Here is a 113,785-nt window from a genome sequence, read left to right on the forward strand (position 1 = left end):
GTTGGAACGCATGATGGCGGCATCCATGTCCACCCAACCATCACCGCTGTGGTTCCAGTTTCGGTATTTGTGATCGTAATCCGGCAGTTGGAAGTAGCCAGGGTCGAACACCCGGGTCTGCGCGGTAACAACACTGCTGTCCAGCCCTGCAATCGCGACCTCAGGTTTGATCGTCGAACCGGGCGCATACAACCCGCGCAGCACCCTGTTGAACAAGGGCCGGTCGACAGAGTCACGCAGCGCTGCGTATTCCTTGAAGCTAATCCCGGTGACGAACAGGTTGGGATCGAAACTGGGTTTGCTGACCATGGCCAGTACTTCGCCGGTTTCCGGGTCCAGCGCCACCACCGAACCACGCCGATCTCCCAGGGCATCTTCCGCCGCCTCCTGAAGACCGATATCCAGGCTCAGGACAATACTTTTACCGGGGATAGGGTCCGTGTGCTTGAGCACGCGCAACACCCGCCCTTGCGCATTGGTTTCGACCTCTTCATAACCGACCCGGCCATGCAGTTCAGACTCGTAGAAGCGCTCGATACCGGTCTTGCCGATCGATTGAGTGCCGCGATAATCCACTGACAGTTGCTTGGACTCTTTTTCGTTGATCCTGCCCACATAACCAATGGAATGGGCGAAATGCGCGCCCAACGGATAATGTCGAACAAACTGCGGCTCGACGTCGATCCCCGGCAGGCGAAACTGATTGACGGCGACCAGGGCAATTTGTTCTTCGGTCAACTCATACAGCAACGTCACAGGGTCGAAGCGATGACGGGCTTGCTTCAGATCCTTGTCGAACAAAATCCGGTCTTCTTCAGGCAACTGAAGAATACTGATCAGGGAGTCCAGCACCTGGCTCCAGTCCCCGGACCGCTCGCGGGTCATGATCAGGTTGAAACTGGGCCGATTGTCCGCCAGCACCACACCATTACGGTCATAAATCATGCCTCTTTCCGGCGGGATCGGAAGGACATGCACCCGATTGTTCTCTGAAATCGTCGAATGATAAGCAAACTCGGTTACCTGCAGAAAATACATTCTGCCCACCAGAATGCAGCTCAACACGGCCACGAGCAGACCACACGCAAGCAAACGCTTATTGACCAGCTGCGTTTCTTTCTCGTGGTCCTTCAAGGGAATTGGTTCAGGCATTGCTACAGCTTCTCGTTAAAAAAGGGGGAAACGTCACAAATTGTGACGCACAATACCAAGAAGTAGCCCCGGATATTGCACCTCTGATCAACGGCGGCGATGCCTCGCCGACAAATCAGAGTGCGCAAGGGAATGTCATTGCCAACTATTTGCGCACCATCAGCCTCGACGCCAAAAACCGGTGATCCGCTGAAAACAGCCGCCGGTAGGTGAGCAGTACTGCACACACCGTTCCCAGCGCCGATGCCGCCGCGATCAGGAACATTATGATGATTTGATAACGCACCGCCTGAATTGGCGACTGCCCCGCCAGCACCTGCCCCGTCATCATCCCGGGCAGGCTGACCAGCCCGACCACAGTCATTTGATTAAGCGTAGGGATCATCCCGGCACGCACCGCCTGGCGGGCCGGGCCTTGTGCGGCCTCCCAGCGGGTAGCGCCGAGGGCAAGACTCATTTCCACGACGTTGCGCCCGGTCGTCAATTCCTGAGTCATCCGCTCAATACCCAACGACACCCCGGTCAGGGTGTTGCCGAGAATCATCCCGAGAATGGGGATTGCATACTGCGGCTCATACCAGGGATGAATCCGAATAACGGCGAACAGCCCCACGGCAGTGACCAGCCATGAACTCAGCCAGATCGACGCAATGCTGTCGATACGCTGCCCCGCATACGTCCGCTTGCCTCGTCCTGAGGCCGACAGCCCCGCAATCAAGGTCATCCCGGCCATCAACGGCAGCACGACATACCATTGGGCGAAGTTGAACACCCAACCCAAGACATAACCAATGGCGAGTAGCTGCACAACGGTGCGGATCGCCGCCCACACCAGTTTGCGTTCCAGATCAAGCTTCAGGACAAGGGACAGTACGCCGTTAATCAGGATCAACGAGGAAGCAATTCCAATATCCAGTAGCGATAAGTTCTGATAGTCCATCAGGTCGTGTGCTCGCTCAATGTGCCTGCCTGCATCGTCAGCCTTCGCTCACTCATGCGCTGAGCCTGCTCTTGATCGTGGGAGATCCAGATGTAGGCGCGATCATCTTGCGCGGCGCCACTGAACCAGGCCGCCACCAGTGACTCGATTTCTCGAGATGATTCGGGATCCAGTGACGCGGTGGGTTCATCAAGCAGCAGCACATCAGGCTGCAATTGCAGAACCCTGATCAACGCTGCAATTTGCGCTTCACCCCCCGACAGTTCGCTGGCCTGCTGGTCGAGAAAACGCTCCCCCCTACCCGCCTGCTCGGCCAACCGCAAGGCGGCGGCGCGGTCGAAGGTAAGGTCGTGATAGACCTTCAAGCTGAAGGGGTAACGCAGATTGTCTTCAACTGTGCCCTCAAGCATTGCGGGGCGCTGAGCGATGTAACTGACATGGCGGCGATACGCCGGAATCCCGGAGCTCGACACCGGTTTATCGCGCCAAAAAACGCGGCCCTCCTCCAGCGGATCAAGCAGCGCCAGGGCACGAAGAAATACACTTTTCCCCGACCCCGACGGTCCCGTGAGGGCGATGCGATCTCCACCTGCCAAGGTGAAATCCGTAGGATTAAGCAGACACTTCTGGGTTTTGGCGTCGTTTCGGACCAGCCCTGACGCTTTGATCAAGATCACTCGACAGCTGTCCTGGTATAGAAAGCAGCAGTTTCATACGGAACCGTTACCACGTCGTTTGTTTCGCTTTTCATCCTTTCCCCCGATTATTTCGCGTGGTGCCGCTCAGTAAACTCGAGCGGCTTTTGCCTAGGCTAACAAAATAAACGCCACCAACCCCCCGGCGATTACGCTTAAACTGCGCGCTTTCGAATGACTGATAGCCCGCAATGAATTCCGAAGCCCTCTCTATCTTGCAACAGCATTTAATCTCCGCTTTAAGTGCAGTACCTGACGAAGCTCGCCGCCTGTTTCACGGCAGAGGGCTACGCTGGCCGGGGCTTGAAGAAGTGACCGTTGACTGGTTGCAGGGCGTGCTATTGGTGTCGCTGTACAAGCAACCGGATGAAGCCGAGTTGGCTGCCATGAAGCACATGCTTCTGGCCCTGAGTCAGTCTCCCGCCTGGCTGCACAGCCAGGCGCATACCCTGTTATTGCAACACCGCTACCTTCAAGACAGTACAACCGAATGGTTGCTGGGGGAGACCGTTGATAATGGGGTTGTCACCGAGAACGGTCTGCATTTCAAACTGGACTTTGGCAGAAACCAGAACACCGGGCTGTTCCTGGATATGCGCTATGGTCGCCGCTGGGTTCAAGCTCAGGCACACGGCAAACGGGTGCTGAATCTGTTCGCGTATACCTGTGGCTTTTCTGTCGCCGCCATTGCCGGGGGCGCCGAGCACGTAGTGAATCTCGACATGGCCAAGGCCGCCTTGAGCCGAGGGCGAGATAATCACCGCCTTAACCAGCATGATTTGAGCCGCGTGAGTTTTTTAGGGCATGACCTTTTCAAATCCTGGGCGAGAGTAAAAAGAGACGGCCCCTACGACCTGATCATCGTCGACCCGCCTTCGTTTCAGAAAGGCAGCTTTGTGCTGACCAAGGACTACCAGAAAATCCTCCGCCGCCTGCCTGATTTGCTCAACCCGCAAGGTCTTGTACTGGCGTGTATCAATGACCCCGCCATCGGCCCGGACTTTTTAATCGACAGCGCCGCTGTCGAGGCGCCTGACTTGATTTTTCAGCAGCGCCTGGAAAACCCGCCCGAGTTTGCCGACATCCACCCTGAAGGCGGGTTGAAGGCGTTGATCTTCTCGTTGAATAGCGACTTTGTGGCCGGGCAAGAGTCCGCTCTGCTGCCCTGAAACCGTTGATACAGAGAGATTGCAGATCCCGAGCGCATCAATAAAGATTGGACGCTAACGATTTCCGACTTTAACCTTGCCGGCTTGTTAGCGGTTCAAGGGGTCGGGGTCGATGTCTTCTGTATTGAATGTATTGCTGCCGATCTTCGCCCTGATCCTCATCGGTTTTGTATGCCGACGCACCCATCGTCTGGGCCCGAACGCGGCCTCGGAAATCAACCGCATGGTGGTGTGGCTGTGTCTGCCCGCGCTGTTATTCACGGCGACTGCCACCGCAACCTGGGAGAAAATCTGGCACCCAGGCTTTGTGCTCGCGTTTACAGGCAGCACGCTTGCGATGTTCGTGCTGACCCTGTTACTTCGCTGGAAAAAGAGTGGCCACTTCGCCGATGCCAGTATTGATGCACTCAGCGCGTCCTATGCCAATACCGGCTATATCGGCATACCGCTGTGCATCATGGTGCTGGGGCCAGAGGGTCTTGAACCGGCTCTGATTGCGTCCTTGCTGGTGGTCTGTGTGTTGTTCGGGCTGGCGCTGGTGTGCATCGAGATCGGTTTACAGAGCGAGCGTCGGGTGCATCGCATCGTGCTCAAGGTGCTACTCGCGCTGGCGAAAAACCCCTTGGTGGTCTCGCCGATTCTGGGCGCCTGCTGGGCCTATACCGGCGTGCCGCTGCCCGGGGCACTTGAAAAATTCTTGAGCCTGCTCGGCGCAGCAACCACACCGTGTGCACTGATCTCACTCGGGCTGTTCCTCGCCCAGAAACAGCAAGGCCCACGGCAAGGCGCAACGATGCTGGTACTGATAAAGCTGATCGCGCATCCACTGCTGACCTGGTTTCTGGTGTTCCGCGTATTCCACCTGCCGCCGTTGTGGGCCAATTCGGCGCTATTACTCAGCGCGCTTCCCACAGGTACCGGGCCGTTCATGCTGGCCGAATACTACCGGCGCGAGGCATCAGTGGTTTCAAGCACGATTCTGATCTCGACCCTTGGCTCGCTGGTGACCCTGTCGATCTGTCTGTACGTCATCAACGGATGACGCACAGCCGAACCCGGTACTCAGTCGAGTCGGCGGCCACGCTCTCTCAGGTACTCAAGCACCGCCGCATGATCGCCGGAAAACTCGATACGCGGCCCTTTGCTGTCTCTCTGATAGGCATACATGGGGTCGTAATACTCACTCAGCATCCCGATGATCCAGTCCCGGTGCAGATTGACCGCACCGGACTTTTCCTGCTCGATCAGTGCACTGTCCATGATCAAGGCCAGGCGCTGGTAGCGCTCTCCGCCCAGACGTTTGACGATGCCTGACAAGCTCTGGCGCAGGTGCGCAGCAAAGACGCCAAAGCCCTGCTCGATGCCATGAACACCTATGAACTCGGCGCACAAATCGATCACATAATCTTTAAGAATTCGCTCGACCCGATCCTCGAAGCGCTCCTCAAGCCAGACCAGCGGGTACTTCTGCATGCCCTGGAACAATGTCAGCGGGATCGCGCGGCTACCGACAACACGCCCCTCGTCCTCGAGAACGAACTGACTGATACCTCCAGCACGCTTTTTGAGAATGTCGATCGCCAAGGCATTCTCGAAACTGATCTGCACCGGTTGCGGCGTCGCATGCTTGCCGAAACTGGAGCCGCGGTGATTCGCGAGCCCCTCTAAATCTAGGGCATTGGCCAACTGCGTCAATACTTCGGTCTTGCCGGAGCCTGTCAGCCCGGCCACCAGCACAAAATCGCACTCGGCCACCGCGCTATCAGTAACGTCGATCAGGTACGTTCGCAGAGCCTTGTAACCACCGATAACCCGTGGATACTCGATCCCGGCCTCGCTCTTGAGCCATTGCTGGGTCAGTTGCGAGCGTAATCCTCCCCGAAAGCAATACAGGTAGCCCTGAGGTTGGGAATGGGCAAAGTCCAACCAGGCCTCGATGCGCGCTTGTTTGGTCTGGCCGGACACCAGTTGATGGCCCAGTTCAATGGCCGCCTGCTGCCCTTGCTGCTTATAGCAGGTGCCCACTTTCTCCCGTTCCAGATCGTTCATCAGTGGCCGATTGCACGCCAGGGGAAAAGCACCTTTGTCGAATTCGACCGGCGCACGAACGTCCATCAAGGGGCGGTCGTTGAGAAAAATGTCGCGGTAGTCGGTGCTGTTTTGACGCATCAGAACACCTCAACCGCGTGACGCTGTCGGCCCACGAATTCGCCAATTACAGACAACTCCAGCCCCAGTTCAGAGGCCAGCGCAAGGAAGTTCGCTTGCTCACCCTCTTCGACGGCAACCAGAAGACCGCCACTGGTTTGCGGATCGCACAACAGCAACTTCTGCATTTGCGTCAACGCGGTGATGCGCTCGCCGTAACTGTCGAAATTACGGTGGGTCCCACCCGGGACGCAGCCCTGCTCAAGATAGAAGTCGACACTGGCCAATCGAGGTACGGCTGCAAAGTCGAGGCGCGCTGTCAGTTGGCTACCGTCCGCCATCTCCACCAGGTGGCCAAGCAAGCCAAAACCGGTGACATCGGTCATCGCCTTGACCCCCTCCAGCTTGCCGAAACGGCTGCCGGGCTTGTTCAATGCGCACATCATGTCGCGCGCCACCCCTTGATCCTCTGCGCGCAATACACCCTTTTTCTCGGCCGTGGTGAGAATACCGATGCCCAAAGGCTTGGTCAGATAGAGCTTGCAACCTTCGGTCGCGGTGTCATTGCGCTTCATGAATCGCTTCTCGACCAATCCCGTCACTGCCAGACCAAAAATAGGCTCCGGCGTATCAATCGAATGCCCACCCGCCAGCGGGATGCCGGCAGCATCACAGGCTGCACGCCCGCCGCGAATCACTTCACGGGCAACTTCCGGCGCCAGCACATTGACCGGCCAACCCAGAATTGCAATCGCCATCAACGGATCACCGCCCATGGCGTAGATATCGCTGATGGCATTGGTGGCGGCAATCCGTCCGAAATCGTATGGATCATCGACGATAGGCATGAAGAAATCGGTGGTCGACACCACACCGCGCTCCTCATCGATGGCGTACACCGCCGCGTCGTCGCGCGATGCATTGCCAACCCAGAGTTTTGGATCAAGGTTCTGCGCACCACTGCCAGCCAGAATCACCTCCAGCACCTGTGGAGAGATTTTGCAGCCGCAACCTGCACCGTGACTGTACTGGGTAAGGCGAATCGGCGAGCTCATCTGTGCACCTCTGAATATCAAGTGCACCGATTCTAACAGAGCGGCCAAGCGTGATAGGCGCTTTGGTTCGAAAGCCTGCTCAACGCACCGCGCCTCAGTGAGAGCAAAAAGTATGACAATTTGACAAATAACCGCTCTGGCACAAAAAAGCAGGCTAGAATCCGCGTACACCTTTTTATCAAGGCAGATTGTGCCTTCCCCCAACGAGCCCTGCCGCCTTGATGGAGGACTCCAAGCGCTCGCTCGAAGCGCGGGAGCAGATTAGCGGCCTGACTTCGCCCTGTGTAGGGAGCGGCAATTGCCGCCCTTGGCATATAAAGCCATCCCTGAATAGCAGCCACACCACTTCACTGCACGCGCATGTTTTATAGTTGATAAGCGTAGAGGCTAACTGCTATCACCCACACCTGAAATCAATAGGCCTCCGCACTATCATTACGCCCTTGATTTAGCATGAGCCATCGTTAGGGAGTAACCCATAACTCGTATGGCTTTACATCATTAAACATTAACTCTTCTGGACATATTTACCTTGCGAACTGCCCGTACTACCACTGCTGTCGAGCAAATATTTCCGGCTCAACAACGCCTGATTTCAGCGACTGATACCAGCGGAAAAATCACCTATTGCAACAGCGAGTTCGCCCAGATAAGCGGTTACTCTCAACAAGAGCTGATCGGCAGCCCTCACAACCTGGTGCGTCACCCCGACATGCCACCTGCTGTTTTTGCGCTGATGTGGCGTTATTTGAAAGCGGGAAAAAGCTGGATGGGTGTTGTAAAAAATCGCTGTAAGAACGGAGATTTTTATTGGGTCAGCGCGTACGTAACCCCCATTCTTGAAGAGGGCAAGTTAGTCGGCTACGAGTCCGTCAGGGTCAAGCCGACCCGACAGCAGATAGACCGAGCACATCGGCTGTACGAGCGTTTGCGTGCCGGTAAAAATGCCGTGTCCACAAAACATCACCTGGCTGCTTTTGCCGGGCAAATGCTTTTCCCCGCAATAGCGGCTGTTCTCGCCATTGGCGCTACTAACTACCTGCCCAATCCGGTCGCCCAGGCCGCGACCGCCGGGTTATTTTTAATCGTAGGTGTGTGGTCATATAAACGGATCGGGCGCCAACTAAAGCACATCATTGAAAGTGCACCTGACGCGTTTACAGACCCGGTGAGTGCGCTCACCTATAGCGACGCCTATGGCCCGTCGGCGCAGCTGGCGATGATACTGATCAGTGAAGACGCCCGGCTCAAGACTGCCCTCACGCGCCTGAGCGATCTCGCTTCCCAGGTGTCTGAGGCGGCGGCACACTCCTCACTGCTTTCCAGCCAGACTGAACAGGCTTTGCTTGAGCAAAGAGCCGAAACTGACATGACGGCCGCTGCCATGACTCAAATGGCCGCGTCGATCAACGAGGTGTCCGGTCATGTGCAACACACTGCACATGAAGCACAAACAGCACATGAACTGGCTCAACGGGCTGGCGAAGTGGCCGGGACGTCTAGAGAAGCCATTCAACTGCTGGCAAGCACTGTAACCAACATCAGCAACGCCGTGGATAACCTGGCCAACGAAACTCAGCAGATCATGAGTGCTGCAGGGATGATTCAATCCATTGCCGACCAAACCAACCTGCTTGCCCTCAACGCCGCCATTGAAGCAGCCAGAGCCGGTGAACAAGGTCGGGGCTTTGCAGTAGTGGCCGATGAGGTCCGCGCACTGGCCGGCAAAACTCGCGAATCAACCCAGCAAATTCAACACGTCATTGAAACCCTGAAAAAGGGTGCCGATGAGGCTGTCAGCATTGCCCGGATGGGCATCAACGAGGCCGATCACGGTGTCCTGCAAGTCATTGAGGCACAACAGGCACTTCAGGGAATCCGGGAAGCCGTTGAGCGCATCAGCAGCATGAGTCACCAGATGGCAGCGGCTTCAGAAGAGCAGGCCCATGTCGCTGAAGATATAGCCCGGCAAATCAATAATGTTGCAGGGACCGTTGAGACAACAGCAAACAATGCACATGCAGCGGTGATGCGTGGCAACGAACTGGAAAGTACATCTCGTGGTTTGCGCGCGCTGGTTGAACGGTTTAACCGGTGACCCGTTGCAGGAACACTGTGTTTGGGAGAGTTCCATAACATGACGTCACCCTGTGCAGACCTCACTGTCCGGCGATAGATACCGGTGCTCATCCACCTTCATGCGGGTGGATGAGCCCATACAGTGTATGCAGGGGGCTGTTATCAGACTTTCACGATCCAGCCTTCAGGCGCTTCGATATCGCCTGTTTGCACGCCCGTGAGTTCGTTATAGAGCCGCTGAGTCACGGGCCCTACTTCTTCTTCACTGTAGAACACGTGCAACTTACCTTGGTACTCAATGCCGCCAATCGGTGTAATCACCGCAGCCGTACCGCAGGCGCCGGCTTCCTTGAACTCATCAAGGCGGTCGATAAACACATCGCCCTCGATGACTTTCAGGCCCAGGCGAGTTTGCGCCAGCTCGATCAACGACAAGCGAGTAATACCAGGGAGTACCGAAGGTGACTTCGGTGTCACGAACTCATCATTGCGCGTAATAGCGAAGAAGTTGGCAGACCCCACTTCTTCAATTTTCGAATGGGTTAGGGGGTCCAAGTAAATGCAGTCGGCGAAGTTATGCTTCTTGGCTTCTGAATTGGGCATCAGGCTCGCGGCGTAGTTACCGCCCACTTTGGCGGCCCCGGTACCATTGGGTGCAGCCCGGTCATAGCTGGAAATCACGAAGTTGTTCGGTTTCAAGCCGCCTTTGAAGTAGGCGCCCACCGGCATGCAGAAGATCGAGAAAATGAACTCCGGTGCCGTACGCACGCCAATGTTATCGCCAACCCCGATGATGAAGGGGCGCAGGTATAGCGCTCCGCCTGTGCCATAGGGGGGGATGAAGCGCTCGTTGGCGCGCACGACTTGCTTGCAGGCTTCAATGAAGACATCAGAAGGAACAGGAGGCATCAGCAACCTGGCACAGCTGCGCTGCATGCGTAGCGCGTTCTGGTCGGGGCGGAACAGATTGATCGACCCGTCCTTGCAGCGATACGCCTTGAGCCCTTCGAAGCACTGCTGACCGTAGTGAAGGGCTGTCGAGCCTTCGCTGATGTGCAACACGTTGTCTTCTGTCAGGGTGCCTTCCTGCCAGGCACCGTTGCGCCAGTAAGACAAATAGCGCAGATCTGTCTTGATGTAATCGAATCCCAGCTTGTCCCACTTTATGCTTTCGTAACCCATGACACCCTCGATCATTTAACAACGCCTGAACACCCCAGGCTTCTGACATCGTGCTGATGCGAACAACAATACTTTATTCACGCATTTATCGCAGCCTGAACGAAAATACTCTTGTTTTTTTACCGCCTGTCGGGAGGCCGAATTCAAGCCTGACCGAACGCCAGCCGGTCGAACGTTGAGCGACGTCCACCGGGTGCCCGGTGGATATTTTTCGCCCGATCCTTGATCAGGGTCTATGCACCCTGGATTTATTGGGGCCAATATAGACCCTTACTGGGTTATCTGGGGAATTGCGCACGCGGCAAGAAATGCCCAGCGCAGCCTTTCAGAATGAGATTTCCCGGTGCCCTACTCGGCTGACAACGGAAATAAGGGGCTCGCATGACAAGCAATGCCTGCTTATCGAATACAGGCGTGGTTGCTTCGGTGCGTGGCAGCGTCGTTGATATACGCTTCGAAGCCCATCTGCCTCCGATCCATTCCCTGCTGCACACTGGGGCCGAAGGCAAAATCATCATCGAAGTGATGGAGCAACTGGATGCTCATCGTGTACGCGGCATCGCCCTGACGCCGACACAAGGTCTCGCTCGCGGCATGCGGGTCGAGGACAGCGGCGGGCCCTTGCTTGCCCCCGTAGGCAAGGAAATTCTGTCACGCATGTTCGACGTCTTTGGCAATGCCATCGACCGTCTGCCCGCGCCTCAGGTTGGCTGGCGCAGCGTCCATCGCGCGCCACCTTCACTGGCCAATCGCTCGACCAAAACCGAAGTATTCGCAACGGGGATCAAGGTCATTGATGTGTTGATGCCGCTGGAGCGTGGTGGCAAGGCCGGGCTGTTCGGTGGGGCTGGCGTCGGCAAGACTGTGCTGTTGACCGAGATGATTCACAACATGGTGGGGCAGACCGAAGGCGTCAGTATCTTTTGCGGCATCGGAGAGCGCTGCCGCGAAGGCGAGGAACTCTACCGCGACATGAAGGCAGCAGGCGTCCTGGAGAACATGGTGATGATCTTCGGACAGATGAACGAACCTCCGGGCGCGCGTTTTCGGGTCGGCCACGCGGCCTTGACCATGGCCGAGTATTTCCGCGACGACGAGCACCGTGACGTGTTGCTGCTGGTCGATAACATTTTTCGTTTTATCCAGGCGGGCATGGAGATTTCCGGGCTGATGGGCCAGATGCCCTCGCGCCTGGGGTATCAGCCGACCATGGGCACCGAACTGTCGCAACTGGAAGAGCGCATCGCCAACACCGATACCGGCGCCATCACCTCGATTCAGGCGGTCTATGTGCCGGCTGATGACTTTACCGATCCCGCCGCCGTGCATACCTTTTCCCACCTCTCCGCCTCCATCGTGCTGTCTCGCAAGCGGGCCAGTGAGGGTTTGTACCCGGCCATCGATCCGCTGCTGTCGAACTCGAAAATGGCCACGCCCGGGGTCATCGGCGAGCGGCACTATGCGCTGGCTCAAGAGATCCGCCGCACACTGGCGCAATACGCCGACCTGAGAGACATTATTGCCATGCTCGGTCTGGAACAGCTGTCGACCGAGGATCGCAAGGTGGTTGCCCGTGCCCGGCGGCTGGAACGCTTCCTCACTCAGCCGTTTTTTACCACCGAGCAATTTACCGGTCTTGCAGGCAAGTGGGTCAGCCTCGAGGACGCCCTGGACGGCTGCGAGCGCATTCTGCGCGATGAGTTCAAGGACGTCCCGGAAAGTGCCCTGTACATGATAGGGAGCATTGACGAAGCGCGGGGCAAAACCAGCCCCGAGCCTGCAACGGAGGCTAAAAATGCCGTCAACCCACATGAAACTTAAAATTCTGCTGCCCTTCAAGGTCTTCGCCGAGAAGGTCGACGTACTGCGTATTGTCGCCGAATCCCACAATGGCTCTTTCGGCCTGTTGCCCCAGCGGCTGGACTGTGTGGCAGCTCTTGCACCGGGCATTCTCATTTATGAAACTGCGACCGAGGGCGAAGTATGTGTGGCGGTCGATGAGGGGGTATTGGTCAAAACCGGGCGCGACGTCCTCATTTCCGTGCGTAACGCCATTGGCGGCACGGACCTGGGTGAACTGCACAAGGCCGTCGAGCAGGAGTTCCTCAATCTGGATGAGCAGGAGCGCAGTGTACGTTCGGTCCTGGCGAAGCTGGAGGGCGGTTTCATTACCCGTTTCGCGGCCATGCATCATGAGTGACCGCGAAGAAAAGAAGCCCGCCAAGGGCAAGGCGTTCAGCGAGCAGATCGGTGTTAAAGCAGCGCGCAAGCTCAAGGCGCAGCGCCAAGTTAATCAAACGGTCTGGTCCGGTCTTGGCATGATGGGCCTGATCGGCTGGTCGGTGACCCTCCCGACGCTGCTCGGCGCCGCGTTGGGTTTTTGGCTAGATAAGCACTATCCAGGCAGCCACTCGTGGACACTTGCGCTGCTGGCTCTGGGGCTAGGCCTCGGTTGCTTCAATGCATGGCATTGGGTTGCCAAAGAAGGTCGGGAAATTCGCGATCAGGAGTCTGATAAGGATGAGTGACATGTTGAGTCTGGTCCCGGCATTTGCGGTGGGCGTTGTGCTCGGTGCGTTCTTTTTCGGTGGCCTTTGGTGGACGGTTCGTCAGGCAGCGTCATCGCGTTGGGCAGCGCTCTGGTTTTTCGCCAGCCTGCTCCTGCGAACCGGCGTAGTGCTGGTCGGTTTCTATTTTGCCTGCGACGGTGACTGGCAGCGCTGGCTGGTCGCGTTGCTCGGGTTTACCGTGGCCCGCTTTTTTGTTACGCGACTGACTCGGCCAACCCTGCCTTTCGCGGAGGACAGCCATGCACCTTAGCCCGGACGACGTCATTTTCTGGCAATACGGCTTTTTCAAGATCAACGCCACTATCGCCTTTACATGGGCGCTGATGCTATTCCTCGCGCTGGGTTCAAAACTGGTGACCCGCCGGCTGTCCCGTGGATTGGAGCGCAGCGGCTGGCAGAATTTGCTGGAAATCATCGTCACCGGCATTACCACGCAGTTAGGTGAGGTTGGCCTCCTCCAGCCACGTAAATACCTTGGATTTGTCGGGACGCTGTTTCTGTTTGTGGCGAGTGCCACTTTATTTACGATCGTGCCTGGGTATGAGCCACCCACCGGATCGCTGTCGACGACAACTGCGTTGGCAATCTGCGTGTTTATCGCAGTGCCCCTGTTTGGCATCGCCGATTGCGGTCTGGGCGAGTACTTGCGCGCCTATACGAAGCCAACATTCATCATGCTGCCCTTCAACATCGTCAGCGAACTCTCGCGCACGTTGGCACTGGCTGCCCGTCTGTTTGGCAACATGATGAGCGGCACGATGATCCTCGCCATCCTGCTAACCATCACCCCCTTCCTCTTTCCCATTGCCCTCAGTGCGCTTGGGTTATTGACCGGCATGGTTCAGGCCTACATTTTCAGCATTCTGGCAGCGGTTTACATCGCGGCAGCGACACGATCACGCCCGCCCGCGCCAGACCCCGTATCCGACTCGACAACTTGAACTCAGGAAGGAATTACCATGGATAGCATGACGATTATTGCAGTGGTTTCCATCATCACTGCAGGGCTGACCATCGCCATCGGCAGTATTGGCCCCGCACTTGGCGAAGGACGCGCAGTGGCGACGGCGTTAACGTCGTTGGCGCAACAACCCGATGCTGCCGCGACCATTACCCGAACGCTGTTTGTTGGCCTGGCCATGGTCGAGTCGGTGGCGATCTACTGCTTCGTGGTGTCGATGATTCTTCTGTTCGCCAATCCGTTCTGGAATCACGCCATCGCCCAGGTCGCCGGAAAATAGATCATGCTCATCGACTGGTTCACTGTCGGCGCTCAAGCGCTCAACTTTCTCATCCTGATGTGGTTGTTGAAGCGCTTCCTTTATCACCCGATCCTTGCGGCTATCGATGCGCGAGAGCAGCGTATTGCGGCGCAATTGGCGGATGCCGAGGCGAAAGAAGCCGAGGCCAACAAGGAGCGCGATGAGTTTCTGCAAAAAAACGCGATGTTCGACAAGGAACGGGCTGCGCTGTTGCAACAGGCAACAGCCGCGGCGAATGTAGAGCGCCAGCGCCTTCTCGATGACGCACGTCAGGCCGCCACGGCCTTGAGTGCCAAACATCTGGAAAACCTGCAGAGCGAAGCTCGCCGCCTGCATGACGAACTGGGGCGGCGCACTCAGAAAGAAGTTTTTGCCATTGCTCGCAAGACCCTGAAAGACTTGGCCGGGACGACCCTGGAAGAGCGCATGGTCGACACCTTCGTCAACCGTCTGAGTACGTTGAGCGCTGAGGAAAAGCAAGGCTTGATGGTAGCGCTAAAGGCATCGGCAGAACCGGTCATCGTGCGTAGCGCTTTCGAGTTACCAGAGGCGCAACGCACTACCACGCAAGCAGCCATCAACACGCTCCTGGCAGTGAGCGCTGACGTTCACTTCGAGACCGCCCCGGACTTGGTGAGCGGTATCGAACTCAGCGCAGCCGGGCAAAAGGTAGCCTGGAGTATCGCGGAGTATCTGGCGGCCATGGAAAAGGGCATCAGCGAACTGCTGGAAACGACGGAGCAGGTCTACGCCCGGACGGAGGTGAAGGCCCCCCTCCTGAAAGAAGGGCAAGTCACATGAGCATCGAGCGCCTTCAGGATGTCTTTGCGACTGCCTTTACTGTCATGGGTGAAGCGCGGGAAGGCTTTGTCCATCAGTTGAAGACAACAGAAGTCGGTCGGGTCACCAGCATTGCGTCTGGCATCGCCAAGGTCTCCGGATTGCCCGGTGTCGGCTTCGAGGAACTGGTGAAGTTCCCAGGCGATATCCATGGCATCGCCTTCAATATCGACGAGAACGAAATCGGCGTCGTGCTGCTCGGTGACTACTCGCAACTGCACGCTGGCGATGAGGTCGAGCGCTGCGGGCATGTGGTGGACGTACCGGTCGGCGATGGCCTGATCGGTCGTATCGTCGACCCTACGGGTCAGCCACTGGACGGCCTTGGGCCCCTTTTGTCCAGCGCCCGGCTGCCGATTGAGCGGCCAGCAGCGCACATCATGGATCGGGCACCGGTTACCGCCCCCCTGCAAACCGGCATCAAGGTGATTGACGCACTGATCCCGGTCGGACGCGGTCAGCGCGAGCTGATCCTGGGTGATCGGCAAACCGGCAAAACCGCGATTGCCCTGGAGACCATCCTCAATCAGCACGATCAGAATGTTCTGTGCGTGTACTGCTCCATCGGCCAACGTGCCTCCGGCGTCGCCAAAGTGATCGCTACCCTGCGTGAACAAGGTGCGCTGGCGTATACCGTGGTAGTGGTCACCGAAGGCAACGATCCGCCAGGCCTCGCCTACATTGCGCCGTATGCTGCGACCAGCATTGCCGAGTACTTCATGGAGCAGGGACGCGACGTTCTGCTGGTCTACGACGACCTGACCCACCACGCTCGCGCCTACCGTGAACTCTCTCTGCTGCTGCGCAGGCCACCCGGTCGCGAGGCGTTCCCTGGCGATATTTTTTACATTCACTCGCGCTTACTGGAGCGTGCGACTCATTTGCGCCCCGAGCTCGGCGGTGGTTCCCTGACGGCTTTACCCATCATCGAAACCGAAGCACAGGACATTTCCGCCTACATCCCGACGAATCTGATCTCCATAACCGACGGGCAGATCTACCTCTCTCCAGCGCTCTTCGAACTCGGCGTGCTGCCGGCAGTCGATGTCGGCAAATCGGTTTCCCGCGTGGGCGGCAAGGCGCAACGGGGCGTCTATCGAGCCGTGGCCGGCGACCTCAAACTGGCCTATGCCCAGTTCGAGGAGCTTGAAACTTTTTCCCGTTTCGGCGCCCGGCTCGATGAAGACTCTCGCCAACTGATCGCGCATGGACTGCGGATCCGGGCCTGTCTCAAACAACAGGAATTCGCACCGTTGTCGGTGCCCGAGCAAATTGCGGTTCTGCTGGCGTTGACCGCGGGATGCTTCGATAAAGTGCCGCTTGAACAGATGGTCCAGGCCGAGCAGGCAGTGTGTGAGGCTACAGGGGCCATCCCGGTCGAGGTCAGATCACGTTTCAATGGAGATGAGAAACTGAGTGACGCCGACCGGGCTGCGATTATTCAGATCGCGCGCAATGCCTTGGCGCACTTGCAAGCCCCGGCAGACTCCGGGAGTGCGCCGTGAGCGACACCCCCGCCAACCTGCGTCGTAAAATCACCGGTGCCGCAGACCTCGAATCCGTTGTGCGCACAATGAAAGCAATGGCGGCATCGAACATCGGTCAGTATGAAAACGCGGTCAGCTCACTGAATGATTACTATCGCACTGTACAGTTGGGCCTGATGGCCTGTTTCCAGCGCCAGGCGACCGCCGACCAAGGGGGCGTACAGAAAAAGAAGGAAGGGATTGGGGTTATCGTCTTCGGTTCCGACCAGGGATTGGTCGGCCAATTCAACGATGTTCTGGTCGAGTTCGTCATCGATGCGCTAGGCAAACTGCCAGGAGATAAAAGAGTCTGGGCGGTCGGCGAACGTATTCAGTCACGCCTGACAGACAGCGATTTACACTTGGGCCAAAGCTTCGTTCTGCCCAGTTCCATCACTGCGATTACACCTCTGGTCGGGCAGATTTTGCTCGAAATGCAAACCCGCCGCGAACAGGGCGAGATCTCTCAGGTGTACCTGTTCCACAACCGTCCACAGTCAGGTGCGATTTATGCACCCGTAAGCCAGCGACTATTGCCGCTGGACGAAACGTGGCGGCGTAATCTGGCAGCCAATCACTGGCCGTCCAAAAATCGACCCGAAGTGATGAATGGCACAGACCAAACCCTCCCGGCGCTAATCCGCGAGTATCTTTTTGTCTCACTGTTTCGAGCCTGCGCCGAATCGCTGGCCAGCGAAAATGCCAGCCGTCTTGCGGCCATGCAGCGCGCCGAGAAAAACATCGGCGAGCTGTTGGAGGATCTCAACCGGGACTTCCATCGTCTGCGCCAAAGCGCTATTGACGAAGAGTTATTTGATGTCATTTCAGGCTTTGAAGCGCTGAGCAAGTCTTGAGAGCAGCCCGGATGACGTTTTCCCGTCGTGTGCATGCCGTTTTAGTCCTTGCCCTGCAAGCTTCTCTCTACGATTCTGTATGACCCTGTCAGGCCGGTTCGCGGCCACCCCAAAAACAACACTGGAGAGGCTCGCATGAAGACCGTTGCGCAACTGCTGAAGTTGAAAGCCAAGCAAAACCAGCAAGTTCACACCATCGCCCCTGACCAAAAGGTTCTGGAAGCGCTCAAGGTGATGGCCGATAAAAATGTCGGTGCTCTACCCGTGATGGAGAACGGCCAGGTGGTAGGCGTTATCAGCGAGCGCGACTATGCGCGCAAGGTCATCCTCCAGGGACGGTCCTCGGAAGGCACGTCCGTCAGCGAGATCATGAGTACGCCTGTATTGACCGTGGATTCGCATCAAAGCATCGACACCTGCATGGGCATCATGACCGATAGACACCTGCGCCACTTGCCGGTTGTCGAAGACGGAAAACTGCTGGGTTTGCTGTCCATTGGCGACCTGGTTAAAGAAGCCATTGCCGAGCAGGCTGACCTGATACAGCAACTGGAGCAGTACATTCGCGGTGATTAAGCTGACCTTATCGGAGATTTCAACATGATCGATAGGCAGGTCAGCGACCGTCTCGAGATGCTCTACCAACTGATGGTCAACAAGCCGTTTTTGGTCCTGACGGGCGCGGGCATCAGCACCCCGTCCGGTATTCCGGACTACCGTGACAGCGAGGGTGTCCGTCGAGGCAAAGCCCCCATGATGTACCAGGAGTTTCTCAGTACGCCGGCAGCGCGTCGGCGCTATTGGGCCCGTGCGATGCTGGGCTGGCCACGCATCCGGCAAGCTCGGCCAAACGCTGCCCATGAAGCGCTGGCAACGTTGCAAACGAAGCAGCTTATCGCCGGACTCATCACCCAAAACGTCGACACGCTGCATGATCAGGCGGGCAGTCACGAAGTGATTGAGCTGCATGGCAGCCTGCACCGGGTGGTGTGCCTGGATTGCGACCAGCGTGCTGATCGTCAGACGATCCAGCTCGTCATGGAAGCGGAAAACCCCTACCTGTCGGGGGTCGATGCCACCCAGGCACCCGACGGCGATACGCTGCTGGACCGGGCCTTCGAAGCGCGCTTCCAGATCCCCCGCTGCCCTTCCTGCAGCGGTGAGCGGTTAAAACCGGACGTGGTTTTTTTTGGCGAAAACGTCGCCCAGGCCACCGCAGCCAAGGCCACACAGCATGTCGAGCAGGCACAAGGATTGCTGGTGGTGGGCTCTTCGTTGATGGCCTACTCGGCCTTTCGCTTGTGCCGCGCGATGGCTGAACAGCACAAGCCGCTGATCGCTATCAACTTCGGCAAAACCCGCGCTGACGATTTTCTGGACCTGAAAATCGAAGCGTCCTGCGAACAGCTATTGCCCCTACTGGTTGAGCGCTTGAGGGATTGAGGCATCGCTGGCGGTCGAGGATTCGCCAGCGTGTATCGACAGTCAGGCTTAGCCCATCATTGAATAAGACGAGAAGTGAACATGAACCCCATTCCGATCGTGCGTGATGCCTGCGAAGACGACATGTCAGCGGTGCAGAGCATCTACGCGCAGCACGTCATCGGCGGTATCGCCAGCTTTGAACTGGAAGCCCCCAGCGTGGCTCAAATGATCGACCGGCGCGCCGATGTTCTAGCAAAAGGGTTGCCATATCTGGTCGCAGAACTGGCTGGAGAGGTGGTCGGTTATGGCTACGCAACACTTTACCGACCGCGTCCTGCCTACCGCTTTACAGTCGAGGATTCGGTCTATGTCCGCGACGGATTGGGAGGCCACGGCATTGGCCTGACATTGCTCGGCGAACTCATTGATCGCTGTATTCGAGGCGATTGGCGGCAGATGATCGCGATCATCGGCGATAGCCAAAACCATGCATCAATTCGTTTGCATGAGCGGCTCGGCTTCCATCGGGTAGGCGTCTTTGAGTCGGTCGGCTTCAAGCATGGTCGTTGGGTTGATACAGTGCTGATGCAGCGTTCGCTGGGCGACGGCTCACTGAGTCTGCCGCCGGTTTAAAACGATTGCCTTGGGCAAATAAGGGATGAGTATCGACCGCTTCAATCTGAGCTAAAGTTCCAGCAGCATCCCCGCCTGGTCAACTGCCCAAGGAAGCCTCAACGCGATTGATCTGCTTAGTACCTCCCCTGCTGGCGGCGTTGGTGCCTGACGGCATACCTCAACGAATCCCGAGTCGCCTGGCCAAGCGACTCAGGTTGGCACGATCCAGACCGAGTTCACGGGCGACATCGACCCATTTTCCCTCATGCCGGATCAACGCATCACTGATCAGTACTTTCTGATAAGCATCAACCGAGGCTTTCAAACCCTCGCCATCCTTGACCTTGGGCGCGTCACCGATCATGACCGGTTCAACCATCGGAACTTGCTCGTCCAGGCCCAGCGCATAGGCATCGATGGTGAGAATACGCGGACGTTCGGCGTGACTGGATAAGGCCTTTAGCGTAGCGCGGCTGATCAAATGCTCAAGCTCGCGGACGTTGCCCGGCCAGGAATAGCTCACCAACAGTTTTTGAGCATCCTGGTTCATGCGCAAGCTGCGCAACCCCATGCGCGCGCGGTTTTCTTCAAGAAAAAAACCCGCCAACAGAAGCACATCCCGCCCTCGTTCACGCAACGGCGGCACCCGTAGCGGGTAGACACTCAGCCGATGATAGAGGTCGGCACGAAAACGACCGGCGCGCACCTCTTCGGCGAGATCGCGGTTGGTGGCGGCAATGATTCGCACGTCGACATGATGCTCCTGATCGGAACCGACGCGCTGCAACTGGCCACTCTGCAACACCCTGAGCAACTTTGCTTGAACCGGAAGCGGCAACTCGCCAACCTCGTCGAGGAATATCGTGCCACCGTCGGCCAGTTCGAACTTACCGCCGCGCCCACTGACAGCGCCAGAAAAAGCGCCTTTGACATGCCCGAACAACTCACTCTCGACCAGCAGCTCAGGCAACGCCGCGCAATTGAGGCTGATCAGGGGTTTTTGCGCCCGTGGCGAATGCAGGTGAATGGCTTCCGCCACCAGCTCTTTACCCACACCGGTTTCCCCAGTGATCAATACCGACAACGCGCTGTTGCCCACCAGTTGAATCTCTTGCAGCATGCCTTTGTGAACAGGGCTCTGACCAATCAGCTCACGCGGCCGACGTCCGCCTGCCGCACGCTTGTAGACCTCAGCCAACTGGCGCTGATCCTCAAAGCTGCGCGCCAGCTGATTGATCCGCTCACTGGCCATCACTGTCGCCGCAGCCAGGCTGGCGAAGGCTTCGAGATTGTCCAGATCGACCTTGCCAAAGCTCGACGGGTCCAGCGCATCCAGGGTAATCAGGCCCCAGGGTTTGTCCTGGAGGTACAGCGGACAGCCAAGGCAATCGTGGACTTCCAGATGCCCCTGATGACCCTCGACCAAACCGTCGTAAGGGTCAGGCAAGCCGCAATCCGTGGAAAACCGGGTCGGGCCACGGCTTTCAAGAAGAAGCTTGAGCCGAGGATGCTCCTCAACCTTGAATCGTCGGCCCAACGTGTCCGGACTCAACCCTTCTACCGACAACGGAATCAGCACATCGCCCTCAAGCTTGAGGAGCGCCACCGCATCGCACGGCAGTATCTGACGCAGGGCGCGCAGCAGGCGTCGATAGCGCTCATCATCCGGCAATTCGCGGGAAAGATCGGCGACCAGCGGCACCAGTGCCAACAGTAAAGGGTTAGTCATTACGACTCCATTGTGGTCATTACGACTTATCGTCACGCTATCAAAATGACTCGAATAAATTTTAAACTACTGTTTTAAAAAGACTTTAAATTTTAATACCAGCATGACTCTGCGCCAGCCGCACAACCTACCACGTTAGGTTACCTGGATGAACCGCCTGACGGTGCTCACTCAGTCGACATACTCCACATACCGCGCCATCAGATTAGGGCGGCGGAAGGTATCGATCTGATCGATCTGGCCGCGCATGTGGTAGAGAGCCCCTTCAAACGTTTCGTCGTCCATGTCGATCCACAACCGTGGATTACGGCCGACTTCGCGGTCGTATTGGGCCGTCACAGGGTCGAGGTGGCGGAATTCTTCGTAACGCGGCAAGTCGGGCAGCGGGCGGCTCGTGTCCATGTAGTTCTGCAGGAAATCCCACAGGGCACAGCACAACTCGCCAGCGCCCGCCGGAACCAGCGCGCCGAAGTTGATGACGATGTCGCGATAGCGGTGGGCTATGTACAGCACATTCATCGGCAGACCCTGGCGGTCCGGGGTCGTGGCGATATAGGCGTCGAACTCATAGAATGGCGCGGTCAGTTCACCGATGGTGCCGTTCTTTTTGTATTCGCCGTGGTTGTCGTAATCAAACAGGGTGACAAGGCCCGTGCGACGGTTGATTTCCCAGATCGGGCCTCGGGAGGGTTTGACCCAGAGGTGGGGGAAGTAGCGGATGACTAGTGAGGCAAGTGCCCAACAACAGGCGGGAAGCAAAACAAAAAAACATACGAAAGGAAGGAACTCTATTGAGGTGTGCTCCCAGCTTTTTCCCGTATCAATAGTGATTATGCCAACGTAAGCAAATAGGATTAGAGGGATCATAAACCAAGTAAAAAACTTCCCTCCTCCATATATGTATATCCAGAAGTGCGAACGTCTAGACCATAAAGCAAACCTGAAACGTTCATGATCCTCCCTGTCATGAAAATCAACATGTTCATAAGGCGCCGGAACATAAGTACCCAATGCCAACTTTTCCTCTCGCTCTTTTACCCTGTTCTCCTGGCGACGTAGGCTGCTGGGTTTACGTTCAACCAGAAAGTCATCAGGTGCAACTTCCCGTGTCATCCCCCATGGCAGACGCACCTTGGCAACGCGTCGGATCCACGAACGCTCTGCCGAAGGCGGTTGTTTGGGGATCTGATCAGAGCGATAGGCTGTAGGCGCGTAGTAAGACGAGCTCATGGTAGTCATTCGTCGCTCACCGCTTTATGGGTGATTTCGTCGGCCCAGAAAAGGTGTTCGCCTTTTTCAAAATTGGGTTTGGCGTGGACCGGACCGAACGGGGTCGGGTCCTTGGGCGGTGGTGCGGGGAACACCCAGGTGCGGCTGCCATCGTTAAATGACAATTGAGCACGGACCAGCCAGCGATAGATCTCGGCCGGGCGGCTTTTTGAGGGTTCCGCAGGCTGGTTGCGCGGCAACGTGACAAATACCTCTATCCCATTGAGCCTTGAACGATAGGCGACAGATTTCTCTCGGGTGAGCGAACTGCGCTCGTGACTCCATTCATGGCGCAACGTGTAATGCGCTTCCGTTACCTGCTGCCTGCATTCAACCAGAGTATGGAGTTCCTGACTCAGCAGCCCCGGCAGATTGCTCTCGATAAGTATGCAAGTGTTGGCCTTCCGCACGCTGAAGGGCACCGGATTCCCGTCATTGATTTTGGGGGCGAATTCGTGGTCCGGATTAGGGCGCGAGCTGATGCGGATATCGGCAAACAAGCTGACCAGATAGTAGAAGGCCTGTTGCGGATCTTGCAGGTGGGGAATTCGGCCACTGGCGGGACCGAAGGGGCCAGCACGGAGCCAGTCTTCGACCGCGTTGCTGCTGAGCCAGTAGGCGATGCCCGCGCCGACGCTGATCGCTATCAACGTGATCCAGCCCATTGGACCCAGGCCGAGGAACGTGGCGCCGCCGACCATCAAGGTGCTGGCGATGCCGGTCAAACCACCCGCAGCCATCAGCAGATGGCCCCACATGGCATCGTCGCCCCATTGATAGGCATGCCAGGCGTCGTAGAGGTTGAGGCCGACAAAAATCGATCCTGCGCCGATCTGAGCGAGCAAGCGCCCCGTAAACTCCTTCAAGAAGTGCTTACTCAATGGGCCAAGAACTCGCTCTGCTGAGGTTTCGGAAATAGTGAATAGCGTCGTGCGAGCTGCGGCTAGAACGGATTGGCTGCTGGCCAATTTGACGGTCAGTGCCTCCATGGCGATCAATAAATCTAATCCAGCTCCGACTGCCCCCCCTATAGCCCTCAATTGTCCTTTTTCTCGCTCGGAAGCTTCCCACGCTACCGACTCATTCCTCAAATTCCACAACTCCAACATCCCCACCGCCGCCGCAAACGGCGTCGAGTTCAGCGCCCGATACATCCACTCGCTCTGCAATGCGTTCCGGCTCTTCACCGCATCCTGTATGGCCGTTCCCTTGGTGGTGACCTGCTCGGTCATATTCAGTTGCCACGCCGCATTGACCCGTTGGTTCACGCCGCTGATCAGTCGCGACATCCGATGATCGCGGGGCATGGCGATGACGACGGTATTGGCTCGTAGATCGCCTCCGGTGCGGTAATGGTCCTGGCCAACCTTCGACGACCCGGAGGGGCCTCGATAGTCGAGGTGAGGCCGTCGCAGGCGTTCTGACATCTCCGGCAAGTCGGTCAGGCCGAATACGTAGTAGTTCTTGTTTCTCGCCTCTTGGTGGCGCATGAAGTGTGCATCGCCAAAGGCCCCCGGCAGCATGCTGCGCAGTTGCGCCAAGGCCCGCTGACGTTGGCGCATGTTCAGCGCCGGGGCTGGGCGTTCGGCGCCAGGGACCGGAATGTGTTGGGTTGCGTTTAGCGCCTGTTCCGCCACATCCACCGAGCCTTGCAGGTTTTCGTGGAAGCTGATCAAGGTCGCCGCGACGACTTTCAGGGTGCCGGTCAGGGTGTTGTTGAGGCTGCCACTTTCCAGCAAACCTGCCAGTAAATGGGCGTCGAGCGTATTGAGTTGCTTGGCATCGACGGCGTCGCTGCTGACGGCCCCAAGCAGCGCGTTCGGCCGAAACAGGCCATTGCCGTCATTGATGTCGGCGACCGCGGGCTGAACATAGGGCGCCTCCATATCTTGCTGTGCGAGGTCGGGCCACAGCATCCGATGCAACGCATGCCCTTCTTCATTGGCCATTCGGCTGATCAGTTGTTGCCCGACACTGGCCTTGGCTTTGTAGAGGCTGATGCCGGTCACCGCGTCAGTGACATCGCCGTTGACCGCAAAGGGGTCCATTTGCGCGGGCGTCATGGCGAGGCTGGCGAACAGCCGACTGACGAAGTGCATGGCGGCGACGTAGTCGAAGCCGTCGAGGCTCAGGTGATCGGCCAGGGTTTGTTCGGTTTCTGCTTGTTGCAGGGTGTCGCTCAACAGCGCCTGACTCATGTCGAGCTGGCGCCAGAGTTGCACTCGTTCGCCGGTGGCGGTGAAGCGGTTGATGTCGATCCGACCCTGATCCTTGAGCTTCTCCATACCCTGATGCAGCGGATTTTTCTGCCCACCCACGGTCTGCGGCACGATCAATTGTTGCACCAGAAGCGCGCTGGCGTGATGGGTGTAATGGCTGGCGCGCTGGGCGCACAGGTTCAACAGATGTTGCTGGTCGTGAATCCGCGTCTGCACGTGGCGCAGGCGATAGTGCGGGTCGTGCAGCAGCACGCCGTACAGTTCGCGTTTTCGTGCACTTAACAGCACATCAGCCACCGCTGGCTGCGCTTGCCAGAACTCATCGGCGATCTGGGTTTCGGGATCGCACACCTGTTCCAGCCAATGGGCCCAGGCGCCGGTTTCCACGGAGGTTGGCTGATAGGCCACTTCACCCTTCTCACAGCGAACCACATGCTGGCGCGCTGCGCTCAAGGCAATGGCCGGGAACTGCCCGCTCAGGTCGCACAGGTAGCGGCCCGGTTGGTCGAGCAGCCATTCGTAACCGGGTTGGCGGGCGCGTTGCGGGGCGACCAGGCTAACCGGGAAGGCGTGCGAGCTGAGGTTGAGCCTGGCGACATGCGCCGCGCCCGCCGCAGACTGGTTGGCCGCGTCATAGGCGTCGAATGCGCTGAACGCTTCGAGCATTGCCACGCCGTCCGGTTTATCGAGGAACACACGCTTGAATTTGTCTCGCGAACTGCGCAAGTCCGGGCTTTGGCAGCGTTGTGCGCGCAACGCCGGGTCTTGCTCAAGACGTCGCAAGCGCGGCCCGCTGAGCTGCACCTCGCTGAAACAGAGCTGCGGCGACACCTGCTGATCGTTCCAGCTGGACGGCAACCAGATGTCCTCCAGCGCCTGCCCGGTGGCCAGTCGAGGGCCCTCCTCGATCTCGTCGCCCATGCGATAACGGTTGAGGTCGATGTCGTGATACGTGGTCTGCTCGTCTGCGACCCGCACCTCCAGCTCGCGCCACAGCCGATCGCCCAAAAAGACATAAATGAACCCTGCGCGGCACAACACCGGCGTGCCGTGATCGTGGGCGCTGTTGGCGCCGGGCAGCGCAACGAAGGGCACCACCGGCATGATCTGATTCCACTGCGCGTCGAACTGGCGCAGGGTGATCGCGACCTCGGGCAAGAGCAGGCGAATGGGACTGCCTTCGACCGAGTCGATCTCCAGCCACAGACGGTGGGTGTAGTGATTTTTCCAGTTCCAGACGTGCAGGGCGCTGTCCACAAAGTAGGGCTTTTTCAGCGTTTCAGGCTTGTCTTCGGCAGTCAGGGTGTCCAGGCGTTTTCCGGCGTGGTCATAAAACGCCAGGCGCTGACTGGCCGGATGTTGGTTGCCGGTGACCTGTACGATCAATTTATTGATTTCGCAGCAGGGGCCGTCACTCAATGTGCTTTTGGCCATATAAGGACTCCTCCATTCAGGTTTCGAGGAAACGAAGCCTGAATGAAAGTGTGCAGGGAGTCTGTCGGACTCAGCAGAGAAGATCAGTGGGACTTTTCCCTGTTCGGAGGACTCATCTACAACCAATGGACTCGAGCGCGAGCCCAAGCCGCTCAAGCCCGCTGTAGACGGGGGGCGATGCAGTTTCCTAAACTGTCGCCTGCGATCGCGCGATGGGTGTAGATCTGGGGGCAGCAACTGATGAACCGCAATGAATTGCGCAAGGCTGACATCAACTTGATGGTGGTCTTCGAAACCCTGATGCAAGAGCGCAATGTGACACGGGCCGCGCAAAAACTTTTTCTCGGGCAGCCGACGATCAGCGCTGCACTTAACCGCCTGCGAGTATTGTTCAACGACCCATTGTTTATCCGGATCGGCCATCGCATGGAACCGACCGCACGGGCCGAGGAAATCATCCTGCACCTGTCGCCTGCGCTGGACGCCATGTCAGTGGCGCTGAGCCTGAGCCACGACTTCGATCCCGCAGTCAGCACCATGACTTTTCGCATAGGCCTGTCCGACGATGTCGAGTTTGGCCTGCTGCCGCCCTTGTTGCGCGCCTTGCGCCAGGAAGCGCCGCAGATCGTGTGCGTGATCAAGCATGTGGACTCCTGGCGCATCCCGGACATGCTGGCCTCGGGAGAGATCACCATCGGCGTCAGCCAGACCCGTGAGCTGCCGGCCAACGCCAAGCGCAAGCTGCTCAGGCAAACCAAGCCAAGGGTGCTGCGCGCCGATGCATCATCGACCCCGCTGACCCTGGATGAGTACTGCTCACGCCCGCACGTCGTGGTCTCCCACATCGCCAATGTCAGCGGCTTTGCTGACGAATGGCTCAAGGCGATCGGCCGCAAGCGCCACGTGGTGCTGGCGATTCCGCAGTACAGCACCTTGCCCGCCCTGATGGCCGGTACCGACTTGCTGGCAAACTTGCCCGACTACACGGCAACCGCCATGTCGGCCGCCTCCAGCCTGCTGTTCGATGAGCCCCTGCCCTTCATGACGCCGACCCTCGACCTGTCGATGGTCTGGCTGAGCATCAATGACACCGACCCGGCCGAACGCTGGCTGCGCTCACGCTTGGAATCGTTCATGAGCAACATGCAGCAAGAAACGCCCGTCACCGCTGGCGCAGTCTTTGGCGTTTAGCCAAAGCTCCCGGTGACTCAGTCGGTCGGCACCGGACTGACCACTGGTGCCCACTGCACATAACACACCACCACGGGCATCCCGTGCTCGGCACAGAAATCCAGCCAGCGCAGTTGGTTGTCCTGCAGGCGGTCGCCCGGCCCTTTGACTTCGATCATGCGATAGCGCTGCTCGTCCGGGTAAAACTGGATCAGGTCCGGCATACCCGTGCGATTGGCTTTGATGTCCAACAGCAGACGCCGAAACCAATGCCGCAGGTGATCAGCGGGCAAACAATGCAGTGCGTGTTCCAGCAGCTCTTCTGACAGGCTGCCCCAAAAAACGAAGGGCGATTGCAGACCGTATTTGGTTTTGAAGTGCCGGTGAATGGTGGTCTTGTAGGCGTCCGAATCCAGCTGTTCCAGACACTCGCTGAACAACCCGGCCCGGCGCTGATAGAAATCCGGGCTGTAGAGATCGCTGGGAGCACTCTGGAACGGGTGAAAAAACGCGCCCGGCAGCGGCGCAAAAATCGCCGGCCAACACAGCAAGCCAAACAAGGAATTGATCAGTGCGTTCTCGACGTAATGCACCGGCCCTGCCTGATCGCCCAAATGCACTTGGATCAAGCGCTCAACAGAGGTATCAGCCGAGGGCGTCACCACCACGTCGAGTCGACTCAAGGCTCGCGTGCGCCGCTGACGCTCGACCGACAAACCCAGCTTGCGCTGCAAACGCGGGAGTATCCGCAATAGATGCTGCGCTTCGGCATCACTTTCAGGCGCCGCTTGAGCCTGTTCGAGCAAGGCCATGGCTTGCTCATAGTCGGCACTGAGTTCCAGCACTCGAAGCCGCCGTGAACGCGCCCCAGGGTAGTCACATCGCTGATACACACTCAATGCCAGCGGCCAATCCTGAACGCGCTCCGCCTGTTGACCGATCCGGAACAACAGTTTGGCCCGGCGCATCCGCAGCCAGGCATTATCGGTGCCGATGGCGATGATCTGCCGGGCCAGGTCCTGCAGGTCATGGCCCTCTTCAAGCCCTTGACGGCAGGCATGCAAGTGCAGGCAAATATCGATGTCCGCCCGCGCGGTGAGGCCTCGGGAATCCAGCGAAAACTCGACCTTTTCATAGCGATAGATACCCAGGTCAGCCAGCACAAACTCAGACCACTCCTGGCTCAGGTTGCCAAAATACAGCAACCGCAATCGGTCACAGATGGGCATGACAGTGAGGCCGAAGATCACGTCCTCACACCCGGCAAACCACTGTGCCAGCGTTTGCCGCTGTTCGTAGTGCGGCTGCAGTCGCATCAACAGGTCGGTCTTTTTCTCCGTGCTTTTTATCGCATGCGCCTGGAAACAGGCAGTCAACTCTGACTTGCGCAGCAGCCCGAATAACGCCTCCAGACTGATGGCCGGGAACTGATCGACCCAACCATTCTCGAGCAACGGCATGACCGCGTCCCACACCGCGCCAAGCTCCGGATAGCTCAGCTTGCTTGCTCGAAACAATGTGCCCTTGCGCATGACCATCCGCACCAGCAAACCCTGAGCCGTTTTCGGCAAACCGGCAAAATCGACGATAAATTGCCGTTCCTGCTCATCGAGCAGGTCGTCGTAACGCTGAGCGATCCACTCCAGCACCTGATGGAAGTTTTCCAGGTAATAAAACGGTTTTTCGAGGGGCGAGGTGTTCACGGTTTGAGGTTCACGCAACGTTTTTTGGAAGTCGTCAGGATACTGGTTATCCATACAGATTCCAGCATCGCATTCACATCAACTGCATTCGACTGATCAGTGGCGTGCAATGGTGACGCGCGACCAGCGCAGCTGACGATAGAATTGCCCTACGTACGATCTCAAGGTACCGACATGAACCAGAACACAACGCCACTCATCTATCTGGCCGGCTTCGATGTCTTCAGGCCGGACGCCATTGAGCATGGCCGTTACCTCAAGGCGCTGTGTGCCGCCCACGGCATGCAAGGGCTGTATCCGTTCGACAATGAGGTCACGCCCGGCCTGACCCCAGAGGCAACCGCGCATCTGATCTGCTCGATGAATATAGAGATGATCCAGCGCTGCACGGCGATACTTGCCAACCTGAATGTATTTCGCGGCCTGGAGCCGGACTCGGGTACCGCCTTCGAAGTCGGCATGGCAGTGGGACTGGGCAAACCGGTGTGGGCTTACTTCGATCCGGTCGATTCACTGCGCGCGCTGGTGGCCCATGATGCTCAGGGGATAGATGCCCAAGGCTTTGTGGTGGAAGACTTCGGCCTGCCGCGCAACTTGATGCTGGCGTGTACATGGGCCGGCGCCAGTGAGACGGCGGAAGAGGCTGCGGCAGGTCTGGCGCGGTATCTGGTGGGCCATAAACAACCGTGACCTATAGACAATCCGTGTCGGGGATAACCCGGATTGCCTGATAGCCCTCAACTCAAGGTAGACGACCCCACATCCCCGCTGATGGTCGAGTCGAGTTTTTCCGCATCAATGAACTCTTCCAGACCCAGCTCTTCGAGGTCGAGGTCACCTTCCGGGTCGCTGTCGTCATCGGCGTCGGAATCATTCAACGGCGATTGATCGCCGCCGAAATGAGGTTCCGTTTCGGTAAAAAATACAGGTGCCGTTGTTTGCACTGACATGTGTTCCGCTGCGTGTGGGTCAACATTCATCGAGTCCGCCTCCCTCCCTGCATCCTGAATTAATAGCGTGGTCTGCCCATGCCAGAGTAATAGGTGAGATCGCGAAGACCCCTATTGATCAACTAAAGTTATCGATTCATGACTATTAGAAAATAGACGTGATCGATTGCACTGTCGATACTACTCCTCGTTGCGTTGGCAAATAGTCCATGAGGAAAGCCAACGCCTTGGAGAACTTCTGTGTCACGCGCTTCCGCTCTATCGCTGCATACGCTCCCCCCACTCGTGCAATGGCTCGGCTTGGCTCTGCTGGCAGGCGCCTTTGGTCAATTGCTCAAGTTTTGTGAAATCCCCGCTGCATTGTTTCTTGGGCCGATGCTGACGGCGATTCTGTTTGGCGTATCCGGTGCGTCGATCCGCCTGCACAGGCAAGCCTTTCGCCTGAGTCAGGGGTGTGTCGGAATGCTGGTGGCGCACGCCATGACGATTTCAGTACTGACCACTGTCGCTCAGTCCTGGCATGTGATGCTGTTCGCCACCGCATTGACTGTCCTGCTAAGCGCGCTGGTCGGAATTGGGCTGGTGCGCTTTGCTGGCATAGAAGGCAGTACCGCAGCATGGGGTACCGCGCCAGGTGCTGCCTCGGCGATGGTTACCATGTCCGAGGACTATGGCGCGGATTCGCGGGTGGTCGCGACCATGCAATACGTGCGCGTGGTGTGCGTGGTGATGGTCGGCGCACTGGTCAGCGGCCTGCTCGGCGTGGACAGCGGCGTGCACGAGATGCAGAGCAGCGCCGTGGCACTACAGGGTTCAAATGCACTCAACATCATCCTGAGCGTTGCGGCGATCGCGGTCGGTGTGGTGCTGAGCACGCGGATCCCCGCAGGCGCGTTGCTGCTGCCCCTACTGATCGGTGGCGCCCTGCAACTGACCGGGCTGTTACAAATCACCCTGCCGCCCTGGCTGCTGGCACTTGCCTATGGCGCCATTGGTTGCTACATCGGCCTGCGCTTCGACCGTGCGACGATTCGCTATGTATGGCAACGCCTGCCAGCGATGATCTGCGGCTCGCTATTGGTTATCTCCTTGTGCTCGCTGTCCGCCTGGTTGATCGCCGAACTGATGGACAAGGACTTTCTGTCGGTGTATCTCGCCACCAGCCCAGGCGGCCTGGACGCCATGTCGATCATTGCCGTCGATACTCACTCGGATGTCGGCTTCGTGCTCGCCATGCAGACTTTGCGCCTGTTCGGCGTGATCGCCACGGGGAGTTTTTTCGCCCGGCAGATCATCAGATTGACGGCGAAAATCGCCTGAGGTGTCGACCCTGACTTTGATCTCTCGCGTAAACCTGAATCAAACTGAACAGGGGCCTCAACCCAGCCGTGCAAGGGCTGTTGCCAAACTTGGCGCCAAGGCCAATACCGGCAGCAAGGTTGCCTGATAGGCATGGTAAAGGTCCGGTTTACCTGGCCAGATATCCGCACTGGGTTGGTTGTACGGGTTCAGTTCATGGCGCCAGCTGCCATGTTCGCGGTCGATGAAGAAGGTCTCGTTGAACTCCCAAAACCGTCGATACCAGTCTTCGTACTGTTTTTCCCCCGTACGCCGCAGCAGTGCCGCAGCCGATGCGCAGGCTTCCGCGTGCGTCCAGTGCAGGCGATGACGCACCACTGGGCGATTTTCCCAGTCCAGGGTGTAGACGATGCCGGGCGCGCCATCGACGTCCCAACCATGGCGACAGGCACCGGCAAACAGACGCTTGGCATCCTCCAGCAGCCAGGGCGGCGTAGGCAGCTTCGCGCGCTGACGTGCGGCCTCAAGGTGCAGCAACAAACGCGACCACTCAAACGCATGCCCCGGCGTGGTGCCGAAGGGCCGAAAACCATCCGCGGGGTTGTCCTGGTTGTAATCGGGAAGCGGTTGCCAGTGCAGGCTGAAATGCTCAACCACCTGAAAGTCATTGGCGGCGGCATGGGTATGAATCACCCGCTCGACGATACTCAATGCGCGGTCCAGCCACTTGCTGTCGCCGGTGACATCGGCCAACGCCAGAAACGCCTCAGTGCCGTGCATGTTGCTGTTGGCGCCGCGATAGGCTTCTTCATCGCTCCAGTCTCGAGCGAAGGACTCGCGTATCGCACCTTCTTCCGCGCTCCAGAAACGAGTCTCCAGCACCCGTATCGCCTCGGCCAGCAACTCGTCCGCACCGGGACGCCCCGCCACCACCGCCGAGCTGGCCGCCAGCGCGACGAACGCGTGCAGGTAAGCCGCTTTACCGGTTTTGGCTCCCTCGCACAAAGGTGTCGCAAACCAGCCACCCTGCTCGGCATCGCGCAACGGACCGTTCAGCGCCGCAATCCCGTGATCGACCAGCGCGGCAAAGCCGGGAATACCGCGAATATGGGCAAGGGCAAAGCTGTGGGTCATCCGTGCCGTGTTCATGGTTTCGGCCCGAGCCTTGTCAGGCAGACATCCCCGGTCACTCAGATTGCCGAAGCCTTGCGGCACCTGCGCCGCCTTGGCAAAAGCCAGCAACCTATTGCCTTCCATCGACAGCCAGGCCGTATGCCCCGGTGCCTGCAACCAACTGCTGAATCCGCGTTTTCCCTCATCCATTTGTTGTTTTACCTCTGTCGATGAGCAGGATCTAAAGGCCAGATCATGCTTGCCGACGTTGGCCTGAGCAAGGGCCGGTATGTCACGCAACGTCACATACCATCAGCCGGCGTCTCAGACCCGGAACCGCGTCACCACCTCACTCAACTCTGCGGCCAAACGCGAAAGCTCATGGCTGGACGTGCTGATCTGATGGGCGCCCGTAGCCGATTGCAGAGACAGGTCGCGGATGTTGACGATGTTGCGATCAACTTCGCGGACAACCTGCGCCTGCTCTTCAGCAGCACTGGCGATGACCATGTTGCGCTGGGAAATCTGATTGATCGACTCGGTGATGTCGGCCAGCGACTCGCCGGCGCGGGCAGCTTCGATGGCGGCGTTCAAGGCCTGCAAGTTGGTCTGCTCGGCAATCGAGCGGATCACCCGACGAACGCCATCACGCAAAAGCCTTAATCTGCTTGTCTAGACGTTAGGTGTGCAGAAAAAGTGGCACCCCGTCAACGTTGGCTCAAGGAGGCTTTTGCCATGCATCTGGAAGGTTCCTGTCATTGCGGCGCGGTCGAGTTCAGCCTCAACAGCGCTCATCCGTATCCCTATCAGCGCTGTTACTGCTCAATCTGCCGCAAGACTCAGGGCGGCGGCGGTTACTCGATCAACCTTGGCGGTGACGCCAGCAGCCTTAAGGTCAACGGGCGCGAACATATCGCCATCTATCACGCACGAATGAGGCTTGATCATCAGACGCATATCAGCAATGCCGAGCGGCATTTCTGCAAGCTCTGCGGCAGCGGGTTATGGTTGTTCAGCCCGGACTGGCCAACGCTGATTCACCCGTTTGCCTCGGCCATCGATACCCCGCTACCCGTGCCGCCGGAACACACGCACATATTGCTCGACTCAAAAGCCTCCTGGGTCGAGGTCAATGTGCGGCCCGGCGACAAGGAGTTCGACGGCTACCCGGAAGAGTCCCTTAAGCAATGGCACGAGCGGCTCGGCTTGAGCCGCTGACGCCAGTAACGGTATTCGATAATCGAATTTCAGTGTGGAGATGACCTCCACCCTATAGCGTCCTCAGGTGCATGAGGACTCAAACCTGTCGGCGGTGGCCTTGGGGTTCGGCAGCGTCCGGGCTGTAAGTTTCGATCACCCCCTCCACGCCCAACCACCACGCATGCCCGCGACTGGGGTATTGCAGGTAAAACGGCTGGCCCATTTGCGGCGTGCTGATGGTGATGTTCTTTTCCCAAGCCAGGGCCAGGATCCGGTCGAAGGGTTCGTGCCAGGCATGCATCGCCAGATCGAACGTACCGTTGTGGATCGGTAATAACCAGCGGCCACGCAAGTCGATATGGGCCTGCAAGGTTTGCTCGGGTTGCATGTGCACGTCCGGCCAGTCGACGTTATAGGCACCTGTTTCCATCAAGGTCAGGTCGAACGGCCCGTACTGCTCGCCAATGTGTTTGAAGCCATCGAAGTAACCCGTATCACCACTAAAAAAAATCCGCTGATCGTCGTCGATCATCACCCATGATGCCCACAACGAACGATTGCCATCACGCAGGGTACGGCCTGAAAAATGCTGCGACGGCGTTGCGACAAAACGCATGCCGTCGATTTCAGTGGAGTGCCACCAGTCCAGTTGCTGCACTTTTTGCGCAGGGACGCCCCACTTGATAAGAGTGTCACCCACGCCGACAGGTGCCAGGAAATGTTCGGTCTTGTGCGCCAATGCTTTGATCGTCATGTGATCGAGGTGGTCGTAATGGTTGTGCGAAAGGATCACCGCCTTGAGCGGCGGTAACTCTTCAAGGCTGATAGGCGGCTGATGAAAACGTTGCGGCCCAGCCCATTGCACCGGTGAAGCACGCTCGGCGAACACCGGGTCGGTCAGCCAGAATTGATTGCGCAATTTGAGCAGCACCGTGGAATGCCCAAGGCGGAAGACGCTGTTATTGGGTGCTGCCAGCAATTGCTGACGCGACAGGGTCTGCACCGGAATCTCCCCCACCGGCCGGGTATGCGCCGGTTTGTTAAAGAGGGCGTTCCAAAAAATGCGCAACGTCTTCAGAAAGCCCATCCGGTTCATTGGCGAGTGGTTACGATAACGTCCCTCGTGCAGCCGAGAGGCCCGTGATCGGGCAACGTCATCTGAATCTCGTGGTGGCTTGGTCATGACAAACTGACTCCAAGGGGCGGATGGAGGTTCCTGCATCCGCACGCATGAGGATGGCAGCGAGAATAAAGATCGGGAGCAACTACACTACACAGTGTAGTTTCAAGCTTGCAACATGTCAGATGACAAGTAAACTGCCGAGTGTAAGAATTTTTACTCCGCCAGTCTGAAGCGAACCTATGAAAGCCCCTCTACGCCTGACCGACCGTAAACGTGAAGCCATTGTTCAGGCAGCTATTGCCGAGTTTCGCGCCAACGGGTTCGAGGTCACCAGCATGGACAAAATTGCCGCATTGGCTGAGGTGTCCAAGCGCACGGTGTACAACCACTTCCCGAGCAAAGAGGAACTCTTCTCCGAAATTCTCCAGCAGTTATGGATCAGCAGCGCCGATCGTCTGGACATGACCTATCACCCTGAGCGCCCGCTGCGCGATCAGCTCCAAGAGCTGCTGGTGTCGAAAATGCAGATGCTGGCTGACAGCAACTTTCTCGATCTGGCGCGAGTGGCCATTGCCGCGACGATCCACTCCCCCGAACGCGCGCAAAACATGGTCTCCCGCCTCAATGAGCGCGAAGAAAGCTTTACCGCCTGGATCTGCGCTGCCCAGGCAGACGGTCGTTTCAAGGCCGTCGACCCGCGTTTCGCCGCCACCCAGATTCATGCATTGCTCAAGGCCTTCGCTTTCTGGCCGCAGATCACTCTGGGTGCTCCGGCTTTGGCCCCTGCCGCCCAGATGTCAGTGGTCGAATCGGCACTGGACCTGTTTCTGGGCGGGTACGAAATACCGGCCTGATGGTGGGCTGACGACTTTCTATGGAAAGTGTAATATTGCACGCTCAGCACAATGAATCAGTGAGCCATGTCCACGGAAAGCGAAGAGAGCCGTCAGATCGTAGCTTCTCTGGCGCACCGAGTCGGTAATAAAACCGACCCCGCACATATCGTTGAAGCGATTGTTGCGACATTGCAAGACATGGACGCAGCCCTGACCCCCATCATCGGACAGCAAGGGGTTGTCGCGCTCTATCGCCGCAGTCTCTACCTGTGTGCTTCCACTCATCCCCGCCTGGCTGGCACGCATCAACACGTGCGGACCGCCATAGATCTGACTGCACTCAAATCCATGCTTGTTAAGCAAAACAGCACCGAAGCCTGTCTTTTCGGCGAAGAGCTATTGAAGACCTTCTACGAGCTACTGACCACATTGGTCGGGCCCTCGCTCACCGAACATTTACTTCGTTCCGTGTGGGAAAATTCTTTGAGCGGTGCGCCCGCGCAGGATACCTCGCCATGACCACCAAAGTGACAATCAACCGCTTGGCAACCGGAGTGCCTGGACTTGACGAGGTGCTCGGCGGAGGATTGCCGGAGTTTTCGTTCAACTTGATCGCAGGTCCTCCCGGCTGCGGCAAGACCACGCTGGCCCATCAGATAATGTTCAACCTGGCAACGCCTGAGCGCCCGGCCCTTTTCTTCACGGTGCTCGGCGAGCCTCCGCTGAAGATGTTGCGTTACCAACAACAATTCGATTTTTTCGACAGCGAAGCGATCAATCATTCGATCCGCTACGTCAACCTGGCCGATGACACGCTGGCAGGTAATCTGGATGAAGTACTGCGGCGTATCGTTGCCGAGGTCGAAGCTCACGGTCCGGCACTGGTGTTCGTAGATTCCTTCCGGTCAGTGGTGCTGGCAAGCCGGACACAGGACAACCCGAACAACAACCTGCCTCAGTTCATTCAACAACTGGGCATGTTGATGACCACCTGGCAGGCGACCACCTTCCTGATTGGTGAGTACTTCACCGAGACCGACACCAACCCGATTTTCACCGTGGCCGATGGCTTGATCTGGCTGCGGCAGAGCGTGCAGCGCAACTCCATGGTGCGCAAGATGGAAATCATGAAGATGCGCGGCCAGCCAACATTGCCCGGGCTGCACACGTTCCGTATTGATACCTCGGGCATCAGAGTCTTCGCACCGGCAGCCTTCCACGTCAAAAAGCAGAATGTTCTGTCAAAAAATGTCGTGCCACCGCGCTTGAAAATGGGCATTCCTCAACTGGACGAAATGCTTGGTGGCGGTCTTCCCCAGGGGTATTCCTTGCTGGTCGCCGGTCCATCCGGCTCCGGAAAAAGCATTCTGGCGGCGTCCTTCCTCGCTGAAGGTGCCCGCACAGGCGAGACCGGCGTGATCGCAATGTTCGAGCAGCGCCCCAACCATTCACAGAACGCCACGCTGGCACGCCTGATCAAGAGCGATAAGGTCGGTCTGGTAGACAGTCACGCGCCAGACATGTCCATCGACGAAATCGTCCAGTTACTATTGGGCGAGATCAAGCGCCTGAAGGCCACCCGGGTGGTCATTGATTCGCTGTCGGGCTTCGAGCTGGCGCTGGCACCGACCTTCCGTGAGGACTTCCGCGAATCACTGTCACGCATGGTCACTGCGCTGACCAGTGTCGGTGTCAGCGTATTGATGACCTCCGAACTTGAAGACCGTTACACCGACCTGCGCTTCAGTCCGTACGGCACGGCCTTCCTGACCGACGCCATCATCGTCCAGCGCTACATTGAAGTCCAAAGCCGCTTGCTGCGCATCATGGCGGTGGTCAAGGTCCGAGCCAGCGCCCACTCGGATGAGCTGCGCCTGTACCGCATTGACGATAAGGGTCTGCAGATTGAAGACATGCTTCTTGACCAGGAAGGCTTGCTCGGAGGCCGGCCGACCCGAAGGCGCTCGGATGTGGCACGCCGTGGAGAAGATGAGGCTTGAGTCAGCCGTGTGGTCGAGGCCACGGGCAAGCGTGAGGTGCGATGGTCAGTGCGCCTCGCGTACTCTTCTTGCCCGGCCAAAAAGCCTTAAAAGCACGGGCCGTATCAAGCCCCTAGCAACGTGCCCCGACATTCGCCAAAACCAATGGAGGCGTGACCCTGACGGTGGCATCGCGCGCGGAAGATGACTTCATCACCATCCTCCAGAAAGCGTCGGCTTTCACCATTGGGCAATGTCAGGGCCTGTTTACCGCCTTCGCTGACTTCCAGTAGGCTGCCAAACTGCCCTGACAGCGGACCGGACAAGGTGCCCGTACCGAACAAATCTCCCGGCTGAAGTTTGCAACCATTGACCGTGTGGTGCGCGACCATTTGTGCAACGGTCCAGTACATGTTTTGGGTATTGCTCAGCGCCAGGCGATGCGGCGCTATGCCCTGCGCGCTCATCTGTTCGGTGAGCAGCAACACTTCAAGCTCGATATCCAGCGCCCCGCCCTGCTGATCGGCGGCATCGAACAAATAGGCCAGCGGCTGCGGATCACCTTCTGGCCGGGCCGGTTGCGCGGTACGGAATGGCGCCAGCGCCTCAGCCGTCACGACCCAGGCAGAAATGCTGGTGGCAAAACTCTTCGATAGAAACGGACCCAGTGGCTGATATTCCCACGCTTGCAGGTCCCGCGCCGACCAGTCATTGAGCAGGCAGAAGCCGGCGATATGCTCGGCAGCTTCGCCAATCGCAATCGCCTCGCCAATCGCATTGCCCGGGCCGATCCACACGCCCAGCTCCAGCTCATAATCCATACGTTTGCTGGGGCCGAACTCAGGAGCGGTCGCACCCGGGGCCAACGTCTGGCCATTGGGACGTTTGATCGGTGTATCGGAGATGCAGATGGTCGAGGCGCGGCCGTGATAACCGATGGGCACGTACTTGTAGTTAGGCAGCAACGGATTGTCCGGGCGGAATAGCTTGCCCACGTTCAGCGCATGATGAATGCCGACGTAAAAGTCGGTGTAGTCACCGATACGCGCGGGCACGTGCATCTGACACTCGGACATCGGGTGCAGCACGGTATCGGCCAATGGCCGCAAACGCGACAGCTGCGGACTGTTTTCGTCCAGCAAATGCAGTAGTTCGCTGCGCAGGGCTTGGCGGGCTGGTGCGCCCAGAGCAAAAAAATCATTGAGCTGATCACCGCTTGCGGCTTCAGCAGCATCACGCGCCGCGCCGTTGAAAAAGCCGACATCCAGCGCAGCACGCAGGTCGAAAATCATCTCGCCGATGGCAACACCACCGCGTTTGCTCAGGCCTGAATGGCTGAAGATGCCGAGCGGCAGGTTTTGCAGAGGGAAATCTGGGTGGCCGTTGGCGGACGTCACCCAACTAAGGGGATTCGATGAAGTAGTCATTGCGGGGTTCCCGAATCGAAGTGTTTGGCCATGCCTGACCAGCAGGCATCGTAATCAGTTTGTAATTGCGGGCAATCGAGGGCATGGCGGCTGGGGCGCAGCACTTTGCCCGTCTCAAACATGAACGCCATGGTGTTGTCGATCTTGTGCGGTTTGAGGTTGTCGGCGATAGCCTTTTCCGCCGTGGTGTTGTCCGGGCCGTGAGCGCTCATGCAGTTATGCAGGGACGCGCCGCCAGGGGCAAAGCCTTCAGCCTTGGCATCGTAGGTACCGTCGATCAGGCCCATGAATTCGTTCATCAGGTTGCGGTGAAACCAGGGCGGCCGAAAGGTCTTTTCAGCCACCATCCAGCGCGGCGGGAAAATCACAAAATCGACATTGGCCTGACCAGGCACCGTGCCAGGCGAGGTCAGCACGGTAAAAATGGAAGGGTCCGGGTGATCGAAACTCACGGAGCCAATGGTGTTGAAACGGCGCAGATCATATTTATACGGCACGTTGTTGCCATGCCAGGCGACCACGTCGAACGGTGAATGATCGAGCTGTGTGGCCCACAGTTCACCGAGGAATTTCTGCACCAGTACGACCGGCCCATCCCGGTCTTCGAACTGTGCGACCGGCGCCAGAAAGTCTCGGGCATTGGCCAGACCATTGCTGCCAATCGGCCCCAGTTCCGGCAGGCGCAAGGCGCAACCATGGTTTTCGCAGACATAACCGCGTGCCGTGGCGTCAAGCAGCTGAATGCTGAATTTGAGCCCGCGCGGTAATACCGCTATTTCCTGTGGCTCGATGTCCAGCAGACCCAGTTCAGTCACGATCCGCAAACGACCCGACTGCGGCACGATCAGCCACTCACCGTCGGCATTGAAAAAAGCCCGGTCCATGGACGCGTTGGCGCAGTAGACGTAAACACTGACGCCTTCGGCCTGATCCGCCGCCGCAGTGCTGGCCAGACCGATCAATCCGTCGATGAAGTCGGTAGGTTGGGTTGGGAGGTCGAAGGCATTCCAGCGCAGGCGATTGGGGGTGATTGGCCCGGATTCCAAACCCAGTATCTGCCGTGACAGTCGCTCATAGCGAGGATGGGTGGCGGACGGTTTGATCCGGTACAACCAGGTACGTCGGGCTTCCGAACGCGGCACGGTAAAGGCCGTGCCCGATAGCAGCTCGGTGTACAGGCCGTGCGTATGTTTTTGCGGGGAATTCTGTCCGACCGGCAATGCGCCAGGCAGTGCTTCGCTGCTGAACTCATTGCCGAAGCCACTTTGATAGGCCAAGGCTTCAGGAGAGTGGGCTGTGTGCATCTCTACCTCTTGTTATGTGGGTGTGAGGTGGCGTTGATAGCGCTTGCGATGGGGATTTAATTAAGCGTAATTAGATTACGCATAACGTAATTTGAGTTTGTGGTGAGGTCAAGCTATAAAGCAGCCTTCTCAGACCGGCGCGCACCCCTTCATGACAGCGGAAATCGAAAGCCCAGCAAGTGGACGGCAGCAAAAAGTTCAAGCGGCCGAGGTCGGGCTCGGCGTGCTCAAGGCGCTGGCCGAGCTCGCGCCTTCTACCTCACTGTCAAAGCTCGCCGAACACGTGGGCATGCCTGCGAGCAAGGTCCATCGTTATCTGCAAGCGCTGGTGGCCGGTGGTTTCGCCGAACAGGACGTCACCACCAATCACTATGGCCTGGGACGCGAAGCATTGCAGGTCGGACTGGCCGCGCTGGGGCAGCTGGACGTATTGAAAATCGCCGCGCCGCATCTGGTCGCGCTGCGTGATGAACTCAACGAAACCTGCTTTCTCGCGGTATGGGGCAATAAGGGCCCCACCGTGGTGTATGTCGAGCAGTCCATCGGCGCAGTGACGCTGGTGACACAGATTGGCTCTGTGTTGCCACTGCTCGGGTCGTCGACCGGGCTGGTGTTTAATACCTTTCTTGCCGCCAACGAAACCGCCGAACTACGCGAATCAGAGTCAACACGCCTGAGTGCGCGACAACTGAAAGAAGTCGACCTGCACATCAAACAGATTCGCAGCACCGGCGTGCATCAGATTCACGGGCTGTTGATGGCCGGCGTGAATGCCGTGTCGTCACCCATCTTCGCTGTGGGCAATAAACTGGCAGGCGTGCTGACCGTGGTCGGATCGGCGTCGGTGTTTACGGCGAAGGTACAGGATTCGGCGGCCAGACAACTGCTGACAACAGCTCAGGCCATCAGCGACCGGATGGGGGGCAGCCAGCCGGTCGCGGGCAAGCCCGCGCCTACAGGGGAACGCGATTAACTGTGCCTTACTCGGCCTTCAACACCCCGCGTCGCACCTGATCGCGCTCGATGGATTCGAACAGCGCCTTGAAGTTGCCTTCGCCGAACCCGTCATCGCCCTTGCGCTGGATGAACTCGAAGAACACAGGACCCATCAGGGTTTCCGAGAATATCTGCAGCAACAGCCGACGCTCGCCACCGTCCGATGAGCCATCCAGCAGGATGCCCCGGGTTTGCAGTTCATTCAGCGGCTCGCCGTGGTTCGGCAGGCGTCCTTCGAGCATCTCGTAATACGTCTCCGGCGGCGCGGTCATGAAGCGCATGCCGAGGGCTTTCAAGGCATCCCAGGTCTTGATCAGGTCATCAGTAAAGAACGCGACGTGTTGAATACCTTCGCCGTTGAACTTCATCAAAAACTCTTCGATCTGGCCCGCGCCCTTGGAAGATTCCTCGTTCAGCGGAATGCGGATCATGCCGTCCGGAGCGGTCATGGCTTTGGAGGTCAGGCCGGTGTATTCGCCCTTGATGTCGAAATAGCGAATTTCCCGAAAGTTGAATAGCTTCTCGTAGAAGTTCGCCCAATATGCCATGCGCCCGCGATAGACGTTGTGGGTCAGGTGGTCGATGAACTTCAGGCCCACACCCACCGGATGACGCTCCACGCCTTCGATGAAATTGAAGTCGATGTCATAGATAGACGTGCCTTCACCAAAACGGTCGATCAGGTACAGCGGCGCACCGCCAATGCCCTTGATTGCCGGCAGACGCAACTCCATCGGGCCAGTGGCGATTTCAACCGGTTGCGCGCCCAGTTCCAGCGCACGGTTGTAGGCTTTTTGTGCATCCTTGACCCGAAACGCCATGCCACACACTGACGGGCCGTGTTCAGCCGCGAAGTAGGAGGCAACGCTGTGGGGCTCGCTGTTGAGGATGATATTGATCTCGCCCTGACGATAGAGCGACACGTTCTTGGAACGGTGATTGGCAACTTTGGTGAAGCCCATGATCTGGAACACAGGTTCAAGGACGTTCGGGGTCGGCGAGGCGAACTCGATGAATTCAAAGCCCATCAGGCCCATCGGGTTTTCGTAGAGATCAGCCATGGTTTGGCTCCTTGCAAATAGAGAGTGGGAAGCACGCAGCGCACATCACTCTCCAGCGGGAGGAGCACAGGAAATCCCTCGCACACTGCGGGCGAGGAAGTCTCCGAAGATCAGTTGTAAGCCCAGTATTTTCATGTTGAATGGATCACTCTGGCTTGTCGGGTTGCGCATCGGGATGCGCGCATTGGAAAGCCGGATGTTGCAGCGCGAGGTGTTCGACCCGGCAAATCTTTGGATACGGGGTCAGATCGACATTGAAACGACGAGCCGCATAGATTTGCGGCAACAGGTAAGCGTCAGCCAGTCCTGGCTCGCCGAAACAGAACCCCTGCTCACCGATCAGCGCCTCGACTGCGCTGAAGCCTTCAGTAATCCAGTGGCCGATCCAGGCGGCAACGTCAGCTTCTTCACACTTCAGACCCCGCAACCGGTTCAGCACCGACACGTTGTGCAGCGGATGAATGTCGCAACCGATCAGCGCCGCGACAGCACGCTGCTGCGCCCGCTCGATCAGGTCCACGGGTAACAGAGGCGGCTGTGGATAACGCTCTTCCAGGTACTCGATGATTGCCGACGACTGGATGATCACTTCGCCCGTCTCCACCCGCAGTACGGGCACCCTGCCCTGTGGATCGATGGCCTTGTATTCAGGCTTGAGCTGCTCGCCACCGTCGCGAATCAGGTTCACAGGGATCGCATTAAACGCCAGCCCCTTGAAGGCCAGCACGATGCGCACCCGGTAACTTGAGGTTGAGCGGTAGTACGTAAATAGATCCACGGGGGGCTGCCTGTTTCATTGCACGTTCTCCGCTAATGGTAGTCGTCGGAGACGCGTCTGATTGTTATGTTCGGCTTCGCACAAATCGTAATCATATTACGCAATACGTAAATTGCGACAGATACCCGTTGATGTCAAGTCGCTCATGCCCACCCCTCAAGCCGCAGCGTGGAGCGCACCAAACGCTGCTCTTCATTTTCGATTTCCTTGAGGTTCTCGCAAATGCTCTGGATATGGGCGATGGCGGCCTTGCGTGCCTGTTCAGGCAGGCGACCGGTGACGGCGTTGTACAGGCGCGCGTGTTGCCGGTCGATCTGGCGTTTTTGCGGCTCGCGGTGATACAGGTTGTTGACCGAGGCAAACACGGTGTTGAGCAGCAGATCGGTCAACGAGCGCAAGGTCTGCACCAGCACCGGATTGTGCGATGCCTCGCAGATCGCCAGGTGGAAGGCGTGGTCCAGACGTGCATGACCTGAGGCGTCAAGCGGTTGGTCGTGGGCGGCGATCAACGCTTCATAGCTGCGAGTGATCAGCACAAAGTCGGCATCAGTACCGCGCAAGGCTGCCAACCGCGCGGACTCTCCTTCCAGCAGGCTGCGCACTTCGAACAGGTCATAAAGGGTGCGCGGCTGCGAGCCGAACAGATGCATCAAGGGCGACGTGGCGGTGTGGCTCGACAATTGAGCGACGAACGAGCCCTTGCCTTGTTCGGTCTCGATGATGCCTCTGGCCCGCAACAATTTCAGGCCCTCACGCAAGGCAGTGCGGGATACGCCAAGTTTTTCCGTGAGGCGCCGTTCGGACGGCAAAATCTGCCCGGTTTTCAACACACCATCAACGATCAAACGTTCGATGCGCTCACACACAACATCGGCGACCTGCGGCGCGCGCGTCGAAGCAGCGTTAGCCATGCAACCTCCACTGGTATGACCAGCTATATATACTCAACCAAAAATATTCAACAATAATTTCAAGCTATTGAAAAATAAGTACTTTTAAAAAAATTAGCAATCAACTAGAAAAAATAACTGGTTCGACCAGACTTATAAGTCATGGACAGTAAAGCCTCTGCGGCCAATCATGCAAGACAGTCGAGGCCGTAGATCGGTCTTCAATAACAACAACTCAGGGTTGTCAGCCCACCATGAACATTCTGTACGACGAACGTGTCGACGGTGTATTGCCTCTCGTTGATAAAGGCCAACTGTTCCTGGCCCTGCGCGAGCACTTGCCCGACCTGGACATTCTCCATCGAGAAGAAGAACTCAAGCCTTATGAGTGCGATGGTCTTTCCGCCTATCGCACCACGCCAATGCTGGTGGTATTGCCCCAGCGCATCGAACAGGTAGAAACCCTGCTCAAGCTGTGCCATGAGCGCAAGGTTCCCGTGGTCGCCCGTGGCGCTGGCACAGGCTTATCGGGTGGCGCCCTGCCGCTGGAAAAAGGCGTGCTGCTGGTCATGGCCCGTTTTAATCAGATTCTGCAGATTGACCCCGCCGCGCGTCTGGCCCGTGTACAACCCGGCGTGCGCAATCTGGCAATATCCCAGGCCGCAGCGCCCTATGACCTTTATTACGCCCCGGACCCGTCCTCGCAGATCGCCTGCTCCATCGGTGGCAATGTCGCCGAGAACGCCGGTGGCGTGCATTGCCTGAAGTACGGACTGACCGTGCACAACCTGCTCAAGGTGGACATTCTCACGGTCGAAGGCGAGCGCATGACCCTCGGCTCCGACGCCTTGGATTCGCCAGGCTTCGACCTGCTGGCGCTGTTCACCGGCTCAGAAGGCATGCTCGGCATCATCACTGAAGTCACGGTCAAACTACTGCCCAAGCCGCAGGTCGCCAAAGTGTTGCTGGCCGCCTTCGACTCGGTGGAAAAAGCCGGGCGCGCAGTGGGCGACATCATCGCCGAGGGCATCATCCCTGGCGGACTTGAGATGATGGACAACCTGGCGATTCGCGCCGCTGAAGACTTTATTCACGCGGGCTACCCGGTGGATGCCGAAGCCATCCTCCTGTGCGAACTGGACGGCGTCGAAGCCGATGTCCACGACGACTGCGACCGGGTTCGTGCCGTACTGGAAAGAGCTGGCGCAACCGAAGTGCGCCTGGCTCGCGATGAAGCCGAACGTGTCAGGTTCTGGGCCGGGCGCAAGAACGCGTTCCCGGCGGTCGGGCGCCTGTCGCCGGATTATTACTGCATGGACGGCACCATCCCACGCCGAGCATTGCCAGGGGTGCTCAAGGGCATCACGGCGCTGGCCGAGGAATATGGGCTTCGTGTAGCCAACGTCTTCCATGCCGGTGACGGCAATATGCACCCGCTGATTCTGTTCGACGCCAACCAGCCCGGCGAACTGGACCGCGCTGAAGCCTTGGGTGGGAAAATCCTCGAGCTGTGCGTCAAGGTCGGTGGCAGCATCACCGGCGAACACGGGGTCGGCCGCGAGAAAATCAATCAGATGTGCGCCCAGTTCAACAGCGACGAACTGACCTTGTTTCATGCGGTGAAAGCGGCGTTTGACCCAAGCGGCCTGCTCAACCCCGGCAAGAACATTCCGACCCTGCATCGCTGCGCCGAGTTTGGTGCCATGCATGTGCATTTGGGGCAGTTGCCCTTCCCTGAACTGGAGCGTTTCTGATGCTTGCCCAACAGAATGTCGACGCCAGCGCCGCGTTGCTGGAACAGGTTTATCAAGCGCTGCAAAATGCCACCCCCCTGCGTATTCAGGGGGGCAACAGCAAGGCGTTTCTGGGACGCGAGGTCGCTGGCGAAATCATCGACACCCGCGCACATCGCGGCATCGTCACCTATGACCCGACTGAGCTGGTGATCACCGCCCGCACCGGTACGCCGTTGAGCGAGCTGTGTGCGGCACTGGAAGCCGCCGGGCAAATGCTGGCGTGCGAACCGCCGTCGTTCGGCGACGCCGACGAGGCCACGGTCGGCGGCATGGTCGCCGCCGGATTGTCCGGGCCTCGTCGGCCCTGGTCAGGCTCGGTGCGTGATTTTGTTCTCGGCACACGGGTCATCACCGGCCTCGGTAAACACCTGCGCTTCGGCGGCGAAGTGATGAAAAACGTGGCCGGTTACGACCTGTCCCGGTTGTTGGTTGGCAGCTATGGCTGTCTCGGTCTGCTCACCGAAGTGTCGCTCAAAGTTCTGCCAAAACCGCGCCAATGCATCAGCATTGCCCTGGAAATGAACGCGGAGCAGGCCCTGCTAAAACTGGCCGAATGGGGCCAGCAGCCGTTGCCGATCAGCGCCGCCAGCCATGATGGCCGCGTGCTGCGTCTGCGCCTGGAAGGCGGTGAAGGTTCAGTATCTGCCGCCCATGATCGCCTCGGAGGTGAGCTGCTCGACCCGATTTACTGGCGCGAACTGAATGAACAGCGCCTGGGGTTTTTCGACGAAGGTCAGCCACTGTGGCGCCTATCGCTACCCAACAACACCGGCACCCTCGCCTTGCCCGGCGAGCAGTTGATCGATTGGGGCGGCGCCCAGCGCTGGTTGAAGTCCGATGCGGAGGCTGAAGCCATTCGCGCTATTGTCAGCGAAGTCGGCGGCCACGCGACCTGCTACAGCCATGGCGTCAGCGACAGCCCGTTCCAGCCGCTGGGCAGCCCATTGCTGCGCTATCACCGCCAACTAAAGGCACAACTCGACCCGAAGGGGATTTTCAACCCGGGCCGAATGTACGCAGAGATCTAAGCCATGCAGACCACGTTGAGTGAACATGCCAAACGCCTGCCGCGTGCCGAAGAGGCCGAAAGCATCCTGCGCACCTGTGTGCATTGCGGATTCTGCAACGCCACCTGCCCAACCTATCAGCTGCTGGGTGATGAGCTGGACGGCCCACGCGGGCGTATTTACCTGATCAAGCAAGTACTTGAAGGCCACCACGTTACCGAAAAAACCCAGCTGCACCTGGACCGCTGCCTGTCCTGCCGCAACTGCGAGACCACCTGCCCGTCTGGCGTCGATTACCACAACCTGCTGGACATCGGCCGGGCCGTGGTGGATGACGCCGTTCCTCGTCCACTGGGCCAGCGCCTGCTCCGTCAGGGTTTGCGTGCAGTGGTGCCGAACCCGTCGCTGTTCAAGACGCTGGTCCAACTCGGCCAGGCTTTTCGCCCCCTGCTGCCTGAATCACTCGCGATCAAGTTGCCTCGCGTGGTACACCCGGCCAAGGCGCGACCGATCCAACAGCATGCGCGGCGTGTATTGATGCTCGAAGGGTGCGTACAGCCTGGGCTGTCACCCAATACTAACGCCGCCACGGCACGCGTACTGGATCGTTTGGGGATCAGCATTACAGCGATCAGCCAGGCCGGTTGTTGCGGCGCGGTGGATTACCACTTGAATGCACAGGAAGCCGGCCTGAACCGTGCCCGTCGCAATATCGACGCCTGGTGGCCGAGTATCGAAAGCGGTGCCGAAGCCATCGTCCAGACCGCCAGCGGGTGTGGCGCGTTCGTCAAAGACTACGGGCACCTGCTCAAAGACGATCCGGCCTATGCTGCCAAAGCGCAACGGGTCAGTGCCTTGACCCGCGACCTGGTGGAAGTGCTACGCGATGAGCCCTTGGAAAAGCTCGGGGTCGAGAGTGACCTGCGTCTGGCGTTCCATTGCCCTTGCACCTTGCAGCACGCACAAAAGCTCGGTGGCGCAGTCGAAAGCGTGCTCACCCGGCTAGGCTTCAACCTCACCGCAGTACCCGACGGCCATCTATGCTGCGGCTCGGCAGGTACCTATTCACTGACCCAACCCGAGCTGTCGCGGCAACTGCGCGATAACAAGATGAATGCACTGGAGAGCGGCAAGCCACAGGTGATCGTCACCGCCAACATCGGCTGCCAGACCCATTTGGACAGCGCTGGCCGGACCCCGGTCAGGCACTGGATCGAACTGGTCGAAGAAGCGCTGCACTAATCGACTGCATAATTTTTTATTACAGCCCCTATTGCTGCCCTATTGGAGAGCCACATGAAAACCAAAGCCATTTTGAGCCAGACCGAAGTCAGCCAGATCCTCGCCGCCGCTCGCGCTGAAGCACAGAAAAACAACTGGGCAGTGTCCATCGCGGTGGTCGATGACGGCGGCCATCCATTGGCCCTGGAGCGTCTGGACGGCTGCGCACCGATTGGCGCCTACATCGCCACCGAAAAAGCCCGCACCTCTGCGCTGGGCCGTCGCGAATCCAAAGGCTATGAAGACATGGTCAATGGCGGGCGCAGCGCCTTCCTGTCTGCCCCCCTGCTGACCTCCCTCGAAGGTGGCGTGCCGGTGATTGTCGATGGTCAGGTGATTGGCGCCGTGGGCGTGTCCGGGGTCAAGGCAGATCAAGATGCACAGATTGCAAAAGCCGGCGCTGATAGCCTGAACGGCAAGTAAGCCGAATAGACCGCCTTTGCGAATACCTTCGCTCCCACGATTGGAGACCCCAAGATGACTGATTTCGTTAACTGCCAGCGCCTGAAAGTGGCCGCCAACCTGCAACGTTTTGTCGATGAGGACGTGCTGCCGGGCACGGGTCTGGACCGTGATGCGTTCTGGACCGGCTTCGATGCCCTGGTGCATGAACTCGCACCGCTGAACCGTGCCCTGCTTGCCGAACGCGATCGGTTGCAGACTGAACTGGACACTTGGCACCGCGCTCATCCCGGCCCGGTGAGCGACATGCCGGCTTATCGCGCGTTCCTCCAGTCAATCGGCTACCTGCAACCGCAGCCAGCCACCGTGCAAGCCAGCACCGCCAACGTCGACATCGAGATCAGCAGCCAGGCTGGCCCGCAATTGGTGGTGCCTGCCGTAAATGCCCGCTACGCCCTGAACGCCGCGAACGCCCGCTGGGGCTCGCTGTATGACGCGCTGTATGGCACCGATGCCATCGCTGAAACTGAAGGTGCGGAAAAAGGCAGCGGTTACAACCCTGTGCGCGGCGCAAAAGTCGTGGCCTTCGCCCGCGCCTTTCTTGACGAAGCCGCTCCGCTGGCCAACGGCTCGCATACCGATGCGCAAAGCTACCGCGTAGACGGTGACCAATTGCTGATCACCCTGACCGACGGCAGCCAGACCCAACTCAAGCAGCCGGAAAAATACGTCGGCTACCAGGGCCAGGCACTGCAACCGACCGCCATCCTCCTGAAGAACAATGGCCTGCACGTCGAAATCCAGATCGACGCCAACAGCACCATCGGCCGCACCGACGCTGCGGGGGTGAAAGACCTGCTGATGGAAGCGGCCGTGTCGACCATCATCGACTGCGAGGATTCGGTAGCCGCCGTGGACGCCGATGACAAGGTGTCGGTCTACCGCAACTGGTTGGGCCTGATGAAAGGCGACCTGACCGAGGACCTCGAGAAAGGCGGCAAAACCATCACCCGTCGCCTCAACGCCGACCGTGAATACACCGCTGCCGACGGCAGCACGCTAACGCTGCACGGTCGCTCGTTGTTGTTCATACGCAATGTCGGCCACTTGATGACCAACCCGGCGATTTTCGACGGCGAAGGTCACCAGATACCGGAAGGTATTCTCGATGGCGTGATCACCAGCCTGATCGCCGTGCATGACCTGGCTCGTCGCGGCAACTCGCGCACCGGCAGCGTGTACATCGTCAAACCGAAAATGCACGGTCCGGCCGAGGTCGCGTTTGCCGAGCAATTGTTCAGCCGTATCGAAGACCTGCTCAAGCTGCCGCGCAACACCCTGAAAATGGGGATCATGGATGAAGAGCGGCGTACCAGCGTCAACCTCAAAGCCTGTATTGGTGCGGCGTCGGCGCGGGTTGCCTTCATCAATACGGGCTTCCTCGACCGCACGGGCGACGAGATGCACAGCTCGATGGAAGCTGGCGCAATGCTGCGCAAAGGCGAAATGAAAAACACGCCGTGGATCAAAGCCTACGAACGCAGCAACGTGCTGGTGGGCCTGGCGTGCGGCCTGCGTGGTCGAGCGCAGATCGGCAAGGGCATGTGGGCGATGCCAGACTTGATGGCCGACATGCTCGAGCAGAAAATCGGCCATCCCAAGGCTGGTGCAAACACGGCATGGGTGCCCTCACCGACCGCGGCCACTTTGCACGCACTGCATTATCACAAGGTCGATGTGCGGGCGATTCAGGAGGAACTGGAACAGGTCGATCTGGCCAGTGTCAGCGAGCAAATCCTCAACGACCTGCTGACGATTCCTGTCTCGGCGGACGCCAAGTGGACTGCCGGGCAGATTCGCGAGGAAGTTGAAAACAACGCCCAAGGTCTGCTGGGCTATGTGGTGCGCTGGGTCGAACAAGGCGTGGGCTGCTCCAAGGTGCCGGACATTCATAACGTCGGCCTGATGGAAGATCGGGCAACGCTGCGGATTTCCAGCCAACACATCGCCAACTGGTTACGCCATGGCGTGATCGATAAAGCGCAAACGCTGGAAACCCTGCAGCGTATGGCTGCGGTCGTCGATCAGCAAAATGCCGGGGACCCGCTGTATCGGCCGATGGCCGCCGACTTCGACGCCTCCATCGCCTTCCAGGCGGCTTGCGCACTGGTATTCAAGGGCTGTGCGCAACCGAGCGGCTATACCGAGCCGTTGCTGCATGAATTCCGGTTGGCGTTTAAAAAACAGCAGGGCTAGGGCAAACCCATGGGGGAGCGAATGAGTTCGCTCCCCCATGATTGAAGACAGCCGATATTTTTCAGTGGGGCTTTGGGGTCACGTACTTTCCCGCATCACCAATTCAAACCCCAGGTCCACCTGCGGCACCTGCGCAACCCCTTCCATCAACCCGAGCAACAACTGCGCGGCCCGTTGACCGACGGCTTCGCGTGGCGTGCGGATCGATGTCAGGCGCGGGACCATGTGCGCAGAACCAGGCAGGTCGTTGAAGCCGATCAGCGCCACGCGTTCGGGGATGGCGATACCCCGCCTCAGGGCTTCCAGGGTCGCTCCTTGGGCCAAGTCATCGTTGCAGAAGAAAACCGCATCAACGTCCGGATGGGTCTCCATCAATTGCGCAAACAACTCACCGCCCAGACCAATGGACGAAGGCAGCGGCGACATCACTTCGAGCGCCGGATCATGCAGTCCGGCTTCACGCAGGACACGCCGAAAACCTTCGCCACGCTGCAACACCCGGGGATCAAGTTGCGCCGCAATGTAGGCCAGGCGCCGCCGACCGCGCCCCAGCAAATGCCTGGCCGCTTCGGCACCGGCTTGTTCCTGAGAAAACCCCACGCAATAGGCACCCCGCGCAGGGTCCAGCTCCATCATGTGCACGCAGGGTACGCCGCTGGCGGCGAGTAACTGGCGCACGGCGGGTGTGTGGTCGAAACCGGTCAACAACAACCCCCGTGGCCGATTAGCCAGGTAGGTGCGCAGCAGGTTTTCTTCCTCGACGGGCGAGTAGTGGTAGTTGCCGATTACTACTTCCAGGCCACGCGTGCGCAATACGCCTTGAATTGCTTCCAGGGTTTCAATGAACAACTGGTTGGTCAGCGACGGCACCAGCACCACCACCGTCTGGCTTTGTGATGAGGCCAGTGCGCGAGCGGCCGGGTTAGCGACATACCCCAAGTTCTGCGCGGCAGCCCGGACTTTTTCTACCAACTCCGGCGCGACAGTGGCGATACCGCGTAGCGCCCTTGAGGCGGTAATCGGTGAGACGGCGGCAAGCCGCGCAACTTCATTAAGGGTCGGACGACCCGTGGAGCGGGAACCAATGCGTGTCATGTGCTGCCAATAACTCAGAGGGGTTGCCAAAGATGGCGAATGCGCTCTAAGGTAGCGCTGTCTCACGGAGCCTCGCAACGCTTTATTCGTACTTAACGGTCACGAGTAACGTATGCACGGTCCGATGATTGACCGATTTGCCCATAACAATGACAAGAACTGGAAACAGCCTGGCCGGCCTTTTGTTCAAGCCGTCAAAGACAGCGCTGTCTCCCGCTGAGGTAATTATGAATACTGCTATTTCCGCCCTTGTCGTGATGGGTGTCGCCGGATGCGGCAAAAGCGTCATCGGCGCCGCCATCGCGCTGCGCAGCGACGGCCGCCTCATCGAAGGTGACGCCTTCCACTCTGCCGCCAACATCGAAAAGATGAGCGCTGGCATCCCCCTCAATGATGAAGACCGTGCCGGTTGGCTCGTCCGCCTGGGCGAAGAAATGGCCACCGCGTTGCGCAACGGTGAGCGTCCGATTGTCACCTGTTCTGCGCTCAAACTCAGCTATCGCGAAAAGCTTCGCGAGGCGGTGCCGGGGCTGGGTTTTATATTTCTCGAGCTGAGCAAGGAACTGGCAATCCAGCGCTGTGAGCACCGCCCAGGGCATTTCATGCCCGCGAGCCTGGTGGACAGCCAGTTCGCGACGCTCGAACCCCCTTATGGCGAACCCTTGACGCTGGTGGTCGATGCGACCCTCCACGTCGATACGCTGGGAGAACAAGCCGCCGCCTGGTGGAAAGCTTCGTGGCCACAAAAATAAAGCTGTGAACGCAAAAGATAGCGCTGTCTTGCACCCTGCAAACGGAATTGAACGCCACACTCATCAGTAGCTCCAAAAAACAAAGACAACTGGAGACGCACCTATGTTCGGCATGACCCAAGAGACGTACCTGCTCGTCGATGCACTGGTGACCATCATCGGCCTTGTGCTGCTGATCACCCGCTTTAAAGTTCACCCTTTCGTCGCGCTGACCATCGCCTCCGGCTTTTTGGGCCTGACCTCCGGCATGCCTGTGGACAAGGTCATGAAGTCATTCCAGGACGGCTTCGGCGGCGTTCTCGGCTTCGTCGGCATCCTCTTGGCGCTGGGCACCATGCTCGGCAAATTGATGGCTGACTCAGGCGGCGCCGACCAGATCGCCCGCACCCTGGTCCGACTGTTCGGCAAGGATCGTGTGCACTGGGCGATGATGTTCTCAGCATTCCTAGTGGGCATCCCGCTGTTCTTCGAGATCGGCTTCGTCCTGTTGATCCCGCTGGTGTTCATCGTGGCTCGACGCACAGGCTTATCGATTGTCAAAATCGGCATCCCCCTGCTGGCCGGGCTGTCAGCGGTGCACGGGCTGGTCCCGCCGCATCCGGGTCCGCTGCTGGCAATTGGCGTATTTAATGCCGACATCGGTAAAACCATTTTCTACGGTCTGATCGTCGCGCTGCCCACAGCGATGATCGCCGGACCGATCTACGGCAAGTGGATTTCACGCTACATTCCTGGCACACCGTCAAAAGAGTTGATGGACCAGATCGCCCAGGAGTCGACAACCGAAAACCTGCCGGGCTTCGGCATCACGCTGGTCACGATCCTGCTGCCAGTGTTTCTGATGCTGCTCAAAACCCTGGCCGACATCGTACTGCCGGACACCAGCATTATTCGGGTCTGGATGGACCTGATCGGTCACCCGATCACCGCCCTCCTCGCCGCCTTGTTGCTGGCGTTCTACACGTTTGGTGCCGCTCGCGGTTTCTCCCGGCAGCAGATTATGAAGCTGCTTGATCAGAGCCTGGCGCCTGTCGCGGCCATCGTCATGATCGTCGGCGCGGGCGGTGGTTTTAAACAAATGCTAGTCGCCAGCGGCGTGGGTGATGTGATTGGCCACATGGCGGTCCGTGCGGAAATTTCGCCGATTCTGCTGGCCTGGCTGGTTGCTGCGGTAATCCGCATTGCGACGGGCTCCGCAACAGTCGCAACCATCACCGGCGCGGGTATCGTCGCGCCAGTAGTGGCCATGATCCCAGGGGTAAACCGCGAACTGCTGGTGCTCGCAACGGGTGCGGGCTCGCTGATCCTGTCGCACGTCAACGATGCGGGCTTCTGGCTGGTGAAGCAGTACTTCAACATGACCGTCGCCGAAACCTTCAAAACCTGGACCGCGATGGAAACCATTCTGTCGGTGGTCGGGCTGATCTTCATTCTATTGTTGTCACTGTTGGTTTGACGGCCCCTCTGTCGCGAACGGATTCGCGATAGATCCGCGCTGAAACGGGCCCCCCCTCTCAGCTGCGGGCTGAATGAGCCACGTGATTGACAATGGCCTGGCTTGAATTCTTGACCGCCTCTAAAACGGCCTTGGGCAACAATAGCGCCGCTCTATAAAGACCTTTAAACACCTCTGGCTTTTTTGCGCTCTTTGCTACTCTTTTCACCACAATAGTCAGCAAACGTTGGCGTTTGAGGGATAATGCTTAGACGCGCAAGCACCAAGCAGGTGCACTATTCGTCCACTTGCGGGGTGACTCGATGACAGATGTGCGTTTCAAGGGAATTAAATTTGCACTTATGACGTCTTAGGGATGGACGCATTCGGATGTACTCGGCAACAATCACACCCAAGGCACACGCCAGCCTCTTGGCAGAGGCGCTTCAAGAGGCCATCAAGGAAAAGATCATGTTGATACTCACCCGAAAAGTAGGCGAAAGCATAAACATTGGTGACGACATCACCGTTACGATTCTTGGCGTTCAGGGCCTTCAGGTCCGGCTAGGTATCAATGCTCCAAAAAATGTTTCTGTGCATCGTGAAGAAATTTACAAACGTATCCAAGCCGAGATCGCACCCCACCAAGACCCCCAATGAATTCGAAATTGCATCCCCACTACTGAGCACTCTGCCCTCTTTGGGCAGAACAGCTACCCGGCGTCTAGATGACGCCGTTTTTTTTGTCTTCCCCGCGCTGCTAGCGATCAGCTGTCAAGATGAGCGTTCCGGGGTTGCAAAACGAATCAGCCGCTCACCGAGCTTCACCTTCGCCCAGGCGATGAACGTTCGCGAACGAATCGACACCCGCCGCGATGGCAGGTAAACAAGCGAAACCGGCAATGGTTCGGGCTGGTAATCAATCAGCACTCTTTCAAGTTGCCCGGCATCTATCAGGTCCTGGACCTGATAGGACAGAAAAAACCCGATTCCCAACCCACTGAGGCAGGCAGAAATAGCCGTGTCACCGTTATTCGTGGTCATGCGGATATTGGTTATTTTCACCGGCAGCGGCTTGCCGTTCTCTTGCAGCATCAACTGGGTCCCCCCGAGCACTCCAGCAAGGCAAATGAAGGGCGCGCCGTTGAGGTCATCCGGTGTCTTGAGAGTCCTAAGCTCAGCCAGTAATGCAGGGCTGGCACACAGATAACGGCGCACCTGCCCCACGCGAGACACCACCAGATCCGGGGCGGTGACGTGGCCGATTCGCACCGCGACGTCGATCCCTTCTTCCAGCAAGTCAGTCACCCGGTCGATCAGGCTCAAGTTCACTGTCACCTTGGGATAGCGAGCCATGAACCCGTTGAGCACCGGGGCTACGTGATGACGACCGAACAGCACCGGGGCCGTGATCGACAAAGGACCGCTGGGCTCACTCTCCTTGTCGCGGAACACATCCTCAATGTCGCCGATTTCACGAATCACCGTACGACAGACATCGGCGTACAGTTTGCCCTCCTCCGTGATCCGCACATGTCGGGTGGTGCGTTCGAACAAGCGCACACCCAAGTGCTGCTCCGTAGAGGCCAATACCCGGACCACGGTCGGCAGTGAGACATCGAGCTTTTCCGATGCGGCCGTAAGGCTGCCATGCTCGATTATCGCCAATACCACCCGCATCGCTTGAACCGTGTCCATCACTTGCCTCGCTAATTACTCCAAATTACGGAGTAAAGATCTTCTCTTTACAGCATTTATTCAAGCGCCTGCGAGCACTAGCATCATCACCTGCACCACAACGGCCCCATTCCATGCAGCCCTTTAAAGGTGATTGCCATGAAGCTCTATTCCCGCCCCCTCTCCGGTCATGCCCATCGTGTTCGTCTGTTTCTGTCGTTGCTGGGTATTGAGCATTCTCTGATCGAAGTCGACCTTGCCGACCATGACTGGATCGTCGCAGGCCCCCACCCAACGCTGGCTGATGTCGCGCTGTACAGCTACTTCGCTCAAGCCCCTGAAGGCAATGTCGACCTCGCAGGCTATCCTCGGGTAAACCGTTGGCTGGTTCGGATCGAAGCATTACCAGGCTTTGTTCCCTTTCAGAAAACACCCGCAGGCCTGGCCGCAATTGCCTAATCCCAGGTCCTAAAGGATTGGCTAAAGGACCGGTGCATGGGCACTTTCAGCAGGGTCCATGCGCGATGAGGGAGGTGATCTGTCATGAGTAACGAACAACCTCAACGACCTCACTCACCCTGGCACGCAGGTGAACGCGCCTTGCAGCACAGCGTCGGGGTAGCCGAGAAAATGGGTGAACTAGGCAGCAGGATCATCCGTGATCAGATCATCGAGCAGCACCGTGCGTTCTACCCGCAGTTACCTTTCGTCGTGCTCGGTACGGTCGATCCCGAAGGGGATGTGTGGGCAACCCTTCGCGACGATGAGCCAGGCTTTATGCATGCGGTCGATCCATACCGTCTGCACCTGCAATTACCACGCAATACCAGTGACCCGGCGGACAGAGGCATGGATGACGGCCTGGCCATCGGTTTGTTGGGGATTGATTTACTGACCCGTCGACGCAACCGGCTTAATGGCACCCTCAAACGCAGCGACGATCACAGCTTCGACATTTCCGTCGAGCAGAGTTACGGGAATTGCCCGCGCTATATTCAACAGCGGCAACTCAGCGTCCGAAGTGACTCACGTCCGGCAACGGTTCAATGGATGGAGCAGCTGGATACCGACGCGCGCGATCTGATCAACAGCGCATATTCTTTTTTTGTCGCGTCTTACGTCGACGATACCCCGAGCGGGCGACAGGTCGATGTGTCCCACCGCGGAGGGACATCAGGTTTCGTGCGACTGGATGAGGACGGCACGCTGACGATTCCGGACTTCGCCGGCAATCTATTCTTCAATACCTTAGGTAACTTTGTCCTCAATCCGAAAGCAGGTCTGGTGTTTGTCGATTTCCCCACAGGCGACCTGCTGCAAATGACAGGCGATGTGGAGCTTATTCTTCACTCAGGCACCCTCAGCACCTTGGAAGGTGCCGAGCGGTTATGGCGTTTCAGCCCGCAACGTATCGTCAGGCGCTCGAATGCACTGGCATTACGTTGTTGATCAACCAAGCCTGACGGCAGCTCCCCTACTCACTGACGGCCGGGAGCTGGGGTACCCGTGCCGCCGTGCCCGGAACGACGCGCCCACAGTCTTAGTCCGAAGACGTCAGACGCTTGACTATCTTGTCCTTCACATGCAGGCGTTTTTCCTTGAGCTTCCTGAGCTGTTCATCGGTAACGTTTCCGGCTGACCCGGATTCAGCGTCAACCACTTCAGCGTCTATCGAGTTGTAGGATTCGAGCAGTTGGCTGAGCCTGTCGTCGGCGTCTCTGCGCCTGGTGATCTCTTCCTTGGTGATATTCAAATCCTTGAGCAAATTATGTTTGACCGGCATGTTGTCACCTCTGTTAAACCTGCAGTGATCGTAAGGTTATGAGGCTGGCTCCTGGAAAAGGTTCGTTATTTCTGCCGGTCCAACCCGCACAGTGGGTGAATCGGGTAACCCGATCACCACGCATGGACGCCAGCAGATCGGTTCGTGATGGAAGCCTGGGCATGCCGGGGCTCGATATTGTCTGGGGGACATGGACTGGAGATCAATGTTCGCGCAAACGCCGTGCTTCATAGGCTTTAAGGTGAGTGTAGGCGAATTCAAGAACCGACAAATCTGCTGTCGACAGCCCTGCCGCGTCACGGCGTGCGACCAGATCACCGAACATATGCTCGACTTCGATGGCGGCACCACGTTCGATGTCTCGCAGCATGGAAGAGGTCATCTTCGACCCGGGAGTCGTCAACATATTCACAAAGCGCTCATGCGCCTGCGGGCGCAGCGGGTAACCGGCCTTGGCGGCGATCTCGGCGCACTCATCCAGCAATCTCAATACCAGTGACTCACCACCTGCGGCGAGCACATCACCGACCGTAGAGCGCATGGAGCAGGTAACGCCAGCACCGGTGGCGATAAAACACCATTTTTCCCACATCTCCTGAAGGATGCTTGAGCTGAGGTTAGCCTCAAAACCCGCGCCGACCAACTCATCCGTCACGCGCTGAATACGTGCGCTCACTTGCCCATCCAGTTCGCCAAATGTTAATTGGTTGGTGTCATTCAGATGCACGATGGTGCCCGACGCATCGCGGTCCACAGAGATCAGGCACTGCCCGCCCAATATATTCGTATGACTGAAACGTGCGGCCAGGCGATCTAGATGCGCCATGCCATTGAGCAGCGGCAGAATCATCGTTTCAGCCCCCACCGCTGCTGCAAAAGACTCCATCGCCGCGTCGAGATCGTAGGCCTTGCAACTAAGGAGAATCAGGTCATAGGGAGTATCCAGTGCCTGGCTCAGCACATAGGGCGGATCAGGATAATCGACGTTGCCCAACGGGCTTCGCACGATCAGCCCGTCACGTTCAAGCTCTTCGGCGCGACGAGGCCTGACCAGAAACGTCACGTCCCGCGTCGCCTCCAGCAGTCGTCCACCAAAATAACCGCCGATCGCACCGGCTCCAACGATCAAAATGCGCATGGCTGTCCAACCTCTGCCGAGCCGTTGAGAGGGTCTGCATGAAAGATAAGAATAGATGATAAAAAGCGCTCTTCAACAACAGATATCCCCCTCATCAGTTGTCCCCAGGCACTAAATCGCAGGCAAAAAAAACCCGAGTAGCCAAAGACCACTCGGGACGAGAGAGTTAGCTCAACGCTGAATACATCTTATATTTTGAAGGGTGTGAGGTCTGGCCAGAAAAGTGGCAAGCCACTGTCTAAACGCTCGCTCAAGCTACGGCTGGGGACTCCCCGTTCAGCCAATGCTGCGGCTCCCAATCGTGCTGATATAGCGTCGATGACAGCGCGGCTGGCGTCGTTATGAAACTGCCAGACGCCGTAGATTCTCCCATCGAAGGACGGCTCGCTGCCCAGGCGCGGGTCAATCCCAAGCCCCGAGCCCAGACCGAACAGATACAAACCGTGTAAGCGCCGCCCCGCCAGATCCAAAGGACAGCCTGAAGGGTCGGAATCAAGACCGCCCTTCACCTCGCGCAGGGTGATCGGCGTGCCATCGGCGTATTTGAGTTCAGGTATCCGAGGTTGATAACCCGTGCATTGCACCACCACATTCGATTCAGCCAACGCTTGGCTCGCACGTTCATACTGCCGGGCGGGGCCATTTCGAGTTTGCAGGAGATGGACCCGGACCCCGTCCGCACCTATTCGGCCGCGCTCAAGAATGTCCCGGCCCACGTCTAAAGCGCGATAACGCAAGCCGCCTGACCGGTTGACCCGGCCTGATACCGGGCAAATATCATTGACCGGATCAAACTCGTAGCCGTTCGCCAATGCCTGATCGGCACTTTCATAGAACAAACGGATTTGCGAGCGATGCACCAAAGTCAGCTCTTCCAGACCAACGCTTTGCAGTGCGCTGGCGAGGTTTTCCAGCACGGAAAAAGCACTATGAGAACCACCGACCACTGTGAATCGCCCCCCTGCGGCGAGGGTCGGCGCAAAATGTTCGCGCAACTCTGAGGCACTCATACGCAGCACTGTATCGGCACTTTGAATACTGGTCGACGGAGGCAGCGATAACCCCTGATCTGCCAGTGCGTTTAGCAGATGCTGCGGATCTTGACGGCCACCAAGGTTGAGTACCAGCGTACGGCACAGAATCGCCTGAGCACGCCCCTCGTGTTCGACCCAGACCTGAAACGCATCATCGTCGCTAACCACTTCCGTGATCGTGGTGCTGCTCCACACCTGAACGTCATAACGTTGAACGATAAAATCCAGCACCAGTTTCGACGCTTCTGCCAGCAGTTCCCCTACGTCTGATAGCCGTGGTGCGACAAAAGCCTGATCGCGGATGCGCCAATACGCCGCGCTGTGCTCCAACGGTTCAAACACTTCGCGCAATGCCGGATCACGCAGGCAATCGAGAAATACATCGCCCACAGAGTTGGCCGTAATCTGGTATTCACCCAATCTACCAGTCCCCGGATGAGGACTGGCGTCGACGATAATCAATCCGTCGCGCGTTAAATCAGGCAAGGCTCCGCTTTTCAAGGCATTGAATATCAGCCCCATGCCAGCAGGGCCAGCCCCTCCTACCAAACAACCGCAGACTACTTCCAGTTGATCTCCATACATGATAATTGACTCCGTGTTTAAATTCAGGTCGTCTTTCTGTGGTCAGAGTGACGTGTCAAGTCCGTCCTAAAAAAGCAGGGATAACCGTTAGCGTCGTGTTTGAATAGAAGAGGATGAAAAGTGGGGAATAACTAACGAGGGGAAAACAAGAAGGCGTTAGCGCAAGCCTCATTGGTGGGCTTGGTACGATGCTTCTTCCTCTGCGTTGCGCGGGAACATGCAACGTCATTCGGTAACTGCTCCTCGATAACTTATTTATCTTTATCGCAGGCAACGCTACCGCTGGGGCCAAATCTGGATGCCCTATTAATAGGCATTGTGTGGAGCGTTCCAAAAAAACATCCACACAGCGGTTCAACGATTCGCCCTGGAACAGCCTTGGCTTAAGTACTTAACTTAGGCGCCAAAACCTCGACCAATAATTTCAAAATTTCAGGAAAGTGTCAAATTACAGACTCATTACAAAAAACGTTACACTTACTCATTAACTGCATGATAGATATGGTTATTTTTTTTTGACGTTAAAAAGCCATCATTCACATGCAAAAAGTTTATTTTAAATAATCGATTTGGCGCGAGGATTTCTGGGCATGAGTGGCAGCCAGACAAGGAGCGGGCATAAAAATGGAGGAGGGAGAAAACCCAAAAAAGGTCTAACGAAAGGCGATTGACAACAACGTGGATTGACCGCCTGCAAGGCCCAGTCTAGACGGCAAGTTGACATAAATAGCCGGATGAAAATGACTGAGCCCCTGTAGCCGGGGAGTGCCACCCGCACGTTTAGCGAGCGTGACACATCACTAGAACCCGTAGTCCCCTGGGCCCAAGGGCGAGCCTCACCCGGCGTAGCGGGCCTGTGTATGCAGCTGACCATGGTTAGCCAGGTCATAACGCAGCTCAGCCACCAATTCGCATATATCCCGACTGTTATTAAGCCGGTCCAAAGAAATGCCCGTGACGATCAAATCGACCCGGTCGGATTGAGGGTCGGAAATTTGAACGGTCAATGAGAAATCAGGCGCCACCGTGCACTTGCAGCGCAACGGCAAAAAGGCACGTTCGATAATACCTCGTAGTTCCAACGTGGAAAGCCTGTACGCAATCATGTGCAGTCTCCTCGCAGCAGGCCGGGTCAAGATCCAGACACTGGCTACATCTATTTATTAGGGTACAAGGATTTCGTCCATGGTCGTCAAATAAACGGCGTCTATTACTTGAACGTCCTTAACTCTATACCCGCCCCCTGTGCGGGGCAATGCCATGTTAACGAGGGTGTACACAATCAATTGGAACGGCCTGATTTATAAAATGCATAGAAGAAACGTTTCATCTTTTACGGATGATAACAATACCGGCGGAACACACCCGTTTGACCACATTTACCTCATAAAAAATAAAAAAAACCGTTACGTCTCAGACCACCTTCCGTCGGCTGACTTCACGCAAGCGTCATGACTCGCTTCTTGCGAGTCGCAGATGAATCAGCGCAACCCTGGCGCCGTGTTTGTCTTGACGCTCGTCCACGGCATACGGCTGAAAGCCGAGCTTGGGGTAGAACAACAGACCCGGGACGTTGCGGTTGAAACACGATGCAGTCACCTCCCGGGCCTCGTGCTTATCGAAAGCGATATCAATCATGTAGCTGATCAGATAACGCCCCACACCTCGCGAGCGAGCATGGGGGGAAATGATGACATTACCCAGCGAACAACGGCCCCGAAACTCCCAACGAGAGAAGTTTGCGAAACCGACTACTGTGCCATCCATTTCAATCACGGTGGAGTCGGAGCAGTGGGTGATAGCCTCTTTTAGCTGATGCGGAGTCAGCGGATAAGTGGCCTTGGGAAACATATAAAACAGCTCGTCGGCGCTCTGTGGAAATTCACAGATAACCGGGATGTCTTTTTCTTCCAGGGGGCGATGAAGAAACATAGCTGGATAACCTCTCGAAGCATCAGGAGCACACGCATAGTAAGGACACTATATGCGAAGGATAGAGCAACTACATCCTTGCTAAAAAAACCCCTGAGAACCTAAGTTCACAGGGGTCAAGGCACTGCGCTCTCAGTAACGGGTCAAGGCATCCCCAGCCAATTGGGCAGGGCCATCGAGATGAAGGGGACGTAGGTCACCAAGATCAGGAACGCCAGAAGGATCATCAGCCACGGCATGGCGGCCCGGATTGTCTGGCCGAGGGTCAGCCCGGTTACCGCCGAGGTGACGAACAGGTTCAGTCCCACCGGTGGGTGCACCAGACCGATCTCCATGTTCACCACCATGACGATGCCCAGATGGATCGGGTCGATGCCCAGCTTCATGGCAATCGGGAAGAAAATCGGTGCCAGGATCAACACGATGGCCGACGGCTCCATGAAGCTGCCGGCCACCAGCAATACGATATTGACCATGATCAGAAAACCAATGGGCGTCAGGCCTTCGGAAATCACCCATGTCGTGATTTGCTGCGGAATCTGTTCGGTGGTCAGGACGTGGGCGAAGAGCATGGCGTTAGCGATGATGAACATCAGCATGATCGACAGCCGTCCGGACTCCATCAACACTTTCGGGCAGTCACGGAACCGCATGTCCTTGTAGACGAACAACGCAACGAAGGCCGAATAGACTGCTGCCACCGCCGCTGCTTCCGTCGGGGTGAACATGCCGCTATAGATACCGCCGAGGATGATCACAAGCAGCAGCAAGCCCCAGAATGCACGCCGTGCGGTGTGCAACCACTGACGAAAGCTGACCCGTGGCTGTGCCGGTAACTTCTTGACCCTGGCGACGATGTAGATCACCACCATCAAGATCACACCGAGCAAAATCCCGGGGACAATGCCGGCGATGAACAACTTGCCCACCGAGGTTTCAGTCGCGGCGGCGTACACCACCATGACGATGGACGGCGGGATCAGGATGCCTAGCGTCCCCGCGTTACAGATGATGCCTGCGCCGAACTCTTTTGGATAACCGGAGCGCACCATGCCTGCCACCGCGATGGAGCCAACGGCAGCCACCGTCGCCGGAGAGGAGCCAGACAATGCCGCGAACAACATGCAGGCCAGCACAGCGGCAATCGCCAATCCTCCACGAATGTGCCCGACGCAAGCGTTGGCAAAGTCGATCAGGCGTTGCGCAACGCCGCCGGTGGTCATGAACGCGCCCGATAACAGGAAGAATGGGATCGCCAGAAAGGTGTAGCTGTCAGACGTTTCAAACAGCTTGATCGCCAGCGAACTCAACGAGTCCTGACTGAACAAGAGGATGGAAACCGCCCCGGACAGACCCAGCGAAATCGCGATCGGCACGCCCAGGAACATAAAAACGAACAGCAGCAGGAACAGACAAAGAACCGTCATCAGTGGTGCTCCTCGCTCGAACTGGCGAGTTTGCTCGCTTCGGCCGCCTCATCTGCCAGCCCGAGACCGAGTTGACGATGGGTGAAGATGCGCCAGAAAATTTCCACGTACCGGATGAATACCAGGCCGAAACCAAGGGGCACGATCGCGGCGATGTACGAGACCTTAATGCCGAACTGATCGAGGTCCTCAGCACCGATATTGGCGATGAACACGGCCGACACCCATTTGTAGCTGGCCACCACGAACAATCCGGCGTAAGCCAGGCAACACACGCACGCGAGCATTCCCAGCAGGCGTTGCATGCGCCGTGGCGTCAGCCTGACCAATGCGTCCACACCCAGGTGCCCGGCGGTACGCACTCCGTAGGACATGCCAAAGAAAATCAACCAGCCGAACAGCGCCTTGGTCAGCGCCACACTCCAAGTCATTTCCTGGGCAATCCCCATTAAGTGGTCACCGATACTCGAGAAAAAAGCGCTGCTCACCACCCACTTGTCGCTCAGGGTGTAAAAGAACGTATAGATGTTGTTGAACATCACGTAGACGAATGTAACCAGGGTCATGGCGGCCAGCAGGAAGGCAATAACGGCTTCCTCCAGATGCTCCCAAAGTCGCGTCAGCGATTGCATAGAAGTTCTCCGAACGTAGAGAGAGCAGCCGCTCAGATCAGAACGGCCGCGCAGACATTGCTGTCTGTACCGATCAGTTGTCGGTAAACATCAAGGTGCTTTGTTGGAGTCGTCAGCAGCTTTGATCAGATCGGGACCAATTTCAGCCGAGAACTTTTCCCATACTGGACGCATCGCTTTTCGCCATTCCGCGCGTTGCTCAGAGGTCAGTTCGATGACTTCGCTGGTTTTGGCGTCGATGATTTTTTGCTTGGCGCTCTGGTTCAGCGCTTCAGCTTGCCTGTTCACTTCAATCGAGACCTCGTCGAGGATTTTTTGCAACTCGGTGCGGATATCTACTGGCAGGCCGTTCCAGAACCTGGAGTTGGTGATGACCATGTAGTCGATCAAGCCATGGTTGGATTCAGTGAAGTACTTCTGCACTTCATTGACCTTTTGGCTTTCATAATTCGACCACGTGTTCTCGGTGCCATTGACCGTACCGGTCTGCAACGCTTGATAGACTTCGGCGAAGCTCAACTTACGCGGGTTGGCGTGTACGGCCTTGAATTGCTCTTCGAGCACGCTGGACGCCTGGACCCGGAACTTCAGGCCGCGTGCATCTTTAGGCACGCGCAAAGGCTGGTTGGAGGAGAGTTGTTTCAGGCCGTTGTGCCAATAGGCCAGCCCGTGAATGCCTTTGTCGTCCATGGAGGTCAACAACGCTTTGCCCTGCGGACCTTGCTGAAAACGGTCGACCGCTGCCAGGTCATTGAACAGGAATGGCAGGTCGAAGATTTGCACCTGTTTGGTGTACTGCTCAAACTTGGCCAGGGACGGAGCCAATAACTGCACATCACCCAAGAGCAATGCTTCCATTTCCTTGCCGTCGCCGAACAGGGACGAGTTCGCATAGACCTCGACTTTCACCTTGCCCGCCAGACGTTCCTCGGCGAGTTTCTTGAACAGCAAAGCGCCCTGCCCTTTGGGCGTATTTTCAGCCACGACGTGAGCGAACTTGATAATTATGGGGTCGGCTGCCTGCGTCAGGCTGGCGATGGACACTGCGGCGGCGCATAGGAGCGCGCGGGTCACCTTCAACATCGATTTCACCTTTTTATTGTTGTGATTATTTTTGAGGGAGCTTTTAAAGCGCTGGTACAAAGATGCACAAGGCCGCGCGTTTAGAGAATTTGCATTTTTATAATCCAGCGTTTGGTTTAGCTGAACGCTGGCACTTTGTACCCATGGTCGACTCTGAAGCCCCTGTGGCGTGGGGATAAACCCTCGAAGACTATTGACCCAAAGCAGTTATCGTACAACGAGGTTACGACTAAAGTCGTAGACAGCTCTTACCCTCTAGATAAGCGTCAGGGCCAATAATCGTTGAGCGCGCAGCAAGACCGGCGCGTCGACCATTTGCCCGTCGACTTGAAATACGCCTGCGCCATCAGCACCCGCGTCCAGCACGCGTTGCGCCCAAGCCAGGTCTTCAGCACACGGGGCCAAAGCCTGGTGAATCACCGAAATCTGTTTCGGGTGAATGCACAAGGCGCCCGCAAAACCCATCTCATAAGCATGACGAACGGACTGGTGCAGCCCCTCTGGGTCGTCGATGGCCGGGTGCACGCCATCAAGGGGAGGCAACAACCCCGCGCCACGCGAATGCAGCAACAACAAGACGCGCGCCTGATCGAGTACACATTGTGCAGCCCGAGTGCCGTTGCTCAAATTCAGGTCCAGCGCCAGGTCCAGGCTGCCAAACGACAAGCGCTGAACGCCTTTGGCACAAGCAATCTCGGCCAGCGCCAACAGGCCACGAGCGCTCTCGATGATCGGCCAGATCAGCTTGCCGGTGGCCGCCACTGCAGCTACCTGGGCAGAACTCTCGACCTTGGGCAGCAACACCCCGATAACCCCTGAATGGCGTTGGCAGAACGCCAGATCAGCGAGGTGTTCGGCGTGCTCCGGGGCATTGACCCGAACCCAGACCGAGGCCTGCGGAGTGCTTTGCAGAAAAGCCGCCAGGTTATCCCGAGCCTGGCGCTTGAGCGATTCTTCCACTGCATCTTCGAAATCGACAATCACCGCATCGGCACCCGCAGCCAGCGCCTTGGCGAATCGCTCGGGTCGGCTACCGGGCACAAACAGTGCAGAGCGGACAATGGAACCGGACATGGCTATTTCCTCTTTCTTGGGGAGGCCCAATTAATCTGTGGGAGCACGGTGTGGAGGTCTCAGACCACCCCTGCCGCTTGCAGCCGCGCCTGATCTTCAGCCGAAAAGCCCAGCTCACCCAAAATACTACCGGTGTGTTCGCCCAGCCCCGGCACCGGGTCCATGCGCGGGGTAAAGGCAGCGTTGCGCCCTGGCGGCAGCAATGCCGGCAGCTTGCCGGCCGGGCTGTCCACTTCGCGCCAGCTGTCGCGGGCCTTGAGTTGCGGGTGTTCCCACACACCCTGCATATCGTTGACCCGGGCGTTGGCGATCTGCGCCACTTCCAGCCGGGTCACGACCTCTTCCACCGTCAGTTGGGCGAAACCATCGACAATGATCTGGCGTAGCGCCTCACGATTTTCCGATCGTTTGAAGTTCGCCGAAAAACGCTCATCGGTGGTCAGCGCAGTGTCGAGCAACACCTTCTCGCAGAACAGCGCCCACTCGCGTTCGTTCTGCAAACCCAGCATCACCGTGTCGCCGCCCTTGGTCGGGAACGGACCATACGGGTAAATTGTCGAGTGCGAAGCTCCAGCACGCGGTGGCGGCTGGGCGCCTTCGAAGGCGTAGTACATCGGGTAGCCCATCCACTCCACCAGACTTTCCAGCATGCTCACGTCAATGCGACTACCCACACCGGTTTTGTCGCGCAGCAACAGCGCCGACAGAATCCCGCTGTAGGCATACATGCCCGCCGAGATGTCGGCGATGGAACAACCGGCTTTGGCCATCTGGTCTTCGCCCGGCCCGCCGGTCACCGACAGGAAGCCACCCTCGCTCTGAATCAGCAGGTCGTAGGCCTTTTTCTTTTCATAAGGCCCGCCTTCACCGTAGCCGGAAATGTCGCAGACGATCAGCCTAGGGAAGCGCTCGTGCAGCGCTTCGAACGACAACCCCATGCGCGCCGCAGCACCCGGTGCCAGGTTCTGCACCAAAACATCGGCCTTGCCAAGCAGGGCCTGAAGAATGTCCTCCGCCTCGTCCTGTTTGAGGTCCAGGGTCAGGCTTTCCTTGGAGCGGTTGGTCCAGACAAAGTGCGATGCCAGGCCACGCACGCGCTCGTCGTAGCCCCGAGCAAAATCGCCGCTGCCGGGACGTTCGACTTTCACCACTCGCGCCCCCAGATCAGCCAGTTGCCGGGTGCAGAAAGGCGCTGCAATCGCGTGTTCGAGGCTGACCACGGTAATCCCGTCCAGCGGACGAGGATTGGCTGGTTGAGTCGTCATAGGGTTACCTCCGCCGCATTGCGCAGCTGCCAGACCTTTTCAATCAGCGCTCGGCCCTGCTCCGGCGTGCGTGCGCCAGAGAACGCCAACAGACGCTGAAATTTTTCTTCCAGTTCAGGACGCGACAGGGTGTTGCCCGGATCGCCCTTGGGCTCGTCGATAGCTGCGGATAGGGTGCGGCCGTCCGTCGTGGTGACCACCACACGGCCCAACCAGCGCGCCGGATAGGCACCGTCGACTTCACTGTCCAGCGCCATGCTGACTTTCTCGCGGAACGCTGCCACGGCAGGATCAGTCAGGGCAAACGCTTGGAACTCGGTCAATTGGGCCTTGCCGTGCACTGCAATTAAACCGAGTACTGCGCCCATCGAAAACTTGGCCTGATGCACCGTCTGCGGAACCACAACCCGCCCAAGCACATCGATAGCGGCCTGATGCACACGGGTGGTGACATGCTCGATCTGATCATGAGTCAGCCCCTCGCTCTGCATCAAAAGGAGCAACGCATCGGCAGCCGGATGAGTATGGCGGCACGAGGCGTGGAACTTGAACGAGGTCTCGGCCAGCGCCCAACGGCTGCCCAACCGGTCGGACAGCTTGCTCGGATCAGCATCGCTGGACATGCCTGCGGCCATGCCTTGATCGCCTTCGAGGATATTGCGTGCACCGGTCAGGCCATCGAGGGTCATGTACGCTGCGAGTAAACCATCGGCAGCGGCTTTGGCGGTGTGCAGCTGTTTCGAGTCGGCGGCGTCTCGCAAAAACTCCCACAACCCGGCAGCCTGAGTGCCCGCGTTGCCAAACAGGTTGATGAATTGCTCTTTATCGAAGCCCAGCAACTTGCCGACCGCAACGGCTGCCGCGAGGGTACCGACCGTGGCCGTGGTATGGAAAATCTTGTAGTGAGAACGACCCATGAACTCGCCGATGCGAATCCCGGCCTCATAACCGGCCACTGAGGCCAGCAACAATTCGCGACCGGACTTGCCCAGGTCCTGAGCCGCCGCCAGCACGGCGGGGAACACCACCGTGGCCGGATGCAGCACCGAGCTGTTGTGCAGGTCGTCCTGCTCGACCAGGTGCGAGGACGCTGCGTTGACCAGCGCGGCGAAATACGCCGAGGTACCACGGCCGCTCACCAGTATTTTCGCCGGGCCATCGGCTGGCCCCATGTGCTGCGCATAACGCTCGAACAGCGGAATTGGGTGCGAACCCTGGCTGGCCAGCGCCGAGCCCAGCCAGTCGAGAAACAAGTCTTCGGTGCGGTCGAGCACGGCGTCTGGCACCTGCTCGTAGTTCAGGTCGGCCAGGAAGCCGGCCAATGCTTGGGTATGGCTCATGATCGGCTCCTCAGAAACTGCGTGGCAGTTCGAGCAAATGCTCGGCGACGTAGGACAAAATCAGGTTGGTCGAGATCGGCGCGACCTGATATAGACGGGTTTCACGGAACTTGCGCTCGACGTCGTATTCGCAGGCAAAGCCAAAACCCCCATGGGTTTGCAGGCAGGCGTTAGCCGCTTCCCAGGATGCTTTGGCCGCCAGATATTTGGCCATGTTGGCGCTGGCTCCGGCATTCTTGCCGCTGTCGTATTCCTCGCAGGCACGCCAGCGCATCAGGTCGGCAGCTTCGATCTCGATGTGCGCTTCGGCAATCGGGAACTGCACCCCCTGGTTCTGGCCGATGGGTCGCCCGAACACCACCCGATCACGGGCATAGGCGCTGGCTTTTTCGATGAACCAGCGGCCGTCGCCGATGCATTCGGCGGCAATCAGCGTACGCTCGGCATTCAAGCCATCAAGGATGTAGCGAAAGCCTTTACCTTCCTCGCCGATCAGGCTGTCGAGGGGCAGTTCCAGGTTGTCGAAGAACAGTTCGTTCGTTTCATGGTTGACCATGTTGGCGATGGGCTGAACGGTCAGGCCGTTGCCAATGGCCTCGCGCAGGTCGACGAGAAAGATCGACATGCCTTCGGATTTCTTCTTCACTTCAGTCAGCGGTGTGGTGCGCGCCAGCAGGATCATCAGGTCCGAATGCTGGACCCGCGAGATCCAGACTTTCTGACCGTTGATCACGTACTTGTCACCCTGCTTCACCGCAGTGGTCTTGATCTTGGTGGTGTCGGTACCCGTGGTGGGCTCGGTGACGGCCATGGATTGCAGGCGTAATTCACCGCTGGCCAGCTTCGGCAGGTAATAGCTCTTCTGTGCCTCACTGCCGTGACGCAACAGGGTGAACATGTTGTACATCTGGCCGTGAACGGTGCCAGAGTTACCGCCGCAGCGGTTCACTTCTTCAAGGATCACTGACGCTTCGGCCAGGCCCAGACCCGAGCCGCCGTATTCGGTCGGGATCAGCGCCGCCAGCCAGCCGGCATCGGTCAGCGCCTTGACGAACGCTTCAGGGAAGCCCTTCTCTTCATCGACCTTGCGCCAGTAAGCCGCATCGAATTCGGCACACAGGGCGCGCACGCCTTCGCGGATGGCATTCAGTTCTTCGTTATCGTTGGGGTTCATCGATTGGCTCTCATGGGTCCGCACGGACACGGGCTTATCTAACGGGACTGTCCACTGGATTTAGTCGAAATCGACTTCAGCGCTTTGGGCGATACCGGCGTCATTGCCGGCCCATAACTGCGCCTTGCCAGGTTCAAGCAAGCGGCCGCCCACGCTGAACGGTTGCGGGGCAATCAACGGGCGCACGCCGCGATAGGCGAAACGGCGCAGACGCGCCTCGGGGTTGGCCCGGCAGAACGCACGCAAGCTCAAGGTGGCGATCATCGGACCGTGCACCACCAGGCCGGAATAGCCTTCGGTGCCGGTGACGTAGGGGTAGTCGTAATGAATACGGTGGCCGTTGAAGGTCACGGCGGAATAGCGGAACAGCAACGTCGAGGTCGGCACGACAGTCTCACTCCAGTCGCCCCCGGGGACGGCTTCGCCGCTGCTTTGCTTCGGCGGGTTGGGCTCGCGGTAAACGATGTCCTGTTCTTCGCGAATCGCCAATCGCCCGTCCTGGGAATAATCGTGGCGCACGGTGACGAACAACAACGCGCCAGTACGGCCGTGCTTTTCTTCGATGTGGGTGATGGTCGACAGCCTATGGGCGTCGGCGCCAACCCGCAGCGGTTCGAAGAACTCGATACGACCGCCCGCCCACATGCGATTGCGGTTATCGGCCGGTGGCAGAAAGCCGCCGCGTGCTGGATGACCGTCAGTGCCCAGCAGGGACTCTGCCAGCGGATCCTGAAAGAAGCACCACGCCCACAGTGGAGGTAGAGCATCGCCATCGGCGGGAATATCTTCACCGAAGGTGGCAGCAATACGTTTGATCAAATTGCGACTCAGGTGATCCTGGGCTTCTTCGGTGCGACCGATCCACGCAGTGAAATCGGTGCTGCTAGCTGAAACGCTCATGCGGGTTACCCCTGGGCAGTTGTTGTTATGCCGGGATAATGCAAGGCGCTGGGCATTCTGAGAATTTGCATTTTCGTAAGCCAGCGTTCATAAATGCTGAACGCTAATAAAAATGGGAGACGATGATGCACTTCGATCTGGCTGACCTGCGCCTGTTCATCCACATTGGCGAATCGCCGAGCCTGACCCAGGGTGCGCGGCGGGCGTTTCTGTCACCGGCGGCGGCCAGCGCCCGGATCAAGGCGCTGGAAAGCCAATTCGATACTCGCCTGCTGTACCGTGACAGCCGTGGTGTAGAGCTGACACCCGCCGGTCACCGCCTGCTCAAGCATGCGCGACTGGTGATGCGTCAGGTGGATTACCTGAAATCCGAGTTCACCCGCTACGGCACCGATTCCGCCGGGCACATCCGCATCTTCGCCAACACCACAGCAGTGACCGAGTTTCTGCCGGAAGTGCTGGCAGGTTTTCTGGCGAAAAGACCGGGGGTAACCGTCGACCTGCAGGAGCGCCTGTCACGGGACATCGTGCGCGGCGTGCTTGATGGCACCACCGACATGGGCATCATTGCCGGTCCGGTGGAAGCCGCTGGCTTACAGGTGATGCACTTCAGCACCGACCGTCTGGTGCTGGCCGTCCCCGTAGGGCATGCGCTGGCCAGCCCGAAACCGGTCACCCTTAAACAGACCCTGGCCTTCCAGCATATAGGCCTGCACGAAGGCAGCACGCTCCTGAGTTTCCTGCGTGATCATGTCGAGCGACTGGGGCAAAACCTGTCGCTGCGGATTCAGGTGTCCAGCTTCGAGGCCATCTGCCGCATGGTCGAAGCTGGCGTGGGCATTGGCATTATTCCCGAGTCCGCCGCTGCCCGGCACAGCCGCACCATGCAACTGGCGATTGTCGAACTCGACGAACCCTGGGCGATTCGCGAACGCAGTATTCTGGTCCGCGAACTGGACGCCTTGCCAGGCACGGTGCGCGCGCTGATCGCAACCTTGATGCCGGATGCGCCCGAAGTGACAACCGACGACGCGGTACCGGCGCTCGGCTAAGCCCCCGCCGCCGTGAGTTCGAAACAAAAAATCGCGCCTTTTCCGGGCGCCGACAGCAGACGAATCTGAGCGTCGTGCAATTGCAAAATGCGCCGCACGATCAGCAGGCCGAGCCCTCCCGAGCGCCGGTCGCCCGCCTGACTGAAAGGCCGGCGGAACAGGTTTTCCAGCAGTCGCGCAGGAATACCCGGCCCGGTATCGCTGACCGTGACAATTACTTTGCCCGCCTCATGCTTGAGCGCCACCTCAATGGTCCCGCCCGACGGGGTATGCCGGATCGCGTTGTCGATCAGGTTAGTCAGTACCCGCTCGATCATGCCCAGGTCGGCCGACACCATGGACGACGAGCGCGGTAATACCGCCACCAGCCGCGACTGTCTGGCTTCGGCCATCAATTCGAATTTCTGAAAGACGTCCTGAATCAAGTCGGAGAGCGAAAAATCTTCGACCACCAGTTGCACAGCGCCATGCTCCAGCCGGGCCAGCTCGAACAACGCCTGCGCCAGTTGACGTACGTTATCGCTCTGACTCAGGGCCGCAGCGAGATAGCGCTGCCGCTCGACCTCGCTCAGCGTTGCGCCCTTGAACGAGAGGGTTTCCAGATAGCCATGCAACGACGCCAGCGGCGTGCGCAAGTCATGGGAAATATTCGCCACCAGTTCGCGTCGGTCTTGATCCAGCTGCGTCAGGGTGCGCCATTGCTCGGCAATCCGAGCAGCCATCTGGCTAAAACTGGCCTCAAGCACGGCTATTTCATCGCGTCGACTGGCGCCATCTTCTGCGGTTACCGGCAACGCGACCGGTTCCGCCTGGGTATCGAAGTGGCGCATAGTGTCGGTCAGTCGGCGCAGTGGCCGGGTAATCATCCGAAATGCCATCAGCCCCGCCACAAGCCCCAGCAGTGCAACCAGCGCCATCGACCATAACGTCGTGCGCAACACCGAACTGGCAGCCACCTGAGCAGAAATGAGGTCATGCGCCTCGCCCATCAATACCACGTAGAGGTAGCCCAAATCCTGGCTCCCATCGTGCAGCGCGGCGACGCTGAAAACCTTTTGGCCGTCGACACTGCGCGGATCCTCGCCGAGGATTGGCAGTGGCTGCCCGTCTAGCAAGCGGTGCAGAGGATTGAGGTCGACGCGGTCGCGCTTCAGGTGCCCGGCTGGCGCATCGTCACCCGTGATACGGCCCGCGCTGTCCAGCAAATAGACTTCGACGCTGGGATTGACGTTCATTAGCTTGCTGAACAGCCTGCGGATGTCCTCAACCTTGAGAGTACCGGGACCAATCATGTTGTTGTCGCGGGCGATACTGTCAGCCAAGCCACGCGACAAGCCTTGCACCACTTCCTTTTCATGCAGGTCGTTGGCCCGGATCTGCAACCACGCCGACGCCCCACAACAGGCCAACAGCAAGATCGCGAACGCCACGGACAGGCGTTGTAATAGCGTCAGGTTCATTCAGGAGGCCTCACGCGGTCCGGCGAAAAGCGATAACCCAGGCCCCAAACGGTCAGGATGCGGCTGGGTTCCGCCGGATCAACCTCGACTTTTGCGCGCAGACGATTGATGTGGGTGTTGACGGTATGTTCATAGCCATCGTGCTTGTAGCCCCACACCTGATTGAGTAAGTCCATGCGTGAAAATACCTTTCCAGGATTTTTCACAAAGAAATACAACAGGTCGAATTCACGCGGCGTGAGTTCGAGGTATTTACCATCGACCTCGGCCTGACGCGTCACGGGATCGAGCGACAGCCCGTTGAGCTCAATCTTGCCAGCGACGGTTCTCATGTTTTTTTCCAGGGCGTCCACCCTGCGCAACAGCGCCTTGACCCTTGCCGCCAGTTCCAGCATCGAAAAGGGTTTGGCCAGATAATCGTCAGCGCCCAGTTCGAGCCCAAGCACCCGATGCATCTCGCTGGAGCGGGCACTGGTGATAATGATTGGCGTATAGCGAGCCATGGCACGGGCTTGCCGGCAGATTTCCAGACCGTCCACGCCCGGCAGCATCAAATCCAGGATCAGGGCATCCCAGCCGCCCTGCTCAAGCTGCGCCAGCCCGGCATTGCCATCGGCGCAATGCGTCACTGCGTAGCCCTCGTCCTGCAAATGCAGGCGCAACAAGCCTGCGAGCTGCAGATCATCTTCGACAATCAATACACGTTTGGGCGTATCCATTATCAGCCTTCTGGAATGGGTGACGCCGACGCGCGGGGGACGCGACGGGAAAGCCATTGTGCAAGATTCCATCGAATCCATTTATCACAATTAATTTAACTTTGCGTGAGGACTTGGTGACTGCCCGCGAAAAACAATGACACAACGCCCACTCCTTCCAAGTGAACCCTATGCAATCCAGACGATGGTTTCTTTTTTGCGGCACGGCTGGCGTCGCCTTGGCGGCGACAGGACTCCTCGACTGGCGCGCCCTGGCCGCGACGTCGGGCGGAATGGCCAATACCGGTGAAGTCTTCGAGGTGTCGCACACCGAGGCCGAGTGGCGCGCGCTACTGACGGCGAATCAATTCAAGGTACTGCGCCACAGTGCAACCGAACGGCCGGGCAGCAGCCCGCTCAACAACGAACACCGGACCGGCCGTTTTGCCTGTGCAGGGTGCCAGCTTGAGTTGTTTTCTTCCCGCACCAAATTCGACAGTCACACCGGCTGGCCAAGCTTTTATGCCCCGCTCGAACATGCCGTCGCAGAAACACGCGACATGGCGCTTGGCATGGTCCGCACCGAAGTGCATTGCCGTCGTTGCGGCGGCCATCTTGGCCATGTGTTCGATGACGGCCCCGAACCGACCGGGCTGCGCTACTGCATGAACGGCGTGGCCATGACATTCAAGCCAGGTTCGGCATGAGCCATGACTCAGCCCACAGCGACTAAACAGGATTCAGCCCAATGCTATTAATCATCTTGTCGTATCTAGGGGGCGTGCTGACCATTCTCAGCCCCTGCATTCTGCCGGTGCTGCCCTTCGTCTTCGCCCGCTCAGGCGAGCCGTTCCGGCGCAGTGGCCTACCACTATTGTGCGGCATGGCGTTGACGTTCGCGGCGGTCGCGACCCTGGCAGCTGTCGGCGGTGGATGGGTGGTGCAGGCCAACCAATATGGTCGCTGGCTGGCAGTCGCGCTGATGGCATTCTTCAGCTTGACCCTGTTGATGCCCCATTTGACCGAGCGTTTGACACGCCCGCTGGTCTCGGCAGGAGACCGTCTTTCCCAATCGGCACAAACAGCGGGCGGCCCACCCAGCATCAAGTCATCGTTTTTGCTCGGGGTTGCCACCGGTCTGTTATGGGCACCTTGTGCCGGTCCCATCCTCGGCCTAGTACTCACCGGCGCGGCGCTGCATGGCGCCAGCGTTGGCACAACCCTGTTGCTGCTGGCCTATGCTGCCGGGGCTGCGACCTCCCTCGCCTTTGCCTTGCTGATTGGCGGCAAACTGTTTACAGCCATGAAACGCTCATTGGGTGCAGGCGAATGGCTGCGTCGAGGCCTGGGTATCGCCATGCTAATCGGCGTCGTCGCTATCGCTACGGGGCTGGACACAGGGCTGCTGAGCAACGTATCCAGCGTGGCGACAGCCGGACTCGAGCAAAAGCTGCTCAATACCCTGTCGCCGGTTGCACCGAGTGACAGCAGTCCGAGCGGCGCCACGATGAACGTGAGTCTTAAGGACGTCGCCGACTCAGCCCTGAAACTGCCAGTAGAAGGCTCGTTGCCCGACCTCTCCGGCGCAGTTACATGGCTGAACTCTGCCCCGCTCACCGCCGCAGAGCTGAAGGGCAAAGTCGTGGTCATCGACTTCTGGACGTATTCCTGCATCAACTGCCTGCGCAGCCTGCCTTACGTTAACGCATGGGCAAAGAAATACCATGATCAGGGTTTGGTGGTGATCGGCGTGCACGCGCCCGAGTTTGCCTTTGAACGAGACGTCGACAACGTGCGCAAGGCGGTGCGTGATCTGGGCATACATTACCCGGTTGCCCTCGACAACGACTACGCGATCTGGCGTGATTTCAACAATCAGTATTGGCCCGCGCATTACTTTATCGACGCTCAAGGAAACATTCGTTACCACCATTTTGGCGAGGGTGATTACGCGCAGTCAGAGCACGTTATCCAACAATTACTGGCAGAAGCAGGTCATAAAAATGTTGCCAGTGACATGGTCACCGCGGCCGATGCTCAAGGCGTCCAGATGGCCGCAGATGATGCGGAGGTAAGCTCTCCTGAAACCTACCTGGGTTACGCGCGGGCGCAGAACTTCACATCCGGGGGCGATGAGGTAGCCGACAAGGCGCAGACCTATGCCGCTCCGGCGCAACTGAATCTGAACCAATGGGGCCTGGCGGGTAAATGGACCGCCGAGCCCGAGCAGGTCAGGCTCGAACATGCCCCCGGCCGTATCATCTATCGTTTTCATGCGCGGGACCTGCATCTGGTTCTCGGGCCTGGGCCCGACGGCAAACCTGTGCGCTTTCGGGTCAGCATCGACGGCGCAGCACCCGGTGAGGATCACGGCACTGACAGTGCGCCCAATGGTGACGGCACGGTGACCGAACAGCGCCTTTATCAACTGATACGCCAGACCGGCCCCATTATCGATCACACCTTTGCCATTGAGTTCATGGACCCCGGCGTGCAGGCCTACGCATTTACATTCGGTTGATCACGTGGTTCTGCCTTCGCAGCGTGCGATTTTCTCAATGATGAACGTGAGGATGAAAGAAATGAGTACTTCTACAGTGGGCGAAAAGAAATCGGCTTCGTGGTTGCCGTTGAAACTGGCTGGCATCAGCTTGATCACGGCGCTACTAGGCCTGTCGCAATCAGCGTGTTCAGCCGAAAAAGCCGTTGCCATCGCCCCACCCGCTCTGGATGAACCTGTCGGCACCGCCCACCACGAAGTAGCCGTAATCGCTGGCGGATGTTTTTGGGGGGTTCAAGGCGTATTCCAGCACGTACGCGGCGTCGAGAACGCAGTGTCCGGCTACGCGGGCGGCGCCGCCAACACGGCAGAATATGGACAGGTCAGTTCCGGCAATACCGGGCATGCGGAGTCGGTACAGATCACCTACGACCCGACAACAATCACTTATGGACGCTTGCTGCAGGTATTTTTCTCGGTGGCCCACAACCCAACCGAATTGAACAGACAAGGCCCTGATAGCGGCACCCAATACCGGTCAGCGATTTTCCCGCAGAACCCGCTGCAGGAAAAAATCGCCAAGGCCTACATCATCCAGCTTGATGCATCCAAAGCGTTCAACGCACCGATCATCACCCGAATTGAAACCAACAAAAGCTTCTACCCGGCCGAGGAATACCATCAGAACTACCTGACCCTGCACCCGAGCAGTCCCTACATCGCCATCAATGACCTGCCGAAAGTAGAGAATCTCAAGCAGATGGAGCCGACCCTCTACAGGGCCGATCCAGTACTCGTTAGCATAGCAAAGTAAACGTGTAGCTCGTGAAACCGAGGGCTGGCGACCTGACCCTAGATCCACACATCATTCTGCGCCGTCCTGTCGCCACCCTCGGCCCCGGTATTGAGCACGCCGGTTGGCTCGATCAACATCAGTTTCACTTCATGTTCGGCGTAGGGTTTGTGCTCGACACCCTTGCGTACGACATATAGCTCGCCTGCCGACAGCCGCACCACTCCATCGCGGAAATCGATACGCAACTGGCCTTCAAGGACGATGAACGTCTCATCGGTATCGACATGAGAATGCCAGACAAAATCACCCTGGATTTTCACCACCTTGAATTGGTAATCGTTCATCTGCGCAACGACTTTGGGTGTCCAGTGTTCACTGAACAGACTGAGTTTTTCAGCAAGATTGATGGCTTTATACGGGGTCTGGCTAGAGGATTCCGTGTGCATGGCGACGCTTCCCATGGTCAATGAACCCTAAGCTTAAGAGCGCCAGGTTGGCCTCGTCTTGTATGATCGTGCAGCGTTGAGCGTAGTGCGCTGCCCGCTATCGAGCGCCGAGCATCTTCAACCAGCGCCCCGGCGAAATGCCGTAGGTTCTGACAAAATGCCGAGTCATATGGCTTTGATCAGAGAACCCGGCTAGCGCTGCTGCATCAGTCAGCGAATAGCCCTGAGTCATCATGCGCCGAACCTGATCGAGACGGCGCAGGGTCAGGTAACGGTAGGGACTGGTGCCGAACAGTGCACGAAAATCTCGTGACAGGCGCCAGCGATCCCGGCCGCTAACAGCCTCCAATTCACTGAGGGTGACGGTGTGCTGCCATGAAGCCAGAAGAAATTCACGCGCCTTTTGCGCGGCCGGGTAATCCACGATTTGCCTGACCGCGTGCACGCCCGACGCGACCTGCAGCGCCGTGGCCAGGTCGAACAAGGCATCGTCCATTTCCAGCGGATCAATCGCGCAGTCCATGTCCTGAAGCAAAACCTGAGTCGCCGCAAAAAGACCCGGATCGCCGCTGATCCCGCCCTTGATAAACGGCAACGGTTTGCCTCCCAGCACCTGCTGCAAGTGTGCCGGTTCAACATAAAACATGCGGTAGTGGAAACCGTCCTCGGTACCGGCGTGCCCGTCATGGGGTTCATCGGGATGCAACACCATCGTCCGGCCAGGCAAGCTGTGCTGCAACTTTTTGCCATAATTGAAGCTTTGCACACCGGACAAGGTCCGGCCTATAGCGTAGGTATCGTGCCGATGCATCTCATAACCATGGCCGTGAAAAAATGCTTCAATCCGCTCCAGCTTTGGCGATTGTGTGGCGCGCAGCACCCAGTCTTTTCCAGGCGCGGTGGATGAATCGCCGATTGTGTGTTTACCCATGGTGAAGACTCGGATAGAAGGCACGAATGGCACTACTGATAACACGTTTCTCGATTTACGTTGAAAAGAGCTGTACGCCAACCCAAAACAGGTTAAGCCTGCGCACTAAGGCCAACCTGTCGACTGACGACCCACAACGCAAAGAGCTGCCATGCCGACGTTATATTTTTCGCGCATCAAAGCCCACTGGTTGAGGCTGCTATGCATGACGTTGGTGATCCTCGGCATGCCGTTAAGTTGCTCGGTGCTAAAGCACGAAGAGCGCTCTCTGCTGTTCCAGATCGAGCCCGGCACCGCCAGTTGGTATCACGGTTTGCCAGCCGACGTTGAAGAACTGGAACTCAAGGCGCCCGGTTTTGGCGACTCGCAAAACATTCATGCCTGGTGGTGGCCAGCGGCTAAAGCCGGCGCGCCCGCCGTGCTGTATCTGCACGGAACACGGTGGAACCTGACGGGCCAGTTTTTCCGCATCGAACAACTGCATGCCATGGGTTTTTCTGTGCTGGCTATCGATTACCGCGGCTTCGGTCAGAGCCTGGGGCCACTGCCGTCAGAGGTCTCGGTGTACGAAGATGCACGTATCGCCTGGGCGCGCCTGAAAGTCTTGCAACCCGACGCCACAAAACGGCTTTTATACGGCCATTCACTGGGCGGTGCCGTGGCGATTGATCTGGCCGCTGAACTCGGTCGCGATGCTGAAAGCGACGGCGGTAAAAAGCAGGCGCGGGGGCTGATCATCGAATCCACTTTCACCACCCTCGCTGACGTGGCGACGGCTGTCGCCAACACGTCGTTGCCGGTGCGCTGGTTGTTGTCGCAAAAGTTCGATTCCATCGACAAAATCGCTGAGATCCACATGCCGGTACTGATCGTGCACGGCATGGATGACCCTTATGTGCCATCACGCTTCAGTGAAGCGCTGTATCAGGCCGCGCAGGAACCCAAACGCTTGTTACTGGTCCCTGGCGGCACGCACAACAACAGCATGAGCCTGGGCCGTGATGCCTACAGCCAGGCGATTCAAACGCTATTGAAGTCCGGTAACGCCGCGACCCCGCTAGAGAAACCCATTGCATTCAAACAGAGCACCGCTGCCGGGTGATTTAAAACATCACATCAATACATACAACAGCACGATATTGACCACCAGCATCGCCAGCGCTGTGGGGATCTGCGCCTTGATGACCGCGTACTTGTCCGGTAACTCCAGCAACGCCGCAGGGACGATGTTGTAGTTGGCGGCCATGGGCGTCATCAGTGTTCCGCAGTAACCGGAGAACATGCCAATGGCCGCCATCACCGCAGGGTTGGCGCCGTACATGCCGACCAGAATGGGCACACCAATACCACCCGTCATCACTGGAAAGGCGGCGAAACCGTTGCCCATGACCACAGTGAACAGGGCCATGCCCAGCACGTAGACCATCACCGCTACCAAGCGAAAGTCGAGGTTGATGTAGGCCGTGGCCAAGTGCGCCACCGCCTTGCCAACGCCAGCGTCATTGAATAACAACCCAAGCATGGCAAGCATTTGTGGCAGTACCAGAGCCCAACCCAGCGCTTCTGTCAGACGGCGTGACTCACGCATTGCCTGCACCGGAGTGTCGCGGGTCAGCCAGCACGCCAACACCAGCGCGATCAAGCAACCGATGCCCAGCGAGACAAAAGTGCTGTTGGCCGGATCAAGCAAAGCCACGTCGCCGAATTTGACGTTTTTCAGAAACACCGCGCCGATCACAGTCACCAGCGGAATCGCCAGCGCCGGGATGAACAATTTGTTGCCCAAACGCCCGGCGCTTGCCCGACGAGCCTTGTCGGGCAGGTCATGATGTTTGCCCATACCAACCCCGCCGCACCCGGCGATGGCAGCCATCGCTAGCACGCCGACGCCAACCAGCGCGGGCGGCAGTTGCTCGCCCACTAAAAACGCGATGCTGAACAGGCCCCAAAATAAACCCGTGCTCCAACGCTTCGGATTACTTTTATCGGTGAGCGTCATGACCGTGGTGATCGCCAGAATCACCCCGGCCAGCCAGTACAGGTATTGAATGGAAATGATCATTGTGCGACCTCCTTCATCACCAGATTGGCGTGCAGCTCACGACCTAACCGGCGATCAAAGCGATGCAGCCGTATGGCATGAATCACGAACGCGCAAAATGCCGTTGGCATCCCCCAAAACGCGATGTGCATCGGATCGACATCGATCCCTGACCCCAGCAAAAAGGTGTGCATCAAGGCAATAGCGCCAAAGGCGACGAATATGTCTTCGCCGAAAAACAGCCCGACGTTGTCCGTTGCCGCGCATAGCGCCAACAATCGAAAGCGCACTGCCTCCGGCAACTTACCGAAACGCGCCTCGGCAGCGCCTTCAGCCATGGGCGCCAATAGCGGGCGGACCATCTGCGGATGCCCACCCAGGCTGGTCAGACCTACCGCAGCGGTGGTTTCACGGACAAACAGGTAAGCGATCAGCAGACGTCCGACCGTGGCACTCTGGAAGCGCGCAATCCAGTTTTGCGCGTGCAGACGCAGGCCATGGCGCTCAAGCAAGCCGATGACCGCCAGCGGCAACAGGATGATCAGCGGCAAGGTACGGGTTTTAATAAACCCGTTGCCTATAGTTGCGAGAATAGTGTCCAGCGGCATGCTCGCGGCAAAGCCGGTAGCCACGGCCGCAAGAGCGACCACCAGCATCGGATTGAAGCGAAGCACAAAGCCAATGACGATGACCAGCACCCCTAGGAGCGGCCAGAGATTGATAGCGGTTTGCATAATAAGGATCTCGTTCCGTTGTGTTGTTATTCATGGAGTCCTATTTCATTCTTCAGCAATCTTTCGGTACGCCGAGAACGGCGTCCAACGAGAAAAAACCGCTATGCCTCATAAGAATTTCTGTAGAGGTTGTGGCATACAACCTGCAATTTCCAAAAGCATGCGCGCTATGGCTACAGGGCACCGTTCACCTTATTTGTGCGGCATGCGAAACCGCGACACCTTAAACAGCAAGGAATCAACTCAGTGAATCTCAAATTTCTGGAAACCTTCGTCTGGGTCGCCCGCCTGAAAAGCTTCAGGCTCACGGCAGAGAAACTGTTCAGCACCCAGGCGTCTATTTCCAGCCGCATCGCCGCGCTGGAGGATGAAATGGGTGTGCGCCTGTTCGTTCGTGACTCCAAGGGGGTTTCGCTGACCACCGAAGGTTTGCGCGTGCTGGAGTACGCCGAACACATCATGGACACGATGCAGAGCATGAAAGACGCGATCAAGGACCCGCGACAGGTACGCGGCCGGATTCGTATCGGGGCGATGGATACGGTGATACACACCTGGCTCAGCCCTTTGGTAACACGCCTGATGAAGTGTTACCCGGCGCTGGAGATCGAACTGACCGCAGACACTGCCAGTAACCTGTGCGTGCAACTGGAAAAGGGTTATCAGGACATTATTTTCCAGACCGACGTGCTGCGTTTCGACTCGGTGCGCAACACGGTACTGGCCCGCTACCCGATGCATTGGGTGGTGCCGACCGGCTCGGCCTATGACCGGCCTTACGCCTCGCTCGAAGAGCTGTCGCTGGAGCGTATCGTGACCTTTTCGCGGAACTCTCGCCCGCACCAGGACATCCTGAACATGCTGCACACGGCCAACATCGTGACGCAGCGCATCAATTGCGTGAACTCGGCCTCCGCCATCACCCGCCTGGTGCGCGACGGCTTCGGCATCGGTGCATTGCCGGCAGCGCTGGTACGCGGAGAACTGACGCAGGGCGTCCTGACCCTGATCCATGACGTACCCCTGCCGCCGGCCATGGACATCGTCGCCAGTTGGCGCACCGGCGCGGGCATGGAGCTGGTTGAAGACATCGTCAGCCTGACCCAGGAAGTCGTTGGCGAATTCGCAGCGCAGATGCCCTCGGAAGCTCCGCACTATGTATTGATCTGTGATCTGCTGGCGTCTTCGTTGCCAACGGCACCAAGGCCCTGAACCTTAGGGGTTCATACCTTCAAGATACGTCCACTCAGCGAAACACCCAGCAGCAACACGGCGACAATCAGAAAGGCCAGACTCAGGCTGCTGGCGTGGGCGATGAAGCCAATGAGCGCTGGACCGGCAAGGATCCCGGCATACCCCAAGGTGGTGATCGCCGGGACGGCCACGTTTTCTGGCATGACCTTTTGTCGGCCGACGGCACTGTAGAGCACTGGAATAATGTTGGAACAACCGGCACCGACCAGCGCGTAACCGAGCAGCGCTGCTTCCCAAGTGGGAATCAGTGTGGACAGTGCCAACCCCAGCGCTGCGCACAGGCCACCCAGAATAATGACGCGATTGGCCCCGACTCGACGAACGATGGCATCACCAAAAAAACGGCCGAGGGTCATGGTCAGCGCGAACACCGCATAGCCCAGCCCGGCATAAGACGGATCGACATTGCGCAAGGAACTGAGGAACACCGCACTCCAATCGAGCATCGCGCCTTCGGTGAGAAATACGGTAAAGCACAACAAACCGATAAACAGCACCACGCCGTGGGGCACGGCAAACGCCGGGCCATCGCTTTCACTGCCATAGGTAAGGAAATGCGGAGAGGCCCTGAGCAAGGCGATGACCATAAAGGCAACCACCACCCACATCGCGATCAACGGCGAAGCGCCCGCACTGAGCAAGCCGCTGACCCCACCAGCACCGATGATCCCTCCCAGACTGAACAAGCCATGAAAGCCCGACATCATGGTCTTGCCGCTGGCCCGCTCGACGATGATCGCCTGAATGTTCACCGTGCAGTCCAGCGCGCCCATGCTGGCGCCAAACACGAACAGCGTCGCCACCAGCAACGACAGGCTGGAGACCGACGCCAGCAAGGGCAGACACAGACAGATCAATACGCTGGAGACGATCAAGACACTGCGACAACCGAACCGCGCCGCTAGCGCCCCTGCCAGCGGCATGGCGATGATCGAGCCGACACCCAAACACAGGAGCAACAACCCAAGAGTCCCGTCATTCAGCCCGACACGCGCCTTGGCATAGGGCACCAACGGCGCCCAAGCTGCGATGCCGAACCCGGCGATAAAAAAACCGATACGCGTGGAAAACTGTTCCATTCGGCCCGGGATAACCGGTGCCGCGGTGCTGATGGCCGTCATGGGGCGTCCTTCGATAACCCCGGGCAGGTTCAACCGGGCAATCGCAGCAGCCTAACAAAGCTCGCGGCCTAACCAAATGTTTCGTTCCGGATTCACAGGAACACTGAACGGAGTCCATCCTGTCCTGCCATGAAGGATCAGCTAGACTGTGCGCCGCTTCTCTCAAGGTTGAAACCAGAGAGCCCTTCACAAACAAGCTCCCTATAAAAGCTTGAAGCTGCGCGAGGATATTGTGTCAAAAGGCGTTGTACTGTCGGTTATGGCCTCTGTCCTGTTCGGGGTCATGTATTTCTATACTTCGCTGCTGACACCTCTGAGCGGTGAAGAGATCTTCGGTTGGCGCATGCTGCTCACCGTGCCCTGCGTAACGCTGTTCATGATGATCAGTGGTGATTGGCCGCTGGTTTGCCAAATCGGTCGACGCCTGCGACAAAAACCGGCTCTGCTGATTGGCATGCTGCTGTCTTCGACGCTGCTCGGTGCGCAGCTCCTGCTCTTCATGTGGGCACCGCTGCACGGCCGTAGCCTGGAAGTGTCACTGGGGTATTTTCTCTTGCCGCTGACAATGATCGTCACCGGCCGAATCGCCTACGGCGAGCACCTGTCACGCTTGCAAAAAATAGCCGCCTTTTGTGCTCTGGTCGGGGTCGCTAATGAGTTATATCGAGTCGGCAGTTTCTCTTGGGAAACCCTGTTGGTGGCCCTCGGTTATCCGGTGTATTTCGTGCTACGGCGCCGGTTGGGCAACGATAACCTCGGCGGTCTGTGGTTCGACATGGCCCTGCTGCTGCCCATCGCGACCTGGTTCATCCTCAACGGTGACCCCAGCGTCGTCGCTGAACACCCACGGCTGTACCTGTTGATTCCACTGTTGGGCATGATCAGCGCCTCGGCATTGGTCAGCTATATCCTCGCGAGTCGCCTGCTGGCCTTCAGCCTGTTCGGCCTGCTCAGTTATGTCGAACCCGTGCTTCTGGTCGGCGTTGCCTTGCTGCTGGGAGAAAGCATCGGCCGCGATGAATGGCTGACGTACCTGCCGATCTGGGTGGCCGTGCTGGTATTGGTGTTTGAAGGCAGCAAACACTTGCTGGCCCATCGCCGCAGAAACGCCGCGTGAGGTGTCACTGCCGAAGCCCATCAGCACTCCGACAGCGACGTCCGGATCAGAACAGCTTGATGGTATAGCTCAGGATCAACCGATTTTCGTCGATGTCAGTGCGGTAGTTTGAGCGCGCTGTCGCGTTGCGAATGCGCACACCCACATCCCTGAAGGGACCGCTCTGGATCACGTAGCCAATGTCCAGATCACGCTCCCAATCCTTGCCTTCGAAGCCCCGCCCGGTATTGACGTTATCGCCCTTGAGGTAGCGCGCGCCAACCACCAGACCCGGCAGGCCAATGGCGGCGAAGTTGTATTCGTCGCGCAGTTGCCAGGAGCGCTCTTTGGGAGCCGCGAACTCATAGGTCGGTACTTCGTTACCCAGCGGCGAGATGTTGTCGCCGATCCGCAGGAAGCCGTCTTTGCCGTTGATCGCCTGATAGCCAACGTAAAAAGTATTCCCCCCGTGGGCGGCGGACATCAGTGAGTAAAACGCGCGGTTGTCGAGGCTGCCTGCTTTGCTCTGGCCGTCATCCTGAGCGTCGTAAAAGCCCAGATTCGCCCCCAGTTTCCAGCTACCGAACGGCTCGATGTGTTTGAGGTTGTAGAAGCGTTGCTGGTAGATATCCTTGAGCTGCGCCTGCCAGATGCCGACCGTGGTGCGCTTGTCGTTGAAGGTGTAATCAGCACCCGCGTAGTTGAAACGATCGGAGGTGATATTGGCGATACGCCGTGGGTTGATCGGGTCATTGATCAACGCGTACATCGGTTGGTCATTACTGGAGTCGCGCAAGTTGGTAGAGCGCAATTGACCCGCATTGAGGGTCAAACCTTCAATATCAGTGGAGACCACGCTGGCGCCCTGATAGGTCGGCGGCAACAAGCGGATATCGCTGAACGCCAGCACGGGCAGATTGGGTTGCAGTTCACCCACGCGCAGTTCGGTTTTGCCCACTTTCATTTTCAGTGCCCCGGCCAGAGAGCCATACTCGTCGGCGGAACTGCCGTCGGTATGCAAGGGCAGTAAACCGGTCTTGACCCGATCTGGACTGCTGTCGAGTTTGATCCCCAGTAAACCGAGGGCATCCACCCCGAAACCTACGGGCCCTTCGGTATAGCCGGATTTTATGTTGAGAATGAAACCCTGCGCCCATTCCTCAGCCTTGGACTGTTTGTTAGGACCCACGATGCCCGAATAGTCGCGGCTGAAGTAGTAGTTACGCGCCTGCAAGGTTGCCGTCGAATCCTTGAAGAGCGCACTTTCGTCTGCACGCGCCACTTCGCAAAAACTACCGGCCACCGCCGCTGACACCATCATTCCGATGACGCTTGCACTGTTTTTCATAGGGTCACTCTTGTTTTTATTAGGTCAAACGATCCCTATACCGTGGCGTGGGTTTTAAAAACCGCGACAGTCAGTCAGAGATCGATGGATTGATGCGAGTAACGGACGCTCCCGATCCGTACCTTTTTTACCTTGCTACCTTGCTTGTACCGAGGCCGCTAGCGCCCCCGTTTTTTTCACTCTCCCAAAGGTCAGCAGCAGGTGCGCCAAGAGCCCGAAGATCAAGCCCCAGAACGCCGCCGAAAGCCCCAGTAATGACATGCCTGATGCCGTGACCAGGAAGGTAATCAGTGCTGCTTCGCGATCTTTGGGTTCGGCCATGGACCCGGCTAATGCGCCAGCGATAGCGGCAAACAACGCCAGCCCGGCCAGTGCCGCGATCAGTTCCTTGGGGAAGGCGCTGAAGATCGACACCAGGGTCGCACCGAAGATGCCCAGCAGCAGGTAGAACACCCCGCCCATCACCCCGGCGACATAGCGTTTGCTCTTGTCTTCATGAGACTCGCGTCCCGTGCAGATGGCCGCGGTGATCGCTGCCAGGTTCAGCCCGTGGCAACCGAATGGCGCCAGCAACAACGTGCCCAGCGCCGAGCTGGCAATGATCGGGCTGGCAGGCGTGTGGTAACCGTCGTTGCGCAATACGGCGATGCCCGGCACGAACTGCCCGGTCAACGCCACCATCACCAGTGGCAAGGCGATATTGAGCAACGCATGCCAACTGAACTCAGGACTGATCCACAGCGGTTTCGCCACATCGATCACCAGCGCAGAGCTGTTCAACTCCCCGGCCGACACAGCGATCACGCAGCCCACAACCAGCACCGCCAACACCGCGTAACGTGGTTTCATACGCCTGAACAGTAGATAGGTGACAAACATCGCCAACACCATGAACGGCTTGTCCTTCATCGACACAAACAGCTGGGTGCCGAAACTGAACAGAATCCCCGCCAACATCGCGGCCGAAATCGCCGCAGGCAGTTTGCCAACGATGCGGTCAAACGCGCCGGACACACCCACCAGCAGAATGATCAGGCTGGAGACGATATACGCCCCCACCGCCTCATTCAGACTGATGCCCGGCAACAGCGCCACCAACAACGCCGAGCCGGGCGCCGACCAGGCGATCACCACCGGAACCCTGAAGCGCAAGCTCAAGTAAATGCCCAACACACCGCTGCCGATGGAAATCGCCCAAACCCAGGACGACAGCACATCGGCAGGCAGACCTGCGCTTTTCGCCGCCTGGAAGATGATTACCAATGGCCCTGCATAGGAAATGATCGTCGCGATAAAACCGGCGACGGCAGCGGACAGGGAGAAGTCTTTGATCAGTGTTTTCATGGTTTCCGTTGCTCGATAAAAAGTGATGGCTCGGGCAATACGCAGCTCCAGCACACGATCAGGACCGAACCTGGACCTCAACCGGCGCGACTACCGGCGATACCTTGCGCCGATAGACGAAGCACATCGCCAGCGCTGCCACGGCGCCCGGCACAGCGAAAGCCATGAAGTTGTAGTGCAACGGAAGACCTATACCGAACAGTGCGCCGCCTAGAATCGGGCCGACGATGGCACCGCTGCGCCCCACGCCCGAAGCCCAACCCAATCCGGTGGAGCGGATCGCCAGCGCGTAGAACTGCGCACCCATGGCGTACAGCAAAATCTGCGAACCGATAGTGGTCGCACCGGCAATCGCGATCAGGCTGTAGAGCATCCATCCCGGACTGTTGAACCCCAACAGGCTGATGGACACCGAGGCGATGGCGAAGAACACCACCAACACGCGCTGCAGGTTGAATTTGTCGCCCAGCCAACCGCCGCCGACCGCGCCGAATATCGCGCCGAAGTTCAGTACCAGCAAAAACATCAGGCTTGAGCCCAGGCCATAACCGGCGCTGGTCATCAGCTTCGGCAACCAGGAGTTGAGCGCGTAAACCATCAACAGACAGCAGAAAAAGGCGACCCACAGCATCAGCGTGCTGATGGCCCGTCCTTCGCGAAACAGTTGCAACACCGGGGCGCCGTCAGCCTTTATCGCAGCCATCTGATACTGATCATCGGGCTGGGCCGTGTAACCCGGCTCAATGCGTTGCAGCACGTGGACGACCTGCTGCCTGCGTCCCTCGCGGACCATGAAGCCCACCGATTCCGGCAAAAACCAGAGAATCAACGGCAATAGCAGCAGCGGAATCGCAGCGACGAAAAACACCGACTGCCAACCAAAACGCGGCAACAACACGATGCCCAGACCAGCGGACAACATGCCGCCCACCGAGTAGCCGCTGAACATGATCGCCACCAGCGTGCTACGGATTTTTTTCGGTGCGTATTCGCTCATCAATGCCACGACATTGGGCATGACTCCGCCGATGCCAAGGCCAGCAATAAAGCGGCAGATGCCAAATTCGGTGGGGTTAGTGACAAAGCCGTTAAGGACGGTGAAACCGCTGAACAGCGTGACGCAGATGGCGATGACTTTCTTGCGTCCGATCTTGTCCGAAAGCGGACCAAAGAACAGCGCACCGAACATCATGCCGAACAGCGCATAGCTTCCCAGCGCACCAGCTTGCAAGGGTGTCAGCCCCCACTCGACCATCAACACCGGCAATACCACGCCGTAGATCACCAGATCGTAACCGTCGAAAATAATGATCAAGGCGCACCAGAACAGCACCAACCAATGAAAGCGATTGAACCTGGCCTCGTCGACCAGGGTGTGGACGTCTATTTTTCGCATGGCGGGACTCTTTTATTGTTTTTATCAAGGCCTGCCAAGGTTAGAAATCCAGCGGTCTGCGCAATATCCGTTTAGTGCAGACCTCTATCCGTTTCGTGCTGAACGGTTGAGTCATGCACGATATGGATAGCAATAGGGCGATCAGATGGTGCACCGATCATAAGGGGGCGAACCGCTCCAGCTGCATTTCCTGAAGGCGACTCAGGGTGCGGCGGAAGGCAAAGGCCAGATAACCCTCGGTGTACAACTGCTCAAGCGGCACCTGCGCTTCGACATACAGCGGCACGCGACGGTCATAGCATTCGTCGACCAGCGCGATGAAGCGCCGCACACCGTCGTCATGCACCGACAGCTGCGGCAGCTCCCGGTCACCGGCGGCGACCTGCACCGCCGCGTCTTCGGTCCCTCGGGCAATTTTTCCTTCGCGCTGTTTGGCGCTCAGCGCAGGCACGTCGCTGATCAGAATGACCGAGAATCGATCACACAATTCAATGAAATCCATCGCTGCCAGCGGCTGTTCACAGACGTCGGCGTAACGGCACCACAGCACCTTCTCGCTGTGCTGCACCACATTCACGCTACGACGGCCAAACGCGACCGGCTCGCTCGACATGGCATGGCCCGCGCTCAGGCGTTTGAACACGTCACCCAGAACGCTCGGCTGATCCGGCTGGCTGAGCCAATAACGCTGATGCAATTGCCCCGGATGCAGGCGGTGATCTTCACCACCGTCGACGCTCACCACCGTCATTTCACGGTTGATCGCGTCGATGGCCGGAACCAACCGTTGACGGTTGAAGCCATCGGCATACAACTGCTCCGGCGGTTGATTGGAGGTGGACACCAGTACCACGCCTTCCTCGAACATCACCTGCAGCAAGCCACCCAGAATGATCGCGTCGCCGATGTCACTGACAAACAGTTCATCGAAGCACAGCACCCGCACTTCCTGACTTAGCTCGCGGGCCAAGGCTCTCAATGGATTGGCCGTGCCAGTCAGCTGGAACAGCCGAATATGCACCCAACGCATGAAGTGATGGAAATGCTGGCGTCGGGCCGGCACTTTCAAGCTCTCGTAAAAGCGGTCCATCAACCAGGTCTTGCCTCGTCCTACCGGGCCCCACAGGTAAACACCCTTGATTGGCGATTGGTGCTTACTCTCATGCAGCGCCACGTAGCATTCCTGTAACAACCGAACGGCCTTCAATTGCGCCGCATCAGGCTTGAATCCTTGCTCATCAATGGCCTGTTGATAGGCCTCCAGTGGGGACACGACATTCATCAAGAAAAATTACCGTCCAATTATTAAATTCCCGAATCGCCTTCTCAGGTCTTCGACTGACCTTTTCGCGCCCGTCATATTTGCATAAAACGCAACGCTCGCCTCGCTCTTGGTATCCCGATATTCCGCATTCGTGAGTGCCCGCCTCATCAGGCCCGACTTATCCCTGTGAGAATTTCAGCAGTCGACAGCACCGTCGCATACTCGTCATGCAGGTTGCTCAACGACATCGCGTGCACCTCCTGTGCCGCATGCGGAGCGCCAAAGAAGTCGGTCTGATCAAACGTAAAACAAGCATCGTGAGGCACCAGTACCTCGAACCCCAGATTGCCGCCACTGCGCGCGGTCGACTCCACTGAGTTGTTAGTCGCTACGCCAACAACCACCGCCTGCGTTATGGAATCGGCACGCAGCCAGCTTTCCAGTGGTGTCGTGCAAAACGCTTGGCATGAATATTCATTAGTGGGTCCCGTCATAGGGCGCTAAACACCTGCGCCAGTTTCTGTTGAGCAAACTGCTCGATTACAAAATCGACAAAAGCCCGGGTTTCCCCAGGCAGCAGCTTATGTTCGCTGTAGTACAGCGAGATGTTGCCGTCATCGACGTACCACTCTGGCAACACTCGCAGCAAGGTGCCGTCGCGCAAATACGGCGCAGCGAAAGGCATGCTCACCAGCGCGATGCCCAAACTTTGTTCAGCAGCGGCGCAGGCCGCTTCCGAATCGCTCATGGTCATGCGCAGTGTCAAGTTCAGCGGCTGTGTTCCTGCGCCCGATTAGTCAGCGGCCAGGAACGTACACGTCCCGTCTGCGGCGAACGAATCAAAATCCCCGCGCACCCTTGCAAGTCTTGCGGATTGACCAGGGCTGGATGTTCAGCCAGGTACGCTGGCGACGCGACCAACACCCGATGCGCCGGTGCGAGCCTGCGCGCGACCACACCTTGAGGCAGATCGAAGCCACCACCGATGGCCGCGTCGAAGCCTTGGCCAATCAAGTCCACCTGACGATTATCGAAGTGCCAGTCTGGCGTGATCGCCGGAAAGCGCCGCAGGAATTCACCCAGCAAGGGCACGATATAGAGGCGACCAAAGACCGTGCCCATGCTGACCTTGAGCGTACCTGCCGGCTGCCCCTCGACGCTGGCCAGATTAGCGACGGCATTCTGAATGGTATTGAGGCTTGCGCTAACCTCACCAAGGAAGCGCTGACCGGCTTCCGTGAGGGTCAGCCGACGAGTACTGCGCTGGAACAGCCGAACACCGAGTCGGGATTCCAGCTTGGCGACACTCTTGCCCACCGCTGCTGGCGTCAGACTCAAACGGCGCGCAGCTTCGGCGAAACTGCCGACCTCAGCACTGCGGACGCAACACTCGATGCTGCTGAAGCTTTCCATGTCACCACTCTAAACTTTTGGTTTACACAGACTAGCGCAACTACCCGCTACTCAGGATGCAATCAGCCGTTGATACTGGCCACCAATGTCCTACCCACTGAAACTTTGGAGAACAGCATGACCCCTCAAGCGAACCTCACTCACAAAGTGGCCCTTATTCAAGGCGGCTCTCGCGGCATCGGCGCAGCCATTGTCAAACGTCTGGCAGAACAAGGCGCTGCGGTAGCCTTCACCTATGTCAGCTCGCACGCCAAAGCCTGGGAACTGCAAGACAGCATCACCGCCAAAGGCGGTAAAGCGCTGGCCATCCAGGCCGACAGCGCGGATGCCGAAGCGATTCGTCGTGCCGTGAAAACCACCGTCGACACCTTTGGCCAACTGGACATTCTGGTCAACAACGCAGGCGTTCTGGCCATCGCGCCACTGGAAGACTTCAGCCTCGAAGACTTCGACAAAACCCTGACCATCAACGTGCGCAGTGTGTTCATCGCCTCCCAGGAAGCCGCACGGCACATGAAGGAAGGCGGTCGCATCATCAACATCGGCAGCACCAACGCCGACCGCATGCCCTTCGGCGGTGGCGGCCCATATGCCATGAGCAAAGCGGCGCTGGTCGGTCTGACCAAAGGCCTGGCCCGCGACCTTGGCCCGCGCGGCATCACCATCAACAACGTCCAGCCTGGCCCGGTCGACACCGACATGAACCCGGCCGAAGGTGACTTTGCAGACTCACTGATCCCCCTGATCGCAGTAGGTCGCTACGGCAAAGCCGAAGAAATCGCCAGCTTCGTCGCCTACCTGGCAGGCCCGGAAGCCGGTTACATCACTGGCGCAAGCCTGACCATCGACGGCGGCTTCGGCGCCTGATGCCTGTTGAAGGACAGCCCTGGACTCGGCCACGGACTTCGAACAGACGCCGGAGCCGACTCCTATCTGTACCGATCACTTTGCCGATGACCGCATAATTTGCTTAAGCACATGAAAATTCTGAAAAAAACTTTTGCCTTCGTCAAAGGTTTCGACTACATTAGCGCGCCTCGACAGACTGAATGGTTTGACGAGATACGGTGAGGTGTCCGAGAGGCTTAAGGAGCACGCCTGGAAAGTGTGTATACAAGAAATTGTATCGAGGGTTCGAATCCCTCCCTCACCGCCATATTAGAAACACTATAAACCCCTGAAAACATTGACGTTTTCGGGGGTTTTTAGTTTCTGGCATATGCATTTAGGACCATTTTAGGACCAAAACGGCTCTTTCCATACCGTTACGCACCGCTATAGCCACCCTCCCTCTGCGTCCTGCCGACCGAACACAATCCACTATCAACACGCCTATAAAGATTCGAACGATCATGACGATAATCCAGCAGGGTGATATTCGGCATGCAGAATTCCCGACCAAATCGTTCAACTTTGTTTAGAACAGTTCTAGACTCAGTAAGTTGGAACATAGTGATTGCTACCCTCAATTCCTTTTTATCGCCGATACGCTGTTCTACCGATCGATCAATACCTGTGATCAGCACATGTCCTTCACGTAATGGCATAATGCATACCACAAGGCTAATAATAAATCGCATACCTGATATGCGCAGAGCGTTGCCTCGTCAGCAGCAGAACTCACTACTCCCGCGGAGCACCTCAATATCATGTTCAACAAAAAGTGGCGTCTTCGCTGTGACAGCCTAGAGCTCGAAGTGGCAAGCTTGAAGCAGGAAAAATTTGAAATACAGCGGGATGCTGAAACTCTACGTACTGAAAAGTCGCACGCTAACCAAGCGCAAGCCAGTCTCGATAGTTTGAACGACTACCAGCATGAGTTGCATGGAAAGCTGGGCCATTTCAAGTCGTCGCTTTCGCAGATTCGAGATGATGTGGTATCTCAGAGCCAGATGCTCAGCCGTGAAGTTGATAATCTCCAGCAGCACAGCAATGTATTTCAAGAAACCTCGACCTTGCTCACTGGATTCTCGTCCTCCCTGGGCAACATGGCGGATTCAGGCGTTAAAAGTGTAAGCAGCGTCGAGCTATTGAAGCAACGAGTCGGTGATATCAGCCGTATCGTCGAGCTGATCAAGGCTATTTCTGATCAAACCAACCTCTTGGCTCTCAACGCCGCGATTGAAGCTGCACGTGCGGGCGAAGCCGGCCGTGGATTCGCCGTGGTGGCCGATGAAGTGCGGGCACTGGCCCAGAGCACTCATAAGGCCACCCAGGAAATCAGGCAACTGGTAGGTAGCATTAACCAGGAAACCGATATCGCCAGCCAATCTATCAATGTCTTGTCCACAGAGGCGACTCGTCTTTCTGCAGATGTCTCACGCTCCGCAGAAACGCTTGATGAGATGGTGATACTTGGCGACCACATGAGCAAGATGATCAAGGACATAGCCTTGGAGTCGTTCTGTGAAGCGGTTAAGCTCGATCATCAACTCTTTAAGCTCGACGTCTATCAGCACCTGTTTCAACAAGACAGAGACATCAAGATATCCGACCACACCAGCTGTCGCCTGGGACAGTGGTACCAGAGCAGAGCAACCGAAACTCAGTACGGTCACCACCGCGGCTACCAGCAACTTCAAGGACCTCATCGCATCGTCCATGAGTCAGCCCATGAGGCAATTCGCGCTGCAGAGCAAAATGACTGGAGCGGTGTACTACGTGCCGTAAGCGAAATGGAAAAATCAAGCGTGGTGGTCAATCGTCTGCTAACCGAGCTTGGCTCGCATCAAGGTTGATAAGCCCAGGGCCAATACGCCTCCTTCGGCTTGATCAAAAGTTGAATGGGGCATAAACGTTGCCAGAACCATTCGGTGTCGAGACAGCCGCGGGCAAACCTCAAACCCTTACGTGATCGGGGTTTGAGGCGTTATGCAGCGAAACGGAGCAGAGTCAGGGTCATACCTTCGGACGCAAAAAGCATATCAATGCGATCCACTCACGCCAGAGGGCGTCATTGATCAGTCGTCACTGCCGACATCAACTCCCGCTCATACCCGGTTTGCTACTGGCGCTCACGCGTAACGACCCGCCTACTGAACACAATCCCCTCCCCCCTCACGACAAAACGCTTCAACTCAGTTTTTTGACTGTTGAGTTGAGCGCTTGAACACGTCGGTAAGCACCATTGCGGCGCGAGCAAAGGAGCGGTTCAACCTGGGGTCTTTCCCGACCGCACTCGCTCATTTCAAATTGTTACCGGACGCCCCAGCCTGGGCTAAAACCCTGCCTCGGTAACAGCCGCAAGCGCATTTCAAAAACCTTCGATAAGTTTTATACCGTCTAAAAAACGTTGATCTAGACAGCCTCCAGTTATTTTTAGAACTTTCTTGAACGCCCAATCAACGAGTTGGCCGTTCGATTGCATAGGCTTGTACGTACAAGTAAGCATGTGTTCAGACGCGTAAGCGCCAGAAGGGCCGACACACAGGTTTGCTTAAAGCCCTTGCTCGGGGATTCGGTTCGGAAATTTCTACGTTCATAGCGTCATACGCGTTCCCGCAACAGTACTTATGCGTCACAAGCGCTCATATTGATTTTAGGAAATGAATAATGAAAAAAGCATTGCTGACCCTTTCTGCACTGGCTTTATGCATCGCCGCCGGTTCTGCGCTGGCCAAGGAGTACAAGGAATTGCGCTTCGGCGTCGATCCGTCTTATGCGCCTTTCGAGTCCAAAGCCGCTGATGGCAGCCTGGTGGGCTTTGATATCGATCTGGGCAATGCGATCTGCGCCGAACTGAAGGTCAAGTGCAAATGGGTCGAAAGCGATTTCGACGGCATGATTCCGGGCCTGAAAGCCAACAAATTCGACGGCGTTATCTCGTCGATGACCGTAACAGATGCGCGGATGAAGGTTATCGACTTCTCCGAGGAACTGTTCTCTGGCCCGACTGCACTGGTGTTCAAGAAAGGCGCGGGCGTAACGGCCGACCCTGCAACCCTCAAAGGCAAGAAGGTTGGCTATGAGCAAGGCACCATTCAGGAAGCCTACGCCAAGGCTGTATTGGACAAGGCGGGTGTAACAACCCAGGCCTATGCGAACCAGGACCAGGTTTATGCTGACCTGACGTCTGGCCGTCTCGATGCTGCCGTGCAAGACATGCTGCAGGCGGAACTGGGCTTTTTGAAATCGCCAGCCGGTGCTGGTTTCGAAGTCAGCAAACCCATCAACGATCCACTGCTGCCAGCAAAAACCGCAATCGGCATCTCGAAAGGTAACAAAGACCTCAAGACACTGCTGGATAAAGGTATCAAGGCATTACACGATGATGGCAAATATGCCGAGATCCAGAAAAAACACTTTGGCGACATGAATCTCTACAGCGGCAAATAATGCCCCGGCGCCCATCCTCAAGATGGGCGCTTTTTTGCTTGCCAAGGGCCTGACCAATGTTCGAAAACCTATTACATATTCTGGGACTTTCAGCTTTCAGCCTTAAAGGCTTTGGCCCGCTGTTACTGGAAGGCACCTGGATGACCATCAAACTATCGATACTGTCGCTACTGTTGAGCGTTCTACTCGGTCTGATCGGCGCCAGTGCCAAGCTGTCCAGTTCGTCCCTGCTGCGCATTCCAGCGCAGCTCTACACCACGCTGATTCGTGGGGTGCCGGATCTGGTCCTGATGCTGCTGATTTTCTACAGCCTGCAAACCTGGCTGAGCAACCTCACCGTGGCGCTGGACTGGGACTATATCGAGATTGATTCATTCAGCGCCGGGATCATTACCCTGGGGTTCATCTACGGCGCTTATTTCACCGAGACCTTTCGCGGCGCGATCCTCGCCGTGCCTCGTGGGCAGATGGAAGCTGCAACGGCCTATGGCTTGAGCCGCAGCCAGCGCTTCCGCTTCGTGGTGTTCCCGCAAATGATGCGCTTCGCCCTGCCCGGCATCGGCAATAACTGGATGGTGATTCTCAAAGCCACCGCACTGGTCTCGATCATCGGCTTGGCCGATCTGGTCAAGGCTGCCCAGGATGCCGGCAAAAGCACCTATCAACTGTTCTACTTTCTGGTACTCGCCGCCTTGATCTATCTGCTGATTACCAGCGCTTCGAACTATGTCCTGCGCAGGCTGGAATACCGTTATGCCGCAGGCTCCAGGGAGGCGGTACGATGATCGATCTTCTACAGGAATACTGGAAACCGTTCCTTTACAACGACGGTTATCACATCACCGGGCTGGCCATGACTTTGTGGCTACTCAGCGCCTCGATCTTCATCGGCTTTCTGGTGTCGATCCCGCTGTCGATTGCCCGGGTTTCAACCCATGTATGGGTACGCTGGCCGGTCCAGTTCTATACCTATCTATTTCGCGGTACGCCGCTGTATATCCAACTGCTGATTTGCTATACGGGGATCTATAGCATCGCCGCAGTTCGCGCTCAACCGGTGCTCGATGCGTTCTTTCGCGATGCGATGAACTGCACCATTCTCGCCTTTGCCCTGAACACCTGCGCCTACACAACGGAAATTTTCGCCGGGGCAATCCGCAGCATGGCCCACGGTGAAGTCGAAGCGGCAAAGGCCTATGGTCTGACCGGCTGGAAGCTGTATGCCTATGTGATCATGCCGTCGGCACTGCGCCGCTCGTTGCCGTACTACAGCAATGAAGTGATTCTGATGCTGCATTCGACCACCGTGGCCTTTACCGCGACCATCCCGGATATTTTGAAAATTGCACGAGACGCCAATTCGGCGACCTTTTTGACCTTCCAATCGTTCGGAATTGCCGCGCTCATCTACTTGAGCGTCACCTTTGCACTGGTCGGTTTGTTCCGCTTGGCAGAACACCGATGGCTGGCGTTTCTTGGCCCGGCTCACTAGGACGTCAACTGCACGCGCAGCGGCTATCTACTTCCCTCTTGAGGATGCTTGCACACATGTACAAACTGACCATTGACGGCCTGCATAAAAGTTACGGCAGCCACGAAGTACTCAAAGGCGTGTCGCTGAAAGCCAAAACCGGCGATGTGATCAGCCTGATCGGCGCGAGCGGTTCGGGTAAGAGCACGTTTCTACGGTGCATCAACTTTCTCGAAACACCCAACAGCGGCAGCATGAGCCTGGACGACCAGCAGATTCGCATGATCAGTGATCGACACGGCATGCGCGTAGCCGACGACGCAGAACTGCAACGAATCCGCACCCGCCTGGCGATGGTGTTCCAGCACTTTAATCTGTGGAGCCACATGACTGTGCTGGAGAACATCACCATGGCCCCGCGCCGAGTGCTGGGGGTCAGCAAGAAGGATGCAGAGGATCGGGCTCGACGCTATCTCGACAAAGTCGGTCTGCCATCCCGTGTCGCCGATCAATATCCCGCGTTTCTCTCTGGAGGTCAGCAACAGCGCGTCGCCATCGCCCGGGCCTTGTCCATGGAACCGGAGGTCATGCTGTTCGACGAACCGACCTCGGCACTCGACCCGGAATTGGTTGGCGAAGTACTGAAGGTCATTCAGGGGCTGGCCGAAGAAGGCCGTACCATGATCATGGTCACCCACGAAATGAGCTTCGCTCGTAAAGTGTCAAATCAGGTGCTGTTTCTGCATCAAGGGCTGGTCGAAGAACAGGGAGCACCCGAGGACGTACTGGGCAATCCCCAAAGCGAGCGGCTGCGGCAGTTTCTCAGCGGCAATCTGAAGTAAGCCCCACCCTCCGCACACTACCTTTGAGCGACTAGCACGTTGCTCAAAGGGCTGATCAAGGACTTGATCAAAGGGTCACTGATTACTTTGGTAGTTGGCGTTATCATTCTGGACTTCGCTTCCAGGCGGTCCATGTCCCCCATCAAAACCTTTCTTTCGCCATTCGACCAACACCCAATCAAATTTGCTAGGCTCAGCCTTCTATACAGGAGGCCACCCATGACTCTCGAAGAAATGAACATTCCTCTATCGATCAAAACTCAAGCCGCCGATATCATCGCGCGCATTGAGCAGTCGACTGGAATTATCGATGCGACAATGGCGGGAGGGATCGCTGAAGGCTTTGTACTGGGTATCGTCTGCCTCAAGGCAATGCAGCCAGAGGATATCGATCAGTTGGAAACGCTGTTCAGTCAGGCCGGTGACCGGAAAATGGCTGGGTTGAAATAGACTTTCCTGTCCGTGGACGGATGACGGCTGCCACACTTTTATGCGTATTCTGCCCATCAGCCAGGCTCGCGCTCCTTACACGCCAGTGGAATGCATCAAGACCGCTTAGGGGAAATGCGAGTTTCAGATTGCTTCACTCCGTGGTGGGCACTCAACACGCTCCAGGAGATATCTCCCTGTTCCGACGTAGACAGCCAAGCGACCATGCTCCACACCAGGCCCAGCCAAAACACTCCCAAAACCATCAACATCCTTATGAAGGCTCGCGTGGTCATGATGGCAACCCGTTTGAATGATACTCATCATGCATCAGTCTCTCTCTAACCGTTCAACTTTGTTCAAATAAGTTTCATTCCTGCAAATAACCTGTATGCGTCGAACAGAGGACGATGTGGATAGAGACAGTGGAGGACCCGCCGACCCTGTATCGTGTTAAAACACTGCATGAGACACCGTATATTACCTCGTCATCTAGTCCGGCTCAGCGCCGGGCTTTTTCATTGTTTGCCCACTGCACTAACCCACAACGTTGTACCTATCTTTTGAGGTTGAAATCATGCGATTGACGCTGCCCGTACTAGTTTTAGGGCTTCTTGCTGCTCAAGGTGTCATGGCTGCCGGAGATGGCACTGCTGCTATTGGTGGCGGGCTTGGCGGCGCGCTTGGAAATGTCATCGGTCAACAGATGGGCGGAAGCACCGGGGCGGCGGTTGGAGCAGGTGTCGGCGGCGCTGCAGGCAGTGCTGTAGGCGCTAAAAGAGGCAACAAAACCGAAGCGGCCATTGGCGGTGGTATTGGTTCGGCGGGTGGCTCGATAATCGGCAACAAGCTAGGCGGCACGACCGGATCAACCATCGGTGCAGGCCTTGGTGGTGCAGCGGGCGGAGCCCTTGGTAACAACATGGCCGATGACGGTGGTAATAATCGATCCGACGGGAAGAGGCACGGCCACAAACGCAACAAGCATAAACACGACTGAGTCGCTTTTGATTGATTGCGCGCGACGCCTGATCTGTCGACACGCTCGCTATAGCCCGGCCCAGCGCCGGGCTTTTTCATTCTGCCCCGGCGTATAGCCCTAAAGCACCCACCGACGAGGGCGAGGCGGAACCTGACAGAAAGGCCTGATGATGAGCAGGCCAGCCTTTTTTGGCGCTATTCCTGCCCCAACGAATAGAGCAGTGAAAGCCCCAAATGCAGGATTGCGTCGTCTGACCGGTTTGAAAGCGAAGCCCTCAGACTGATCAGTTCACCCCCTTCATCCCCGGGATGGACCAGGCCTTGCAGTGTGATACGCAGTGCCCACACTTGATGCCAAAACGGTTCATCTCTAGGGTCGTTGTTCAGCTTTTGAATCACATACTTTCCGTACAACCCGGTTTCACGGGTGAATACCCTGAAATGGGCTCTGGCTACGCCGAACGGCGACTCGATATGCCAGGCAGTGCCATCCCCAAGAGTTTCGAAGGTCACCCCCAGTGTTTGCCTGGAGTGCTCGTCCTCGAAAAGCGCCTTCAGCCTCGCCGTCAACCTGACAGCATATTTTTTTAGCTGGGCTGACTCTTCCACGGCCGATGTGACTGTGGCCCAGTGTTCTTCGGGTATCGACAGGTATCTCATGGCAACCTCCGGAGCTGCTTGAACGCTCACTGTGCACCTTCCTTGTATCAACCCGGCAACCGCCCTCAAACCCCACACTCGTCGCAGGCTCGGACGCTGCCCGTCCATTCCAATACTAGGCCAAGAAGTGAACATGGATCGGGATCCACGGTTAGGAAGTTGATCCTCACTCCGTACGACGACCGAGACTCGTTTCCGGTGTAACCTAGCGCCGGTTGTCGCATAGCTCGACGTTAATCTGCCAGAGGAGACGAAGCATGAACGCATTAGAGTGGAACGAAGTCGCGCTGGCGAAATTTCTCGCTGACAATTCTTTCTTGCAGGCAGAGATCGAAAACCTGAGCCCCGAGGAGCAAAAGCAGCAGACCCACTGGGCCTTCGAGGATGAGGCGGAGTCTCAAGGTATCGAGCCCTGGGAGTTGGCGTTGCAACTGGTTGCCGAGTCGCCCGAACAACTTAAGACGATGCGTCTTGAAGCCCATAAACAAGTCGCCGAGACACTCGGTATGAACTGGGCAGAGTACTGCGAGCTGAACGATATCGAGGAGTGATAAGCCTCAAGGTGATCCGCCGTTGAAAAAATGTGTTGCCGCACGTGCACGACCGACCGTTGCGGCAGCCCGCTTTATCCAGTGATTCAAGGCTGAGGCCGGCTAAAATCCTGACTCACCAGTCATCCATAGCGCTTTACCTTGGCGTCGCGGGTGGGTAACGTCTGCCCCACTTCAACACAAGGAATCGCGTCATGAGTGATCTGATCTCGTATCACCTGGAAGACGGTATTGCCACGCTGACCTTGAGCAATGGCAAGGTCAATGCTATTTCCCCGGAGGTGATCGTAGCGTTCAACTCGGCGCTGGATCAGGCCGAACAGGATCGCGCGGTGGTGATCATTACCGGGCAACCGGGGATTCTTTCGGGTGGTTATGACCTCAAGGTGATGACGTCCGGTCCTGAGAATGCAATCAGCCTGGTCACGGCCGGTTCGAGCCTGGCACGGCGGCTTTTAGCGCACCCTTTCCCGGTGGTGGTTGCCTGCCCTGGGCACGCAGTGGCCAAAGGCGCATTTTTGCTCTTGTCGGTAGATTACCGGATTGGCGTGGACGGTCCGTTCAGCATCGGCTTGAACGAAGTACAGATTGGCATGACCATGCACCATGCCGGGATCGAATTGGCGCGTGATCGCCTGAGCAAATCGGCCTTCCATCGGTCGGTGATCAACGCCGAGATGTTCAACCCTAAAGGCGCTCTGGATGCAGGTTTTCTCGACAAGGTTGTCAGCGCCGAAGAACTGCAAAGCGCCGCACGCACAGCGGCCTTGCAATTGAAGAAACTCAATATGGTGGCGCACAAGAACACCAAGCTGAAAGTGCGCAAGGCGCTGCTTGAGGCGCTCGACCAGTCCATCGTGCTGGATCAGCAACACTCCGTGATTTGATCTTTAATCGGTTGAAAAAGCCTGATTCTTTGCCAGGTCTTTTCAACCGACCGCTCTAACGCAAGCCTGTCCCGACACAAGAAATATCTCCTCAAACAATCAACCCTGAACAGCCCTGCTCTGCAATTGCTGTCCTCAGTGCACATCCGTACACTGCGCCACCTTTTGCCTTGGTGGGCCAGTTGATGCTGTTGGTGTTTCGCATGTTGTTAATGGGCCTGCACTTTATTGCAGCGGGTGTACTGGGCGTATTGTTAGGGCTGTGCCGTCCATTCAATCCGGATAACAGTCGTCTGTGCGCGCGCATTTACGCCTGGCCTGCGATGTATATTTTACGTTTGCGTCTGAAGGCCGACATGGCCCCGTTGCTCAAGCAGTCGCAACCGTGCGTAATCATTGCCAATCATCAGTCGAACTACGACCTCTTTGTCCTCGGCAATGTGGTCCCTCCACGCACCGTTTGTATCGGCAAGAAAAGCCTTAAATGGGTGCCATTGTTCGGTCAGCTGTTTTGGTTGGCGGGTAATGTCCTGATTGATCGCGGCAACGCCCACAAAGCCCGGCAGTCGATGTTGACCACGACCGACACCTTGCAGCACAAGGACACCTCGATATGGGTCTTCCCGGAGGGCACACGCAACCTCGGAGAAGACTTGCTGCCATTCAAAAAGGGCGCGTTCCAGATGGCCATCGCTGCCGGCGTGCCCATCGTGCAGGTATGCGTCAGCAGCTACATCAAACACATGCAACTCAATCGCTGGCGCACGACCCGAATAATGATTCGTTCATTGCCCGCCATCCCGACGGCTGGCTTGAGCCTGGATGACGTGCCCATACTGATGGGCCGATGCCGCGAGCAGATGCAAATCTGTATCGCCGCCATGGACAAGCAACTGCTCGGCGCATGACGCTCACCCTTCAAGCCCGTTGAGTCGGCTTTATTGCCCGTGAACTCACCCGCTATCGCTGACTCTGATCAGTCAGACCACGTTAAGCTAAGCGCTACGTGCCACTGTCATCCAAAAAAGAAGAAGCGATACCACTATGGGCCGAGTTGTTGCTGCTGCGGTTTACAGCGCCGGAAAAAAAGTCACCAACATTACCCTCGACGAGGGTGCCGCATGGGCTGCGAAGCCCGGGCACTTCGTCTGGATTGGCCTGGAACAACCCAATGCGGAGGAACTGACTAATCTACAACGTCAGTTCAATTTGCATGAACTGGCCATCGAAGATGCACTTGAGACACACAGCCGACCGAAGCTCGAAACCTTCGGCGACGCACTGTTCATCGTCACGTACTCCCCTGTTCGCGAAAACGGCAAACTCGAATTCATCGAGACGCATATCTTTGCTGGCAAGGGCTACATCATCACCGCCCGTAATGGCCACTCGAAATCGTACGGGCTGGTGCGCCAGCGTTGCGAGGCGCGGCCGTTGCTGCTTGAACATGGTGAAGATTTCGTGCTGTATGCGCTCCTCGACTTCGTCACAGAGTGTTATCAACCCGTTACCGAGGCCATCCACAGCGAACTCGACGCACTCGAACACGGTGTACTGAGCGGCGCGATGAACGAAGTCGATATTCAGCGCATTCACAGTCTGCGCCGCGATCTGCTGCGGTTACGCAGGTACGTGGCGCCCATGGTGGAGATTGGTGAAGAACTGCAAAAACTGAGCTTCCCGTTTATCGACAAGAACATGCGCCCGTACTTTCGCGACGTCGAAATTCACGTCACTCGGCAAATGGAAGATTTGGCCAACCTGCGCGACATCGCCAGCCAGACCATCGAAATCGGTCTACTGCTGGAGTCCTCGCGGCAAAGCATCGTGCAGCGCAAGTTCGCAGCCTGGGCGGCGATTTTGGCGTTTCCGACGGCGGTTGCGGGGATCTACGGGATGAACTTCCAGAACATGCCGGAGCTGGGTTGGCAATACGGCTATTTCGCGGTGCTCGGGTTTATCTCGACAGGATGCGTGGGTTTGTATGCCAGCTTCAAGCGCTCGGGATGGTTGTAGCGCACCTGCTCGACAGCGGTAGAGCAGGTGCGATTTACCCTCAGCCCACCTGTGTTTCAGGCTTGTGCGCCACAAAACGCATCATCCATTCAGCCACGGTCGTGCCGTGGTGGTCGTATTCCAGACTGGCGATGCCGCTGTTATAGATCTGCTCACCCAGGTGCTGTTGGCGGATCTCCAGCAAGGCGCGGGAGTAATCGTGGATGAACTCCGGGTGACCCTGAAAGCACAGCACTTGATCATTGATGTGGAACGCGGCGAACGGGCAGAAATCGCTGGAGGCAATTACGGTAGCGTTTTCCGGGAGTACCGTGACTTGATCCTGGTGGCTGATGAGCAACGTCAGCTCGTCGATAGCCGGACTCATCCACGGTGTCGCCGGAGCCAGTTTATATCGGTGCGTACCGACGCCCCAGCCCTGATGGGCACGTTCACTTTTCCCACCCAGCAGCAACGCCAATAATTGATGGCCGAAGCAGATACCCAGCAGCTTGTCACCTTGCTCGAACCGCTGCAGCAGGAAGGTTTTCAGGGTTTGAATCCATGGATCGCTGCCGAATGAGTCGGCTTTGCTACCGGTGATCAGATACGCGTCGAAACGCTCATCAGCAGCAGGGTAATCACCATGCATCACGTTGTAGACGCTAAATTCTGCCGGAATCGGCTGACGCGAAAACAACCGTTCAAACATCTGCCCATAACCCTGATATTGATTGACCAACTCCGGACGCAGGACGTCGGTTTCCAGAATGCAGATGCGTAACGACATAAAAAAGTACCTGACACAGTAAAGGCAATAGCGCAGGGGCAAAGCCTGCCTTGAATAACCACATCAAGGCAAGTGCCCACGCACTATTCATTTACTCCAGTTTCGCGCGCGCCCCTTAAAACAATTGGTTCTGCGCGGCTTTATCCAGCAACAGTACCGGTGGCTCGAAACGCTCTCCGTACTGTTCGACCAGATACTGCGCGCGAGCGACGAAATCCTTGAGCCCGTACTGGTTGATAAATTGCAGCGCACCACCGCTCCAGGCGGCAAAGCCGATGCCGAAGATCGACCCAATGTTAGCGTCGGCGGTGGACAACAGAACGCCCTCCTCCAGGCAACGCACGGTTTCGATGGCCTGAATGAACAGCAAGCGATCGCGTACATCCTGCGCGGCAATCTGCCCATCGGCTTTTTCGAAGCGCGATTTCAGTTCCGGCCACAAGTGCTTGGGCGCGCCTTGTGGGTAGTCATAAAACCCACCGCCAGCGGCCTTGCCTGGGCGCTTGTACTCATTGAGCATCAGGTCGACCACCGCGAACGCAGGGTGTTGCGGCACGGGTTTGCCCTCAGCCTCGAGATCCTTGCGCGCCTGTTGGCGAATGTGGCTCATCAGGCTCAAAGACACTTCATCGGACACTGCCAGCGGCCCAACGGGCATACCAGCCTTGCGCGCCTCGGTTTCAATCATCGCCGCCGATACGCCTTCGCCAAGCATGGCAATGCCTTCGTTGGTAAAGGTTCCGAACACCCGTGAGGTGAAGAAGCCCCGACTGTCGTTGACCACGATTGGGGTTTTCTTGATTTGCAGGACAAAATCGAAACCTCGGGCCAGGGTTTCATCGCTGGTGTTGGCACCCTTGATGATCTCCACCAGTTGCATCTTGTCCACCGGGCTGAAGAAATGCAGGCCGATAAACCGGTTCTCTTGCACAATCGCCTTCGCCAGGCCGCTGATAGGCAAGGTCGAGGTGTTGGACGCGATGACAGCGTCACGCAAGGCAACCCGCTCCGCTGCAGCCGTGACAGTGCCTTTGAGCGAGCGGTCTTCGAACACGGCTTCAATGATCAGATCGCAGCCATGCAGATCGGCATCCAGCTCAGTGGCCAGGATGCGGGCCAGAATCGCATCCCGCTGCTCGGCGGTCATTCGCCCACTGGAGACCTTCTTGTCCAGCAACTTGGCAGAATGGCTTTTGCCCTTCTCAGCCGCAGCCTGACTGACGTCTTTAAGTACCACCTCGATACCCGCCGACGCGCTCACGTAAGCAATGCCCGCGCCCATCATGCCCGCGCCTAACACGCCGACTTTTTTGGTCTGATGAACCGGAATACCTGTGGGGCGTGATCCACCGGCATTGATTTCATTGAGCTGAAACCAGAAAGTGCCGATCATGTTTTTCGCGACCTGACCGGTGGTGAGTTCGGTGAAGTAGCGTGTTTCGATGATCTGCGCCGTATCGAAATCCACCTGTGCGCCTTCTACAGCAGCACACAGAATTTTCTCGGGCGCCGGGAAACATCCCTGAGTACGGTTTTGCAGGATCGACGGCGCAATGGCGAGCATTTGCGCGACTTTCGGGTGTGAGGGCGTGCCACCGGGAATCTGGTACCCGGCCACATCCCACGGTTGTTTCGCGGACGGGTTGGCGCCGATCCACGCGCGGGCCTTGGCCAGCATGTCGTCGCGGTCGCTGGCGATCTGGTCAATCAGGCCTGCTTGCAGTGCCTGTTGCGGACCAATTTTCTTACCTTCGAGCAAATACGGCAGGGCTTTTTCCAGACCGAGCATGCGCACCATCCGCACGACTCCGCCGCCGCCCGGCAAGAGGCCCAAGGTGACTTCCGGCAGGCCGATCTGAACACTGCTGCTGTCCAGGGCAATGCGATGATGACAAGCCAGGCAGATCTCCCAACCGCCGCCCAACGCGGCGCCATTAATGGCGGCGACCACCGGTTTGCCCAAGGTTTCGAGCGTGCGCAGCTGTGCCTTCAGGTTCAGGACCATCTCGTAGAACCACTGTGCACGGGCCTTGTCGACCTGAATCAGTTCGTTGAGATCGCCACCGGCGAAAAAGGTTTTCTTCGCGGAGGTGATGATTACCCCGGCAATCGAGTCTTTCTCGGTGTTCAGTCGGGCGACGATGCTGGCCATGGCATCGCGGTACACCGCGTTCATGGTGTTGGCGGTCTGGCCGGGCATGTCGATGGTCAGGACGACAATCTGGTCCTGGCCCTTCTCATAATGGATGGCGTCAGTCATGGCGGAGGTCATAGAGAAATCCTGGTGAAGTCGGGAGACAGGCTTAATAGCGTTCGATGATGGTGGCAATGCCCATGCCGCCGCCGACACACAGTGTCGCCAGGCCATAGCGCAGCTGGCGGGCTTCCAGCTCATCGAGCAAGGTGCCAAGAATTGCGCACCCGGTTGCTCCCAGCGGATGGCCCATGGCGATTGAGCCGCCATTGACGTTGACCTTGTCGGCACTGATGTCCATGTCCTTGATGAACTTGAGCACTACCGAGGCGAACGCTTCGTTGACTTCGAACAGGTCGATATCCTCGACCTTCAACCCGGCGCGGCCCAAGGCCTTGCGCGTCGCTGGCGCGGGACCGGTGAGCATGATGGTCGGGTCGGCACTGGTCACCGCCGTCGCGACAATGCGTGCCCGAGGGCGCAGACCCAGCGCCAGGCCCTTGGCCGCGGAACCGATAAGCATGGCAGCCGCACCATCAACGATCCCGGAGCTATTGCCGGGGGTATGAACATGGTTGATGCGCTCGACATGGCTGTAGACCCGAAGCGCGGTGGCGTCGAATCCCATCTGGCCGATCATTTCGAAGCTCGACTTGAGCTTGCCCAACCCCTCCAGGGTCGAGTCGGCGCGAATGAACTCATCGTGATCAAGCAGCAGCGTGCCGTTCTGGTCTCTTACCGACACCAGAGATTTGTTGAACGAACCATCGGCGCGTGCACGGGCGGCTTTTTGCTGTGAGTACAAAGCATAGGCATCGACATCGCCGCGACTGAAGCCCTCCATCGTCGCAATCAAGTCGGCACCGATCCCTTGCGGGGTGAAATGGCAGTGCATGTTGGTCTGCGGGTCCAACGCCCAGGCACCGCCGTCGCTGCCCATTGGTACACGTGACATCGACTCGACCCCGCCCACCACCACAAGGTCTTCAAAGCCGGAGCGAATTTTCATCGCGCCCAGGTTGACCGCTTCCAGGCCCGACGCGCAAAACCGGTTGAGCTGCATCCCCGCGACGCTGACGTCCCAATCGGCGACCAGTGCAGCCGTTTTGGCAATGTCCGCGCCCTGATCACCCACCGGCGTTACGCACCCCAGAACAATGTCATCGACCTGACGGGTGTCCAGTTGGTTGCGTTGCTGCAAGGCAACAAGCAATCCCGCTATCAAGTTCACCGGCTTGACACTGTACAGCGCCCCACCCGGTTTGCCTTTGCCACGGGGCGTGCGTACCGCATCGAAAATCAAAGCTTCAGTCATGAGGTCCTCGGAGCGCAGTGGAAAGTGGGTTCCTGTACCGACACCTTAAACGTCACCCGAGCTGATTCAATGACCTAAGCGCTCATTAGGCTTGACCGCCTCGCTCAGACGAACGGTAGCTGACTAACATATCTGTATCGCAAGCCTTCAAAGCGTCTAGCAAAGGCAGTACTCGGAAGCTGGCGATGAGCCTTAGTACGTGCAATTCATATCGTCTCTTAAATGATACGAAATCGATCTAAGCCATACGTGACGCGGGTCCTAAGGTTAACCCTGTAACAGACGGACGCAAAAAAAATACAGTAGCAGTCTGAGTTGCCGGGTCTGCCGGGACACCTGTTCGCGTGTATCACCTTTGCCAGCTGCCCGATTCATGTACTACGAAATCGGAGAGCTTTAGTCGCTCAGGAATAACAACAAAAGGCAGTCAGCCATGTTTAAACATTCGAAAGTTCGTCAGGCGGGGCTTATTGTGTTCGCCACTACTCTTTTATTGATTGTGCCGAACATGACCCGTCTGTTCGGTTGAGCGTATCTTTGCCATGCCAAAGCAAGGTATTCGATACGCTGTCGAGTAAAGCGCATCTGTGCCAATCTTCCAGCCTGAATTGATGGAGATGGGTTTATGCGTCAGTGGTTAGCGTTCATACCGTTGCTCTGCTGCTTTGCTGTCAGCCACGCGGGCGTCGTCCAAGCCGCTCAATTGACCGTCGAGCTACCCGACGGGGTCCATATTTGGGACACCGCACAGCTGCTTAAGCATCCGCAAGCGCAGCAGATCCAAATCGCCGAAGATGTTTCCTATAAACGCGCCATGACCTATCGCGCAGTGCCAATGGCGGCGCTGCTTGGGGGCATTACTGCAAAGGATCATCTCCAGGCCGTGGCCACGGATGGGTTTGCCGCCGAGATGCCCGCAGGGCCTTTGCTTGAGAGCACTGGCGCACGCGCGTGGCTGGCCATCGAAGACCCGGCGGCTCCGTGGCCCACGCTGGGCGAAAACCAGCAAAGCCCCGGTCCTTTTTATCTGGTATGGACCGAACCGAAAGCCGGCAACATCAGCCCCGAACAATGGCCCTTCGCGGTCAGTAAAGTACGATTATTAGCGTCCGTGGCTGAACGTTTCCCAATGATGCTGCCGGACCGGGCATTGGCTGCCAATGATCCGATCAATCAAGGGTTTGCACTGTTTCAGAAAAACTGCCTGGCCTGCCATCGCCTCAACGGTGCCGGTGACTCGCAACTGGGTCCGGACCTGAATCAGCCGCACAGCCCCATTGAGTACTTTGCGGGGGACTACCTCAAGCTCTACATCCGAAACCCGCAAAGCCTGCGTCAATGGCCACAGGCAAAAATGCCCGCGATCTCTACAGCGGTGCTGTCCGAGGGTGAGCTGGATCAACTGATTGGCTATCTCAGGCACATGGCGCAACGCAGAACGGCAGCATCCCCGCTCTAAGCGCTGACGTGCCTGCGAAGAAGCTGACGCGGTGTGTCTGGCACACCGCGCTCAGGATGGTTACTGCTGCTGCACCAACAACATCGGCGAGACGAACACTTTGGCATGCATCTGCTCGCAGCCACCGCCACGGCGCATACCCCGTACCGGGCAGGCGTCGAGGTAATCCAGACCCACTGCCAGCTTGAGGTGACGCTCAGGCCGGGACAGTTGATTGGTCACATCGAAGCTGTACCAGGCGTCATCGATCCAGGCTTCCGCCCAGGCATGACTGGCCAGATGCTCGCTGTTTTCGCTATAGAGATAACCTGATACATAACGCGCGGGCACTCCCAAGCTACGGGCACAGGCCAGGAACGCATGGGTGTGGTCCTGGCACACGCCTGAACGGCCAGCAAACGCTTCAGCAGCGCTGGTATCGACTTCTGTCGAACCAGGGCTGTAGGTCATGTGTTGGTTCAGACCGTACATCAAGTCGATCAAGGCATTGCGGTCTTTGCGCGTGTGGCACTGCTTGAGCGCAAAGGCACGTATGGCTTCATCGGCTTCAGTCAGACGGGTGAAACGCAGAAATGGCAGCGCTGACTGGCTTTCATGCTCAGCCTCACGCTTCTCGTCGATTTCAACCTGGCCACGGGCACCGATAATGATCGCTTCGTGGGGCTCATCCAGCGTCAATACATGAAGGATATTGCCGAACGGATCGATCTGCGCACGCACCGGGCGCGGCAAGGTCAGCTGCCAGCTGAGTACCTGCTGGCGCTCGCTGTCGTGAGGTGTCAGACGCAAATACTGGATGCTGGCGCGGACCTGATCTTCGTAGTGATAAGTGGTCTCGTGGCTAATTGAGAGTCTCATGCAGCCTCCAGGTATGAAGTGTGGATAGCGTTACCCAATTGGGCCACTAACGGAATGAATTCATTCAGCCATTCATGCAGGCCTTCACCCAGAATTTCATCGATGCTGGTATAGCGCAGACGTGCGTCCAATTCGGCGGCCAAGCGCTGTGCCGGACGGCCATTGGTGCCTGGCAGACTCGCGAGGATCTGATCGAGCTCCTCCAGACAGGCGCGCAACGAGCGCGGGATGTCGGCACGCAACAGCAGCAATTCGGCGACCTGACGCGCACCCGGCGCGTCCCGATACAGCTCGGTGTACGCCTCGAACGACGACAAGGCGCGCAACAAGGCGCTCCACTGGTAGTAGCCGTGCGCCGAACTGTCAGAGATCGCTTCGGTATTTTTCCCGAGCACTTCGAGCATCTCGTAACGGGCGTCGAGCATGCGCAGGGTGTTATCGGCGCGCTCGATGAACGTCCCCAGACGGATAAAACGGAACGCATCGTGACGCATGATGGTGCCATAGGTCGCCCCCCGAAACAGGTGCGAACGCTCTTTGACCCACTCACAAAAACGGCTCATGCCGTAACGACTCAAACCCTGCTCGGCGATGCCGCGTATCTCAAGCCACGTGGCGTTGATGTTTTCCCACATGTCTGCCGTGATTCGTCCGCGCACCGCATGAGCACTGGCCCGAGCGGCACCCAGGCAGCTGTAAATGCTGGCCGGGTTGGTCGCATCCAGGGCGAAAAAATGCAACAAGCGTTCGGCGTGCAACTCACCGTAGCGCTCCAGATAGTCGTCCAGCGTGCCGGTAATCAACAGCGGCATGGCCATTTCATCCAGACCATCGCCGCGCCCATCCTGGGGCATCAGTGACAACGAATAGCTGACGTCGAGCATCCGCGCGAGGTTTTCCGCTCGCTCCAGATAACGCGACATCCAATATAAATCCGAGGCAGTTCTACTTAGCATTGGCAGGCATCCTTAATCCTCAACCACCCAGGTGTCTTTGGTTCCGCCGCCCTGGGACGAGTTCACCACGAGAGAGCCTTCACGCAGGGCTACTCGGGTAAGGCCGCCTGGGACTACTCGGGTTTCACGGCCGGAAAGAACAAATGGGCGCAAGTCGATATGGCGTGGGGCGATGCCGTTCTCGACAAAAGTCGGACAGGTCGACAGGCATAAAGTGGGTTGTGCAATGTACGCGTGGGGCTTGGCTTTCAGGCGGGCACGGAACACTTCGATTTCAGCTGCCGAAGCCGCCGGGCCAACCAACATGCCGTAACCACCCGAACCTTGGGTTTCCTTGACCACCAGTTCCGGCAGATGCGCCAGCACGTGGGACAACTCTTCCGGTTTGCGGCACTGCCAGGTCGGCACATTTTGCAGAATCGGCTCTTCATCCAGATAGAAACGGATCATGTCCGTCACATAGGGATAGATCGACTTGTCGTCCGCTACGCCGGTCCCGATGGCATTGGCCAGCACCACATTGCCCGAGCGATAGGCCGAAAGCAGGCCCGGGACGCCGAGCATTGAGTCGGGGTTAAACGCCAGCGGATCGAGAAACGCATCATCCAGACGCCGGTAGATCACATCGACGGCTTTAGGCCCGTCAGTGGTGCGCATGAAGACGCGATCATCACGCACGAACAGATCGGCCCCTTCCACCAACTCGACACCCATCTCGCGCGCCAGAAAGGCGTGTTCGAAAAAGGCACTGTTAAAGCGGCCAGGAGTCAGGACTACAACGCTCGGATTGTCGATGGGGCTGGAGCTTTTCAAGGTATCGAGGAGCATGTTCGGATAATGATCGATGGGCGCGATGCGCTGAGCGGCGAACAGCTCCGGGAACAGGCGCATCATCATCTTGCGATCTTCGAGCATGTAACTGACGCCGCTGGGTGTGCGCAGGTTGTCTTCGAGCACGTAGTAGGTGCCGTCGCCATCACGCACCAAGTCAACACCGGAAATATGCGAATAAAGGTCACGGTGCAGATTCAGGCCCTGCATCGCCAACTGATATTGCTCGTTGGCCAACACCTGTTCGGCGGGAATAATCCCGGCTTTGATAATCCGTTGATCGTGATACAGGTCGGCGAGAAACATGTTCAACGCCTTGACCCGCTGAATACAGCCGCGTTCCACAATCCGCCATTCGCTGGCAGGAATACTGCGCGGAATCGTATCGAACGGAATCAACCGCTCAGTGCCCTGGTCGTCCCCATACAGCGTGAACGTAATCCCGGCACGATGAAACAAAAGGTCGGCTTCACGTCTGCGCTGAGCCAAAAGCTCCGGCGGCGTCTCACCCAGCCAACGGGCAAACTCCCGATAATGCGGACGGACCAAGCCGCCAGCGTCATACATCTCATCATAAAAGGTGCGGATCATGCCGTACTCCTTGTCACCACGGACACCAAAGGCCTTCGCAAGGCCCGTGCCATCGGCATAAACGCTTTAATATCAAACAGTTGGATAAATCCCCTAACGCAACCGCACCATTCCTGTGCAGTAACCGCCCCAACTTATTCACCTACGCCTCATTGCGACGCGTCCTTCAATAACGCTATCTATTACCAGCATAGTCAGCGTTGATTTCACAGGTGTAATTTTGTTTCACAACCCACCCAACAATCCCTCTAACGGTTAGAACCTACAAACTAAAACCGGCTGACAAAAGGTCAGCCGGTAAGGGGATTGCAACGGGGACACCCTCGGGCGTTAATTAAAACGCTTGATTTCCTGAGTCACGCCCCACCCCTCGACCTCACCGTCCAGCGGTGTGATCACCGTTTGAAAGTCTTGCTCGAAATCATCGATCCCACCATAAGTGGCGTACATCACTTTGCTCAATTGAAGATGCCATGCCCCGTCATCACGGACGCTGACCTGCGCGTTCAAGGATTCCCCACGAAACTGCCCTGCCGCTTGCCGTGCCCGCTCCTCATCCGGGAAAACGGCATAAAACTCGATGGGATGAATACGTGCGAAATCAAAACCGCCCTCTTTCATGCGGCGCAGTACGTTACTGCTGATGTCCTCTTGATAGGCTGTGCTCATGAAACGTCCTCCTATGC

General features: G+C 57.6%; 106 protein-coding genes, 1 tRNA gene and 5 pseudogenes (1 of these 112 only partly in view). 56 read left to right on the plus strand and 56 right to left on the minus strand.

Annotated features, from left to right (window positions below):
- From mrdA to RHM55_RS04170, 3 genes are all read right to left on the minus strand, one after another.
- Nucleotides 1-1,152, minus strand: the 5' portion of a protein-coding gene (gene mrdA, locus RHM55_RS04160) for a penicillin-binding protein 2 (protein ID WP_322179644.1). The gene continues 738 nt to the left of window position 1, outside the view; 1,152 of the gene's 1,890 nt are visible here — the first part of the coding sequence; it begins with the start codon at nt 1,150-1,152; the stop codon falls past the left edge of the window.
- Between the two features lie 145 nt (nt 1,153-1,297).
- Nucleotides 1,298-2,092 carry an ABC transporter permease gene (locus RHM55_RS04165; RefSeq protein ID WP_322179645.1) on the minus strand — a complete coding sequence of 265 codons (795 nt, stop codon included), beginning with the start codon at nt 2,090-2,092 and terminating at the stop codon, nt 1,298-1,300.
- Nucleotides 2,092-2,769, minus strand: a complete 678-nt coding sequence (locus tag RHM55_RS04170; protein ID WP_322179646.1) for an ABC transporter ATP-binding protein — start codon at nt 2,767-2,769, stop codon at nt 2,092-2,094. The genes RHM55_RS04165 and RHM55_RS04170 overlap by 1 nt, the downstream gene beginning before the upstream one ends.
- A 209-nt stretch (nt 2,770-2,978) precedes the next feature.
- Here RHM55_RS04170 and RHM55_RS04175 point away from each other — a divergent pair, with 209 nt between their 5' ends.
- Both RHM55_RS04175 and RHM55_RS04180 read left to right on the plus strand, forming a co-directional pair.
- Nucleotides 2,979-3,956: a class I SAM-dependent methyltransferase gene (locus tag RHM55_RS04175; protein WP_322179647.1), complete on the plus strand. Its 978-nt coding sequence runs from the start codon at nt 2,979-2,981 to the stop codon at nt 3,954-3,956.
- 112 nt (nt 3,957-4,068) lie between these two features.
- On the plus strand, nt 4,069-4,998 hold the full coding sequence (locus tag RHM55_RS04180; protein ID WP_322179648.1) for an AEC family transporter: 930 nt from the start codon (nt 4,069-4,071) through the stop codon (nt 4,996-4,998).
- A gap of 20 nt (nt 4,999-5,018) precedes the next feature.
- Here the strand turns inward: RHM55_RS04180 and mnmH are convergent, their stop codons facing one another.
- On the minus strand, nt 5,019-6,125 hold the full coding sequence (gene mnmH, locus RHM55_RS04185; protein ID WP_322179649.1) for a tRNA 2-selenouridine(34) synthase MnmH: 1,107 nt from the start codon (nt 6,123-6,125) through the stop codon (nt 5,019-5,021).
- Complete coding sequence (selD, locus tag RHM55_RS04190; protein ID WP_322179650.1) at nt 6,125-7,159, minus strand: selenide, water dikinase SelD; 1,035 nt, start codon at nt 7,157-7,159, stop codon at nt 6,125-6,127. Before selD ends, mnmH begins: the two co-directional genes overlap by 1 nt.
- Nucleotides 7,160-7,691: 532 nt before the next feature.
- On the opposite strand from selD, the pseudogene RHM55_RS25825 reads away from it, so the two are divergent.
- Nucleotides 7,692-7,973: pseudogene (locus RHM55_RS25825) on the plus strand (PAS domain-containing protein); the annotation flags it as partial.
- 174 nt (nt 7,974-8,147) lie between these two features.
- The gene (locus RHM55_RS04195) at nt 8,148-9,257 is read left to right on the plus strand and encodes a methyl-accepting chemotaxis protein (RefSeq protein ID WP_407074631.1); all 1,110 of its coding nucleotides are present in this window, start codon (nt 8,148-8,150) and stop codon (nt 9,255-9,257) included.
- Between the two features lie 143 nt (nt 9,258-9,400).
- Here the strand turns inward: RHM55_RS04195 and RHM55_RS04200 are convergent, their stop codons facing one another.
- The gene (locus RHM55_RS04200) at nt 9,401-10,420 is read right to left on the minus strand and encodes a branched-chain amino acid aminotransferase (RefSeq protein WP_322182730.1); all 1,020 of its coding nucleotides are present in this window, start codon (nt 10,418-10,420) and stop codon (nt 9,401-9,403) included.
- Nucleotides 10,421-10,801: 381 nt separating this feature from the next.
- Between RHM55_RS04200 and atpD the strand changes: the two genes are divergently transcribed.
- From atpD to RHM55_RS04260, 12 genes are all read left to right on the plus strand, one after another.
- The gene (gene atpD, locus RHM55_RS04205) at nt 10,802-12,241 is read left to right on the plus strand and encodes a F0F1 ATP synthase subunit beta (protein WP_322179652.1); all 1,440 of its coding nucleotides are present in this window, start codon (nt 10,802-10,804) and stop codon (nt 12,239-12,241) included.
- Complete coding sequence (locus tag RHM55_RS04210) at nt 12,231-12,620, plus strand: F0F1 ATP synthase subunit epsilon (protein ID WP_322179653.1); 390 nt, start codon at nt 12,231-12,233, stop codon at nt 12,618-12,620. Before atpD ends, RHM55_RS04210 begins: the two co-directional genes overlap by 11 nt.
- Nucleotides 12,613-12,948, plus strand: a complete 336-nt coding sequence (locus RHM55_RS04215) for an AtpZ/AtpI family protein (RefSeq protein WP_322179654.1) — start codon at nt 12,613-12,615, stop codon at nt 12,946-12,948. Before RHM55_RS04210 ends, RHM55_RS04215 begins: the two co-directional genes overlap by 8 nt.
- Nucleotides 12,941-13,240, plus strand: coding sequence for an ATP synthase subunit I (locus tag RHM55_RS04220; protein ID WP_322179655.1), 300 nt, complete (start codon nt 12,941-12,943; stop codon nt 13,238-13,240). The genes RHM55_RS04215 and RHM55_RS04220 overlap by 8 nt, the downstream gene beginning before the upstream one ends.
- On the plus strand, nt 13,230-13,931 hold the full coding sequence (locus RHM55_RS04225; RefSeq protein ID WP_322179656.1) for a F0F1 ATP synthase subunit A: 702 nt from the start codon (nt 13,230-13,232) through the stop codon (nt 13,929-13,931). Before RHM55_RS04220 ends, RHM55_RS04225 begins: the two co-directional genes overlap by 11 nt.
- A gap of 18 nt (nt 13,932-13,949) precedes the next feature.
- Nucleotides 13,950-14,231, plus strand: coding sequence for a F0F1 ATP synthase subunit C (locus RHM55_RS04230; RefSeq protein ID WP_219060682.1), 282 nt, complete (start codon nt 13,950-13,952; stop codon nt 14,229-14,231).
- A gap of 3 nt (nt 14,232-14,234) precedes the next feature.
- Entirely contained in the window at nt 14,235-15,053 is an 819-nt protein-coding gene (locus tag RHM55_RS04235) for a F0F1 ATP synthase subunit B (protein ID WP_322179657.1), read from the plus strand.
- Complete coding sequence (locus RHM55_RS04240; RefSeq protein WP_322179658.1) at nt 15,050-16,597, plus strand: alternate F1F0 ATPase, F1 subunit alpha; 1,548 nt, start codon at nt 15,050-15,052, stop codon at nt 16,595-16,597. Before RHM55_RS04235 ends, RHM55_RS04240 begins: the two co-directional genes overlap by 4 nt.
- The gene (locus RHM55_RS04245; RefSeq protein ID WP_322179659.1) at nt 16,594-17,472 is read left to right on the plus strand and encodes a F0F1 ATP synthase subunit gamma; all 879 of its coding nucleotides are present in this window, start codon (nt 16,594-16,596) and stop codon (nt 17,470-17,472) included. Before RHM55_RS04240 ends, RHM55_RS04245 begins: the two co-directional genes overlap by 4 nt.
- A 135-nt stretch (nt 17,473-17,607) precedes the next feature.
- Complete coding sequence (locus RHM55_RS04250; protein WP_322179660.1) at nt 17,608-18,048, plus strand: CBS domain-containing protein; 441 nt, start codon at nt 17,608-17,610, stop codon at nt 18,046-18,048.
- A gap of 24 nt (nt 18,049-18,072) precedes the next feature.
- Nucleotides 18,073-18,915, plus strand: coding sequence for an NAD-dependent protein deacetylase (locus tag RHM55_RS04255; protein ID WP_322179661.1), 843 nt, complete (start codon nt 18,073-18,075; stop codon nt 18,913-18,915).
- Between the two features lie 81 nt (nt 18,916-18,996).
- Nucleotides 18,997-19,530, plus strand: coding sequence for an N-acetyltransferase family protein (locus tag RHM55_RS04260; RefSeq protein ID WP_322179662.1), 534 nt, complete (start codon nt 18,997-18,999; stop codon nt 19,528-19,530).
- Between the two features lie 160 nt (nt 19,531-19,690).
- On the opposite strand, the gene norR is transcribed toward RHM55_RS04260, so the two are convergent.
- From norR to RHM55_RS04275, 3 genes are all read right to left on the minus strand, one after another.
- On the minus strand, nt 19,691-21,241 hold the full coding sequence (norR, locus tag RHM55_RS04265; RefSeq protein WP_322179663.1) for a nitric oxide reductase transcriptional regulator NorR: 1,551 nt from the start codon (nt 21,239-21,241) through the stop codon (nt 19,691-19,693).
- A 171-nt stretch (nt 21,242-21,412) separates the two neighbouring features.
- A complete protein-coding gene (locus RHM55_RS04270) occupies nt 21,413-22,471 on the minus strand; it encodes a hypothetical protein (RefSeq protein ID WP_322179664.1) in 1,059 nt (352 codons plus the stop codon).
- A 5-nt stretch (nt 22,472-22,476) separates the two neighbouring features.
- Nucleotides 22,477-26,163, minus strand: coding sequence for a hypothetical protein (locus RHM55_RS04275; protein ID WP_322179665.1), 3,687 nt, complete (start codon nt 26,161-26,163; stop codon nt 22,477-22,479).
- Between the two features lie 240 nt (nt 26,164-26,403).
- On the opposite strand from RHM55_RS04275, the gene RHM55_RS04280 reads away from it, so the two are divergent.
- Nucleotides 26,404-27,354, plus strand: coding sequence for a LysR family transcriptional regulator (locus tag RHM55_RS04280; protein ID WP_322179666.1), 951 nt, complete (start codon nt 26,404-26,406; stop codon nt 27,352-27,354).
- 17 nt (nt 27,355-27,371) lie between these two features.
- Here the strand turns inward: RHM55_RS04280 and RHM55_RS04285 are convergent, their stop codons facing one another.
- Nucleotides 27,372-29,090, minus strand: a complete 1,719-nt coding sequence (locus RHM55_RS04285; RefSeq protein WP_322179667.1) for a VRR-NUC domain-containing protein — start codon at nt 29,088-29,090, stop codon at nt 27,372-27,374.
- A 120-nt stretch (nt 29,091-29,210) separates the two neighbouring features.
- On the opposite strand from RHM55_RS04285, the gene RHM55_RS04290 reads away from it, so the two are divergent.
- Complete coding sequence (locus RHM55_RS04290) at nt 29,211-29,726, plus strand: nucleoside 2-deoxyribosyltransferase (protein ID WP_322179668.1); 516 nt, start codon at nt 29,211-29,213, stop codon at nt 29,724-29,726.
- Between the two features lie 47 nt (nt 29,727-29,773).
- On the opposite strand, the gene RHM55_RS04295 is transcribed toward RHM55_RS04290, so the two are convergent.
- Complete coding sequence (locus tag RHM55_RS04295; RefSeq protein WP_322179669.1) at nt 29,774-30,016, minus strand: hypothetical protein; 243 nt, start codon at nt 30,014-30,016, stop codon at nt 29,774-29,776.
- Nucleotides 30,017-30,226: 210 nt separating this feature from the next.
- Between RHM55_RS04295 and RHM55_RS04300 the strand changes: the two genes are divergently transcribed.
- Nucleotides 30,227-31,306: an AbrB family transcriptional regulator gene (locus tag RHM55_RS04300; RefSeq protein WP_322179670.1), complete on the plus strand. Its 1,080-nt coding sequence runs from the start codon at nt 30,227-30,229 to the stop codon at nt 31,304-31,306.
- A gap of 57 nt (nt 31,307-31,363) precedes the next feature.
- On the opposite strand, the gene RHM55_RS04305 is transcribed toward RHM55_RS04300, so the two are convergent.
- A complete protein-coding gene (locus RHM55_RS04305) occupies nt 31,364-32,608 on the minus strand; it encodes an AGE family epimerase/isomerase (protein WP_322182732.1) in 1,245 nt (414 codons plus the stop codon).
- A 114-nt stretch (nt 32,609-32,722) separates the two neighbouring features.
- Nucleotides 32,723-33,031, minus strand: a pseudogene (locus RHM55_RS04310) (methyl-accepting chemotaxis protein); the annotation flags it as partial.
- A 102-nt stretch (nt 33,032-33,133) separates the two neighbouring features.
- Here RHM55_RS04310 and RHM55_RS04315 point away from each other — a divergent pair.
- A complete protein-coding gene (locus RHM55_RS04315) occupies nt 33,134-33,616 on the plus strand; it encodes a GFA family protein (protein WP_322179671.1) in 483 nt (160 codons plus the stop codon).
- Nucleotides 33,617-33,695: 79 nt separating this feature from the next.
- Here RHM55_RS04315 and RHM55_RS04320 read toward each other — a convergent pair whose 3' ends face one another.
- The gene (locus tag RHM55_RS04320) at nt 33,696-34,781 is read right to left on the minus strand and encodes an MBL fold metallo-hydrolase (RefSeq protein WP_322179672.1); all 1,086 of its coding nucleotides are present in this window, start codon (nt 34,779-34,781) and stop codon (nt 33,696-33,698) included.
- Nucleotides 34,782-34,960: 179 nt separating this feature from the next.
- Between RHM55_RS04320 and RHM55_RS04325 the strand changes: the two genes are divergently transcribed.
- The 3 genes from RHM55_RS04325 (at nt 34,961) to RHM55_RS04335 (ending at nt 37,557) form a co-directional block, all read left to right on the plus strand.
- On the plus strand, nt 34,961-35,575 hold the full coding sequence (locus RHM55_RS04325) for a TetR/AcrR family transcriptional regulator (RefSeq protein ID WP_322179673.1): 615 nt from the start codon (nt 34,961-34,963) through the stop codon (nt 35,573-35,575).
- A gap of 66 nt (nt 35,576-35,641) precedes the next feature.
- Entirely contained in the window at nt 35,642-36,076 is a 435-nt protein-coding gene (locus RHM55_RS04330; protein WP_322179674.1) for a hypothetical protein, read from the plus strand.
- A complete protein-coding gene (locus RHM55_RS04335; RefSeq protein ID WP_322179675.1) occupies nt 36,073-37,557 on the plus strand; it encodes an ATPase domain-containing protein in 1,485 nt (494 codons plus the stop codon). Before RHM55_RS04330 ends, RHM55_RS04335 begins: the two co-directional genes overlap by 4 nt.
- Before the next feature lie 104 nt (nt 37,558-37,661).
- On the opposite strand, the gene fahA is transcribed toward RHM55_RS04335, so the two are convergent.
- Together fahA and hmgA are read right to left on the minus strand one after the other, a co-directional pair.
- Complete coding sequence (gene fahA, locus RHM55_RS04340) at nt 37,662-38,963, minus strand: fumarylacetoacetase (protein WP_322179676.1); 1,302 nt, start codon at nt 38,961-38,963, stop codon at nt 37,662-37,664.
- Nucleotides 38,960-40,267: a homogentisate 1,2-dioxygenase gene (gene hmgA, locus RHM55_RS04345; RefSeq protein ID WP_322179677.1), complete on the minus strand. Its 1,308-nt coding sequence runs from the start codon at nt 40,265-40,267 to the stop codon at nt 38,960-38,962. The genes fahA and hmgA overlap by 4 nt, the downstream gene beginning before the upstream one ends.
- Nucleotides 40,268-40,418: 151 nt before the next feature.
- On the opposite strand from hmgA, the gene RHM55_RS04350 reads away from it, so the two are divergent.
- A complete protein-coding gene (locus RHM55_RS04350; RefSeq protein ID WP_322179678.1) occupies nt 40,419-41,240 on the plus strand; it encodes an IclR family transcriptional regulator in 822 nt (273 codons plus the stop codon).
- Between the two features lie 7 nt (nt 41,241-41,247).
- Here the strand turns inward: RHM55_RS04350 and hppD are convergent, their stop codons facing one another.
- From hppD to glcC, 3 genes are all read right to left on the minus strand, one after another.
- The gene (gene hppD / locus RHM55_RS04355) at nt 41,248-42,324 is read right to left on the minus strand and encodes a 4-hydroxyphenylpyruvate dioxygenase (RefSeq protein ID WP_322179679.1); all 1,077 of its coding nucleotides are present in this window, start codon (nt 42,322-42,324) and stop codon (nt 41,248-41,250) included.
- Between the two features lie 145 nt (nt 42,325-42,469).
- Nucleotides 42,470-43,102, minus strand: a complete 633-nt coding sequence (gene maiA / locus RHM55_RS04360; RefSeq protein ID WP_322179680.1) for a maleylacetoacetate isomerase — start codon at nt 43,100-43,102, stop codon at nt 42,470-42,472.
- A 143-nt stretch (nt 43,103-43,245) separates the two neighbouring features.
- Nucleotides 43,246-44,013, minus strand: a complete 768-nt coding sequence (glcC, locus tag RHM55_RS04365) for a transcriptional regulator GlcC (RefSeq protein WP_322179681.1) — start codon at nt 44,011-44,013, stop codon at nt 43,246-43,248.
- Between the two features lie 233 nt (nt 44,014-44,246).
- Here glcC and glcD point away from each other — a divergent pair, with 233 nt between their 5' ends.
- The 5 genes from glcD to RHM55_RS04390 are packed head-to-tail and all read left to right on the plus strand — an operon-like array spanning nt 44,247 to nt 50,734.
- On the plus strand, nt 44,247-45,746 hold the full coding sequence (glcD, locus tag RHM55_RS04370) for a glycolate oxidase subunit GlcD (protein ID WP_322179682.1): 1,500 nt from the start codon (nt 44,247-44,249) through the stop codon (nt 45,744-45,746).
- Nucleotides 45,746-46,816: a glycolate oxidase subunit GlcE gene (gene glcE, locus RHM55_RS04375; RefSeq protein ID WP_322179683.1), complete on the plus strand. Its 1,071-nt coding sequence runs from the start codon at nt 45,746-45,748 to the stop codon at nt 46,814-46,816. Before glcD ends, glcE begins: the two co-directional genes overlap by 1 nt.
- A 3-nt stretch (nt 46,817-46,819) precedes the next feature.
- Nucleotides 46,820-48,037, plus strand: coding sequence for a glycolate oxidase subunit GlcF (glcF, locus tag RHM55_RS04380; protein WP_322179684.1), 1,218 nt, complete (start codon nt 46,820-46,822; stop codon nt 48,035-48,037).
- A gap of 54 nt (nt 48,038-48,091) precedes the next feature.
- A complete protein-coding gene (locus RHM55_RS04385) occupies nt 48,092-48,499 on the plus strand; it encodes a heme-binding protein (RefSeq protein WP_322179685.1) in 408 nt (135 codons plus the stop codon).
- A gap of 54 nt (nt 48,500-48,553) precedes the next feature.
- On the plus strand, nt 48,554-50,734 hold the full coding sequence (locus RHM55_RS04390; RefSeq protein WP_322179686.1) for a malate synthase G: 2,181 nt from the start codon (nt 48,554-48,556) through the stop codon (nt 50,732-50,734).
- A 78-nt stretch (nt 50,735-50,812) separates the two neighbouring features.
- Here the strand turns inward: RHM55_RS04390 and RHM55_RS04395 are convergent, their stop codons facing one another.
- A complete protein-coding gene (locus RHM55_RS04395; RefSeq protein WP_322179687.1) occupies nt 50,813-51,829 on the minus strand; it encodes a LacI family DNA-binding transcriptional regulator in 1,017 nt (338 codons plus the stop codon).
- 257 nt (nt 51,830-52,086) lie between these two features.
- Here RHM55_RS04395 and RHM55_RS04400 point away from each other — a divergent pair, with 257 nt between their 5' ends.
- The 3 genes from RHM55_RS04400 to csrA all read left to right on the plus strand — a co-directional run bounded on the left by RHM55_RS04400 (nt 52,087) and on the right by csrA (nt 54,676).
- Nucleotides 52,087-52,581 (plus strand): gluconokinase, encoded by a 495-nt coding sequence (locus RHM55_RS04400; RefSeq protein WP_322182734.1) that lies wholly within the window; start codon nt 52,087-52,089, stop codon nt 52,579-52,581.
- A 103-nt stretch (nt 52,582-52,684) separates the two neighbouring features.
- Nucleotides 52,685-54,037 carry a GntP family permease gene (locus tag RHM55_RS04405; RefSeq protein WP_322179688.1) on the plus strand — a complete coding sequence of 451 codons (1,353 nt, stop codon included), beginning with the start codon at nt 52,685-52,687 and terminating at the stop codon, nt 54,035-54,037.
- Between the two features lie 450 nt (nt 54,038-54,487).
- Entirely contained in the window at nt 54,488-54,676 is a 189-nt protein-coding gene (gene csrA, locus RHM55_RS04410; RefSeq protein ID WP_219060851.1) for a carbon storage regulator CsrA, read from the plus strand.
- Nucleotides 54,677-54,790: 114 nt separating this feature from the next.
- On the opposite strand, the gene RHM55_RS04415 is transcribed toward csrA, so the two are convergent.
- Entirely contained in the window at nt 54,791-55,714 is a 924-nt protein-coding gene (locus RHM55_RS04415) for a LysR family transcriptional regulator (RefSeq protein WP_322179689.1), read from the minus strand.
- A 138-nt stretch (nt 55,715-55,852) separates the two neighbouring features.
- Between RHM55_RS04415 and RHM55_RS04420 the strand changes: the two genes are divergently transcribed.
- Both RHM55_RS04420 and RHM55_RS04425 read left to right on the plus strand, forming a co-directional pair.
- The gene (locus RHM55_RS04420) at nt 55,853-56,152 is read left to right on the plus strand and encodes a glutathione binding-like protein (protein ID WP_322179690.1); all 300 of its coding nucleotides are present in this window, start codon (nt 55,853-55,855) and stop codon (nt 56,150-56,152) included.
- 84 nt (nt 56,153-56,236) lie between these two features.
- Complete coding sequence (locus RHM55_RS04425) at nt 56,237-57,142, plus strand: pyridoxamine 5'-phosphate oxidase family protein (protein ID WP_322179691.1); 906 nt, start codon at nt 56,237-56,239, stop codon at nt 57,140-57,142.
- 91 nt (nt 57,143-57,233) lie between these two features.
- On the opposite strand, the gene RHM55_RS04430 is transcribed toward RHM55_RS04425, so the two are convergent.
- The 13 genes from RHM55_RS04430 to RHM55_RS04490 all read right to left on the minus strand — a co-directional run bounded on the left by RHM55_RS04430 (nt 57,234) and on the right by RHM55_RS04490 (nt 71,060).
- Nucleotides 57,234-57,476 (minus strand): YdcH family protein, encoded by a 243-nt coding sequence (locus tag RHM55_RS04430; RefSeq protein ID WP_322179692.1) that lies wholly within the window; start codon nt 57,474-57,476, stop codon nt 57,234-57,236.
- A 202-nt stretch (nt 57,477-57,678) separates the two neighbouring features.
- Nucleotides 57,679-58,614, minus strand: coding sequence for a ketopantoate reductase family protein (locus tag RHM55_RS04435; RefSeq protein WP_322179693.1), 936 nt, complete (start codon nt 58,612-58,614; stop codon nt 57,679-57,681).
- Nucleotides 58,615-58,802: 188 nt separating this feature from the next.
- Nucleotides 58,803-60,233 (minus strand): pyridine nucleotide-disulfide oxidoreductase, encoded by a 1,431-nt coding sequence (locus tag RHM55_RS04440; protein ID WP_322179695.1) that lies wholly within the window; start codon nt 60,231-60,233, stop codon nt 58,803-58,805.
- Nucleotides 60,234-61,069: 836 nt separating this feature from the next.
- Entirely contained in the window at nt 61,070-61,339 is a 270-nt protein-coding gene (locus tag RHM55_RS04445; RefSeq protein WP_322179696.1) for a DUF1652 domain-containing protein, read from the minus strand.
- A gap of 343 nt (nt 61,340-61,682) precedes the next feature.
- Complete coding sequence (locus tag RHM55_RS04450) at nt 61,683-62,165, minus strand: GNAT family N-acetyltransferase (protein WP_322179697.1); 483 nt, start codon at nt 62,163-62,165, stop codon at nt 61,683-61,685.
- Between the two features lie 143 nt (nt 62,166-62,308).
- On the minus strand, nt 62,309-63,592 hold the full coding sequence (gene dctM / locus RHM55_RS04455) for a C4-dicarboxylate TRAP transporter large permease protein DctM (RefSeq protein WP_219060643.1): 1,284 nt from the start codon (nt 63,590-63,592) through the stop codon (nt 62,309-62,311).
- Complete coding sequence (locus RHM55_RS04460) at nt 63,592-64,224, minus strand: TRAP transporter small permease (protein ID WP_322179698.1); 633 nt, start codon at nt 64,222-64,224, stop codon at nt 63,592-63,594. Before RHM55_RS04460 ends, dctM begins: the two co-directional genes overlap by 1 nt.
- Nucleotides 64,225-64,314: 90 nt before the next feature.
- Nucleotides 64,315-65,307: a TRAP transporter substrate-binding protein gene (locus RHM55_RS04465; protein WP_322179699.1), complete on the minus strand. Its 993-nt coding sequence runs from the start codon at nt 65,305-65,307 to the stop codon at nt 64,315-64,317.
- A 255-nt stretch (nt 65,308-65,562) separates the two neighbouring features.
- On the minus strand, nt 65,563-66,381 hold the full coding sequence (locus RHM55_RS04470) for a CoA ester lyase (protein ID WP_322179700.1): 819 nt from the start codon (nt 66,379-66,381) through the stop codon (nt 65,563-65,565).
- Between the two features lie 59 nt (nt 66,382-66,440).
- On the minus strand, nt 66,441-67,646 hold the full coding sequence (locus RHM55_RS04475; RefSeq protein ID WP_322179701.1) for a CaiB/BaiF CoA-transferase family protein: 1,206 nt from the start codon (nt 67,644-67,646) through the stop codon (nt 66,441-66,443).
- Nucleotides 67,643-68,986 (minus strand): MmgE/PrpD family protein, encoded by a 1,344-nt coding sequence (locus RHM55_RS04480; protein WP_407074666.1) that lies wholly within the window; start codon nt 68,984-68,986, stop codon nt 67,643-67,645. The genes RHM55_RS04475 and RHM55_RS04480 overlap by 4 nt, the downstream gene beginning before the upstream one ends.
- A 10-nt stretch (nt 68,987-68,996) precedes the next feature.
- A complete protein-coding gene (locus RHM55_RS04485; RefSeq protein ID WP_322179702.1) occupies nt 68,997-70,160 on the minus strand; it encodes an acyl-CoA dehydrogenase family protein in 1,164 nt (387 codons plus the stop codon).
- 60 nt (nt 70,161-70,220) lie between these two features.
- Nucleotides 70,221-71,060: an FAS1-like dehydratase domain-containing protein gene (locus RHM55_RS04490; protein WP_322179703.1), complete on the minus strand. Its 840-nt coding sequence runs from the start codon at nt 71,058-71,060 to the stop codon at nt 70,221-70,223.
- A 125-nt stretch (nt 71,061-71,185) separates the two neighbouring features.
- Between RHM55_RS04490 and RHM55_RS04495 the strand changes: the two genes are divergently transcribed.
- Nucleotides 71,186-72,112, plus strand: a complete 927-nt coding sequence (locus RHM55_RS04495) for a LysR family transcriptional regulator (protein ID WP_322179704.1) — start codon at nt 71,186-71,188, stop codon at nt 72,110-72,112.
- On the opposite strand, the gene RHM55_RS04500 is transcribed toward RHM55_RS04495, so the two are convergent.
- Together RHM55_RS04500 and RHM55_RS04505 are read right to left on the minus strand one after the other, a co-directional pair.
- Nucleotides 72,109-73,572 (minus strand): HAMP domain-containing sensor histidine kinase, encoded by a 1,464-nt coding sequence (locus RHM55_RS04500; RefSeq protein ID WP_322179705.1) that lies wholly within the window; start codon nt 73,570-73,572, stop codon nt 72,109-72,111. The genes RHM55_RS04495 and RHM55_RS04500 overlap by 4 nt on opposite strands.
- Nucleotides 73,569-74,291 (minus strand): response regulator transcription factor, encoded by a 723-nt coding sequence (locus RHM55_RS04505; protein ID WP_322179706.1) that lies wholly within the window; start codon nt 74,289-74,291, stop codon nt 73,569-73,571. Before RHM55_RS04505 ends, RHM55_RS04500 begins: the two co-directional genes overlap by 4 nt.
- A 170-nt stretch (nt 74,292-74,461) precedes the next feature.
- Here RHM55_RS04505 and msrB point away from each other — a divergent pair, with 170 nt between their 5' ends.
- The 3 genes from msrB to msrA all read left to right on the plus strand — a co-directional run bounded on the left by msrB (nt 74,462) and on the right by msrA (nt 77,584).
- Nucleotides 74,462-74,977: a peptide-methionine (R)-S-oxide reductase MsrB gene (gene msrB / locus RHM55_RS04510; RefSeq protein WP_322179708.1), complete on the plus strand. Its 516-nt coding sequence runs from the start codon at nt 74,462-74,464 to the stop codon at nt 74,975-74,977.
- Between the two features lie 41 nt (nt 74,978-75,018).
- Complete coding sequence (locus tag RHM55_RS04515) at nt 75,019-76,791, plus strand: cytochrome c biogenesis protein DipZ (RefSeq protein WP_322179710.1); 1,773 nt, start codon at nt 75,019-75,021, stop codon at nt 76,789-76,791.
- Between the two features lie 61 nt (nt 76,792-76,852).
- Complete coding sequence (msrA, locus tag RHM55_RS04520; protein WP_322179712.1) at nt 76,853-77,584, plus strand: peptide-methionine (S)-S-oxide reductase MsrA; 732 nt, start codon at nt 76,853-76,855, stop codon at nt 77,582-77,584.
- Nucleotides 77,585-77,622: 38 nt separating this feature from the next.
- Here the strand turns inward: msrA and RHM55_RS04525 are convergent, their stop codons facing one another.
- Entirely contained in the window at nt 77,623-78,012 is a 390-nt protein-coding gene (locus tag RHM55_RS04525) for a cupin domain-containing protein (RefSeq protein WP_322179714.1), read from the minus strand.
- A gap of 97 nt (nt 78,013-78,109) precedes the next feature.
- Nucleotides 78,110-78,943, minus strand: coding sequence for an AraC family transcriptional regulator (locus RHM55_RS04530; protein ID WP_322179716.1), 834 nt, complete (start codon nt 78,941-78,943; stop codon nt 78,110-78,112).
- A 151-nt stretch (nt 78,944-79,094) separates the two neighbouring features.
- Between RHM55_RS04530 and RHM55_RS04535 the strand changes: the two genes are divergently transcribed.
- Complete coding sequence (locus tag RHM55_RS04535) at nt 79,095-80,045, plus strand: alpha/beta hydrolase (protein WP_407074667.1); 951 nt, start codon at nt 79,095-79,097, stop codon at nt 80,043-80,045.
- Nucleotides 80,046-80,054: 9 nt separating this feature from the next.
- On the opposite strand, the gene RHM55_RS04540 is transcribed toward RHM55_RS04535, so the two are convergent.
- Nucleotides 80,055-81,005: a DUF979 domain-containing protein gene (locus RHM55_RS04540; RefSeq protein ID WP_322179718.1), complete on the minus strand. Its 951-nt coding sequence runs from the start codon at nt 81,003-81,005 to the stop codon at nt 80,055-80,057.
- Nucleotides 81,002-81,718, minus strand: a complete 717-nt coding sequence (locus RHM55_RS04545) for a DUF969 domain-containing protein (protein ID WP_322179720.1) — start codon at nt 81,716-81,718, stop codon at nt 81,002-81,004. The genes RHM55_RS04540 and RHM55_RS04545 overlap by 4 nt, the downstream gene beginning before the upstream one ends.
- Nucleotides 81,719-81,964: 246 nt before the next feature.
- Here RHM55_RS04545 and RHM55_RS04550 point away from each other — a divergent pair, with 246 nt between their 5' ends.
- Nucleotides 81,965-82,930 (plus strand): LysR family transcriptional regulator, encoded by a 966-nt coding sequence (locus tag RHM55_RS04550; protein WP_322179722.1) that lies wholly within the window; start codon nt 81,965-81,967, stop codon nt 82,928-82,930.
- 11 nt (nt 82,931-82,941) lie between these two features.
- Here the strand turns inward: RHM55_RS04550 and RHM55_RS04555 are convergent, their stop codons facing one another.
- Complete coding sequence (locus tag RHM55_RS04555) at nt 82,942-84,093, minus strand: MFS transporter (protein WP_322179724.1); 1,152 nt, start codon at nt 84,091-84,093, stop codon at nt 82,942-82,944.
- A 232-nt stretch (nt 84,094-84,325) separates the two neighbouring features.
- Here RHM55_RS04555 and rarD point away from each other — a divergent pair, with 232 nt between their 5' ends.
- The gene (gene rarD, locus RHM55_RS04560; protein WP_322179726.1) at nt 84,326-85,210 is read left to right on the plus strand and encodes an EamA family transporter RarD; all 885 of its coding nucleotides are present in this window, start codon (nt 84,326-84,328) and stop codon (nt 85,208-85,210) included.
- A gap of 46 nt (nt 85,211-85,256) precedes the next feature.
- Here the strand turns inward: rarD and RHM55_RS04565 are convergent, their stop codons facing one another.
- From RHM55_RS04565 to RHM55_RS04590, 6 genes and pseudogenes are all read right to left on the minus strand, one after another.
- A complete protein-coding gene (locus RHM55_RS04565) occupies nt 85,257-86,537 on the minus strand; it encodes an OprD family porin (protein WP_322179729.1) in 1,281 nt (426 codons plus the stop codon).
- Between the two features lie 135 nt (nt 86,538-86,672).
- Nucleotides 86,673-87,881 carry a benzoate/H(+) symporter BenE family transporter gene (locus RHM55_RS04570; RefSeq protein WP_322179731.1) on the minus strand — a complete coding sequence of 403 codons (1,209 nt, stop codon included), beginning with the start codon at nt 87,879-87,881 and terminating at the stop codon, nt 86,673-86,675.
- Between the two features lie 58 nt (nt 87,882-87,939).
- Entirely contained in the window at nt 87,940-89,277 is a 1,338-nt protein-coding gene (locus RHM55_RS04575; protein ID WP_322179734.1) for an aromatic acid/H+ symport family MFS transporter, read from the minus strand.
- 157 nt (nt 89,278-89,434) lie between these two features.
- Nucleotides 89,435-90,559, minus strand: a complete 1,125-nt coding sequence (gene zapE, locus RHM55_RS04580; protein ID WP_322179736.1) for a cell division protein ZapE — start codon at nt 90,557-90,559, stop codon at nt 89,435-89,437.
- A gap of 149 nt (nt 90,560-90,708) precedes the next feature.
- Nucleotides 90,709-91,002 (minus strand): annotated as a pseudogene (locus tag RHM55_RS04585) (isochorismatase family protein); the annotation flags it as partial.
- Nucleotides 91,003-91,031: 29 nt separating this feature from the next.
- Nucleotides 91,032-91,954 (minus strand): annotated as a pseudogene (locus RHM55_RS04590) (LysR family transcriptional regulator).
- Nucleotides 91,955-92,071: 117 nt separating this feature from the next.
- On the opposite strand from RHM55_RS04590, the gene RHM55_RS04595 reads away from it, so the two are divergent.
- Nucleotides 92,072-92,821, plus strand: coding sequence for a 3-oxoacyl-ACP reductase family protein (locus RHM55_RS04595; RefSeq protein WP_322179738.1), 750 nt, complete (start codon nt 92,072-92,074; stop codon nt 92,819-92,821).
- A gap of 199 nt (nt 92,822-93,020) precedes the next feature.
- Nucleotides 93,021-93,110 (plus strand) — tRNA-Ser (locus tag RHM55_RS04600).
- Between the two features lie 109 nt (nt 93,111-93,219).
- On the opposite strand, the gene RHM55_RS04605 is transcribed toward RHM55_RS04600, so the two are convergent.
- Nucleotides 93,220-93,501: a hypothetical protein gene (locus RHM55_RS04605; RefSeq protein WP_322179740.1), complete on the minus strand. Its 282-nt coding sequence runs from the start codon at nt 93,499-93,501 to the stop codon at nt 93,220-93,222.
- 519 nt (nt 93,502-94,020) lie between these two features.
- On the opposite strand from RHM55_RS04605, the pseudogene RHM55_RS25830 reads away from it, so the two are divergent.
- From RHM55_RS25830 to RHM55_RS04640, 8 genes and pseudogenes are all read left to right on the plus strand, one after another.
- A pseudogene (locus RHM55_RS25830) lies at nt 94,021-94,293 on the plus strand (methyl-accepting chemotaxis protein); the annotation flags it as partial.
- 36 nt (nt 94,294-94,329) lie between these two features.
- Nucleotides 94,330-94,692 carry a CZB domain-containing protein gene (locus tag RHM55_RS25835; protein ID WP_407074668.1) on the plus strand — a complete coding sequence of 121 codons (363 nt, stop codon included), beginning with the start codon at nt 94,330-94,332 and terminating at the stop codon, nt 94,690-94,692.
- 814 nt (nt 94,693-95,506) lie between these two features.
- Nucleotides 95,507-96,289: a transporter substrate-binding domain-containing protein gene (locus tag RHM55_RS04615; protein ID WP_322179745.1), complete on the plus strand. Its 783-nt coding sequence runs from the start codon at nt 95,507-95,509 to the stop codon at nt 96,287-96,289.
- Between the two features lie 56 nt (nt 96,290-96,345).
- Complete coding sequence (locus tag RHM55_RS04620) at nt 96,346-97,074, plus strand: ABC transporter permease (RefSeq protein WP_322179747.1); 729 nt, start codon at nt 96,346-96,348, stop codon at nt 97,072-97,074.
- A complete protein-coding gene (locus RHM55_RS04625; RefSeq protein WP_322179749.1) occupies nt 97,071-97,781 on the plus strand; it encodes an ABC transporter permease in 711 nt (236 codons plus the stop codon). The genes RHM55_RS04620 and RHM55_RS04625 overlap by 4 nt, the downstream gene beginning before the upstream one ends.
- Before the next feature lie 56 nt (nt 97,782-97,837).
- Complete coding sequence (locus RHM55_RS04630; RefSeq protein ID WP_322179751.1) at nt 97,838-98,602, plus strand: ABC transporter ATP-binding protein; 765 nt, start codon at nt 97,838-97,840, stop codon at nt 98,600-98,602.
- Between the two features lie 219 nt (nt 98,603-98,821).
- The gene (locus RHM55_RS04635) at nt 98,822-99,052 is read left to right on the plus strand and encodes a hypothetical protein (protein ID WP_322179753.1); all 231 of its coding nucleotides are present in this window, start codon (nt 98,822-98,824) and stop codon (nt 99,050-99,052) included.
- A 556-nt stretch (nt 99,053-99,608) separates the two neighbouring features.
- A complete protein-coding gene (locus RHM55_RS04640; protein WP_322179755.1) occupies nt 99,609-100,031 on the plus strand; it encodes a hypothetical protein in 423 nt (140 codons plus the stop codon).
- Nucleotides 100,032-100,207: 176 nt separating this feature from the next.
- Here RHM55_RS04640 and RHM55_RS04645 read toward each other — a convergent pair whose 3' ends face one another.
- Nucleotides 100,208-100,702: a hypothetical protein gene (locus RHM55_RS04645; protein ID WP_322179757.1), complete on the minus strand. Its 495-nt coding sequence runs from the start codon at nt 100,700-100,702 to the stop codon at nt 100,208-100,210.
- A 227-nt stretch (nt 100,703-100,929) separates the two neighbouring features.
- Between RHM55_RS04645 and RHM55_RS04650 the strand changes: the two genes are divergently transcribed.
- From RHM55_RS04650 to RHM55_RS04665, 4 genes are all read left to right on the plus strand, one after another.
- Nucleotides 100,930-101,223, plus strand: coding sequence for a DUF6388 family protein (locus RHM55_RS04650; RefSeq protein ID WP_322179759.1), 294 nt, complete (start codon nt 100,930-100,932; stop codon nt 101,221-101,223).
- Between the two features lie 194 nt (nt 101,224-101,417).
- Nucleotides 101,418-102,110 (plus strand): crotonase/enoyl-CoA hydratase family protein, encoded by a 693-nt coding sequence (locus tag RHM55_RS04655; RefSeq protein WP_322179761.1) that lies wholly within the window; start codon nt 101,418-101,420, stop codon nt 102,108-102,110.
- 185 nt (nt 102,111-102,295) lie between these two features.
- Nucleotides 102,296-103,018 carry a 1-acylglycerol-3-phosphate O-acyltransferase gene (locus RHM55_RS04660; RefSeq protein WP_322179763.1) on the plus strand — a complete coding sequence of 241 codons (723 nt, stop codon included), beginning with the start codon at nt 102,296-102,298 and terminating at the stop codon, nt 103,016-103,018.
- 136 nt (nt 103,019-103,154) lie between these two features.
- A complete protein-coding gene (locus RHM55_RS04665; protein WP_322179765.1) occupies nt 103,155-104,126 on the plus strand; it encodes a magnesium and cobalt transport protein CorA in 972 nt (323 codons plus the stop codon).
- Nucleotides 104,127-104,166: 40 nt separating this feature from the next.
- On the opposite strand, the gene RHM55_RS04670 is transcribed toward RHM55_RS04665, so the two are convergent.
- The 3 genes from RHM55_RS04670 to RHM55_RS04680 form a co-directional block, all read right to left on the minus strand.
- A complete protein-coding gene (locus tag RHM55_RS04670) occupies nt 104,167-104,895 on the minus strand; it encodes an amidotransferase (RefSeq protein ID WP_322179767.1) in 729 nt (242 codons plus the stop codon).
- A gap of 115 nt (nt 104,896-105,010) precedes the next feature.
- Entirely contained in the window at nt 105,011-107,155 is a 2,145-nt protein-coding gene (locus tag RHM55_RS04675; protein ID WP_322182740.1) for a 3-hydroxyacyl-CoA dehydrogenase NAD-binding domain-containing protein, read from the minus strand.
- A gap of 43 nt (nt 107,156-107,198) precedes the next feature.
- On the minus strand, nt 107,199-108,404 hold the full coding sequence (locus RHM55_RS04680) for an acetyl-CoA C-acetyltransferase (RefSeq protein ID WP_322179769.1): 1,206 nt from the start codon (nt 108,402-108,404) through the stop codon (nt 107,199-107,201).
- A gap of 625 nt (nt 108,405-109,029) precedes the next feature.
- On the opposite strand from RHM55_RS04680, the gene RHM55_RS04685 reads away from it, so the two are divergent.
- Nucleotides 109,030-109,863 (plus strand): cytochrome c, encoded by an 834-nt coding sequence (locus RHM55_RS04685; protein WP_322179771.1) that lies wholly within the window; start codon nt 109,030-109,032, stop codon nt 109,861-109,863.
- Nucleotides 109,864-109,923: 60 nt separating this feature from the next.
- On the opposite strand, the gene RHM55_RS04690 is transcribed toward RHM55_RS04685, so the two are convergent.
- The 4 genes from RHM55_RS04690 to RHM55_RS04705 form a co-directional block, all read right to left on the minus strand.
- A complete protein-coding gene (locus RHM55_RS04690; RefSeq protein WP_322179773.1) occupies nt 109,924-110,721 on the minus strand; it encodes a transglutaminase family protein in 798 nt (265 codons plus the stop codon).
- The gene (locus RHM55_RS04695; protein WP_322179775.1) at nt 110,718-111,677 is read right to left on the minus strand and encodes an alpha-E domain-containing protein; all 960 of its coding nucleotides are present in this window, start codon (nt 111,675-111,677) and stop codon (nt 110,718-110,720) included. The genes RHM55_RS04690 and RHM55_RS04695 overlap by 4 nt, the downstream gene beginning before the upstream one ends.
- A 12-nt stretch (nt 111,678-111,689) precedes the next feature.
- Nucleotides 111,690-113,099, minus strand: coding sequence for a circularly permuted type 2 ATP-grasp protein (locus RHM55_RS04700; RefSeq protein ID WP_322179777.1), 1,410 nt, complete (start codon nt 113,097-113,099; stop codon nt 111,690-111,692).
- 330 nt (nt 113,100-113,429) lie between these two features.
- Nucleotides 113,430-113,768 carry a ribonuclease E inhibitor RraB gene (locus tag RHM55_RS04705; protein ID WP_219060602.1) on the minus strand — a complete coding sequence of 113 codons (339 nt, stop codon included), beginning with the start codon at nt 113,766-113,768 and terminating at the stop codon, nt 113,430-113,432.
- Between the last annotated feature and the right edge of the window lie 17 nt (nt 113,769-113,785).

The sequence above is a fragment of the Pseudomonas sp. MH9.2 genome (assembly GCF_034353875.1).
In the GTDB taxonomy this organism is placed as follows: domain Bacteria; phylum Pseudomonadota; class Gammaproteobacteria; order Pseudomonadales; family Pseudomonadaceae; genus Aquipseudomonas.

What these genes read in the sequence shown, in the direction of transcription:
- RHM55_RS04165 (WP_322179645.1), bottom strand. Translation starts at nt 2,092, where the DNA reads ATGGACTATCAGAACTTATCGCTACTGGATATTGGAATTGCTTCCTCG.
- RHM55_RS04175 (WP_322179647.1), top strand. Translation starts at nt 2,979, where the DNA reads ATGAATTCCGAAGCCCTCTCTATCTTGCAACAGCATTTAATCTCCGCT.
- RHM55_RS04180 (WP_322179648.1), top strand. Translation starts at nt 4,069, where the DNA reads ATGTCTTCTGTATTGAATGTATTGCTGCCGATCTTCGCCCTGATCCTC.
- mnmH (WP_322179649.1), bottom strand. Translation starts at nt 6,125, where the DNA reads ATGCGTCAAAACAGCACCGACTACCGCGACATTTTTCTCAACGACCGC.
- selD (WP_322179650.1), bottom strand. Translation starts at nt 7,159, where the DNA reads ATGAGCTCGCCGATTCGCCTTACCCAGTACAGTCACGGTGCAGGTTGC.
- RHM55_RS04195 (WP_407074631.1), top strand. Translation starts at nt 8,148, where the DNA reads ATGCTTTTCCCCGCAATAGCGGCTGTTCTCGCCATTGGCGCTACTAAC.
- RHM55_RS04200 (WP_322182730.1), bottom strand. Translation starts at nt 10,420, where the DNA reads ATGGGTTACGAAAGCATAAAGTGGGACAAGCTGGGATTCGATTACATC.
- atpD (WP_322179652.1), top strand. Translation starts at nt 10,802, where the DNA reads ATGACAAGCAATGCCTGCTTATCGAATACAGGCGTGGTTGCTTCGGTG.
- RHM55_RS04210 (WP_322179653.1), top strand. Translation starts at nt 12,231, where the DNA reads ATGAAACTTAAAATTCTGCTGCCCTTCAAGGTCTTCGCCGAGAAGGTC.
- RHM55_RS04215 (WP_322179654.1), top strand. Translation starts at nt 12,613, where the DNA reads ATGAGTGACCGCGAAGAAAAGAAGCCCGCCAAGGGCAAGGCGTTCAGC.
- RHM55_RS04220 (WP_322179655.1), top strand. Translation starts at nt 12,941, where the DNA reads ATGAGTGACATGTTGAGTCTGGTCCCGGCATTTGCGGTGGGCGTTGTG.
- RHM55_RS04225 (WP_322179656.1), top strand. Translation starts at nt 13,230, where the DNA reads ATGCACCTTAGCCCGGACGACGTCATTTTCTGGCAATACGGCTTTTTC.
- RHM55_RS04230 (WP_219060682.1), top strand. Translation starts at nt 13,950, where the DNA reads ATGGATAGCATGACGATTATTGCAGTGGTTTCCATCATCACTGCAGGG.
- RHM55_RS04235 (WP_322179657.1), top strand. Translation starts at nt 14,235, where the DNA reads ATGCTCATCGACTGGTTCACTGTCGGCGCTCAAGCGCTCAACTTTCTC.
- RHM55_RS04240 (WP_322179658.1), top strand. Translation starts at nt 15,050, where the DNA reads ATGAGCATCGAGCGCCTTCAGGATGTCTTTGCGACTGCCTTTACTGTC.
- RHM55_RS04250 (WP_322179660.1), top strand. Translation starts at nt 17,608, where the DNA reads ATGAAGACCGTTGCGCAACTGCTGAAGTTGAAAGCCAAGCAAAACCAG.
- RHM55_RS04255 (WP_322179661.1), top strand. Translation starts at nt 18,073, where the DNA reads ATGATCGATAGGCAGGTCAGCGACCGTCTCGAGATGCTCTACCAACTG.
- RHM55_RS04260 (WP_322179662.1), top strand. Translation starts at nt 18,997, where the DNA reads ATGAACCCCATTCCGATCGTGCGTGATGCCTGCGAAGACGACATGTCA.
- norR (WP_322179663.1), bottom strand. Translation starts at nt 21,241, where the DNA reads ATGACTAACCCTTTACTGTTGGCACTGGTGCCGCTGGTCGCCGATCTT.
- RHM55_RS04270 (WP_322179664.1), bottom strand. Translation starts at nt 22,471, where the DNA reads ATGAGCTCGTCTTACTACGCGCCTACAGCCTATCGCTCTGATCAGATC.
- RHM55_RS04275 (WP_322179665.1), bottom strand. Translation starts at nt 26,163, where the DNA reads ATGGCCAAAAGCACATTGAGTGACGGCCCCTGCTGCGAAATCAATAAA.
- RHM55_RS04280 (WP_322179666.1), top strand. Translation starts at nt 26,404, where the DNA reads ATGAACCGCAATGAATTGCGCAAGGCTGACATCAACTTGATGGTGGTC.
- RHM55_RS04285 (WP_322179667.1), bottom strand. Translation starts at nt 29,090, where the DNA reads ATGGATAACCAGTATCCTGACGACTTCCAAAAAACGTTGCGTGAACCT.
- RHM55_RS04290 (WP_322179668.1), top strand. Translation starts at nt 29,211, where the DNA reads ATGAACCAGAACACAACGCCACTCATCTATCTGGCCGGCTTCGATGTC.
- RHM55_RS04295 (WP_322179669.1), bottom strand. Translation starts at nt 30,016, where the DNA reads ATGAATGTTGACCCACACGCAGCGGAACACATGTCAGTGCAAACAACG.
- RHM55_RS04305 (WP_322182732.1), bottom strand. Translation starts at nt 32,608, where the DNA reads ATGGATGAGGGAAAACGCGGATTCAGCAGTTGGTTGCAGGCACCGGGG.
- RHM55_RS04315 (WP_322179671.1), top strand. Translation starts at nt 33,134, where the DNA reads ATGCATCTGGAAGGTTCCTGTCATTGCGGCGCGGTCGAGTTCAGCCTC.
- RHM55_RS04320 (WP_322179672.1), bottom strand. Translation starts at nt 34,781, where the DNA reads ATGACCAAGCCACCACGAGATTCAGATGACGTTGCCCGATCACGGGCC.
- RHM55_RS04325 (WP_322179673.1), top strand. Translation starts at nt 34,961, where the DNA reads ATGAAAGCCCCTCTACGCCTGACCGACCGTAAACGTGAAGCCATTGTT.
- RHM55_RS04330 (WP_322179674.1), top strand. Translation starts at nt 35,642, where the DNA reads ATGTCCACGGAAAGCGAAGAGAGCCGTCAGATCGTAGCTTCTCTGGCG.
- RHM55_RS04335 (WP_322179675.1), top strand. Translation starts at nt 36,073, where the DNA reads ATGACCACCAAAGTGACAATCAACCGCTTGGCAACCGGAGTGCCTGGA.
- fahA (WP_322179676.1), bottom strand. Translation starts at nt 38,963, where the DNA reads ATGACTACTTCATCGAATCCCCTTAGTTGGGTGACGTCCGCCAACGGC.
- hmgA (WP_322179677.1), bottom strand. Translation starts at nt 40,267, where the DNA reads ATGCACACAGCCCACTCTCCTGAAGCCTTGGCCTATCAAAGTGGCTTC.
- RHM55_RS04350 (WP_322179678.1), top strand. Translation starts at nt 40,419, where the DNA reads ATGACAGCGGAAATCGAAAGCCCAGCAAGTGGACGGCAGCAAAAAGTT.
- hppD (WP_322179679.1), bottom strand. Translation starts at nt 42,324, where the DNA reads ATGGCTGATCTCTACGAAAACCCGATGGGCCTGATGGGCTTTGAATTC.
- glcC (WP_322179681.1), bottom strand. Translation starts at nt 44,013, where the DNA reads ATGGCTAACGCTGCTTCGACGCGCGCGCCGCAGGTCGCCGATGTTGTG.
- glcD (WP_322179682.1), top strand. Translation starts at nt 44,247, where the DNA reads ATGAACATTCTGTACGACGAACGTGTCGACGGTGTATTGCCTCTCGTT.
- glcE (WP_322179683.1), top strand. Translation starts at nt 45,746, where the DNA reads ATGCTTGCCCAACAGAATGTCGACGCCAGCGCCGCGTTGCTGGAACAG.
- glcF (WP_322179684.1), top strand. Translation starts at nt 46,820, where the DNA reads ATGCAGACCACGTTGAGTGAACATGCCAAACGCCTGCCGCGTGCCGAA.
- RHM55_RS04385 (WP_322179685.1), top strand. Translation starts at nt 48,092, where the DNA reads ATGAAAACCAAAGCCATTTTGAGCCAGACCGAAGTCAGCCAGATCCTC.
- RHM55_RS04390 (WP_322179686.1), top strand. Translation starts at nt 48,554, where the DNA reads ATGACTGATTTCGTTAACTGCCAGCGCCTGAAAGTGGCCGCCAACCTG.
- RHM55_RS04395 (WP_322179687.1), bottom strand. Translation starts at nt 51,829, where the DNA reads ATGACACGCATTGGTTCCCGCTCCACGGGTCGTCCGACCCTTAATGAA.
- RHM55_RS04400 (WP_322182734.1), top strand. Translation starts at nt 52,087, where the DNA reads ATGGGTGTCGCCGGATGCGGCAAAAGCGTCATCGGCGCCGCCATCGCG.
- RHM55_RS04405 (WP_322179688.1), top strand. Translation starts at nt 52,685, where the DNA reads ATGTTCGGCATGACCCAAGAGACGTACCTGCTCGTCGATGCACTGGTG.
- csrA (WP_219060851.1), top strand. Translation starts at nt 54,488, where the DNA reads ATGTTGATACTCACCCGAAAAGTAGGCGAAAGCATAAACATTGGTGAC.
- RHM55_RS04415 (WP_322179689.1), bottom strand. Translation starts at nt 55,714, where the DNA reads ATGGACACGGTTCAAGCGATGCGGGTGGTATTGGCGATAATCGAGCAT.
- RHM55_RS04420 (WP_322179690.1), top strand. Translation starts at nt 55,853, where the DNA reads ATGAAGCTCTATTCCCGCCCCCTCTCCGGTCATGCCCATCGTGTTCGT.
- RHM55_RS04425 (WP_322179691.1), top strand. Translation starts at nt 56,237, where the DNA reads ATGAGTAACGAACAACCTCAACGACCTCACTCACCCTGGCACGCAGGT.
- RHM55_RS04430 (WP_322179692.1), bottom strand. Translation starts at nt 57,476, where the DNA reads ATGCCGGTCAAACATAATTTGCTCAAGGATTTGAATATCACCAAGGAA.
- RHM55_RS04435 (WP_322179693.1), bottom strand. Translation starts at nt 58,614, where the DNA reads ATGCGCATTTTGATCGTTGGAGCCGGTGCGATCGGCGGTTATTTTGGT.
- RHM55_RS04440 (WP_322179695.1), bottom strand. Translation starts at nt 60,233, where the DNA reads ATGTATGGAGATCAACTGGAAGTAGTCTGCGGTTGTTTGGTAGGAGGG.
- RHM55_RS04445 (WP_322179696.1), bottom strand. Translation starts at nt 61,339, where the DNA reads ATGATTGCGTACAGGCTTTCCACGTTGGAACTACGAGGTATTATCGAA.
- RHM55_RS04450 (WP_322179697.1), bottom strand. Translation starts at nt 62,165, where the DNA reads ATGTTTCTTCATCGCCCCCTGGAAGAAAAAGACATCCCGGTTATCTGT.
- dctM (WP_219060643.1), bottom strand. Translation starts at nt 63,592, where the DNA reads ATGACGGTTCTTTGTCTGTTCCTGCTGCTGTTCGTTTTTATGTTCCTG.
- RHM55_RS04460 (WP_322179698.1), bottom strand. Translation starts at nt 64,224, where the DNA reads ATGCAATCGCTGACGCGACTTTGGGAGCATCTGGAGGAAGCCGTTATT.
- RHM55_RS04465 (WP_322179699.1), bottom strand. Translation starts at nt 65,307, where the DNA reads ATGTTGAAGGTGACCCGCGCGCTCCTATGCGCCGCCGCAGTGTCCATC.
- RHM55_RS04470 (WP_322179700.1), bottom strand. Translation starts at nt 66,381, where the DNA reads ATGTCCGGTTCCATTGTCCGCTCTGCACTGTTTGTGCCCGGTAGCCGA.
- RHM55_RS04475 (WP_322179701.1), bottom strand. Translation starts at nt 67,646, where the DNA reads ATGACGACTCAACCAGCCAATCCTCGTCCGCTGGACGGGATTACCGTG.
- RHM55_RS04480 (WP_407074666.1), bottom strand. Translation starts at nt 68,986, where the DNA reads ATGAGCCATACCCAAGCATTGGCCGGCTTCCTGGCCGACCTGAACTAC.
- RHM55_RS04485 (WP_322179702.1), bottom strand. Translation starts at nt 70,160, where the DNA reads ATGAACCCCAACGATAACGAAGAACTGAATGCCATCCGCGAAGGCGTG.
- RHM55_RS04490 (WP_322179703.1), bottom strand. Translation starts at nt 71,060, where the DNA reads ATGAGCGTTTCAGCTAGCAGCACCGATTTCACTGCGTGGATCGGTCGC.
- RHM55_RS04495 (WP_322179704.1), top strand. Translation starts at nt 71,186, where the DNA reads ATGCACTTCGATCTGGCTGACCTGCGCCTGTTCATCCACATTGGCGAA.
- RHM55_RS04500 (WP_322179705.1), bottom strand. Translation starts at nt 73,572, where the DNA reads ATGAACCTGACGCTATTACAACGCCTGTCCGTGGCGTTCGCGATCTTG.
- RHM55_RS04505 (WP_322179706.1), bottom strand. Translation starts at nt 74,291, where the DNA reads ATGGATACGCCCAAACGTGTATTGATTGTCGAAGATGATCTGCAGCTC.
- msrB (WP_322179708.1), top strand. Translation starts at nt 74,462, where the DNA reads ATGCAATCCAGACGATGGTTTCTTTTTTGCGGCACGGCTGGCGTCGCC.
- RHM55_RS04515 (WP_322179710.1), top strand. Translation starts at nt 75,019, where the DNA reads ATGCTATTAATCATCTTGTCGTATCTAGGGGGCGTGCTGACCATTCTC.
- msrA (WP_322179712.1), top strand. Translation starts at nt 76,853, where the DNA reads ATGAGTACTTCTACAGTGGGCGAAAAGAAATCGGCTTCGTGGTTGCCG.
- RHM55_RS04525 (WP_322179714.1), bottom strand. Translation starts at nt 78,012, where the DNA reads ATGCACACGGAATCCTCTAGCCAGACCCCGTATAAAGCCATCAATCTT.
- RHM55_RS04530 (WP_322179716.1), bottom strand. Translation starts at nt 78,943, where the DNA reads ATGGGTAAACACACAATCGGCGATTCATCCACCGCGCCTGGAAAAGAC.
- RHM55_RS04535 (WP_407074667.1), top strand. Translation starts at nt 79,095, where the DNA reads ATGCCGACGTTATATTTTTCGCGCATCAAAGCCCACTGGTTGAGGCTG.
- RHM55_RS04540 (WP_322179718.1), bottom strand. Translation starts at nt 81,005, where the DNA reads ATGATCATTTCCATTCAATACCTGTACTGGCTGGCCGGGGTGATTCTG.
- RHM55_RS04545 (WP_322179720.1), bottom strand. Translation starts at nt 81,718, where the DNA reads ATGCAAACCGCTATCAATCTCTGGCCGCTCCTAGGGGTGCTGGTCATC.
- RHM55_RS04555 (WP_322179724.1), bottom strand. Translation starts at nt 84,093, where the DNA reads ATGACGGCCATCAGCACCGCGGCACCGGTTATCCCGGGCCGAATGGAA.
- RHM55_RS04565 (WP_322179729.1), bottom strand. Translation starts at nt 86,537, where the DNA reads ATGAAAAACAGTGCAAGCGTCATCGGAATGATGGTGTCAGCGGCGGTG.
- RHM55_RS04570 (WP_322179731.1), bottom strand. Translation starts at nt 87,881, where the DNA reads ATGAAAACACTGATCAAAGACTTCTCCCTGTCCGCTGCCGTCGCCGGT.
- RHM55_RS04575 (WP_322179734.1), bottom strand. Translation starts at nt 89,277, where the DNA reads ATGCGAAAAATAGACGTCCACACCCTGGTCGACGAGGCCAGGTTCAAT.
- zapE (WP_322179736.1), bottom strand. Translation starts at nt 90,559, where the DNA reads ATGAATGTCGTGTCCCCACTGGAGGCCTATCAACAGGCCATTGATGAG.
- RHM55_RS04595 (WP_322179738.1), top strand. Translation starts at nt 92,072, where the DNA reads ATGACCCCTCAAGCGAACCTCACTCACAAAGTGGCCCTTATTCAAGGC.
- RHM55_RS04605 (WP_322179740.1), bottom strand. Translation starts at nt 93,501, where the DNA reads ATGCCATTACGTGAAGGACATGTGCTGATCACAGGTATTGATCGATCG.
- RHM55_RS25835 (WP_407074668.1), top strand. Translation starts at nt 94,330, where the DNA reads ATGATCAAGGACATAGCCTTGGAGTCGTTCTGTGAAGCGGTTAAGCTC.
- RHM55_RS04615 (WP_322179745.1), top strand. Translation starts at nt 95,507, where the DNA reads ATGAAAAAAGCATTGCTGACCCTTTCTGCACTGGCTTTATGCATCGCC.
- RHM55_RS04620 (WP_322179747.1), top strand. Translation starts at nt 96,346, where the DNA reads ATGTTCGAAAACCTATTACATATTCTGGGACTTTCAGCTTTCAGCCTT.
- RHM55_RS04625 (WP_322179749.1), top strand. Translation starts at nt 97,071, where the DNA reads ATGATCGATCTTCTACAGGAATACTGGAAACCGTTCCTTTACAACGAC.
- RHM55_RS04630 (WP_322179751.1), top strand. Translation starts at nt 97,838, where the DNA reads ATGTACAAACTGACCATTGACGGCCTGCATAAAAGTTACGGCAGCCAC.
- RHM55_RS04635 (WP_322179753.1), top strand. Translation starts at nt 98,822, where the DNA reads ATGACTCTCGAAGAAATGAACATTCCTCTATCGATCAAAACTCAAGCC.
- RHM55_RS04640 (WP_322179755.1), top strand. Translation starts at nt 99,609, where the DNA reads ATGCGATTGACGCTGCCCGTACTAGTTTTAGGGCTTCTTGCTGCTCAA.
- RHM55_RS04650 (WP_322179759.1), top strand. Translation starts at nt 100,930, where the DNA reads ATGAACGCATTAGAGTGGAACGAAGTCGCGCTGGCGAAATTTCTCGCT.
- RHM55_RS04655 (WP_322179761.1), top strand. Translation starts at nt 101,418, where the DNA reads ATGAGTGATCTGATCTCGTATCACCTGGAAGACGGTATTGCCACGCTG.
- RHM55_RS04660 (WP_322179763.1), top strand. Translation starts at nt 102,296, where the DNA reads ATGCTGTTGGTGTTTCGCATGTTGTTAATGGGCCTGCACTTTATTGCA.
- RHM55_RS04665 (WP_322179765.1), top strand. Translation starts at nt 103,155, where the DNA reads ATGGGCCGAGTTGTTGCTGCTGCGGTTTACAGCGCCGGAAAAAAAGTC.
- RHM55_RS04670 (WP_322179767.1), bottom strand. Translation starts at nt 104,895, where the DNA reads ATGTCGTTACGCATCTGCATTCTGGAAACCGACGTCCTGCGTCCGGAG.
- RHM55_RS04675 (WP_322182740.1), bottom strand. Translation starts at nt 107,155, where the DNA reads ATGACTGACGCCATCCATTATGAGAAGGGCCAGGACCAGATTGTCGTC.
- RHM55_RS04680 (WP_322179769.1), bottom strand. Translation starts at nt 108,404, where the DNA reads ATGACTGAAGCTTTGATTTTCGATGCGGTACGCACGCCCCGTGGCAAA.
- RHM55_RS04685 (WP_322179771.1), top strand. Translation starts at nt 109,030, where the DNA reads ATGCGTCAGTGGTTAGCGTTCATACCGTTGCTCTGCTGCTTTGCTGTC.
- RHM55_RS04690 (WP_322179773.1), bottom strand. Translation starts at nt 110,721, where the DNA reads ATGAGACTCTCAATTAGCCACGAGACCACTTATCACTACGAAGATCAG.
- RHM55_RS04695 (WP_322179775.1), bottom strand. Translation starts at nt 111,677, where the DNA reads ATGCTAAGTAGAACTGCCTCGGATTTATATTGGATGTCGCGTTATCTG.
- RHM55_RS04700 (WP_322179777.1), bottom strand. Translation starts at nt 113,099, where the DNA reads ATGATCCGCACCTTTTATGATGAGATGTATGACGCTGGCGGCTTGGTC.
- RHM55_RS04705 (WP_219060602.1), bottom strand. Translation starts at nt 113,768, where the DNA reads ATGAGCACAGCCTATCAAGAGGACATCAGCAGTAACGTACTGCGCCGC.